Here is an 81,643-nt window from a genome sequence, read left to right as displayed (position 1 = left end):
CACGAGCGATTCGGCCGGACGACCAGCATGAAGGCGAACTCGCCGCCGTCTGCGGAGCAGCGGCCATCAAGCACTGTGTTCGAGCTGGAGCGCCCGGCGTAGCTCGCACAACGCGTAGTGCGTGCGTGACTTCACGGTCCCGGTCGGCACGCCCAGACACACGGCGGTCTCGGTGTACGTACGGCCGTTGTAGTAGAGCTCCGTCAGCACCCGGCGGTGCTCATAGGACAGGGATGCAAGCACCGCTTCCATCACCAACGCGTCGACAACGCGCTGCGCGTGATCCGGAACTGGTTCCGGTTCGTGCTCGCCGGTCTCGTGCGGCCGCACCGTTGCGGCCCGCACCCGGTCGATGACCACGTTGCGCGCCACCGTGATCAGCCAGCCGCGAGGAGAAGTTCCATCGGCAAACGATTCGGGATGACGCCACGCCCGCAGGAAGGTCTCCTGCACCACGTCTTCCGCGGCCGCTCTGTCTCCGGTCAGCCGGGTGGCGTAGTTCAGCAGACTGAGGTGATGATCCTCGTAGAGCACGCGTAGGAAGTCGTGCATGCGTGCAGTGAAATCGACACCCTGTCGAGAGACAACGACCCTGTCTAATCCGATAGGGAATCCCGTACTGCACGCGGGCCGTTACTCTGCGCGCGTGAGGCGTTACTTCAGCGCGCTCGTGCTGGCACTGCTCGCCGCGACGGCCCTGGCCGTCCCCGCACAGGCCCACGCCGAGCTCAAGAGCAGCAACCCGGCGTCCGGCGCGGCCCTCGACGCCCCGCCCAAGCAGATCGAGCTGATCTTCAGCGACGTCATCAGCCTGCCGGACGGCGAGGCGGTCGTGGTGACGGGACCGGACGGCTCCAAGTGGCCGGTCACCCAGGCCCACGCCGTGGACAAGACGATCACGGCGACGGTCGACGCCGCGGCGGCCAAGGCGGGCGCGCACACGCTTGCCTGGCGTGCGCAGGCCGACGACGGCGACGTCATCTCCGGCACGTTCTCGTTCACGATGAACGTCGCCGCACAGCCCTCGTCGACCGCCCCGCCGTCGTCCGTGACGATGAGCGCGCCTGTGTCCAACGCTCCCCCGTCGACCACGCCGTCGGAGTCCGGTGGCATCCCGGCGTGGGTGTGGATCGTGGTCGGGCTAGTGGTGATCGTCGGCGCGATCCTGCTGGTCCGCCGCCGCAAGGCCTAGTCGCTTCGCCAGGAGGTCGCGTTCGGCCGGGTGCTCCGCCCGTTCGAGCGCGGCCTCCAGTGCTGTCCGGGGGTCTTTGCCGAGCCGTGTCAGCAGATCAGCCCTGACAGCGTGGAACAGGTGGTACCGGTCGAGGTCCAGCTCGTCGACCAGCGCGAGAGCCGCTGCCGGACCTTGCACCTCCGCGACGGCGACCGCGCGGTGCAGTGCCACGACCGGGCTCGGTGCGATCGCCAGCAGCTGGTCGTAGAGCGCCACGACCTGGTGCCAGTCGGTCGGCGGGTCGCTGTGCACGGCGTTGATCGCGGCCTGGATCTGGTACGGGCCTGGCCGGTTCCAGCGCAGGCACTGCCGCACGATGTCCTGACCCTCGGCGATCAGTCCCGCGTCCCACCTGCCGCGGTCCTGATCTTCGAGCAGCACCAGTTCGCCGTTGTGCAGCCGGGCTTCTCCGCGTGAGGCGACGAGCAGCATCAACGCCAGCAGCCCCCACACCTCGGGCTCGTCCGGCATCAGCTGGGCCAGCACCCGGCCGAGCCGGATCGCCTCGTCCGAGAGGTCGGCCTTGTCGAGGTAACCCTCGTTGAAGATCAGGTAGACGACGGCGAGCACGGCCTTCACGCGGTCGGGCAGGTCGGCGTCGCGCGGCACCCGGTACGGGATGCGGGCCGCGCGGATCTTGCCCTTCGCGCGCACGATCCGTTGCGCCATCGTGGGTTCCGGCACCAGGAACGCCCTGGCGATCTCCGCCGTGGTCAGCCCGCCCAGGAGCTTGAGGGTGAGCGCGACCTGGGCCTGCAGCGCCAGCGCCGGGTGGCAGCAGGTGAAGATCAGTCGCAGCCGGTCGTCCGGCACGTCCCCCACCTCCTGTTCCGGTTCGTGCTGGAGCAACACGGCCTGCGCGTGCTTCTCGTGGCCCTTGGTCTCGCGCCGCAGCTTGTCGATCGCACGGTTGCGGGCGGTCGTGATGATCCACCCGGCGGGCGCGGGCGGGACGCCCTTGACCGGCCACTGCTCGGCGGCTGTGGTGAAGGCGTCCTGCACCGCCTCCTCGGCGAGGTCGAGGTCGCCGAGGACGCGGGTCAGGACGGACACGGCGCGGCCGTACTCCGCGCGATAGATCTCTTCGATCATCAGTACGCGATCGGCCTGACCTCGATCGACAACGGGCTCAGCACGGTCGCGAGCCTCCGGCCCCACTCCAGGGCTTCGTCGAGGTCCTCCGCCTGGATGATCGTGAAGCCGCCGATGTGCTCCTTGCCCTCCGTGAAGGGTCCGTCGGTCATGAGGACGTCGCTGGGATTGTCGCTGTCCTTGGCCCTGAGCACGGTCGCGGTCGACGGCGGGTGCAGGCCCACGGCGAACACCCACGCGCCCTTGGCCTGCATCTCCTCGTTCAACGCGGTCAGGTTGGCCATGATCGGTTCGAGCACCTCGGGCGGCGGGACCTCGCCGTCGGGCTGGTAGATGCTGAGCAGGTACTGCTGCGTCATGGTGGTCTCCTTTCGCCCTTTGTACGAACGCGAGGGGCCGCTTTCGACAACTATGGCGACATGATCCCGTTGATCCTCCCGCTCGACGACCCGCGAGCCGACCTGGCGGCGGTCGGAGGCAAGGGCGCCTCGCTGGCCAGGCTGGTCGCCGCCGGCCTGCCGGTGCCCTTCGGGTTCTGCCTCACGACCCGCGCCTACCGGGAGCGGTCGATGGAGGGCGTGCTCGAAGCGTTTCGACAGCTGGGCGGACCGGTGGCGGTGCGGTCGTCGGCCACCGCCGAGGACCTGCCGGGGCTGTCGTTCGCCGGGCAGCACGACACCGTGCTGAACGTCGACGAAGCCGGGTTGTTCGACGCGATCCTGAAGTGCTGGGACTCGCTGCAGTCCGCACGCGCCGTCGCCTACCGCGAGAACAACGGGATCGTCGATGCCGAGATGGCCGTCGTCGTGCAACGGATGGCGCCCGCGGACGTGTCCGGGGTGCTGTTCACGGCGGACCCGGTGACCGGACGCGCCGAGCCGGTGATCAACGCCGTGCGCGGGCTCGGCGAGGCGCTGGTCAGTGGCGAAGCGGACTCCGAGGATCTGCTTTCCGCTGCTCAAAGGGCTTCATTGAGCGCGCTCGGAGAGCGGATCGAAGCGCTTCACCAGACGCCGATGGACATCGAATGGGCGTTGGTCGGGTCCGAGTTCCAGATCCTGCAGGCGCGGCCGATCACGTCGCTGCGGGTCGAGTGGAACGACACCCTCGACGGCGACTACCTGTGGTCCAACGGCAACGTCGGCGAGGCGATCCCCGAGATCATGACGCCGGTGACGTGGTCGCTGGTGAAGGTGCTGTCGAGCGCGGCGATCGGGCCGCACCGGATCTCCGGCAACATCGGCGGTCGCTTCTACCTCAACCTCAGCACCTACAGCGCGATCGGCACGGTCATCGGCAAGGCCGACGCGATGCTGAAGTCGGGCGAGGAGACGTTCGGCCGCATCCCGGCCGGCGTGTCCGTGCCGCCGCTGCCGATGTCCCGGCTCGCGATCATCGCAGCGGTGTTCCGCTCGGCGGGCGGGCCGATCAAGCAGCAGTTCCTGTACCGGACGCGGCTCCCCCGGCTGGTCCGCGACAACCCGGGCCGCTGCGCCGCCGCGCACAAGGCGATCGCTACGTGCAGCACGCCCGAGGCGTTGCTCGAACTGTGGCGCAACGATCTCGACCAACTGCTGCGGTTCGTGTGCCCGATCCTCGACGCCGGTGCGCGCATGATCGCGGGCGGTCCGGCGGCGTTCCGGCGCAAGCTCGTCGCGCTGGTCGGCGAGGACGACGCGGCGACGTTGCTGACCGGGTTCCACGACGGCGCCGGTCTCGCGAGCATGGGTCCGCTGGTGGGGCTGGCGAGGTTGCGGTCGGGGGAGATCGACCGGGACACGTTCGCGCAGACCTGGGGGCATCGCAGCGCCAACGAGTTCGAGATCCACGCACCGCGCCCGGCCGAGGATCCGCAGTGGATCTCACAGCAGCTGGAGACGCTGGCCGATCTCGACGGGTTGCTCTCACGGCAGGCTTCCGCGCGGGCGGCGGCGTGGAGACGTCTGGCGGCCGCGCATCCCGGCGAGGCCGTGAAGCTCCGCAAGCGGCTCAACCGGATCGGCGAGGGTGCGCGGGCCCGCGAGCAGGCGCGCTCGGAGATGGTGCGGGCGTTCTGGGTGATGCGGGCGTTCGTGCTGCGGGCCGGCGAGCTGACGTCGTCCGGCGACGACCTGTTCTTCCTGCCGATCGACGACGTGCTGCGCGTGCTGGGCGGCGAGACCTCGTTGCTGGACCGGGTCTCCGGGCAACGCACGGCGTACGAGCGTTATCGCGCGCTGCCGCCCTATCCGGCCGTGATCCGCGGGCGGTTCGACCCGGAGTCGTGGGCGGCCTCACCGGACAGGCGAGCCGACCTCTACGACGCGACCACCGACGTGCCGATGCCGTCGGACGTCACCGGATTCCCCGGCTCGGCGGGTGTGGTCGAGGGCGTCGCGAGGGTGCTGACGCAGGTCGACGACTCGTTGCAGCCGGGCGAGATCCTGGTGACAACGGTGACGAACATCGGCTGGACGCCGTTGTTCACCCGTGCCGCCGCAGTCGTGACGGACGTCGGCGCGCCGCTGTCGCACGCGGCGATCGTGGCGCGAGAGCTGGGAATCCCGGCGGTGGTGGGCTGCGGCAACGCCACGACTCGCATCGCCACCGGAGATCGGATCCAGGTCGACGGCGCGCGGGGAACCGTCAAGAAGGTGCAGTGAACCCACCGCCCGTCCGCCGCCGGGCAGTGGGTTCAGCTCACCGAGGCTAGTGCCGTGACCGCCTGCCTTTGCCCCGTATTTCGACGGTCAGACGGGTGCATCGTGGTGCCGGCCCCGCGTCCTCGTACTGGTTGTACGGGGGCGCGGGGCCGGTGCCGCGAGGTGCCCTGCTGAGCGCCGGAAGACGCGGCAATGGTTGGCGGTCACGGCACTAGTTGTGTGCGGGCACGCAGTTGCTGCGCATCGAAACGAGCTGACGCCGCATGCGTTCCCGCAGCAGATCGATCACCTCGGTGACGGTGTCCGCCTCCGCGTACGCCTGCACCTCGACCCACTTCAGGTCGAGCCGTGCGTGGGCGTGGATGACGGTCTTGTCCGAAGTCAGGTTGACCCACGCGAAGTCGACCCGGTCCGGGGCGTACCGGTCCAGCGAGCCGATGCGCGCTGACGCGTAGTCCCTGGCCTGCTCGGGAATGGCCTCCGCGAGCGAGACCTGGATGTAGTCCATCGACACCTGCCTCCTCAAGGCAACGCGGCATGGCCACGTGGCCAGTTCGACGATACGAATTCGATCGCAACGCCGAACCAGGCGTTGGTCCCGACAGCGCAGGGTCTTTCTACTGAGAAAGTTCCTTCTGGGATGGTGCGGCTGCGGGTCCTAGTGATGTCACTGGATCAACGCGGAGACGCGCTGGTCGAGCTGTTCTTCGGTGGGCGCGCCGGTGAGAAGTTCCACCGACCCGTCACTGCGGACGAACGCGAACGTGGGCTGAGCGGTCACCCCGAACCGCTTCCAGACGGCGCCGTCGAGGTCCGCCAGATGCGGGAACACGGTCATCTTGTGGTCGGCCACGAACTTCTTCATCGCGTCGAGCTCGTCCTCCGCGGCCACACCCACGAACTGAATCTTGTTGTGGCGCTTGGCGATCTCCTCGACCTTCTCCGCCTCGGCGTTGCACGACGGGCACCACGGCGTCCAGAACCACAGCACGGCGGGCTTGCCGGCGAGCATCTCGCCGCGGAACTCCGCGCCCTCCAGCGTCTTCGCGGTGAACTGGAACTTCTCCGGCGCGGGTGCCTTCTCGGCGCACCCGGCAAGCAGCAGGATTCCCAGCAGTACTCCGAGGATGCGCATCCGGCACCTCACCTCCTGTCTGGGCGTACGGACCTGCGCCTCCTCCGGTTCAGCCACCACGCGCCGGCGACCACCAGCACGACCACGAACGGCCACGGACCCAGCGCGCCCACGATCTGCGCGAGCGTGCTCTGGAACCAGCCGGCTGCGCCCACAACCGGATCGATCGCGCTGCCGCCGGCCAAGAACAGTCGCAGCTCGTAGATGCCGTAGTACGTGACGTACGCGCCCATCACCACGAGGACCACACCGCCGATGCGCCCGACGTGCGGGAGGAGCTTCCTGACCCGTGGCGCGAGGAGCGAACCGGCCACAGCCAATGCGGTGACGACGAGACCCATGCCGAGCGCGTAGGCGAGGAACGTGACAAAGCCCTCCTTGAGCGACGCTCCGACCAACACGAGGAACGGGCCGATCGCGCACGAGAGAGAGGCGATGGCGAACGTGATGCCGTAGCCGTACATCGACCACAGGCTCTTCGGCGCGGCCTGGAGTTTCGGCAGCCTGAGGTAGAACTCCTTGCCGAGCAACAGGAGTACGCCGATGACGAGCATCGCGAGCCCGATCACGACCGTCACGAACGGCAGATAGCGCTTCAGCGTCGTAGCGATCGGCGCGATGAGAAGACCGAACAGGCCGAAGAAAGTGACGAATCCGGCCGTCATCATCAAACCGGACATAAAGGCTCTGGCCGGATTGTCGCGGGCCACCAGCCCCAAATACGCGGGCAGCATCGCGAATCCGCACGGGTTCACCGTGGCCAGCATTCCCGCGAGGACCGCGAGGGCGACGTCGTTCACGACGTCGAAGGTAGTGTTGCGACGTGCCGATCGAACAGTGGCTCGAAGCCATTCCACCCCTGCTCGTCTACGTGATCGTCGGCCTGGTGATCGGCTTCGAGTCGCTCGGCATCCCGTTGCCCGGCGAGATCGTGCTGGTCACGGCCTCACTGCTGGCGTCACAGCACGCCGAGCTGAGCCCGCTGTGGATCGGCGTGTGGGCGAGCGCGGGCGCCATCATCGGCGACAACTTCGGCTACCTCATCGGGCGGCGCGGCGGTCCCCGGTTGTTCGCGTGGATGGGTCGCAAATTCCCCAAGCACTTCGGGGAAAAGCAGCTGGACCACGCCCGCGGGGTGTTCCAGAAACGCGGTGCGTGGGCGGTGTTCTTCGGCCGGTTCGTGGCGCTGCTGCGCATTCTTGCCGGGCCGTTGGCGGGTTCTCTGCACATGAACTACGGCAAGTTCTTGGTGGCGAACGCTTTGGGCGGCGTGGTGTGGGCGGGCGGCACGGCGGCGGCCGTCTACTACCTCGGCGTGGTGGCCGAGAAGTGGTTGAAGGGCTTCTCCTACGCGGGCTTGGCGCTGGCCGTGGTGTTCGGCGTGATCGGTGTTTTCGTGGTGAAGCGCCGGTTGGCAAAGGCGGCCGAGGAAGTCACACCTGCGTAGCCCAGGCGGCGATCTGCGCGCGTGACCGCACGCCCAGCACGGTCTTGAGGTCGCGCACGTCCGCCTCGACGGTCCTGAGCGACACGTGCAGCCCGTCCGCGATCTGCTTGTTCGTCAGGCCTTCCGCGACCATCGACGCCACGCGCAGCAATCGTTCCTCGCGCCACGACAACGGCCCGAGCAGGACCTCCTCCGGCTCGTCGCCCTCCTGGGTGTCGGTGACGAACCGGGCGTCGTCCGGCATGAGCTTTGCGGCGTAACGGATGTTGCCGATCTCCTCGGTGCGGAGCGGCTCTCCCAGCGTCGCCAGCACGTCGAGCATCCGGTCGCGCACGCCGATGGGGTCGTGCTGCAGCAACTGGCCGAACGCGAACAACCGCACCGACTCCAGCATGTGCAGGCGATCACCGCCTTCGAGCAGCGACTGCGCCTTGAGGCTCTTCGCGATCTCCCACCCGTGCGGCACGAGGGTGTCGGCGAGCTCCTTGCCGATGCCGCCGGGCAGCAGCGAGAACGTCCGGAGCGCGGCGCGTTCTTTCTGCGTCAGCAGCCGGAAGCTGCGGTCGATCGCCGCGTGCAGCGACCGGTGGTGGTTCTTGGCGTCGCGGGGCCCGGCGCTGAGCACGGCGAACCGGTCGCCGAGCCTGGCCGCGATCTCCTCCAGCGTCAGCACCCGCACCAGTCGCGCGGCGAGCTCGAGGGCGAGCGGCAGCCGGTCGAGCCTCGTGCAGACCTCGTCGAGCAGGTCGGCGGTCTCGTCGAACTCGCAGTCGACGGCCAGCGCCCGATCGCAGAAGAGCCTCTTCGCCTCGTGCTGGTCGAGCGGGTTGAGCCGGTACCCCTGCTCGCCCGGGACGTTGAGCAGTTCGCGGCTCGTGGCGAGGACTCGGAGCGTTGGGTGGCGTTGCACGAGGTCCGCGCACTCGCCAACGACGTGGTCGCAGCCGTCGAGCACCAGCAGACCCGGTGCAGAACCTGGATCATTTACCGTGCTGACGTCGGCCAGCTCGATCAACGTCGTGTGCTGCCGGTGAGCGACGGCCTCCTGGACGAGCCGCGACTTGCCGACCCCGGGCGGGCCGGTGACGGTGACGATCCGGTGCCGCGCCAGCAGTTTCGTGAGGTCGGCCAGCTCGGCCTGGCGCCCGACGAACGTGTCCAGCCGGGGCGAGCCGGCCATGCCGTCGCGGGCCCGGCGGCGGTAAGCGCGCTGGCGGCAGGCACCGGAGCAGTACTTGCCGGGGGCGGCGAGCGGGGCCCCGCAGTCGTCACAGGTCACGGCTCACCGGCCCAGATCGTGGCACCGCCGGGGCAGGTCGTGCCGCCGCCAGCCCAGGCCGTCGCACCACCAGCCCAAGTCGCACCGCCGCCAACCCAAGCCGCGGCACCGCCGGCGCAGGCTCTCGCAGGGGTCCTCTCGCACTCCGGATCCCCCGCGTCCCACCGTACGCAGCAGGTCTGACAGTCCGGCTCATCGCACCGGCGCCGTCCGTGCGTCGGCTGGAGCCACAGCCATCACCACTCATCGCACCCGCGCCGTCCGCGCCGCCAACTGCGTCCGGGACGTCAGCCCCAGCCGGGTCAGCATCTGCGTCACGTGCGACCGCACGGTCCCCGTCGAGATCCCCAGCCGCACGGCGATCTCCGGATTGGTCAGCCCCTCCACCACCAGGTCCGCGATCTGCTGCTGCCGCACGGTCAACGGCTCGTCCAGCCGCTCGCCGGAGTTCACGTACTCCAGCAGCCCGGCGTGGTTCAGCCGTTCACCCAGCCGGCGGGCCCGCGACGCCAGTCGCGTCCCCGCCGACGACTCGGCGAAGCCGCACGCGTCGGCCACCATGCGGTCCCACGGCGGTTCCTGGTGCGCGCCGCGGGAGAGGCGGGTGGCGGCCGCGGCGGCCATCAGCACCACCGTGCGTTCTACCTGGTGCCGGCGGGCCGCGACCACGGCGAGGCCTTCCAGCACGCCGGCCAGCGAGACGGACGAGGGTGCGCCGTCGCGCAGGGCGACCAGGAAGTGCTGCTCGGCGAGGTCGAGTTCGTTGCGGGCCAGGGCGATCACGCCGGCCGTGTGCCGGAACGCCATCACGCGGTAGTCGTCCGAGCCCTCGAAGGACAGCGACTCCTCCACCACGGCCGTGGCGCCGTCGAGGTCGCCCAGCCGCATCAGCAGCCAGGCGTGGTTGTTGAGAAAGGACATCAGCAACGGCTCGTTGCCCAGCACGCGCGCGACGGCCACCGAGCGCTCGTTCGCGATCCGCGAGCCGACGAGGTCGTCGGTGATGTTGCGCGCGTAGCCGAGGGTGTTCCACGCGCGGGCTTCCCAGTGCCCCTGATCACGGACGGCCGGATGCTCCACCAGGGCCTCCGCGAGTCGCAACGACTCCTGGCCGTCGCCGGTCAGACCGGCCAGCCAGGCCGCGCGGAACAGCAGCATCTCCGAGTGGTCCAAGAGCGAGCCGAAAGCCAGGGTTTCGGCCGCCAGGCGCATCGCCTCGACGTAGCAGCCGCGCCGGTACCGGACGTGCACGACCGCGGCGACCAGCCAGGTGTAGCGCGGGTCGGTGCGCGGGAGGCGGCCGATCGCGTGCAGCAGCTGGTGGTCGTGGCCGGTGAGCCAGGTGTTCGCCTCGCCGGAGATCGTGGGTGCCGCCGCGACCATTCGGACCGTGCGCGTCAGCACGGTGGTGAGGCGGTCGAACGTCGCCTCGCTCTCGCCGTGTTCCTCCAGCCGCGCCAGGCCGAACAGGCGGATCGACTCCAGCAGGCGGAACCGCGCACTCAAGGACGACTGCACGCGCACGACAAGAGACTTCGCACGCAGCGAGGCCATCAGCTGCACCATGTCCGACCCGCACACCGCCGACGCCAGATCGAGGTCGAAGTCGCCGACCAGCACGGACAACCGCCGCAACGCCAGCTGCTCGGCCGGCCCCAGGAGGTCGTAGCTCCACCTGATCACCGCGCCCAGCGTGCGGTGGCGTTCCGGCACGTCCGGCCGGGCCGCCGCGAGTTCGATCGCCAGCGGCAGGTGGTCGAGCTGGGCGCACACCGAGGCGGCGAGCTCCGGGGAACCCGCGCATTCGACGAACAATTGCCGGGCGTCCGCGGGCGAAAGCGGGCCGATGTCCACGCACATCTCGCCGGCCAGGTCGAGCGGTTCGCGGCTCGTCACCAGCACGCGCAACCGCGGGCAGTCCGCGAGCAGCGCCGCGACGAGCTCGGAGGCCTCCCGGATCAGGTGCTCGCAGTTGTCCAGCACCAGGAACCGATGCTCCGCCAGTGCGGCGGCGACCGTGCCGCGCAGTGGTGTGCCGGGTTCCTCCCACACGTTCAATGAGAACGCGACCACGTGCCACAGCAGGTCAGGACGGCGCACCGACTCCAGTTCGACGACAGCGGCGCCGGGTTCGGACGGGCACAACTCCTTGGCGAGACGGGTCTTGCCCGCGCCGCCTGGGCCCGCCAGCGTCACGAGGCGGTGCTTGCGCAGCAGCCGTCGCACGGCGGTCAGCTCGCGTTCCCGTCCCACCAGACGGGTGTGCGAGCTCGCCGACGACCACATGCGCGCGATTCTAGGAGTGAATGCACGCCGAAGAAATGTCGCACAATCACGATTGACAGGGGGTCGCCATAAATGCAGTACCGCTCACGAAACCGGTTAGAACTGCGAAAATGCACTATGGACAACGCCCTGATGCCGCAAACAGGGCAACGAATTGAGACGAATCAGCCCCCTATTGGAATTCCGCGCAAGGCTTCGGCAACCGTCAACGGCCGCAGCACCAGCTTGCTCGTGTGCGTCCGATCCGGACGCACCTGGAACCTCGGCCGCACCGGGTTCGGCGTGTCACCGACACCGGTCACCGCCGCCGAGGCGTGCAACGTCGTCCACCCGGCGTTGCGCTGCCGCTGGAACCCGTACTCCGCCCGGTCCAGCTCGTCATAAGAGCTCACCGACACGTCCGGCGCGCCCGCGACGAGCAGGCCGCTCAGTCCGTCGGTCAGCACCGCCCACCGCGTGTCGGTGTGGTTGCCATTGCTCTGCGGCCGGTCGTAAGGCACGTATTCCCCGGCGACGGTGGAACGCCACACGCCCATCGGCGTTCCGTCTTTCCGGTCGCTGTAGCTCTCCCCCGGCCCGCGCCCGTACCAGGAGAACTTCCCGAACCGCTCCGGCACCGCGAACGCGAGGCCCATCCGCGGCAGGTACGGCAACGTCCGCATCCGCCCGGTCGGCACGACCTCATGACCGACGACGATCGTCCCGGCCGCGTCGACGTCATAGGTCACCGTTTGCTCGAACGCCGCGTCACTCACGTCCTCAGCCGCGACCACCGTCCGCGCGGTGACCCGAGACCCGCTCACCGAAACCGAGGAGTCCTTGACCCGCAACCGGTCCAGCCCCGCCGCCCGCCACTGCAGCGACTCGTCGGTACCCCAGGACGCGGTCTCGTTGCTCAACGGCGCCCGCCACACGTCGAGCTTCGACCCGCGCACCAGCTCGACGCCCCGCACGCGCATCGACGTCAACGCGCCGGAAGCCTTCTGCACCACGTACCGGAAGCCCCGCCCGCTGATGACCACCTCGTCGGCGGTCTCCGAAACCGAAGCCGCGCCAGCAGATTCGATGACAGGTGCCGTGCCACCCAACGAGAACTGGTCGTGCGCGTAGACCCTGCCGTCGACGATCAACTCGGCGTTGAGCCACCGTTCCGCGGCAGCGGAAGCACGCGGCACCGTCGCCCGCACCGAACCACCAGGCCCCACAGAAACCGCGGAAGATCCGGAGATCACGGTCCGCGAACCCTCGATCACCTTCCACCGCAGCTCGCCGGCGACCGGCGCGAAGACCCGTTCACTGGCCGCCGTCAGCACCCCGTCCGCGAACGAGAACCGCACAGGCTGATGCACCCAGGCGAGCTGAGCGGTCTCCGGCTGCAGGTTCCGATCGGCGTCCACCACACCGTCAACACCGGCAACGCTCTGCCCGTGCGAAAGATGGGTACCGCGCCGTTCCTCGCGATCGAAGTCCAGCGCCAGCACTGTCTTCGCACCATCCGAGATCCGCACCGAGTCGATGACCCCGTGCGCCATCCGTCCCTCGTACTTCTCCCGCATGGTCTCGGCGTTGCGCCCGATGTTCACCGGATGCGCCGACCGCGGCAGCAGTCCGACCTGCGCCACCGACGCCACTTCCACACCGTCGATCAGCAACGACAGCCTGCCGTCCGAGTACTTGCCGGTGACGCGGTGGAACCGGTCGTAGAAGTCGGCTGGCACCGCGGCCTGAACCTTGCCGCCCGCGTAGAACTCCAGTGTCTGCGCGTCCGCCATCCGCAACCCGTACTGGTTGCCCTTGGCGACGATCGTGAAGTCGGTGAACGGCCGCGCGGGCTTCACCCACGCGTCCAGCGTCAGCGGCCCGAGCAGGTCGAGCCGCGGATCCCGGTAGACCTCCACGAAGTCGTCCAGCCCGGAGAACCTCAGCGCCTTCCCGCGATGTCCATCCACAGTGGACGGAAGCCCGGTGATGTGCGCGAGGATCCCGTTGCCCGAGGTGTCCGGCGAGATCCGCAACGGCTGCCGGATGTTCTGGTCGGCCCAGTCCCAGATGAAGCCGCCCTGCGCCTGCGGGTTGGCCCGGATGACGTCCCAGAACTCCCGGAAGTTCCCGAGGCTGTTGCCCATCGCGTGCGCGTACTCACCCATGATCAACGGCTTGGTCGTCTGCGCGACCTGCGTGGCGAACTTCTCCGGCGACGGGTAGCGCGGGCCCCAGACGTGCGCGAACGGCGCGTCGCCGCTCGGCTTGTTCGGCTGGTGGTACAGCGGCCGCGACGGCTCGTTCGCCTTCGCCCACTCGGCCATCCGGTGGTGCGCGGCGCCGAGACCGGCCTCGTTCCCGGTGTCCCACATGAAGACGCTCGGGTGGTTCTTGTCCCGCTCGACCATCGCGACGAACCGGTCGAGGAACGCGTCGCTCCACTCAGGACGGTCGGCGAGGCAGTCGTCCGGGCAGTTCTCGTGCGAGTGCGTCTCGACGTCCATCTCGTCGGCGACCCACAGCCCGTGCTCGTCCGCCAGGTCGTAGAAGTGCGGATCGCTCGGGTAATGCGACGTCCGGACGGCGTTGATGTGCAGGCTCTTCATCAACTCGACGTCACGACGTTGATCGGCCCGCGGCACGTGCCGGCCGTGATCCGGATCCGTCTCGGACCGGTTCACCCCCTTGAACAACACCCGCTTGCCGTCGATCTTGAGCTGCCGGTCCTCGATCAGGATGTCCCGGAACCCGGTCGTCTCGCGCGTGACGAACCCGTTGTCGAGCTTCAGGACCAACGTGTAGAGGTTCGGCGTCTCGTCGTTCCACCGCAACGGATCCCGCACCGGCAGCACGAGCCTTCCCGCACCCGTTCCTTCCGCCACGAGCCGCCGGTCCTTGTCGTACAGCCCGCCCCAGACCGTGCCCGGCGCGGTCAAATCCAGATCAGCCGTGAGCACCGAGCCCGAGGTGGTGATCGAGACGTCCCGGATCCGCTTGTCCGGCGCCGAGTACAGCCAGACCGACCGGAAGATGCCGCTGTAGCGCCACTGGTCGTAGTCCTCCAGGTACGACCCGGCGCCCCAGCGGTGCACCTGGACCGCGAGCCGGTTGCGACCGGGACCGAGCAGGTCGGTGATGTCGAACTCGGCCGGCGTGTACCCGCCCTGGTCGAACCCGGCGTACCTCCCGTTGACCCACACGAAGTAGCCGGCCGTCACGCCCTCGAACCTGAGGAACGTTCGCCGCTCCCTCCAGTTCTCCGGGACGTGGAACGACTTCACGTAGGCCGCGGTCGGATTGACGTCCCGCGGCACGCGCGGCGGGTCGTCCGGCCAGATCTCCTCGACCGTGTTCCGGTACATCGGGTGGTCGAGACCATCGGTCTGCCAGGTGTGCGGCACCGTCACAGTCCGCCACCGCGACACGTCGTGACCAGGTTCGGCGAAACCGGCGGGCACCTGCGTCGGCAGGTCGAACATCTTGAGCTGCCACGAGCCGTCCAACGTTCGGGTGTACGGCGTGCTCTCTTTGCCGCGCAACGCTTCCTCGACGCTCGCGTAGGGCCTCAGCTCCGCGTGGTGCGGCTGCTGGCCCTCACCTGTCATCCGCGGGTCCTCCAGATACCGGTACACGTCCCGGTCTGCAGAAGGAGGAACGACGACAACAGAAGTCAGCAACAACGCCACGATCGAACGCACCGCGCACCCCAAGACCCCTCGAAGTTGCGCAGAACATCCCAGAAATCAACGGCTTCGCTCAAGGCAGACCGAAATTTCGCTCTTGTACAAAGCTGAGCGGTAATCGCTTACCTGACTGATCTATCAGACACACCTTGTGGTCCGACCGTCGCTCTCGGTATGGTCTAGACCTTAAATCGCCGCCGCGATGTACTGCACGCACGCAACATCAAGGCAAAGGAAGTCACATGAAGAATCGACCCAGGCTTGCTGCCGCTCTGGCAGGCGTTCTGGCGGCACCGTTGGTCCTCGTGGCTCTCCCCACCGGCACGGCGTTCGCCCACGGGTACATCTCGTCACCGGCCAGCCGTCAGGCGCAGTGCGCCGCCCGCACCATCTCCTGCGGGGCCATCCAGTACGAACCGCAGTCGGTCGAGGGGCCGAAGGGCCTGCAGAGCTGCCACGCCAACCTGCCGCAGTTCGCCGAGCTCAGCAACGACAACAAGGGCTGGAAGAGGCACAGCACCGGCCGTTCGGTGACGTTCAAGTGGACGTTCACCGCGCGCCACCGCACGCGTGACTACGACTACTTCGTCGACGGGCGCAAGGTCGCCACGTTCAGCGGCAACAACCAGCAGCCGCCGGCGACCGTGTCGCACACCGTCAACGTGGGGTCCGCGGGCAACCACAAGGTCCTCGCCGTGTGGAACATCGGCGACACCGCGATGGCGTTCTACTCCTGCATCGACATCAAGGCGAGCTGACCTGAGATCAGGTGCGCGAGTTCCCCTTCCGCTCACGCACCAGCTCTTCCACGTCGAACGGCATGAGGTTCAACGGCGGACCGGACAACGGTTTCCGCAACGCGTCGAGGATCTTCGCGTTCATCTCGGTGATGATCGCGCGAGCCTCGTCGTCGGTCCGGGCTGCCAGGGCACGCGCCCTGGCGGTCTCGGCCTGCTTGCGCAGGACCAGGGAAGGGGGCAGCCCTGCAGTGCCCTCTTCCTCCCGCACCTTCTTCTTGATCCACCAGTCTTCTTCGAGCGGCTGGCCCGCGCCGGGCAACGGCTTGCCGGCGCTCGGCAGGTCGTCGAACTCACCGCGTTCCTGGGCTTCGCGGATCTGCTTGTCGATCCACGACTCGAAGCCCATGCCGGGCGGTTTCCGTTGCGTCACGGGGAGAACCTCCTGACCGCGGCCTGAATCGCCGCGTTGAACGCGGGGCTGCCCTTGTGGCCAGAGTCGTCCACAAGGGTCAGTTCGGCGTCCGGCCACGCCTGCGCCAGCGCGTAGGCCGTGTCCGCCGGGCAGCTCAGGTCGCGGCGGCCGTGGATCAACGCGGCCGGGATGCCGGAGAGCTTGCCGATGTCTCCCAACAGGTCTCCGACGAACCCGTGGTTCGCGTAGTAGTGCGTGATGATCCGGACCAGCGCGATGACGTCGTCGGACGCCCGGTCGCTGAAGATCGCCGGGCTGCCGAAGTTCTCCAGCGACAGCACGGTGTCCTCCCACCGGCACCACTCGACGGCGGCCTGTTCACGGGCGGCGGGGTCCTCCATCAGGTCGGCGTAGGCGCGCACGACGTCCAGCTCGTTGCCGACGTGTGCGCTGAACCGGGCCCACGCCTCCGGGAAGAACCGGGAAACGCCCTTGTACAGCCAATCCAGCTCACGCGCGGACGACGTGGTGATCGCGATGAGGATCATCTCGCTCACGCGTTCCGGGTGGCGTTGCGCATAGGCGAGACCGAGCGTGGTGCCCCAGGATCCGCCGTACACCAGCCACTTCTCGATGCCGAGGTGCTCGCGGAGCTTCTCCATGTCGGCGATCAGGTGGTCGGTGGTGTTCACGCTCATGTCCGCGACCGGGTCGCTCGCGTGCGGCGTGCTGTTGCCGCAGCCGCGCTGGTGGAAGATCACCACCTTGAACTTCTCGCCGGCGAACGACTTCCCGGCGCGTTTCGCGGGTCCGCCCGGCCCACCGTGGAGGTGGACCGCGGGCTTGCCCTCAGGATCGCCGGCGAGCTCCCAGTAGATCTGGTTGCCGTCGCCGACGTCGAGCATCCCGCGGTCCCATGACTCCATGATCCCCAGGGTAGCGCCGTGGCCGTCGGCCTTTGCCCCGTGTTCGGTGCTCAGACGGGCGCATCGTGGTGCCGGCCCCGCGTCCTCGTCCTGGCTGGCTGTGGGCGTGGGGCCGGTGCCGCGAGGCGTCCTGCTGAGCGCCGAAGACGCGGCGAAGGCTGGCGGTCACGGCGCTCGCTAGACCTTGACGAGCTTCCAGTTCAAACCCGCGTCAACGGTCCGATACACCTCGGCGAACTCCTGACCGGGCCCGCCGCGCACCAGCGTGGCGTGCCGGAAGTCCGCGAACGCCAGGTCCTCGAACGCCGGCCCGCCGAGTGTGAGCAGCGTGTCCCACTTCTCGCCGGGACCGCGGTGCACGAACGACCAGTCACGCCCGGTCGCGGCGACCAGTGCCGCTTCCGGCGAGATCGCGAAGCCCGTCGTGATGCCCTCCCGCGGCGGCACGCTGACGGTCTTGAACGGCCCGCCCTCGGACTTGCGCAGCTCCTTCGTCATGTTCCCGAAGCCGGGATCGAAGCTGCACAAGGCGTATCGGTCCGTGCCAACAGTGCCGAGCCGCGTCGCCGCGAAGATGTCGCACGGCGCGGGCTCCTCCATCCACCCGGACGGCGACCGCGTCCAGTACCGGTTCTCCTGCCCGAACGTCGCCAGCGAGACCTGGCCGGGCGCGATGTCGCCGAACGCCCGTCCCTCGACCTCGATGCCCACAACCGGTTGCCACGAGCCGAACCACAGCTCGCGGTGGAACAGCTTCGACGACGTGCCGTCGTAGATCACGGCGAGGAACCCGGAGTCGTCGAACCCCAGCGCACCGACGTTCCCCTTGATGCCGGACGGCTCCCAGCGGGTGCCGCCGTTGCTGGTGACGAACAGCTGCTCGCCGTCGGTCACCATGCCCGCCGCGTCGTTCACGAAGACCACCCGCAGCCGGTCGGTCTCCGGAATCGCGAGCGGCGGGGTCTTCACCCGAGTCCACGACGCACCGCCGTCGAGCGTGCGGACGAGTTGAGTGCATTTCGCGGTGGGGCACAAGGTGTCGACACCCAGCACCCAACCGCGGTCAGCGGACACCCACGACGTCGAAGCAGGCACAACCCCAGTGCCGGCCTGCGCGACGGACGCGGTCGTTCCGGCCAGTAAAAGTGAAATGGCAAGGACAGCAACGCGCTTCCCCCACATCGCCTTCTCCCCTCAAGAGGCTGATTCCCACTCAACACCTCTTGTGGGTGAAGCGGCAACCACCCAGGCCGCCACCAGAACTCCCGCGCCACCGCTGAGGATGAACGTCAGCTCGGGCCCGACGGCGTCCAGCAGCAGACCACCGCCGATGTACGAAACTGCTGCGGCGACACCGATTCCGCCGTAGAAGTTGCCGAACACCCTGCCTGTTCGATCACCGGGCACCAGCCGCTGGATCAACGTGCTGTGCGCGACGTCCATCGCCGCGATGCCGAGTCCGCGCACGGCCTGCAGCGCGAACGCCATCGCCACCCCGGAAGCCAGACCCGTGAGGAGGTTGCCCGCGCTGCTCAGCACGAACCCGACGACCAGCAGCACGATCATGCTCGCCCGCGCGGAACCCTTGGCCAGCAACGCATACCCGGCGAGCAGACCAATGCCGACCGACGCGAGCAGCACGCCGACCGCGCTGTCGGACGCGCGGAACACGTCCTTGGTCAGCATCACAATCGCCACGTCGTCGATCGCGGTGCACGCGACGACCCCGCAGAACCCGAGGAAGATGACCCGCAGCGCCCTGTTCCCCCAGATCTCGCCGAGCCCGGCTTTCACGTCCGTGAAAAGCGAGTCGCCGAACTCCGCCGGCCCGCGCAGCCGTGGCAGCTTCAGCAGCAGCAAAGCCGAGAGCCCGAACGAGACGGCGTCCACGAGCAACGCGCCCCGGAGGCCGACCAGCGGGATCAGTGCGGCGGCGAGCAACGGCCCGAGCACCTCGGCGCTGTTGGAACCGAAGCCCAGCACGGTGTTCGCGGGCGCCAGGTCCTTGTCCGGCACCAACGAGGGCACAGCCGCGCGCGACGCCGGGAGGAAGATCTGGCCGATCACCGCCCGCACACCGACGAGCAACAGCAGGACCGGCAACGGCGGCAGGGTCAGCGCGATGACCGCCAGGAGCACGCCCTGGGCGACCTCGCAGACGATCATCACGGTGCGCCGGTCGAACCTGTCGCTGATGACCCCGGTGAACGGGCTGAGCAGCGACGGCGCGAAGTCGCCGACGAGCAGCAGCGCCGCGACCGCGATCGCCTTCCCCGCCACCGACTCGACGTGGAGCATCAGCACGACGAGGCTGAGCATGTCCCCGAGAACGGAAACGACCCGTGCGGTGCTCAGCACTCGCAACGGGCCGTTCTCACGCAGAACAGTCAGCACGCGGTCATCGTGTCAAGGCGGTGTCCAGCTGGTCAGCCAATTTATTCATGATCTTGGCGTACGAGGAGTAGCTCAGCGGCGCGACCGCGTTCCACTCCACGAACCGGCCGGCCTGCACCGCGGGCAGCGCCTGGAAGACCGGGTGGCCCTCCTTCATCTGCTCGGGGTTCAGCACGTGCTGGCGGGTGTCCCACATGATCACGTGCTCTTTGTACGTGCCGGAGTTCTCCCACGACAGCGACTGGAAGTAGCCGCCGCCCTCGGTGTCGGGCTTCTCCGGTGTGAGCAGCGGCAGCCCGAGCTCGGTGACGTACCAGTCGAGGTCCGGGTTGCGGGCGGGCACCGCGACGTAGAAGAGCTTCGGGTCCGCACCGACGACCTGGATCTTCTGGTTCGCGGCCTTCATCTTCGCGCCGATGGTCTTGAGCCGGTCCGCGGCCTTGGTGAACGCCTCCTCGTCGGCCTTGACCTTGGCGGACTCGGTGTCACCGCCGAGCGCCTTGGCGAGTTCTTGGAAGCGCTTGACGCCCTGCGGCAGCTGGATCTTGGACTGGCCGATGCCGACGGTCGGGGCGACCTTGAGCACCTTCTCCTCGAACTCGCCGGTGAGGTGCCAGAGGCCGGTGACCTCGGGGTAGTAGCCCGAGACGACGAGGTCGGCGTTCAGCGCGGCGAACTTCTCGAAGTCGATCTCGCCGTAACCGGGACCGGTGATGTCGGTGACCTGGCTCGGGTCGATGCTGCCCGCCTCGGGGTCGGTGCTGCCGTCCGCGCGCTTGAGCGGACCGAACGTGCCGACGACGTTGACCCCGAAGTCCTTGAGCGCACCTGCGGCGGACACCTGCGCGACGACCCGCTTCGGCCGTTCGGGCGCGGTGACCTCCTTGCCGCGGTCGTCCTTGAAGGACCACTGGCCACCTTGCTCTGTCTGGGCGTTCCCACCGCACCCGGCCACCAGGCCGAGCAGCAGAACCACGGCGACTGTCCTGCGCACCTGTCCACCTCCTGAGATTAGGCTTACCTAACCTATCAAGGGGCTTTACAAGATCCGCCACACCGGTAGGTTGGTGACCGTGCGGATTCACCTGACGACAGGGCGTCGTTTCGCCGTCGTCGTCGCACTGATGCTCATCGCCGTTTTCGCGCTCCACCCGGCCTGCCCGCCCGAGCCGTCGCACCACGGCGCGTTCGTGCCGGGCATCTCCGGCGAGTTCTGCCACCACGGCGACACCCACCACCTGACAGCCACCGCGCCCGCCCAGGCCGCCGTCCAGGCGAGCCCCGTCTCCCTGACCGCGCCTGATGAGGACGTCGCGCCCGTCGCACGTCCCGTTGGCACAGCGCAGTCCTGTCAATGGCGCTCCGAGCACGTCAGCTCGGGGCGCACATTGCTGATCGACCTCGGCATCTCCCGAACGTAGGCCGCCGCCTTTGCGTGCCCTGGCAGGACTTTCGCGGTCCTGCCGCGCTGGCGCGCGCTCTCACCCCGGCCTGATCACGACTTCTTCCGAGGGACCCCATGTCTGTTCCTGTGCTGGACCGCAACACGCCCGAGGGCATCGTCGGCAACACGCCCGTGCTGTGGATCGACGAGCTGTCACGTACCTCCACCACCGGCTTCTGGGCGAAGCTGGAGTGCGCCAATCCCGGCGGCGGCATGAAGGACCGCGCCGCGCTGCACATGATCGGCCGCGCGCTGGAGCGCGGCGATCTCCTGCCAGGCGGCCACATCGTCGAGTCGACCAGCGGCACGCTCGGCCTCGGGCTGGCGCTGGCCGGGGTCGTGCACGGCATTCCGGTGACCCTGGTGACCGATCCGGGGCTGGAGCCGATCATCCGCCGGATGCTGCGTGCGTACGGCGCTGCCGTGGACGTGGTCGACAGTCCACATCCGACCGGTGGCTGGCAGGAGGCCCGTCGCGCACGGGTCGCTGCTCTGCTGGAGTCGTTGCCCGGCGCGTACTGCCCCGACCAGTACAACAACCCGGACAACGTGGCCGGGTACGCGCCGTTGGCCGACGAGCTGGCCGCGCAGCTCAGGCACGTCGACGTGCTGGTGTGCGCGGTGGGCACCGGTGGGCACTCCGCCGGGGTGGCTTCGGTGCTGCGCCGGCACTTCCCGTCGCTGCGGCTCGTCGGGGTCGACGCGGTCGGGTCGACGATCTTCGGGCAGCCGGCGCGGACGCGGTTGATGCGCGGGCTCGGGTCGAGCATCTTCCCGCGCAACGTCGACTATCCGGCGTTCGACGAGGTGCACTGGGTGAACCCCGGTGAAGCCGTGTGGGCGTGCCGGACGCTGGCGTCGCGGCACTACGCGAGCGGCGGTTGGAGTGTTGGGGCTGTTGCACTGGTGGCGTCTTGGTTGGCGCGGACTTCTCCTCCTGGCACGCGGATCGCCGCGGTGTTCCCTGATGGACCGCAGCGGTATTTCGACACGGTGTTCAGCGATGAGTACTGCGCTGCTCATGGGTTGCTGAACGTGGTTCCGGCTGCGGATCCGCTGGAGATCTCTTCCTTGGGAGAGCGTGAAGTGCTGTCCTGGACCGTGTGTCGGTCCGTTGTGGACCCTCTGGCGGTGACGGCGTGATCACGCAGTTCCGGTCGTTCGACCGCAGCGTGCAGTTGTTGTTGCTCAACCAGTTCAGCATCAACGTGGGCTTCTACATGTTGATGCCGTACCTGGCTTCACACCTGTCGGTGACGCTGGCGTTGGCCGGGTGGGCCGTCGGGCTTGTCCTGGGCGTGCGGAACTTCGCGCAGCAGGGCATGTTCCTGATCGGCGGGACGCTCGCGGACCGCTTGGGGTACAAACCCTTGATCGTGGCGGGCTGTGCGTTGCGGACCGGTGGGTTCGCGTTGCTCGGGCTCGTGGACGGGCTGCCGGCGTTGGTGATCGCCTCGGCTGCCACCGGGTTTGCGGGGGCGTTGTTCAACCCTGCCGTGCGGGCGTACGTGGCGGCTGATGCCGGGCCGCGACGGGTGGAGGCGTTCGCGTTGTTCAACGTCTTCTACCAGACCGGCATCCTGGTGGGGCCGTTGATCGGGCTGGCGTTGACCGCTGTGGACTTCCGGCTGACGTGCCTGGTGGCGGCTGGGGTGTTCCTGGTGCTGACCGTGTTGCAGTGGCGGTCGTTGCCTTCGCGGTCCGGGTCCGCGTCGGGCGACTCGGTGCTGGCGGACTGGCGGGTGGTGTTCGGCAACCGGCGGTTCGTGTTGTTCGCGTTGGCGATGACCGGGTCCTACGTGCTGTCCTTTCAGGTCTATCTGGCGCTGCCGCTGGCCTCCGGGTCGGCGGTGCTGACGGCCGTGTTGTTCGCGGTGTCCGGTGTGCTGGCGGTCGTTGGTCAGATGAGGGTCACCGCGTGGGTGCGGGCTCGATTTGGCGCGGACCGGGCGTTGGCGGTGGGGATGCTCGTGCTCGGCCTGGCGTTCCTACCTGCTGTTCTCGGCGGTTGGACCGGTCTGATCCTGTGTGCGGCTCTCCTCGCGCTGGGGACGATGATCGTGTTCCCGTTCGAGATGGACAAGATCGTCTCGTTGTCCGGTGACCGACTCGTGGCCACGCACTACGGCCTCTACAACACTGTCGTGGGTGTCGGGATCCTGCTCGGGAATCTGCTCACCGGAATTGCGTTCGACGCCGCTGCGCGCGCGGGTGTGCCATGGGTGCCATGGCTCGCTCTCACGTCCGTGGGCCTCGGGTGTGCGTGGGCGTTGAAGAATTTGGCGGCCCGTGTCGATCCGGAGGTTGTTCGTACGACGTGTTAGCAGAGGCAGGTTTCGGATCGGAGGGACGTCATGATCGCCACGCTCATCGCGACGCTGGTCGAAGAGGACTACGCCGAGGACACCGGCGCGCTGGCGCCCGACGACCGTTTGACCTGCCACGTGCACGGTCGCTGGATTCACCAGTGCGTTTCGTCGCCCGTGCACGTCAACCCGGTCACGCGACACCGCTGGTGCCGCGAGTGCGACACCGAACTGGGTGTCGTGGTCGACGAGCTCGCCGGTGATGTCGCGATGCGCTGCCCCCGCTGTGGGCGCGGGGGCAGCGCCGCCACCGCCCGTCTGATCGCCGCCTGCCGTGCCTCGATCGAGGCACGCCGGGCCGCCTGATCGGGTTGCTTTGATCTTGTGGGCGGTTGGTCCGGTTAGGTTGTTTTGCGTGATTTCTCGCATCGCTGCCGCCGTCGCCGCGGCTCTCGTGACCGCCACGCCCGCTTCCGCTTCCGAGCTCGTCGACGTGGAGGTGGAGGCGTTCAACGACACGACCCTGGTCGAGGGGCCGCTCGTCGCAGCACGCTGAACCCTCTGCGCTGTTCGGCCGTACGCCTCCTCAGAAGTTGTTTCCGACTCTCTGAGGAGGCCGCGTGCCCGGCCGTGCTGCAAGGACCACCGCTTTAGCCGCCGTAGTCGCCGCAACAGTGGTGTCGATGCCATCGGCGCACGCGCAACCAGCCGACGACGCGCTCAAGGCGTACACCGACCTGACGCATCACGCCGAGAAACTCACCCAGGACGCCCTGAAGGCGCAGGGCGACCTGTCCAAGGCGAACGCGATCGTGGGCCTGGCGACGGAGGCGGAGAAGAAGGCGCTGGCCGAGTCCGAGCAGTTCCGCGGCCAGGTCGACCTGCTGACCTCGGCGTCCTTCGAGGGCGCGACGTTCAACAACCTGTCGGCGTTGCTGACGAGTTCGTCCCAGCAGGACTTCCTGAACCGCATGCAGGCGTTGAACATGCTCGCCGCCGACAACAACGAGGCGCTGTCCCGTTTGGACGCGGCGTTGAGTGCGGCTACAAAGGCGCGCACGGACGCCACGAACGCCGCGGCCGCGGCGGACAAGCTGGTCAAGGACGTGACCGTGCGCAAGGCCGCGATGGACCAGCAGGTCGCGACCGCGCGGGCGAAGTACCAGTCGTTGTCCGCGCCGCAGCAGGCCAAGCTGAAGGCGCCGGGCGACACGTCGCCGGTGGCGGTCCCCGCGGGTGCGGCCGGCGTGGCGTTGAACTTCGCTTTGGGCGAGCGCGGCAAGCCGTACGTGTTCGGCTCCAACGGCCCGAACTCGTGGGACTGCTCGTCGCTGATGCAGGCGGCGTACCGGGCGGCGGGCGTGTCCATCCCGCGCGTCACCTACGACCAGGCGAAGGTCGGCCGCGCGGTCACCCGTGCCCAGGTCGCGCCTGGTGACCTCATCATTTACTACTCGGGTCAGTCGCACGTGGCCATGGCAGTGGACAGCGTTCGCGCGGTGCACGCGTCCACCGAGGGCGTGCCGGTGAAAATCGCCGACATCGACTCGATCGGACCCATTTCGGTGATTCGTCGGGTCGTCGGGTGACGCTTCTCTCCTACCCCGCGATAAACCGACGTAGACGACTGTGAGAGCGTGCTGGTCGGTGAACTGTTGAGGACCCGGTGGTAGACGAGGACAAGGTCATTCCGTAACCTGTCCGAGACCTTCGGCCCAGCAGTTAACCCACTCGGGGCACACGCCAAGGTTGCCGCCTTACGCGCAGTAGTTCTCGCGGGGCGGCTGCCAGGAAAAAGGAGGAACCGCGACGTGGTGTCGCAACCCTCGCGCCGCACCGTGCGTGGAGCGCTCGTGGCGACCGCAGCGGTCGTAGCAGCAGCTCTCCCCACGGCCCCGGCCACCGCTCAGCCTTCGGCCGCCGACGCGCTCAAGCAGTACAACGAGCTCTCGGAGAAGGCCTCTCAGCTCAACCAGGACCACCTCAAGGCCCAGGACGACTTCAAGGCCAAGCAGGGCCAGCTCGACAAGGCCAAGGGCGACCTCGCCGCGGCCCAGCAGGCCGAGGAGTCCCTCCGCGGTCAGGTCGACCTCCTCACCGAGGCGGTGAACGGCGGCGCGAACTTCACCCAGATCTCCGCGCTGCTGGTGAGCGACTCGCAGCAGGACTTCCTCAACCGCATGTCGGCCATCAACATCCTGGCGTCCGACAACGCGGAAGCCCTGAAGAAGCTGCAGGACGCGGTCGACCTGGCGGACACCGCCACGAAGTCGGCCAACGAGGCCACCGAGGCCTCGAAGAAGCTGCTGGCCGAGATCGAGCAGAAGAAGGCCGACCTCGCGAAGCAGCTAGAGACGGTCCGCGCCCAGTACAACCAGCTGAACGCGGCAACTCAGAACGCGCTGAAGAACAACGGCGACATGTCCACGATCCTGGTTCCGCCGGGCACCGCGGGCAAGGCCGTGCAGTTCGCCCTCGACCAGCGCGGCGACATGTACGTCTACGGCTCGAACGGCCCGAACACCTGGGACTGCTCCTCGCTGATCCAGAAGGCCTACGCAGCCGCGGGCGTGTCGATCGGCCGCACCAGCTACGCCCAGGCCGCGGCAGGTCGCCCGGTCGGGCGCGGCGAGGTCAAGGCCGGCGACATCATCGTGTACTACTCCAGCCAGTCGCACGTGGCCCTGGCCATCGACAACGTGCGCGCGGTCCACGCCTCCACCGAGGGGCAGCCGGTGAAGATCGCCGACATCAACTCGATCGGTCCGGTCACCGGTATGCGGCGCATCGAGGGCTGACGCTCTCTCGCTGTTCGTTCGGAACGCCCTCTCTCCAGCCCTTTCGGGTTCGGGGAGGGGGCGTTCCGCTTTGTCCGGGCCACCGACGGATCCGCCTTGCGGCGGGGTTGGCGGGCTTGCTGCTGACAGGACGGCGGTCCGCTGACAGGACGGCGCGGGGGTCGCTGACCGGACGGCGCGGGGGTCACCGATGGGGTGGCGCGGGTCGGCGAGCAAGACGGGCTCAGCGAGCGAAGCAGACCCGGCGTCGTCAGGCAAAGTCCGCACCGGACCACGCTGCAGGCGACGCGTCGCGGACAGGGCGTGTCGCTTCGTCCGGGCCGCAGACAGGGGCCGTTGTGCCCAGAACCGAGCTGCGTACGGGCGTGAACAGCCGGACCACCGCTGCAGGCGACGCATCACGCCCGCAGCGGGTCCGGCCGCCGGGTGGCTTACGTCGGCTGGTCCTGGCGCGCGATCGCGAAGGCCGGGTTGCCCTCGGAGTCCTGGCGCACGTCCAGCACCTTGTCCTCCAGGTACTGGGCCGCCGCGGGCTCCATGATGACCTTGGCGCCGGCGTCCGCGGTCACCACTTCGTCGCCGTCGACCGGCTCGCTCAGCGAGAGCTCCAGGGCCGCCTGGCTGTTCTGCTCGGCGGCCAGTGCGAAGCGCAGGCCGACGTCGTCGGTGGTGGCGGATGACTGCGACGTCAGCTCGTTGATGACCTCGGCAGCCATCGGCGTCACTTCGAGCATGTCGGCCCCTTCATCAGGAAACAAGAAACTCGTCCGGTGTTCCCGACATCAGCCGACTTCAACCACCGCTGCCCGAAGACCCAGGTAAAAGCACCTATGCAACGCGGTAGGCCGGGCGTGTCACCTCGTCGGCGGACATGGGGCCGCGGCGTCCCCGGGCCGCGCCGAACGGACACGCCGAACCCCGCCTGGGCAAAGACGAGCCGGACGTGCCACCCGCCAAACCCGACCCTGGGCCACACGGCGAGCCGGACACGCCAATCCCACCCCGAACAAGCGTCGCGACGTCCCCGGACCTCACCGAACGCCCTGCAAACCGACCTGGGCAACACAACGAGCCGGACGTGCCACCTGCCAAACCCGACCCTGGGCCACACGGCGAGCCGGACGTGTCACCTCACTCCGAACAATGGCCGCGCCTCGCCGGGCCTCCCCCGAGCAGACTCGCGAAACCCGACCCAGGCCACACCGTGAGCCGGACACGCCACCCCACCCGACAAGACCGCGCCACGCCCGAACGGCCTCGCCAGCCCGCCCAGGCCGCACCGTGACCGCGAAACGCCACCTCACTCCCACAAGGCCGCGGCCTTGTGGGAGGCCTCGCCAGCCCGCCCAGGCCACACCGTGACCGCGACACACCACCCCAGCCCGACGTGGCCGCGCCATGCCCGAACGGCCTTACCAGCCCCCGCCTAGGCAACGCGGTGAGCCGGCCGCGTCACCTCATTCCGCACATGCCCGCAAGCCGAACAAACCCGAGGCACCGGAATCAGCTCAGCCACCAACCGCCAAGAGTCCGCGAACGAAGGCACCTTCTGCCCAGGCACCAGCAGGCTGTCCAGCACCTCCTGCCGCCGCCGCCCCTTCTCCCGGCTGCGCTCCACCGGATCGCGCCGGTGGGCCAGAGCACGCGACTCCGCCCGCGCCCGCTCCCCCTCCGACCCGAGCGGGCCACCGCGGCGCGGAGCGTGCAGCAGGGCGTTGCGGCGGTTCACCCGGAACCACTCGCCCAGAGACATCCCCGCCAGGGGTGGGCGGGCGAGGCGGGCGCCGTCCGCTGTCCACGTCTGCAGGCGGGCTCGCAGGAACTCGTGGGCCACCTGGGCGCGGGAGCGCGGGCGGCCCTGGCGGGTGCCGTCCGGCTTCGTGTCGATGGCGACCAGCAGTGCGTCTACGCTCCACCCCGCCTTGAACCACGGCTCGAGCAGGCGCCGGACCCAGAGGCGGTCGGCGTCCGGCCACGAGGCGCGCACGCACAGGGACTCCACGGCGACGTCCACGTCGGTATCGGTGGACGGCACCACGCGGCCCGGCCAGCGACGGGGTTCGATCTGCATCTGACTGACCTCCCTGTAGCACACACGAACATCTGTTCGACATGCTGCCACGGGGGTCTGACAAAAACTGAATACCTAGCCCCTGACCAGGCGAAACTCACCCGATCAGCACAGCGGCACCGGTCACCCGACCGGACCGCAGGTCCGACAACGCCAGGTTCGCCGAGGCCAGCGGGTAGGGCTGAACGGCCACCGACAGCCGGTGCGAAGAACAAAACGACAGGAACTCGGCAGCGTCAGCACGGGTGTTCGCGGTGACCGACCGGACCTGCCGCTCCTGAAAGAGATGCCGGGAGTAGGACAAAACCGGCACGTCAGACAGGTGGATCCCGGCGATGGCCAACGTCCCACCCCGGTCCAGCGCCTCCAGAGCCGGAGGCACCAACGTCCCGACCGGCGCGAACAGAACAGCCGAGTCCAGCAACACCGGCGGCGCATCAGCAGAAGCCGAAGCCGCCCCCAACGACAACGCCAAAGCACGGGCAGCAGAAGACCGCGTCACCACGTGCACCTCGTACCCACGAGCAACAGCGACCTGCAGAGCCAGATGAGCCGACCCACCGAACCCGTAGATCCCCAACCGCCCACCGTCAGGCACAGCAGCACGCTTCAAAGCCCGATACCCGATGATCCCGGCACACAACAACGGCGCCAGCGACTCGGACGAGTACCCAGAAGGCAACCGCAACGCATAAGCAGCAGGAACGACCGCATAAGACGCGTAACCACCGTCAGCGTCCCACCCGGTGTACAGCGACGACGGACACAGGTTCTCGTCACCACGCAGACAGAACCGGCAAGACCCGCACGTGTGCCGCAACCAAGCGATCCCGACCCGCTCCCCCACCACAAAATCGCCAGCCGAAACGACAACCTCACCAACGACCTGATGCCCCGGCACGACCGAAACACGATGCACGGGCAGATCCCCGTCAACGACGTGCAAATCGGTCCGGCACACCCCGCAGGCGAGCACCCGCACGAGCAACTCCCCCGGAGCGGGTGAAGGCACCGGCACATCCACCAAACGCAGCGGCGTGGTCTGCCACGAAAGCACGATCCCCAGGTTAGCCTGCGAAAATGGCACACCACGAGCCTCACGAAGAGGTCACCGGCGACCGGATGAACTGGCTGCGCGCGGGTGTTCTCGGTGCGAACGACGGCATCGTGTCGACGGCGAGCCTCGTGGTGGGTGTCGCCGGCGCGACCACGGACAGGACGCAGATCCTGATCGCCGGACTGGCCGGCCTCTTCGCGGGCGCGATGTCGATGGCGAGCGGCGAGTACGTGTCCGTCAGCAGCCAGCGCGACGCTGAACGCTCCCTGCTGGCCAAGGAACGCCAGGAACTCAGGGACATGCCCGAAGAGGAGCTCGAAGAACTCACCGAGATCTACGAGAACAAAGGTCTCGACCCCGAAACCGCCGAAGAGGTCGCCAGGCAGCTCACCAAGCACGACGCCCTCGCCGCCCACGCCGAGGCGGAGCTGCACATCGACCCGGACGAGCTCACGAACCCGTGGGGCGCCGCCATCGCGAGCTTCGTGAGCTTCACCATCGGCGCCCTCCTCCCCCTCGCCGCGATCGCACTCACGCCTACCAGCCTGCGCGTGCCCATCACGGTCGTCGCCGCCATCGTCACCCTCGCCCTCACCGGGTTCGTCAGCGCGAAGCTGAGCGGCGCGAACAAGCAGCGCGCGATCATCCGCAACGTCGCGGGTGGACTGATCGCCATGGGCGTCACCTACGCCATCGGCTCGCTCGTCGGCCAAAGCATCGGATAGCACCGGACTGGGTACAGCAATGCCATGAGCGAAGAACGCGGCGCGTACGTCTCCGGGGACACCGACGACTTCGAGGCCCTGGACGAGGACAACCTCAAGAGCGACCCGCAGGAGCCGGAAGAGGGCTGGGCCGAGTCCAACAGGTACGGGATGACCGAATACGAGCAGGCGCATCCCCGGCCCCTGGACGAACGCCTCGAAGAAGAACGCAGCGATGTCGGCGAGACGGGTGCATGATCGAAGCATGAGCCTCGGCATCCCGGAGAAGATCACGGCGTTGCTGTTCGACCTCGACGGTGTGCTCACCAGCACCGCGGTCCTGCACCGCAAGGCGTGGAAGCAGACGTTCGAGGGCATGGGCCAGCCGTTCAGCGAGCAGGACTACCTCGCCTACGTCGACGGCAAACCGCGCTACGACGGCGTCCGCAGCTTCCTCGCCTCGCGCGGCCTCACGCCGCCGGACGAGGAGATCCGCCGCGTCGGCGACCTGAAGAACGACCTGGTCAACCAGATCATCGACGAGGAGGGCATCACGCCGTACCCCGCCTCGGTCCGCTACCTCCAGGCAGCACGAGAAGCCGGCCTGCCCATCGGCGTCGTCACGTCCTCGGCCAACGCCATGCGCGTCCTCAGAGCGGGCAACCTGCTGGACTACGTCGACGCGTTGGTGGACGGCAACGTCATCACGACGTCGAACCTGCAGGGCAAACCGGCGCCGGACTCGTTCGTGGAAGGCGCCAGAAGGCTCAAGACACCACCGGAGAACGCCGCCGTCTACGAGGACGCGCTCGCGGGAGTGAAAGCCGGGCACGACGGCGGTTTCGGGTTCGTCGTCGGCGTCGACCGCGGCCACCAACGGGACGCGCTGAAGCAGAACGGCGCCGACGTGGTCGTCGACGAGCTCGACGAGCTGCTCTCATGAGCTACGCGGTCGAACCGTGGCAGCTGCGCTGGCAGGGCCTGTCCGTGGACCACCTCCACCAGACCGAGTCGACGTTCGCCCTGGCCAACGGCCACATCGGGTTCCGGGGCACGCTCGACGAGGGCGAGCCGCGTGGCCTGCCGGGCACGTACCTCAACGGCTTCCACGAGGAACACCAGCTGTCGTACGGGGAATCCGGCTACGGCTACCCCGAGGCCGGCCAGACCATCGTGAACGTCACCGACGGCAAGATCATCCGGCTGCTGGTCGAGGACGAGCCGCTGGACATGCGCTACGGCAACGCGATCGAGCACGAGCGCATGCTGGACTTCCGCTCCGGCACGCTGCGCCGCCGCACGCTGTGGGAGTCCCCGACCGGGCGGCGCGTGATCGTGCGCAGCGAGCGGCTGGTGTCGTTCACCCAACGCGCGGTCGCCGCGATCCGCTACGAGGTCGAGCCGCTCGACGACGTGCAGCTCGTCGTCCAGTCCGACCTGCTCGCCAACGAGCCGACCGTCAGTCGCAGCAACGATCCCCGTGTCGCCGCCGCACTGGATTCCCCGCTGGTCAACGACTTCACGATGGCCGAGAAGACGCGGGCCGTGCTGTGCCACCACACCAAGGTGTCCGGCCTGCGCATGGCGGCCGCGATGGACCACGAGATCGACATCGAAGGCGGGGTCGACGTCCGCACGGAGATCCGCGCCGAAGCCGACCTGGCCCGCTACACCGCCGCCGTCGACGTGGCGAAAGGCAGCTGCCTGAAGCTCACCAAGTACCTCGCCTACGGCTGGTCCGGCCAGCGTTCCACGCCAGCCCTGCGCGCCCAGGTCGAGGCCGCGCTCGCCGGCGCGTGTCAGACCGGCTGGGACGGGCTCCTCAAGGAGCAGCGGGACTTCCTGGACGACTTCTGGGAGGTCGCCGACATCGAGATCGAGGGCGACGACGAGCTGCAGCAGGCGATCCGGTTCGCGCTGTTCCACATCCTGCAGGCCGGTGCCCGCGGTGAGTCCCGCGCCATTCCCGGAAAAGGTCTCACCGGCCCCGGCTACGACGGGCACGCGTTCTGGGACACCGAGATGTTCGTGCTCCCTGTCCTCACCTACACGCTGCCCGACGCCGCCCGCGACGCGCTGCGGTGGCGTCACGCCACATTGGACAAAGCTCGCGACCGCGCGAAAGTGTTGGGGCTCAAGGGCGCCGCGTTCCCGTGGCGTTCGATCAACGGCGCCGAGTGCAGTGCGTACTGGCCCGCGGGCACGGCCGCGTTCCACGTCTCCGGTGACGTCGCCTTCGCCACTCAGCAGTACCTCAACGCCACCAACGACGAAGCCTTCGAACGCGACGAGGCCACGGAGATCCTCGTGGAGACCGCACGGTTGTGGACCTCGCTCGGCCACCACGACCAGCACGACGGCTTCCGCATCGACGGCGTCACGGGCCCGGACGAGTACTCGGCGATCGTCGACAACAACGTCTACACCAACCTGATCGCCCAGCAGAACCTGCGCTCCGCCGCCAACGCCGCCGAACGCAACCCCTCGGTCCTGAACGTCTCCGCGGACGAGATCGCGGCCTGGCGGCGGGCGGCCGACGCGATGGCGATCCCCTACGACGAGATGTTGCAGGTGCACCCGCAGGCGGACAACTTCACCAAGCACGCGGAGTGGGACTTCGAGAACACACCGGAGGAGAAGTACCCGCTGCTGCTGCACTTCCCGTACTTCGACCTGTACCGCAGGCAGGTCGTGAAGCAGGCGGACCTGGTGCTCGCGATGCACGTGCGCGGCGACGTGTTCACCGCCGACCAGAAGGCCCGCAACTTCGCCTACTACGAGGCCCGCACCGTGCGCGACTCGTCGCTGTCGGCGGGCACGCAGGCCGTGCTCGCTGCGGAGGTCGGGCACCTCGGCCTCGCGTTCGACTACCTCGTCGAGGCCGCGTACACCGACCTCCACGACCTGCACGACAACGTCAACAACGGCCTGCACATGGCCTCGCTGGCGGGCGCGTGGATGGCGCTGGTGGCGGGGTTCGGCGGCATGCGGGACCACGGCGGCGAGCTGACGTTCGCGCCGCGGCTACCGGACGCGCTGACCCGGTTCTCGTTCCGGATGGCCTTCCGGGGCACCAGAATCGCGATCGACGTGTGCGAGACCGAGGCCACCTACCGGATCGTGGACGGCACCGAGCTCACCACCAGGCACCACGGCGAGCCGATCACGATCACCGCTGGAAGCCCGGTGACCGTGCCGATCCCGAAGGCTCCCGAGCTCGAACGGCCGAAGTCGCCGTTCGGCCGGGAGCCGCGCAGGCATTAGCCGAGCTTGGAGACCTGGTAGTGCGCTATCAGGTCTCCCTTGACCAGCACGCTCAGGTTCACGTTGATCGTCGGCCTGTCGACGAACGAGAAATCGACGCTCAAATAACCGAGCACCAGATCGTCGGCGAGCTGACGTGTTTCCAGCACCTTGTACTCCGCTTTCAGTCCAATGGGCTGAGAATCGTAGTACGCGGCGACTGCTGCTCTGCCGACACCGTACGGGTGCAGGCCCTGGAAAATCGCGTCGTCGGTGAAATTGGCCGCCACACGCTCCGGTTCGTGCGCGTCCACGGCGTCCTTCCACGCGTCCATGACGTTGTGCAGGCTCATGTCAGTGCCCCGCGCTCTGGCCGCCGTCGACGTGCAGGATCTCGCCCGTAACGAAGCCGGCCTGTTCGAGGAACGTGATGGCGTCCACGACGTCCTCGATCTCACCGATCCGCCCGACCGGGTGCAGCCCGGCCAGCGTCTCGAGGGTCTCCGGGGCATGCATCGGCGTGCGGATGATGCCGAGCGCGACCGTGTTGAACCGGATGTCCCGGCTCGCGTACTCGATCGCCAACGACTTCGTCACGGCGTTCAGACCGCCCTTGGTCAGCGACGCGAGCGCGGACGGCACAGACGAAAGCGCGTGGTCCACCAACGTCGTGGACACGTTCACCACGTGCCCGCCTTTCTCCATGGCGGCGACCGCGCCGCGCGTGATGTCGAAGAACCCGGTCAGGTTGGTGCCGGTGACGGCGGCGAAGTCCTCGTCGGTGTACTCGGTGAACGGCTTCGCGACGAAGATGCCCGCGTTGTTGACGAGGGTGTCGACCCGGCCGAACCGCGCAAGCGCTTCCCGCACGACCCGCGCACCCTCCCCGAGCTGCGAGAGGTCGGCCCGGATCGCGAGCACCTCGGGGTCGTTCGAGGAATCGATGGAACGCGAGACCGCGACCACCGAATGGCCGAGCTTTCGATAGGCCGGTACGAGCGCGGCACCAATTCCCTGCGACGCACCCGTGACGATGGCGACCTTGCTCATTTTCCGACTCGCTTTCGAAGGAGAGAAGTTGTGGAACTGACAGCCACAACAGCGCGCACCCGCGAGTCCATTTCACGGAATTGCGACCTGTTCTCTCCTTCGTGAGAGGCTCAGCCTCTCAACGCGCGGTACGGGTCGTCGGCGGGCAGCCAGACCCCGTCACGGCCCAGCCCGAGATCGCCCACGTCCCGCACGATCGCCTCGGCGGCGGCGATCACGTCCGCGCGGGTCTCGTCCTCCCGGCGCACCAGCGACCACGTCCACAGCACCTCGGGGTCGATCACCGGCCGCTGCACCAGATCCGGCGGCAACGGCGTGGTCTGCCCCTTCGGCGAGTTGAGCACCGGCGTCGTGCACACCCGCACGTGGTCGAAGAAAGCCGGCCCGGTGATGGCGCCGTTGTGGATGCGCCGGACACGGGCGCCGGTGTCGCGCGCGAACTCCTCGGCGTAGTCGTTCCAGGACTGCCACGACGTGACGTCGTCGTCCACGAGCACCGCGATGTCCTTGGCCCGCACCGGACTCGCATCGGTGCCGACGGCCACCGCGTAGAGCCGATCGGCGCCCAGCAACCGCACGTTCAACCCCAGCTGGGCAGCGTCCGCCTGGCGGATCCAGCACACGGCCAGGTCGAGGCTCCCGTCCGCGACCCGCGCCGCCTGCTGGTGCGAGGGCACCACCCACGCGTCCACGTAGAGCTGCGCGATCCCAGCCGTGCGGGCACTCAGATCCGACGGAAGCCAGTTCACGTACCCGATCCGCACCGGCCGTGACCCGGACAGCTGCCGTGCGTGCCGCTGCAGCTCATCGGCGCGTTCGAGCAACGCCCGCACCTCCGGGACCAGCGCTGCTCCGGCGGACGTGAGCGCGACCGTGCGGCGGTCACGCGCGAACAACGGCACCCCGAGGTCGCGCTCAAGTGCCTTGATCTGCTGCGACAACGACGGCCCCGCGATCAGCAGCCGAGCCGCTGCCCGGCCGAAGTGCAGCTCCTCGGCGACCGCGAGGAAGTAACGGAGTTGGCGCAGTTCCACGCCTCGCATCCTAAGAGGCTCAGGCTCCCACGCAGGAGAAAGCCGGTCGTGGCGCCCGCGACACACCCGGCCGCACGATGAGTCCATGAGAGAGTTCATCGTCGAGATCACCACGACGTTCCCCGAGGCCATGGACCAGTCCGAAGTGGACTCGCTGCGGGCCGCAGAAGCAGTGCGGGCCAAGGAACTCACGGCAAGCGGCAACCTCGTCCGGCTGTGGCGTCCGATCGGCGAGATGCGCAGCATCGGCCTGTGGCTGGCCGACGACGAGGACGACCTCCACGCTCACGTCCTCGGCACCCTGCCGTTGAGCCCTTGGATGACGTTCAACGTCACCGCCGTGCAGCCGCACCCGAACGACCCAGGACGTTGAGCGCCCGCGCCGGCGCTGCTCTCGCGGCAGCGATGGGCATCGGACGGTTCGTCTACACGCCGATCCTGCCGCTGATGACCGCTCAGGCCGGGCTCTCAGCTGCTTCGGCGGCAAGCCTGGCCACCGCCAACTACCTCGGCTACTTCGTCGGCGCACTCGCCACGATCGTGCGGGCGCCGTCACGAACCACGAACCGCGCGGCGCTCGTGCTGCTGGTGATGACACTCGCCGGGATGCCGCTGACGCACAGCATGGCCGCGTGGTTCGTGCTGCGCCTGCTGGCCGGGATCGCGAGCGCCGTGGTGTTCGTGGCTGCGGTGAACGCCGGGCCGGGTTGGGGAATGAGCGGCGTCGGGGTCGGAATCGCGGTGTCCGGGCTGATCGTGCTCGCGCACGCCGAGTGGAGGTTCGCCTGGTGGGGAGCGGCGATCGTGGCCGCCCTGCTGGCGGCTTGGGCCTGGCCTCTGCAGCCGGCACGCCCAGGCGCGCGGACGCGGCAACCGAGAAGCCTTCGGCCACCGATCACCAGGACCACCCGCCGAGCCTTCGGCGCCCTCTTCACCAGCTACACCCTCGAAGGCGTGGGCTACATCATCGCCGGCACGTTCCTGGTCGCCGCGATCAGCGGCCCGCTCGGCAGCGGGGCCTGGATCCTCGTCGGGATCTCCGCCGCGGCCTCCCCCGCCCTCATGACCGCACTCGGCAACAACCGCCCCGCCCTCGCCGCCGCCCTCTTCCTCCAGGCAGCGGGAATCGCCCTGCCCGTACTCGTCGGCAGCACCTCGGCAGCCGTGGTCGCCGTCGTCCTGTTCGGCGCAACCTTCCTCGGCATCGCCACCACCTCACTGAAGATCGGCGCCGAGCTCGGCTTTCCGCGAGCCGCAGCCGTGCTCACCACCGGCTACTCGGCGGGCCAGATCCTCGGCCCGCTCCTCGCCACTCCTTTGCTGCACAACGGTTATGACCAGGCCCTGCTGCTGGCCTCGGCGATCGTCCTCACAGCTCTAGCACCACTTTCACGTCTCCGGGCCGCGACTCGAACGCCTCCGCGAAGGACTCCAGCGGCACACGTCGAGTGATCATCGCCGACAGCCACGCGTCATCGGCCCGGTCCAGCACCGCCGACGCCTCCCGGTAGTGCCGCACGTTCGAGTTGACCGTCCCGAACACGAGCCCGTTGTGCAGCACCAGATCCCGGTTCACCTGCCCGAGATCCACCGGCAGCACCTCGGTCGACGGCACCCCGGTCAGGCACACCAGCTCCCGCCCGAGCAGGCGCGCCACCAGTGAGGGCGCCCCGGTCGCCTCGATCACCACCTGATGATCCGGCAACGACCGGTGATAGGTCGCGCCCAGCGACTCCACCAGATCAGGTTTCGGGCCGGACGTGGCCAGATCGAAGACGTGCACGTCCAACCCGCGCTGGACCCCGATCATCGCCGCCAGCAGCCCTATCGGCCCCGCCCCGGTGATCAGCACCTGATCGAACGGGAACAACGCCAGCCGGTCCAGCCGCTCCCAGGCCTTGACCACCACCGAGGTCGGCTCCACGAGCACACCTGTCGACGAGCTGACACCAACGGCATAGGCAGCCGGGACCGTCCACACCGTGGAGCCGTACCCGTCGAGCCCGGTGATCCCGCGCTCGGTGTACTTCCCGTTCCGGCAGTTGTCGAACTCCTCGCGCGCACACTCCGAGCAAGGCACCGGATCCGGCCGACGCACCACCCCGGCCACCAACGACCCCGGCTCGAACCCAGGTCCGCTGATCACCCTGCCCAACGACTCGTGGCCGATCACCAAAGTCCCGCCGACCCCGAACTCACCGCGCACGATCTCCCGATCCGTCCCGCAGATCCCGATCGCCACCCCCTCCACCAGCAGTTCGTCCGCGAGAGGCTCCGGATCGGGCAGTTCGGTCAACGACAAAGATCCGGCTCGTGCAAGATCCACCGTCAGTGCGCGCATGAGATCCATTCTTGACATATCGACACGATCACGCTGGTATGAGAGCGCTCTCACTGCCCTGAAGTCAGGCGCAGTCTGTCTCAGTGAGGAGATAGTCGATGCGCAAGCTCCTGCTGCTCGCGACATCGGCCCTATTAGGGCTGACAACGTTGTCTGCACCTGTTCAAGCAGCTCCACCGAACCTGCTCCCCCTGACCGTCACGAACAACTCGGGGCGCGGCGACGCGGTCCACCTGTACGTGTTCGGCGAGATGGGCGGCCGGCTCGGGTACGTGAACGCGAACGGCCAGTTCACACCCTGGTCCGGAGGGGCGATTCCCCCGACGCCCGCACCGGACGTGTCCATCCCCGGCCCCGGCAACGGAGGCAGCCGGACCCTGCAGATCCCGCTCAACCTCGCCGGCGGCCGGCTCTACATGTCCTTCCGGGACAAGCTGAAGTTCTTCCTCGTGCCGGGCGGACTGGTGCAGCCCGCGCCGTGGGCCGCGGGCGACCCGAACCGCGACATCCTGTTCGACTGGAGCGAGTTCACCTACAACGGCGGCGGGTTGTGGTTGAACAGCTCCCAGGTCGACATGTTCAGCGTCCCGCACGCGGTCGAGGCGACCTCGCAGGCCGGTGCCACCAAGCGCACGGGGCAACTCGTGAGCAACGGCCGCAACCGCATCTTCGACCAGCACCAGCAGATGGGCGGCGACTGGGCGCGGTTGATCTACACCCGGCCGGACGGCACCCGGCTGCGCGTCCTGAACCCCAGCAAGGGCCTGGACGCGGGCGTGTTCTCCAGCTCGTACTTCCAGAGCTACGTCAGCAGCACGTGGTCGACGTACCAGAACACGCCACTGACGGTGGTCCCGTACCAGAACGAGCCGAACCGCAAGTTCACCGGCCGCACCAGCGGAGGGGTCCTCAACTTCACCAACACGGCGGGCCAGCAGGTCGCGTCGTTCCAACAGCCGTCGACGCGCGACATCTTCAACTGCGACGGCCGTTTGGCGGCACCGAACAACGACGTCGGCGCGATCTCGCGGTCGCTGTGCGCGGCGCTCAACCGCTCGACGCTCGGCTACATCCACACCCAGCCGACGTACAACGCGAGCCAGTTCTACACCCGCTCGATCACCAACCACTACTCGAAGATCGTGCACGCGAACATGGCCGACGGGAAGGCGTACGGCTTCGCGTTCGATGACGTCGGCGCGTTCGAGTCACTTGTTCACGAACCGAACCCGCGCTCGGCAAAAGTCGTCCTGACTGCATTCTGAACCGAAACGTTCTTGCTTTTGATCGACTTTCACTCCACTGTGTGAGAGCCGTCGCCGCGGCTCTCACACAGTGGAGTCGTTGTGTGCGTACGGGTCTTGCTGGTCGAGGACGACGAGCGAATCCGCCAGGCTTTGAGCCTCGCCTTGTCCGACGAGGGTTTCACCGTTGACGAGACAGCCTCGGGTGAAGCCGCGATGGGGCGATTGGAGTCCGAGTCGTTCGACGTCGTGCTGGTCGACCTGACGCTGCCCGGGATCGACGGGCTGGAGGTCGTGCGCACGCTCAGATCCCGCGGTGACCTGCCGATCATCGTCGTAACAGCCCGGACCGACGCCCGTGACGTGATCGCCGGGTTGGAGGCCGGAGCCGACGACTACGTCACGAAACCGTTGATGGCCAGCGTTCTCGCGGCAAGGATCCGCGCGTTGTTGCGCCGCCGCGGACCCGGCCGTGATGCCGTGCGGATCGGGGATCTGGAAATCCGTCCGCAGGAAGGACTTGTGCACCGTGCGGGCGAACGCGTTCATCTCACTCGAACGGAATTCCGGCTGCTGCTGGAACTCGCTGGTGCGGCCGGTCGAATCGTCACCAGGGAGCAGTTGCTGCAAAAGGTTTGGGGATATGACTACTTTGGTGACACTCGTCTACTCGACGTGCACATAAGGAGACTGCGCCGCAAGATCGAGGCGAACCCGGACGACCCGGCGCTGGTGCTCACCGTCCGCGGCGCCGGCTACCGGATCCGCTCATGAGACTCTCGCTGCGCTGGCGGGTGACGCTGGCGTTCGGCTTCGGCCTGCTGGTCGTCACGAGCGTGCTGGCGTTCGCGACGTGGAACCTCGCCTCGGGTTACATGCTGCGGCAACGGGAAGCGAGCGCGACCCGGCAGGCCGAGGTGAACGTGCGGCTGGTGGAGAGGTCGCTGTCCTCCCCCGGCCTCGACGAGCTGCTGACCGGCCTCACCACCGGTCCCGACTCGTCGATCCTGGTGCTCAGCCCAGAAGGCCTGGTCACGGCCGGCCGTCCGGTGGATCCCGCCGATCTCCCGCTGTCGCTGGTCGAACATCCGCCCGGACGCGCGCGGGTCACCATCGAGGGGCTACCGGTGCTCGCGGTGGCACGGCCCGTGGCGGGCAACGCCGTGTACGTGGAGCTCTTCCCGTTGCAGCAGCTCGATCGCACGTTCGCGTTCCTCAGCGCAGTGCTGTTCGGCGGTGCGATCGCCTCCGCACTGCTCGGCGCCGCGCTGGGCTCATGGGCCTCCAAGCGAGCGCTGAAGCCGTTGGCGGAGCTGAACTCCGCCGCAGGGCGGATCGCGGGCGGTGATCTGCACGCCCGGCTGCCCGATCAGGACGACCCGGATCTGGCCGCGCTGGCGGCGAAGTTCAACTCGACGGCGAACGCGTTGGAGCAACGGGCGTTGCGGGATGCCCGGTTCGCCTCGGACGTGTCGCACGAGCTGCGCTCGCCGTTGACGACGATGGTGAACGCGGGCGCGGTGTTGCGGCGTCGTCGCGAGCACCTGCCGGGAACCGCCGGAACCGCGCTGGAACTGCTCACCTCGGAGGTCGACCGGTTCGCGCGGATGGTGGTGGACCTGCTGGAGATCTCTCGGGCCGATCAGACCGACGACCCGCCGCCGGAGGAGATCGCGCTGGACGCATTGGTGCGCAACGTCATCGCGACCCGTGCCGAGGTGCCGTTGGATCTTGAGCCGGCTGTGGTGCTGGGCGACCGGCGGCGGCTGGACCGGGTGCTGACGAACCTGCTGGACAACGCCGAGCGGCACGCGGGCGGAGCGGTGCTGGTGACGGTGCGGGGGCTCGACGGCAAGGTGCGGCTGGAGGTCGAGGACGCCGGTCCCGGGGTGCCGGAGCAGCTGCGGGACCAGATCTTCGAACGGTTCGCGCGCGGCGTCATGGCGGGCAGCCGGGGTGACGACACGGGCAGCGGGCTGGGGCTCGCGCTGGTCCGCGAGCACGTGCACCGGCTCGGCGGCCGGGTGTGGGTGGAGGACCGCTCGCCGCGCGGCTCGCGGTTCGTGGTGGAGCTTGCGGCGTTCTGAACGGCCTCGCGGCTCGTGGTGGAGCCACCGGAGCTTACGGAGTTCTGACGTCATCGGTTCTGGGAGCGCCCGGCGCGATCGCCGGTCCTACGGTCGTGGAATGCGAGTACTGATCACCGGCGGGGCCGGGTTCATCGGGTCGCACGTCGCCGACGAGCTGACCGCGCAGGGCCACGAATGTGTGCTGCTCGACGCGTTGCTGCCCGAGGCGCACGGTGCTGTTCCGGTGCTGGAGCACGAACTTGTCATCGGCGACGTCACCACGCCCGAGGTGCTGCGGCCGTTGCTGTCCACAGTGGACGCGGTGTGCCACCAGGCGGCGATGGTCGGGCACGGCGTGGATCCGTTCGACGCGCCTTCCTACGCACGGCACAACGACCTCGGCACGGCGGTGTTGCTGGCCGAGATGCACCGGGCCGGCGTCTCGCGGCTGGTGCTGGCCTCGTCGATGGTCGTGTACGGCGAGGGCCGCTACCGGTGTCTGTCCCACGGGATCGTGCGGGCCGAGCGCACCGCCGCCGATCTGGAACGGGGCCACTATGAGCCGCGCTGCTTCTGCGGCGACTTCGTCGTGCCCGAACTGGTGCCCGAGGACGCTCCGCTGGAGCCGCGCAGCACGTACGCGGCCACCAAGCTGGCCCAGGAACACCTGGCCGGCGCGTGGGCCCGGCAGACCGGCGGAAGCGTGTGGGCGTTGCGGTACCACAACGTCTACGGCCCGCGGATGCCCCGGGACACGCCCTACGCGGGCGTGGCGTCGATCTTCCGCTCTGCTCTGCAGAACGGCGTCGCCCCACGCGTGATGGAGGACGGGCGGCAGCGACGCGACTTCGTGCACGTCACCGACGTGGCGCGGGCGAACGTGCTGGCGCTGTTGTCACCACGGCCAGGTTTCGAAGCCGTGAACGTCTGCTCCGGCACCCCGCACACGATCGGTGAGCTGGCGTTCGCTTTGGCCGATGCCTGCGACGGCCCCACGCCGGCGATCGTGGGCGGGGCGCGGCCGGGCGACGTGCGGCACGTTGTCGCCTCGCCCGCGAAAGCCTTGGACGTGCTGGGTTTCGAGGCCCAGGTCGGGTTCGCGGCGGGTGTCCGCTCGTTCGCCTCCGCGTCGCTGCGGGAGTCGGTCACCAGTTCGTGAGCACGAGGTGGTTCACCGCCAGGGCTGTCGCGGCCTGGGCGATGAGCCACCTCCTGTCCAGCTTCGCGGTACCGGCGAGCAGCCAGATCGCGAACGGCAGCCAGATCCGTTCGGTCTCTGCCTTGCTCAGGCCGGACAGGTCGGCGGCCAGGATCGCGACACCGGCCGCGATGACCCACTTGTCCCTGGCCAGGCCCTTGACCCCGGCGGGACCGATCACGAGCACGAGGGCCGCCAGGTTGGCCCACACGAAGTACCAGTACGGCCTCACGGTGCCGTATCCCTGGTAGTAGCGGACTTGCACGAGCTCGTAGCCCTCGTACCACCAGAAGCCCGCGATGGCGAACGCCCCCACGACCGCGAGCGCACCAGCGAGGGCCAGCCCGGTCCGGCGAGCGGTGACCCCGAGTTCGCCTTGACGCCACACCGCGGCGAGAGCGAGCGGGGCGAGCAGCACCAGCCCGTACGACAGGAACAGGCACCAGCCCAGCACGATGCCGCCCAGCAGCGGCCACCTGGTCAGCAGGTAGATCCCGACCGCCGCGACGCCCATGAACATGCCGTCCGCCGACGCCCCGACCCACACCGCGCCGGGGAACAGCACCAGGAACGGCAGCACCGCGTTGTTGTTGATCGCCTTGGGAATCGCGACGACGGCCAGCGATCCGACGAGAACGCAGAAGATCGACGCGACCGTCCCTCCGCCGAGCCCGATGCGGTCCAGCGCGACGAACGTGAGCACCGCACCCGGCGGATGGGCGGAGACGTGCGTGGTCCACGAGTCGGACTGGAAGTCCAGGATGCGGGCGGTGAACCCGTGGAGCGCGGCCGTGACGTCGGCGAAGTCCGGTACGTGGTGCAGGTACTCGTCCATCGTGGTCAGCCTGGTGACGAACAGGTCCCAGCCGTCGATCATCGCCAGCGAGAACGTCCACGCCGTCGCAGTCACGTACGCGATCGGCAACGCGAACCGGTGCTGCGCCAGCTCGGGCCCCTTGGCGACGACGAGGAGCGCGATGAGGACCGCCGCGGGCGTGCCAGGCCCGAGATGCGGGAACCACTCGCCGAAGAGCGGCGGCGCGGACACGAACAGAAGGCCTGGGTGGGCGGCGTTGACCATGAGCCCGACGATGACGGCGGCAGCGACGAGCAGACCTGCGATGACTAGACGCACCGCGCCCAACCTAGGGGTTGTCCCAGGTGCTCGCCGACCACGCAAGACAATCGTAAGAACTCGTTCGTGCGTCACAATTCCGTAAGCACTGCAACACTTTCCGACGGTCCAGGATGGACACCATGGATGTCGTGTTGCCCTGCCTGGACGAGGCCGCCGCACTGCCGGCAGTGCTCGCCTCCCTGCCTCCCGGCCACCGCGCGATCGTCGTGGACAACGGCTCGGTCGATGGCTCTCCCGCCGTGGCTGTGTCACTTGGCGCTTTGGTCGTGCACGAGCCACGGCGCGGTTATGGCGCTGCCGTGCACGCGGGTCTTCTCGCCGCCACTTCGGATGTCGTGGCTTTCGCCGACGCGGACGGTTCCCTGGATCTGGGTGAGCTGCCGGCGATGGCGGCGTTGCTCGCCGATGCCGACCTGGTCGTAGGCCGCCGAGTGCCGGTGCATTCCGGTGTGTGGCCGTGGCACGCGCGGGCGGGCAACGCCGTGATCTCGGGGTTGTTGCGCCGCCGCGGGCTGGACGTGCACGACGTCGCGCCGCTGCGGGTGTGTCGGCGAGAAGCCTTGCTGGCGTTGAACGTGCAGGACCGCGCCTTCGGCTATCCGCTGGAACTGCTGGTGCGCGCCGCTTCCTCCGGCTGGCGGGTGCGCGAGGTCGACGTGACCTACGGCCCGCGAGCGGCCGGCACGCGCTCCAAGGTGTCGGGCTCGGTGCGCGGCACGCTGCGGGCGGCACGGGACATGGCGGGGGTGCTGCGGTGAGGTTCCTCTTGCTGATCATGGCCAAGTCACCGGTGCCCGGCCAGGTCAAGACCCGCCTGTGCCCGCCGCTGTCGCGCACGGAGGCCGCGGAGGTGGCGGCGGCCTCCTTGCTCGACACCATCTCGGCCGCTCTGACCACGCCCGGCGCGGTACCGGTGGTGGCGCTTTCCGGCGTGGCGCAGCGCGAGGACGTGCGGGAGGCGCTCGCCGAGTGCGTGGTGATTCCGCAGCGGGGGCGGACGTTCGCCGAACGGCTGGTGCACGCGCACGCGGATGTCGCGCGGTTCGGGATGCCGGTGCTGCAGATCGGGATGGACACGCCTCAGGTGACGCCGTCGCTGCTGGAGTCGTGCGCCTCGTTCGAGGAGGCGGCGCTCGGGTTCGCTTTGGACGGCGGGTGGTGGGCGCTGGGGTTGCGGGACCCGCTGCGGGCCCGGGCGTTGCTGGATGTGCCGATGTCGCGCGCGGACACAGGAGCGCGGACGCTGGAAGCGTTGCACGGCCTGAAGGTGCGGCACCTGCCGATCCTGTCCGATGTGGACACGATGGTGGACGCTCGCGTGGTCGCCAAGCAGGCTCCGGCCAGCCGGTTCGCCGCGGCGCTGGCCGGGATCGCGGCGGTGACCCGATGATGTTCGACCAGGCCCTCCAAGGCCGCCCCAGCTGGCTCGACCGCCCCGGCGCCACCCACGAGCTCAAGGTCGCCCGCTGGCAGGCCGACGCCGGCGACGGCGACTCGGTCCTCCTCGACGCCTGCACCGGCCCCACCCTCGACGTCGGCTGCGGCCCCGGCCGCCTGGTGGCCGCCCTCCTGGCCCGCAAAGTCCAGGCGCTCGGCGTGGACGTCTCCCCGGAAGCGATCCGCCGCACCACCGAACGCGGCGGCATCGCCATCCGGCGCGACGTGTTCGACCTGCTGCCCGGCGAGGGCCGCTGGCACCACGTCCTGCTGGCCGACGGCAACATCGGCATCGGCGGCGACCCGGCCGCACTCCTGCGCCGCACCCGGCAACTGCTGCGCCCCAGCGGAACCGTCATCGTCGAGGTCGAGCAGCCGGGCTCCGGTCTCACCGTCGGACAGGCCCGCGTGCGCACCGAAGGCACGCTGGGCCAGTGGTTCCCGTGGGCCTGGAGCGACGCCGAGTCAGTGCCCGCCGACGGGTTCTTCCTCCTGTGGCAGGCCGAACGAGCCGGTCGCTGGTTCGCATGTTGGGAGCGGCTGTGAAACTTCCTGGGAAACTGCCGAACTTCAAAGCACCTGCCCATCACACCGGCGTGACCAGCCGGGTCGGCACGTGGCTCGGCATCACGTTCGGGCTGTGCTTCGTCACCGGGCTGCTCAGCCACGGCGTGCAGCACGACTGGCCGTGGCCGACCCGGCCCGTCGACCTCTACCGGGTCACGCAGGGGATTCACGTGATCTCCGGTGTGGCGTCGATCCCGTTGCTGCTGGCCAAGCTGTGGAGCGTCTACCCGAAGCTGTTCGAACGGCCGCTGGTCAAGAACCTGCCGCACGCCCTGGAGCGCGGCTCGATCTTCGTGCTCATCGGGGCGTCGTTCTTCGAACTGGTCACCGGGCTGTTCAACGCGGCACAGAACTACCCGTGGTCGTTCTACTTCCCCACCGCCCACTACGCGGTGGCGTGGATCGCGATCGGCGCCCTGCTCGTGCACATCGCGGTGAAGATCCCGGTCATCCGCCGCTCGCTCGAACCAGAGCCGTCAGACCGAACCATCCTGTCCCGCAGGGCTTTCCTGCGCACGACCGCACTCACCACAGGCGTCGCGGTCGTCGCGACAGCAGGTGCCACGGTGCCGTGGCTGCGCGAGATCTCGGTACTGGCCTGGCGATCGCCCGGCGCGTTGCCCGTGAACAGAACAGCAAGAGCCGCGAACATCGTGGTGCCACCGGACTGGCGGCTGAAGGTCGGCACGAAGAGCTACTCGTTGCAAGAGCTGAGAGCCATGCCGCAGACCACCGTCGAGCTGCCGATCGCGTGCGTCGAGGGCTGGAGCCAGAACGCGACCTGGACCGGCGTTCGCGTCGCCGACCTGGTCGGGAAAGGCGACATCAGGGTCGAGTCGCTGGAGCAGGAAGGGCTGTACCGGGCGACCACGCTGCCCGAGGCGTTCGCCCAGGACCCGCTGACCCTCCTCGCACTCGAACTCGACGGCGAGGAGCTCAGCCCGGACCACGGTCATCCCTGCCGGCTCATCGCGCCGAACCGGCCGGGTGTGCTGCAGACCAAGTGGGTCACGTCGTTGGAGGTCCTGTGAGGTTCCTGATCGGCGCCGTCGGCGTGGGGCTGGGTGCGTGGGGCGCTTGGCTGCTCCTCCCCCAGATCACCGTCAACCTGCTGCTCTGGCTCGGCGGCGGCGTGATCCTCCACGACTTCCTCGTCGCACCGCTCGTGGGCGCGTCCGGGTTCGTCGTCAAACGCCCGTCGATCGGCATCGGGCTGACCGTCTCCGGAATCCTGGCGATACTTGCGGTCCCGTTGCTGTGGCGGGAACACAGCGGAGCGACCAACCCAGGACTGCACGACCGCGACTACCCCACCGGAGTCGCGGTCGCGCTGGGCCTGGTCTGGGCGGCCGTCGTCCTATACGAGATCGCGGCGCACCTTCAGAAGCGTCGCCGCACCGAAGAAGAACACCACGTAGCCGATGAGGAACAGCGCCGCCGTGGTGCCGCTCAGGTCGGTCAGCACGCCGGGCGCGCCGGATCCACCGACGGCACCGGCCAGGTTGCCCGCGGAACCGCCGGGCAGGACCTTGGTCAGCGACTCGACCGGCCCGAGGAGCGTTCCGACGCCCCGCAGCAGGTTCTCGGTGACGATCGCCCACATCAGCCCGAGGCCGACCGCCAGCGCGGGTCCCTTGGTGACCACGCCGAGGAAGACGCCGAACCCCGCCCACATCGCGGCGATCAGCAGTGACGCGGCCAAAGGCTCGACGATCGCGGTGCCGGGCAGGCTCCAGTCCCAGCCCTCCACCGAGGCGATGGTGATCGCCGCGCCGAGGTTCACGACCAGGGTCAGCGCCACCAGGATCACCACGATGATCGCCAGCGCGCCCACCGTGCCGGCCATCGCGGAGATCCGGCGCGGGCCCGCGGTGAACGTGGTCTTCCAGGTGCCCCAGCCGTAGCCGCTGCCGATCGCCAGCGCGGCCAGCACCAGGATGATCGCGCCGCCGAACATCGGCAGGCCGCGCACGACGGCCGCACCGACGTTCTCCGGCTGCATCGCGCTGATCAACTGCTGCTGCGACAGGTCACGCGTGTTGGTGCCACCGTTGAGAGCCAGGTAGTTGAACACGTAGCCGAACGTCAGCGTCATCACCAGCCAGACGCCGATCAGCACCCACGTCGCCGGCCACTTCCACAGTCGCAGCAGCTCCGCTTTGACGCTGCCCATCACGCCACTCCCGTCATCTCGAAGAAGACCTCTTCCAAGGTCCGGCGCAGCGGCCGGACCTCCTGCACGTCCACGTCCGCGTGGACCAGCTTGCGCACCAACGCCCCCGCGTCCTCCTGACGCACGTGCAGCACGTCTCCGCGCAGCTCGCTGCCCGTGATCAGCAGGTGTGCCTTCTCGATCGGGTCGGCGCGGATCAGCAGCACGGTGTCGCCGCGCAACTGCTCGACCGTGCTCTCGGCGACGAGCTTGCCGTTCGAGATCACGCCGACCCGGTCGCAGATCTCCTCGACCTCGCCGAGCAGGTGGCTCGACAGCAGCACCGTCTGTCCCTGGGATGCGAGTGCCCGCACCAGGTCGCGCATGTCGGCCATGCCGGCGGGGTCCAGGCCGTTGGTCGGCTCGTCCAGGATCAGCAGCTCGGGCTGGCCGAGCAGGGCCGCGGCGACGCCGAGCCGTTGCTTCATGCCGAGCGAGTACCGGCGGAACTTCTCGTTGGCGGCACCCACGAGATCGACCTGCTCCAGGGCGGCTTCCACGTGCGTCTTGCCGACGCCCCTGCGCGCCGCGTGCACCCGGAGGTTGTCGCGCCCCGACAGGTACGGGTAGAAGCCCGGCCCCTCGATCAGCGAGCCGACCTTCAGCAACGCCTTGGTCGCACCCGGTGCGTGGCCGAGCACTTGAGCGGTGCCGCTGGTGGGCCGCACGAGCCCCAGCAGCATGCGGATCGTGGTCGTCTTGCCCGCGCCGTTGGGACCGAGGAACCCGTAGACCTCGCCCCGCCGCACGGACAAGCTGACCTCGTCCACCACGGCGCGGTCGCCGTAGCGCTTCGTCAGTTTCTCCGTCGTCACGATCATGGGTACCAGCGTCGGCCTCAGGACACGGGAGGTCGTCCGCTGCGGAGCGTCATGAAGATACGCACATCTGCGTACGCCCTCGGTCGTATCGTCGGCACCATGCAGTTCAGGATCAAATGGCAGGACATGGCGCTCGCGGGGGCGTTGCTGTTCTTCGGCCTCGTGGGCACGCGGTTCGCCGCGCGGCTTCAGGAGGGCGCGGCGCTCGACGTCTTCGCCTACCTGCTCATCACGGTGGCGGCCACGGGCCTGCTCTTCCGCTCGGTCCGTCCGCTGTGGACGTTCGGGATGGCGGTCGTGCCGATCGCCGTCTACCTGGCCGCGGGCTACCCGTTCGGCCCGATCCTGATCAGCGGGGTGGCGGCGGTCTACGCGGTGGCGATGTACGCGTCCATCGAGCTGGCCGCCGGGTGCGCCCTGCTGTACGCGTTGGCGATCCTGCCGTGGTGGGACGACTCGGTCACGTCCTGGATCACCTGGTCCGCGGGCTGGATCCTGCTGCCCGCCGCGGCCGGCGTCCTGATGAAGCTGCGCCGCCGGTCCGCTGTGGACGCTCGCGAGCACGCCGTGGTCTCCGAACGCCTCCGGCTCGCCCAGGAGGTGCACGACGTCGTCGGCCACGGCCTGTCGGTGATCGCGATGCAGGCCGGCGTCGCGCTGTACGTGCTGGACAAGGACCCGGCGAAGGCCCGCGCCTCACTGGAGGCGATCCGCTCCACGTCCAAAGAGGCATTGGACGGCCTGCGGTCCGAACTGGACACTCTGCGCGGCTCAGCTCCTTTGCGCCCAACGATTTCGCTCGCCGACATCCCGGCTCTCGCGGGACGGATGCGCGAGGCGGGCCTCGAGGTCGCGGTCGAGGTGGACGCCCCGGACCTGCCCGACAACGTGCAGATGGCCGTCTACCGCATCGTGCAGGAGTCGCTGACCAACGTGCTGCGCCACTCCTCCCCCGGCGTCACCGCGTCGGTCCGCGTGTACGCCGCGCGGGGTTCGTTGGTCGTCGAGGTCGCCGACACCGGCACACCCAACGCGTTCGTCGAGGGCCACGGCATCACCGGCATGCGCGCACGGGCCGAAGCGCTCGGCGGCACGCTCGAAGTCTCGGTTTCCGACGGCTTCACGGTGATCGCCCGGATACCGTTGCCCTCATGATTCGCGTGGTGGTGGCGGACGACCAGCCGCTGGTCCGGATGGGACTGCGGACGTTGATCGAGACCGAGGACGGCGTCCAGTTCGCCGGCGAGGCCGCCGACGGCCGCGAGGCGCTGTCGCTGATCCAGTCGGTGAAGCCGGACGTGGTGTTCCTCGACATCCGCATGCCGTTGATGGACGGCTTGGAAGTGCTGCGCCGCGTCTCGGCCGACGCCGCATGTGCCGACGTCCGCATCGTCATGCTCACGACGTTCGACCTCGACGAGTACGTCTTCGAGGCGCTGCGCACCGGCGCGTCCGGGTTCCTGGTGAAGGACTCAGATCCCACCGACCTGCTGCGCGCCGTGCACGTCGTCGCCGACGGCGGTTCCCTGCTGTCGCCCTCGGTCACGCGCCGGGTGATCGACCGGTTCGCCTCGGGTGCGTCCGCCCGGCCCGTGCCGCACCTGGACAGGCTGACCGAGCGGGAGCGGGAGATCATGCGGCACGTGGCTTCCGGCGCGTCCAACGACGAGATCGCCGCGACGTTGGTGATCTCGCCCGCGACCGTGCGGACGCACGTGTCGCGGGCGATGGTGAAGCTGGGCGCACGTGACCGCGCCCAGCTCGTCGTGTTCGCCGTCCAATCCGGGCTCACCTGACACTCGACCGGGTCATTGACCGTTCTGAGCCAAACCTGCCTCCGTTGCTAGCAAGTTCTAGAACCGGAGGCCGCCGCTATGCAGGTTACTTTCCTGGGCAAAGATCCCCAATCCGATGACGATGGGTCGCCCACGCTCTTCGCCACCGACCGTGCTGACCGCCGGACCTACATCGCTCAGGGCTGGATAGTGACGGATCCGGAGGCACTCGCGGCGATCGGTCCGCTACCGGATGGCGAGGCGATCATCGAGATCCCGGAGGACGTGCTGCGCTTCTACCAGCGCAACGAGCAGGAGGAAGCACACTGAGCACCCACTACGACTATCCCAGCCCACACTTCGACGAACTCTTCAAGTCCTTCGAGCACACGGCATACCGGCTCGAAACGCGCGATCGCTACAACGCGAAGGGTGAACGAGTAGCCGCGTTCCTGGCGGGCGACCTCGGCGCGGAAGACATCCGAGAAGGGTGGTGGCTGCCGAATGTCCGGGCGGCGACAACTGCCGGGCGGAGGTTCGAACGAGTCCGCGTGGTGAGCATGCCTCCGACCGACTACAGCCGCTACGGTCTGTTCACCTCGCGGCACAACATCGACGCGGGCGAAGACATCCGGTACCTCGTGCGCACGGAGGCTCAAGAGCTGGGACTGCCCAACCACGACTACTGGTTGTTCGATTCCCGAACGTTGGCACGGCTGCACTTTGACGACTCCGACGATCACCTGGTGAGCGTCGAGATCATCGAGGACGACCACGAGCAGATCGTCCAAGCCAACTACTGGCGTGACGTCGCGTGGCATCACGCTGTGAAGAGAGGTGATTTCGTCGCGGGACACGCCATCCGGGGCGTCGGCGACTAACGTCCACGAAGCGCGCGTTGCGCTGGGAAAGCGACTTCGTGAGTTGCGCCGCCAGGCAAACCTGAGCGGCAGGCAACTGGCGGAGTCGTTGGCGTGGCCACCGTCAAAGGTCTCCAAGCTGGAGAACGGCCGCCAAACTCCTACCGACGACGACGTCCGCAACTGGACGAGCAAAACGAACAGCCAGGACGAATCCGAGGCACTCCTCGCCTCTCTCCACACGCTTGAGACCCAGCATGCGGACTGGCAACGCCTTCTCCGGGCGGGCATGCAGACACATCAGCGCACGATCTTGCACCAGGACGCCAAGTACCGGTTCTACCGCGTGTTCCAGCCGTCGGCCGTTCCCGGGATCATGCAGACACCCGAGTACGCAAAGGTGCAACTCCGCCGTAGCGAGCCGCTGTTCGGGCCGCGCGACGACGTCGATGCGGCAGTCCAGATCCGCATGCAACGGCAGCAACTGCTGTACGAGCCGGATCGCCGCTTCCACATCGTCCTCACCGAGGCCGCGCTGCGCTATCGCCGGTGCGAACCGGAAGTGATGCTCGCGCAACTGGACCGCTTGATCGCACTGGCAACGCTGCCCAACGTGAAGTTCGGCCTCATCGGGTTCGAAACGCCGTACGCGGCCGCGGCACCTCAACACGGGTTCTGGTTGTTGGACTCCGATCACGTCCGGGTCGAGACGTTCTCTGCGGAGCTCAATCTCGCCCAACCGCAGGAAATCGAGCACTACGGCAAGGTCTTCGAGTCGCTGGCCGGCATCGCCAGCTACGGCCGCGCCGCCCGCCAGATCATCATGCGTGTCATCGACGACCTCTCCTCCGAAGTCGAGGAAGACCCACCTGGTGAAGGGAAGAGCCATGCCTGAGAACACGATGTCCGACTGGCGCTCCCTCTTGAGCGACGAGACCCGACACTTGCAGAACAAGACCGCGGACAAGGAAGCCGAGGTCCGGCTGTTCCGCATGTTCGAACCCGACGTAGTGCCCGGTCTGCTTCAGATACCCGAGTACGCAAGGGCTTGCCTCAACCACGACGGTCGTCTCGACGATGCCCCGGATGACCTCGACGACGCCATCCAGGCACGCATGCGACGCCAGGAGATCCTGCACGACGAGACCAAGCGGTTCCACTTCGTGATCACCGAAGCCACACTGCGGCACCGCTACTGCTCGACCAGTGGCATGCTCGCTCAACTGGATCGCTTGCTGTCCAGCTTGTCGCTGCCGAACGCGCAGCTCGGCGTGATCGGCTTCGACGCCACGTACAAGGTCGGACCGTAGCACGGCTTCTGGATCTTCGACGAGGCATCTGTGGCGGTTGAGACGTACTCAGCGGAACTCAACCTCGTCCAACGACAGGACATCGAGCTCTACGGCAAGGTCTTCGCCTCGCTGGCCGGCATCGCCAGCTACGGCGACGCAGCGCGCCAGATCATCCAGCGCGTCATCGACGACCTTTCCTCTGAAATCGAGGAAGCTCCCCCGACCGGGTAAACCGGGAGAAATTGCGAGAAACCGGCTGGCCTCAAACCAGCCGGTCCTCGTACAACAGGGCGCATGGACTGGAACAAGGCGGCCGACAACGCGCAGACCCTCATGCAGGCACACGAGGCGCTGAGCCGTCTGATGCCGCGCCCGGACGCCCCACAACAGACCTGGCTCGCCTACTACCGCCGCAGCGCCGCCGTTTACACGCGGGTCGCCGAGATCGACCGTGGCCACTTCCACGAGACGATGTTCTGGGCGACCCGCGAACGCGAGAAAGCCGAAGCGATGGAACAATCAGCTTTGGCTTGAAGCGGCGAAGAACGCCCTGAGGTTCTCCTCCACCTCAGCCGGGATCGACGAGTAGGCGTGCGGCGGCTGCGGGTCGTACTCGATCCCGACCTGCACGGTCTGCGCCACCTGCACCCCGAACTCGGCCTCGACCAGCCGCAACGCCATGTCGATCCCCGCCGACACCCCGGCACCCGTGACGACCTTGCCGTCGAACACGACCCGATCCGTCGACACCTCGACGTCCCGCGCGGTCAGCTCGTCGCGCGCCGCCCAGTGCGTGGTCGCCTTCGACACCAGCCCGGCCTCTGCGAGCAGCGTCGACCCCGTGCACACCGACGTCGTCCACTTGGTCGTCGGGTGCACGGCCTGCAGCCACGCCACGAGCTCCGCGGACTCGGCGAGCACCTGCTTCCAGTGCCCGGAACCCGGCACGACCACGACGTCGGCCGACTGGACGTCAGCGAACGTGTGCGTCGGCACCACGGTCAGCCCGTTGTCGGACTTCACCGGGTCGAGAGAAGCGGCCACGAACTTCGCGTTCACCACCGGCACGCAGCCGAGCACCTCGAACGGGCCGACCAGGTCCAGCGCGGTGAGGTTCGGGTAGAGCACGTACGCGATCTCCATCAGGCAACCCCAGTTGTCCGGAAACGGGCGCGGTAGCTGCCCGGCGACACGCCGAGCACGCGCAGGAAGGCCCGCCGCAGGGTCTCGGCCGAGCCGAAACCGGACGAACGGGCGACGGCGTCCAACCCGTCGGAGGTCGAAGCCAGCCGGTCGGCGGCCGCCTCGACGCGGGCTCGTTCGACGTACTGCGCGGGCGAGACGCCCACGTTGCGCGAGAAGACGCGCGCGAAGTGCCGGACGCTCATCATCGCCCGGCGGGCCATGATCGGCACCGTCCACTCGCGGGTCGGGTCGGCGTGGATGTCGTCGAGCAGCGCCCGCAACGAGTCGTCGGACACCGGGCGCGTGCGGGTGTGCACGCTGAACTGCGACTGGCCGCCCGAGCGCTGCAGGAAGACGACCAGGTACTGCGCGATCCGGCGGGCCAGCGCCGGGCCGTGGTCCTGCTCGACCATCGCCAGCGCCAGGTCGATGCCCGCGGTCACGCCCGCCGACGTGGACACCTTGCCGTCGCACACGAAGATCGCGTCCGGTTCCACCTCGACACCGCGGTTGACGAGCTCGCCGGTGAACGCCCAGTGCGTCGTCGCCCGCCGGCCTTCGAGCAGCCCAGCACCGGCCAGCACCACCGCGCCGGTGCAGATGCCCGCCACCCGGCGCGACTTCAACGCCAGCCGCCGCAGGTTCGTCGTGAGCATCGGATCGCACGCCGCCGCGTCGTAGCCCCAGCCGCCGACGACCATCAGCGTGTCGATCTCGCGGTCCAACGTGCGCAGGTCCGCCCCGGCCTCGATCCGCACCCCCGCGGTCGCGCTGAACGGGCCGCCCCCCAAAGTCGCCACGGTGACCCGGTACCGGGCCTCGCCGTGGTTCGCTGCCTGGAACACCTCTATCGGCCCCGCCAGGTCCAGCAACGCGGTGCGGTCGTAGCCGACCACAACTACTTCCCTCGGATTCCCCACACCTCCACTTTCCTCATTCGGGCTGATGGCGGCAACGCCATATCTCCCTCGCATTCGGCCAGCGCCGTCGAAACCGTGCTGCGCAGTTCGACGAACTGCCACGCTCGGACGGGTGAGACTCGCTGTCCAAATCGGACTCCCCTACCTGTTCGGGCTGTTCTTCACGGTCACGACGGGATGGCTGCTGGTCATCTCGTTCGCGGCGAAGTGGGCGCCCGGCGTGCTGGGGTGCGGTGTCGTCCTCGTCTCGGCGTACGTGGCGCTGGGGTTGGCGGTCGTCGACGGTGACTGGATCATCGGAACCGGCTGGGGAGTCCTGGTGGGCGGGACCGGATTCGTGGGGGGCACGTACGTCTACCTGGCGACGAAGCACACGTACTGGGGATTTCTGCTGACCAGCCTTCCGTTCGCGATCATCGCGGCGTTGCTCTCGCGCAACCTGTGGACCGTGCTGGCGGGTGCCGCGGGGGCGATCGGGCTCTGGTACGCGATCCCGTTCTCCGTGTTCGGGCGGTGGGACGCCATGTGGTCCGGCCTGCACTTCTGACGGCGCCGGTAAACTGACCCGCGATGCGCAGACTCCGGCCCCTCGCGGTGATCGCCCTGCTCACGATCCTGCTGGTCGTGAGCGACCACCCGTTCCCGCCGCCGTCAGAACCCGACCGCGAGTCTCGGACCGCGGTCGTGGCGCTCGGCGACAGCACGATGTCCGGCGAGGGTGCGGGTAGCTACGAGCCCGGCACCAACGGCGAGGACGGCGGCAACTGGTGCCACCGCTCGCGCGAAGCCGAGATCATGAAGACGGACGTCGAGGCCGACCAGAAGATCAACCTGGCCTGCTCCGGCGCGAACTCCGACAAGCTGCGCAACGAACAGCTGCCTGAGCTGGGCAAGATCGCCAGGTCGAACCGGGTCGTCGCGATCGTCGTGGCGATCGGCGCGAACGACGACCCGCGCTTCTCCGAGATCCTCAACAAGTGCTTCGAGGCGTGGGGCAAGCGCAGCGACTGCACGTCCGCGGTGGCGCCCGAGTGGTCGAAGCGGGTGCGGCGGATGGTCCCCAAGGTCGAGAACACGCTGAGCGCCATCCGCCAGACGATGCGCGACTCGGCTTATCTCGACTCCGACTACCAGCTGGTCGTCCAGTCGTACGCGGCGCCGGTGTCGCCGAAGATGCCGCGCTCGCTGCAGAACCTCTCCGGCTGCCCGCTGCGCACCACCGACCTGGAATGGGTCGTCGAGGAGGCGGTGCCGGAGCTGTCGAACGGTCTGCGCGCCGCCGCGGACAAGGTCAACGCCCGGTTCCTCGACCTCGCCCGCGCCGGCGACGGTCACGAGGCCTGCACCGGCAAGCCCGGCACGGAGTGGTTCACCAGGCTGTCCGTCGACTGGGACGGCCTGAAGAACGAGAAGCGGGCCTCGCACGCGCTGCAGGAGTCCTTCCACCCCAACGCACTCGGTCACGAGCAGATCGGCCGCTGCCTCACCGAGTTCCTGGCGACGGACAAGCGCGACGGCGCGTGCGTGCCGCGGCTGGACGGCTCGCTCGGCCTCACGACGGAGAGCTGACCCACCGCTTCAGCTCGGACCGAGGCCAACCGGGATCACCGTCGGACGCGAAACGTGCCCACGCCGCAGCGATGTCACCGCGGAACATGTCGGGCACATCCGCACCGTGATGCGCCGGGGTCCTGGCGTAGATCGACCGGAACGCCTTCCCGTGCTCGTCCGCGAGCCGCATCGTCGGCCGCTGGAACAGCTCGGCGTCCTCGTCCGCCGTGTGGCACACCAGCAGATCCACGTCGTACGGGCCTTCCAGTGGCGATCGCGGCAACGTGTCGCCGTCCACGATCGGCTGGTACAGCACGACGTCCGGATCCGCGATCCGTTGCACCTCAACGGCTTCCGCGGGCGTGAAGAACCGCCCGGCCAGGCTGTGCGCGATACCCCGGTGGAACAGACCTTCAGCGGCCGGCATCACCATCAGCGACGCCGCGGTCTGCGCGCCTGATGACTGCCCGGCGACCGTGACGTTGCCCGGATCTCCGCCGTACCGCGTGATGTTGCGCTGGATCCACCTCAACGCGGACACGACGTCGAGCAGCCCGCGGTTGTGCGGAAATCCTTCCAGGGCACCGTATCCGTCGACCGCGAGCCGGTAGTTGCAGCTGACGAACACGACCCCGTGAGAAGCGATCACGTCACCGGCGTACTCGGGTTGTGAAGACGAGCCGACGGTGTTCGCGCCGCCGTGCACCCACAGCAGCACCGGACCGCCGGAGTCCACTGTGGACCACACGTTCAGCGTGTGGGAGTCACCGAACGCGCCGGCCGGCTCGCCGTCGCAGTCCACCGGTGGGTGGAGGCGAAGCGAGCCGACCGCCGGCTCGGCGTAACGGATGCCCAGGTGAGCGCTCAGGCCTGCACCGGCACCTGGTGTGAGGGCAGCACGCGCAGGTTCGCCGCCGCCCGTTCCAGCTGCGAGAGCACGCTCGGCCGCAGCGCCGCGATCTCCTGGTCCGCCGCCGGCCCGGCCATCTCCTGCAGCAGCACCTGCTGCGGGTGATCACCCTCGGCCTCGGCGACCGCCAGCACGCGGAAAGCCGTGCCGGGCGGGAAGACCACGCGTTCCTCGGTCGCCACGGCCACGCGGTCGGCCACCTCGACCCTGCGGCCGGTGACCGACCACAGGAGGTACTCGGTGGTGCCCTCGACGCGGTGCGTGGGGTTCGCGATGGCGTCCAGCAGACCGTGCTCGACCAGGACGTCGCCGCTGCGGTAGCGGCGCGGGCCGGTCGGGCCGCTCTGGCCCCACACCGTCGCCACGCCGTTGTGCACGGGCAGGCGGTTCAGACCGGAGACGATGCACGCGACGTACGGACGCAACCGCCCGAGGCGGCCCATCCGCAGCGTGTCGATGACCATCTCTTCGTCCTGCGACACACACGCGAGCAACGCCGTCAGGTCGGTGACCATCGCCTCGAACGCCGTCGGGTCCTCCTCGGCGTCCGGACGTTGGGCCAGCAGGCGGCACACCGTCGCCGCGTGCACGCCGTAACGCTCGCCCAGCGCGCGACGGACGGCATCGCGTTCGATGTCCGAGCTGCTGTGGTCCGGGCCGATGGTCTCGCGCTCACCGTTGTTCTGAGCCGGAAGCTCCCACGAGGCCAGCGGCTGCACGGGCAACGGGCCGTCCACGCGGAACCGGACGGCGGCTGCGTCCGGGTCCGACGACGGGAAGGCGGCCTCGTCGGGGTCGTCCAGCGCGTGCTGCGTCACCATCGCGGTGGCGGGCTCGGCGGGTGCCATGCCGACGTACGCGGGCTCGGGCTCGGCCGGTGTGACCGCGGCGAAGAAACCCGTGCCGTTGTCCGCCGAGTCACGCATCGACAACACCTGCGCGGCCGCACCCAGCGCCGCCGCGACCGTGGCCGGCTGGGTGCCGAACGTCGGCTGAGCCTCGGCCGCAGCGTGCGCGGGCGCTGCGTGTTGTGGCGCGGGAGGAGCAGGTGGAGGAGGTGGCGGCGGCGCGGACACCTTCGCGTCGCAGAACACGACACGCAGAAGTTTGCGCACCTCAGGCTCAAGGCGTTCCACGAGAGCAGCGCCGTGCACCGCAACAGCACCGGGCGTGGTGCGCCCCGGCGTGCCCACGGTCAGACGTGCCCACTCCGGATCAACGGGCTGAGAACGCACCTCAGCGGCGTTGTAGGGCTCGTCGTGTTCGCGCACCCACAAGCCAGAGGGCACGACCTCAAGCACGACGCCGTCGCCGAGAGAGAACACGCCGGACGCGACCTCGGACAGGCCCTGCACCGGGGTCCGGTAGCCGGACACGACCGGCACGGCCTCGTGCGGGGTGCACAGCACCTCGGTCACGAACGGCCGCCACGTCTGCTGCCCGCGCGGGTCGACCGCGATCACCGCGGGACCGCCGGAGCGCAGGTTGCCCACCGGCAGGCCGGTGAACATCGCGATCGGCTCGCCCAGCTGGTCGGCGACCAACCGGCCAAGAGCGGTGTCGATGCCGTACGGCACGAGCCGCACGCGTGACCGAGCCGCCTGGGGCAGCGCGGTCAGCAACCGGACCACCTCGTCGGTCGGGATCGCCGACTGGCCGGGGCCACCGACGACGACCGTCAGCACGTTGTCCCGGCACGGCAGCGCCACGATCGGGCGCGCGTCCTGGGCGGCCGGGTCGAACGGCGGCTGCTGCGCGCGCAACCACAACCCGGACGGAATGGGTTCGGAGATGCCGATCTCGCCCGTCGGCCACGGCGAGTTCGGGTCCATCGCCTCCCACTGCGGCACCGGGAAGCGGCGGCCGAACGGCATCGGCGACGCGTTCGGCTGGAACCGCACCCAGCTGCCGTAGCCCTGGGTGCCCACGACGAACGCGGCACCGGGAACCGTGGTCAGCACGCCGTCGGGCGCCACGACCTCGGCCTGCAGCTGCTCGGCCAGCCACTGCGCGGGCGCGGTGGGGCGCATCGTTCCGGCGTGCGACACGGCGAGCCGGATCGGCCCGCGGCCGCCGAGCGCGGTGACGACGTGCGGCCAGAAGGTGCTCTGGTCGCCGCTCGGGAAGTCGACCACGACAACGGTCCGGCCGCGGTCGACCGGAAGCGTGCGGGCAAGACCGGAAGCGGCCTGGCCAGGCCCTTCCGGCGCGGATACGACGAGCGTGGCGCCCACGAAGTTCGCCGCGAACGGCGTCCGTTGGGGCACCGGCTCCGGCTGCGGCACTGCTGCGGCCGGGGGCTGCTCGACGGGTTGCAGCGCGAGGTTCTGAGCAGTGTTCTGCGTCTGCCCGGAACTCCTGGACTGCGTTTGCTGGTCGCCCTGGGCGGCACGTCGGCCCATCAAGCGCCTGATCACCTCCGTGCCATCCCGTTCACTCGCCCTTTCGGCTTAATCGGGCAACGGTCGTGCACGCTATCAAGGCGCGCAGCACCCGTGTCACCCAGTCGGGTTATTTGGTCTCATCCGATCGATACCCACACGGCGCGCGCTCGGCCGCACACTCCGTGAGGGCCGATGATCGCGGACGCGGAGTACGCCTTGCGTCCATCCCGGCCAAGTTCCCACGCAAGGAGCACGTGGTCCACGCCCAGTTCCACCGGCTGCTCCACTTGGGCGACGAAAGTGCCCAGCACGAACGCGGGACCCCCGTCCGGGGCAACAGGCTGTGCCGACGGGCAGTCCAGCGCGGCCCAGACGATCTCCGGCAGCACCTGTTTCCCGTCGTTCGGCAGCAGGTCCGTCGGCCGCCAGACACCGGCCCACTCGGGGCGATCGTCCAGCGGGCCGAGCAGCGCCGCGATGCCGTCCTCACGACCGGGCCCGCACCCGAAGCACGTCGGGAACGGGTGCTTGTCCCGCCACGGCACCTTCGCGGCGGCCTTGCGCGCCTCGTCGAGCGTCGGAGCAGCGGGAACGTCGAGGTCGAGGGTGGCGGCCTCGGCGGACGCGATCACGGTCTCGCCGTCGAGCAGCTGCCCGTCGCGGACCTCCATCTCGCGGTCCAGCGGCACCGGCTTGCGCAGCCGCACGCTGACGGGCGCGGCGGCGTTCGTGCTGATGTGGGCCGCGAGCAGGCCGGCGGAGTAGCCGCCGTTGCCCATCCCGGGCGGACCGTTGAACCGGCTCAGGACCTTCATGACACGGCCTCCGTGTAAACCCACTGGCCGTCTTCCCGAACGAACCTGCTCCGCTCGTGCACGACGCCCCCGACATAGTGCGCCCTGAACTCCACGACGCCCTCGCTCTGGAGCAATCCGCCATTTTCTGTTGCCAGTATTTCGAGCTTCAGCCAGCGATCGGTCGCGTCGATTCCGGCGCTCGCCGGGCGGTGCTCCGAGTGCCACGTGCGCAGCAGGTAGTCCTCATCGGACACCGCGAAAGCGCTGTAACGCGAACGCATCAGCTGCTCCGCGGTGGCCGCGGTCCGGGCACCGGAGTGCAGCGCACCGCAACAGTCCACATAGGACTGACCGGTGCCGCAGGGGCACAGTTTGTTGTTCACGCACACATCATGCCTGGTGAACCCGTTAGAACCGATGTCGCACCTCATACGTACTCCCGGTCAAGACTGACTCGCGGGAGGCAGAGGAGACAGCACGTGAGTGTCGACAGCAGGACAGAGCTCGTACCGCTGCGCACGTGGTTCGGGCTGCGGTGGCGCGGCTACGACCGCGCCGAAGTGGATGACTACGTGGCGGAGCTCGAGGCCGAGCTGCGCTTGGTGACAGCCGACCGGGATGCGTCCGAAGCCCGTGCCGACGCCCTGGCCAGCAGGTTGATCTCGGTTCAGGAGGAGAACGCGGGCTTGCAGGACGGCCTGCACCGCATCTGCCTGACCCCGATCGACCCGAAGGGCTTGCCCGAACGACTGGCGCGCATGGTCGCGCTGGCCGAGGAAGAACGCCGCGAGGTGATCAGGGACGCCCAGCTCAAGGCGTTGATGATCGTCGGCGAGGCGGAGCAGCGGGCACGCGTTCTGGACGAGGAGGCCGCGAACAAACGGGAGTCGATCCGTGAGGACTTCCGGCTCGCCATGTCGGCGCGCCGAGCCGAGGCCATGCGCGCCCTGGCAGAATTGCGAAATGTCGCGCTCGACGAGGCGGAGCGCATTATCGCAGAAGCGAAGGTGCGTAGCGCTGGAATCGACTAGGGAATTCCCCAGACTTCACCCTGGATCGTTTGGGACAGCCCCCGCCGCCCAATAGCACGAGGGAACCCATGCGATTCACTGCAGTCTTGTCGGCGCTTGCAGTTCTCCTCTTCCTGGGCCTCGGCTCGGCCTCGGCCGCGCAGAACGGGAACATGACCTGGTACGACGACAGCGGCTACGGCGCCTGCGGCACGCAGATCAACGCCAAGACGCAGATGCTCGTGGCCGTGTCCAAGGCCTGGTTCACGAACTCGAACCCGAACAAGGACCCGATCTGCAAGAAGTCGGTCCGGGTCACCTACAAGGGGAAGACGATCACGGTGCCGGTGCGCGACATGTGCCCGTCGTGCGCGCGCACGCACATCGACCTGAGCAAACCGGCGTTCGGCGCGCTGGCCCACCACGACCTGGGCAATGTCTCCGGCGTGAGCTGGGACTTCGTCGGCTGATCGGCTGACCACACCTCGGTGGCCGGGCGGAGATATCCGAATAATCTCCGCCCGGCTTCACCTATTCGAATTCCCTATTCGACAAGCCCGCACCAGGTCTTGCACTCCATAGTCCCAGAATGTTTCCTTCTCATATGGACATGGGGACAGCCACACCGATCACCGCATATGTCGTCGCCTGCCTGGGCTCAGCCCTCGGCCTGTTGTCGAGCGAACGCGCACGGAACGCGACCGGCGCGTCACGCAACTGGTGGCTCACGGTCGCCGCGGTGTCGATCGGCGGGCTGGGAATCTGGGGAATGCATTTCACCGCGATGCTCGGCACGTGGATGGGAGCAAACGTCGCTTACGACATTCCCATCACGCTGTTGAGCATGCTGGTCGCCATCGTGGTCGTCGCCATCGGGCTGATCCTGGCCCTCAGACGCACCGACGACGAGCGCTTCTGGCCGCTCGCGGCGGGCGGGGTGGTCACCGGGCTCGGCGTCGCCGCGATGCACTACACCGGCATGTCGGCGATCGAGATCAACGCCGAGATCACCTACGACACGGCGACCGTGCTGCTCTCCATCGCGATCGCCGTCGTCGCCGCGACCGCCGCCCTGTGGTTCACGAGGGAGGTCAGCGGACCGCTCGCCGTCCTCGGCGCCGCCCTGGTGATGGGCCTCGCGGTCACCGGCATGCACTACACCGGCATGCACGCCATGAACATCACGATCAACCAGCGCGCCTCGGTCATCACGGGCAACTCCGAGGACCTGATCATGTCGCTGATCGTCGGCGGCGCCGGGTTCAGCGTGATCATCGTCTTCCTGCTCGCGCTCACCTCGCCCGACGAGGAACGCCGACAGGAGGCCGAGGTGCTCGAACGCGTGCTGCGCCGGACCGAGTCACGCCGGCACGGCCAGCGCTGAGGGCCTCGTGGCGGGGGTGCACGTCGAAAACCCCGCCAGGTTCGCTATTCGTCGTGGAAGTCCGGGACCGTCGTGTCGCCGGTCTGCCAGTCGTGCCGGATGATCGCGTAACCCACCGAGTCGTGCCGATGGCCCGCCGCGTCCGGCCACGCCTTCCGGTAATGCGCTTCCTTCACGTACCCGCAGCGCCGGAACACCTGCCGCATCGCCGCGTTGTCCTGCCGCGTGGTGCCCTCGATCCGTTCGACGTGCGCGAACTCGCCGAACAGCCGGTCCGTCAGCCACCGCACGGCCGCCTGCCCGAGGCCCTTCCCGCGGTGGCTTTCGCTGATCCGCAGGTCGAACATCGGCGTGGCGTCCTCGAGGTCGAACAGCCGCACGATCCCGGCCCGTTCGCCGTCGGCCAGGATCCAGTACGTCTCGTCGTAGAAGCCCTGGGCAGCCCGTTCGAGCACGTCAGCGCGATCGACCTGGGAACCCGTGTGGAACGGCCACGGCTCGCCGGCGAGGAAGTCGGCCAAAGCCTCACCCTCGCCGGCGTCGAACCTCCGGAACAACTAATCCCTCTCGATCAGGTGCCCGATGACGTCCGGACCGGGGTGCGCGTGACCAGAACCGTCACGGCGCGGGTCGACGTCCGGCAACTCGACCGGCGAGCCCTTGTCGTCCGCTCCAGCAGGCCTGGACCCGATCCACGCCAGCACCAGGTGCGACTCGCCCTTGAGGAACCGCTGCGACCGCACACCACCCGTGGCGCGCCCCTTCGCCGGGTACTCGCTGAACGGCGTGACCTTGACGCTCTGCCCGGACGAGGTGACGACCATCGGCTCACCGTGCTCGTCGTCGTCCGTGCGAATTGCCCCGAAGAACACCACGTGCGCGTCACCGCTGAGGTTGATACCGGCCATGCCGCCACCCTTGAGCCCCTGCGGCCGCACCAGCTTCGCGTCATAACGCAGCAACGACGAGTCGCTGCTGACGAACGCGAGCGTCTCACTGCCGTCCGTGAGCCAGGTGGCGCCGACGACCTCGTCGCCGTCCTTGAGCGAGATGACCTCGAACTCGTCCGACCGCACCGGCCACTCCGGCGAGCACACCTTGACCGTGCCGAGCTTCGTGCCGAGCGCGATACCCGGAGAGTCCTTCGGGTCGAGCGGCGCGATGCCGACGACCTTCTCCCCCTTGTCGAGCGGCACCAGCTCGCTGGCCGCCATGCCTCCGCGCAGGCTCACCGTGCCGCTCTGTTCAGGCAGAACGGGTAGTGGGAGGACATCTGTCTTGAACGCGCGACCGAGGTTCGTGATCAGCACGATCTGGCCACGGGCCGTTGAGTGCACTGTCGCGGCCACCGCGTCGTGTTTCACCCGGCCCGCCCTGCGCTTGCCCTCGGACACCTCCTCCGACTCGGCCGCGGTGCGCGCGACGAGCCCGGTGGCACTGAGGATGACCTGGCACGGGTCGTCCGCGACCTCCAGCGGCCCGGCGGGCTTCGACGCCGCCAGCACCTCCTTGAGGTCACCGTCGATCAGGCTGGTCCGGCGGTCGCCACCGAGCTCCTTGGCGACGTTCGCCAGCTCGGTCGACACGAGCTTCTTCAGGACTGCCTCGTCCTCGAGGATCGCGGTCAGCTCCGCGATCTCCTTGTTGAGCTTGTCCTGCTCGTTCTCGAGCTCGAGCTTGTCGTACTTGGTGAGGCGGCGCAGCGGGGTGTCGAGGATGTAGGAGGCCTGGATCTCCGACAGCTTGAACTGCTTCATCAGGCCGTCCTTGGCGGCAGCCGCGTTCTCGCTGCCCCGGATCAACCGGATGACCTTGTCGATGTCGAGCAACGCCAGGAGCAGACCCTCGACCAGGTGCAGCCGTTCCTCACGCTTGCGCCTGCGGAACTTCGTGCGCCGCGTGACGACCTCGTACCGGTGCTTGAGGAAGACCTCCAGCAACTCCTTGAGGCCCAGCGTCTGCGGCTGCCCGTCGACCAGCACCAGGTTGTTGATGCCGAACGACTGCTCCATCGGCGTCAGCCGGTAGAGGTCCGCGAGCAGCGCCTGCGGGTTCACGCCGACCTTGCACTCGATGACGAGCCGGATGCCGTTCTCGCGGTCGGTGAGGTCCTTGACGTCCGCGATGCCGGTGAGCCGCTTGGACTTGTTCACCTCGTCGGTGATCTTCTCCACGATCCGCTCGGACCCGACGCCGTACGGCAGTTCGGTGACCGTGATCGCCTGACGGCCGCGAGAGCCCTCCAGCAGTCCGATCTCGACTTTCGCCCGCATGCGCACGACGCCGCGCCCGGTCTCATAAGCCTTCCGGACCTCGTCCAATCCGAGCAGGATGCCGCCGGTCGGCAGGTCGGGCCCCGGCACGAACTCCATGAGCTTGTCGAGACTCGCTTCCGGGTGCGTGATCAGCCACCGCGCGGCGCCCACGACCTCGCGCAGGTTGTGCGGGATCATGTTGGTGGCCATGCCGACCGCGATCCCGGACGTGCCGTTGACCAGCAGATTCGGGAACGCCGCGGGCAGCACTGTCGGCTCTTCGAGCGAGCCGTCGTAGTTCGGCCGGAAGTCGACCGTGTCCTCGTTCAGCTCGCCGACCAGCTGCATCGCCGCATGGGACATTCGGGCTTCGGTGTATCGGCTCGCGGCCGGTCCATCGTCTGGGCTACCGAAATTTCCATGCCCGTCGATCAACGGCTCGTTGAGGCTGAAGTCCTGCGCGAGGCGGACCAGCGCGTCGTAGATCGCGGTGTCACCGTGCGGGTGGTAACGACCCATCGTGTCGCCGACCACGCGGGACGACTTCACGTACGGAGACGTGGGTCGCTGACCGTTGTCGTGCATCGAGTAGAGGATGCGGCGGTGCACCGGCTTGAGGCCGTCGCGCGCGTCCGGCAGAGCCCGCGAGTGGATGACCGAGTACGCGTACTCCAGGTACGAGTCCTCGATCTCCGTCTTCAGCGAGTTGTCGAGTACCTGAGCGCCGGCCCGGTCGAACGCGGCGGGGTCGACCTTGGTCGTGGGTCCCTTACGGCGTGCCATGACTGTGTTCCAGCTCTTTCTGTGTAAAGGCTCAGAGGTCGATGGCTGACTGGTCGACTCGTGCGGCGGACTCGACGAGCCAGTTGCGGCGCGGCTCGACCTTCTCGCCCATCAGCAGCTCAAGGGCTTCCTCTGCGGCCTCGACATCGTCCATCGTGATGCGTCGGACCGAGCGGGTGGTCGGGTTCATAGTGGTCTCCCACAACTCGTCCGCGTCCATCTCACCCAGACCCTTGAACCGGGGCACAGGCGTGACGACCGTCTTGCCGGCCTTCTCCAGCTTCGCGACGGTTTGTTCCATCTGGCGCTGGGTGAAGGTGAAGTGCGTTTCGGCGTTGCGTCCGCGGGTCATGACCTTGTGCAGCGGAGGCATGGCTGCGTAAAGACGGCCGTCCTCGATCACGGGCCGCATGTACTTGGCGAACAACGTGATCAGCAGCGTTCGGATGTGGCTGCCGTCGACGTCCGCGTCGGCCATCAGGATCACTCGGCCGTATCGCATCTGTGAAAGGTCGAACGTACGACCCGTACCAGCACCGAGGACTTGGACGATGGAGGCGATCTCAGCGTTGCGCAACGTGTCGGCGAGCGACGCCTTCTGGACGTTCAGGATCTTGCCGCGCAACGGAAGCAGCGCCTGGTACTCGGAGACGCGCGCCATGCGAGCGCTGTTGTGGACGAACACACCGGCTTCGAGGGCGAAGTTGTGGTAGCGGTCCACAGTCAGGTCGTAGACGTCTTCCCGCTCCGGCAACGCCTCCACGGAAGCGACCGTGTGGTTGACCATGGACGCCGCTTCCCGCAACTGGGCGAAGTCGTCGTCGTAGTGCGCCAGCACCTTCAGGAACTTCAGGCCGGTCTTCGCGTTCTCCCGGCGGTCGAGCTCGTAGGACAACGCCAGCTCGAAGTTCGACGGCGTGTCCAGCATCGGCGCCAGCCGCTTCAACGCGGCGATTCGGCGGCCCTCAACCTGCCTGGCAACGCGCTCAGCTCGCGGGGTCGACTCCACGTAACGCCGCCGACCGGCCTGAACACGCTCCAGGTGACCGGTGGACGGGTCCGCCATCCGCTGCTTCATCCGCGCCGAGTGCTCGCGGCCGAACTCCGGGTTGCCCTCGTGCCAGGCGACGACCGCGTCACGTTGCCGCTGACGCTCCGCCGGGTCAGAGAACTGTTCGACGGTGGTGCGCGAACGCCACGCGAGCAGTTCCTCGTCCTGCCACTGCGCCAAGGAGCGCTCACGCCACTCCTCGCGCTTGCCGGGCTGCGCGAAGAACGCACGGACCCGTTCGGCGGCCGCGGCGCGGTGCTCGGGGTTCGCCCAGTACTCGGCCTGCACGGTACGCAGGCGCTCGGCGTAGGCGGCTTTCTCGTCGTCGCTCAGGGACGTGTACCAGTCCTGGAAGCCTTGTTCGAAACGCTTGCGAAACTCGGGGTCCTGGTTCAATTCACCGAGCCTCGCCAGGCAAGCAGCACGGAACTCTGGATCCTGCCATTGCTGCACCATCATTGCATTGTGCAGAGCTCGGTGATCCTCCCACGTCATCCGCTTAAGGTTACGCGGGTCATTGTTCCGCTTGTTCACGTCGACATGATGTCGAACAGTTCCATCGCTGGCACTGTCAAGCCCATGCCGAATGTTGTAACCATCCGCAAGATAGTGGGTGTAAACCCACTTCTCAGTGGCGTTGTTCCAGACCCGTTCGTAGCCGGTGAGCGTGTCACCGGCCAGCTTCGACGACAGCGTGCGATAGAGCGGCATCAGCGAATCGCCGGGATGCAAGGCATCTGCCCGACGGTACGAGCCGTCACGCAGCCGAAACAGATGGTCGGGCGTGCACCGCACAGACACACCATTGTCAACGGTCACTCGAACCAGCGACGCGTTCTTCTTCGTTAGCCGCGGCTCGACCAAGGGAGCAACAACGACAGCTCCGGCTTTATTGGTTGCGTAACCGAAGTGAGTGACCCCTCTACCCCAATCGTCAACCAGTTCCGCGAAAGTAAGAGACTTACCTGAAGCGAGCGCAACCCTCGTTTCTCCAACAAAGCAACCCAGGGCCGAGTCGCCTTCCACGAGAAATAGCTCAGAACGCGAAACACCCGTGGTGCGGCAGTCGACCAGCTTGGCCGGCATCGCCGCACCCTCAAGAGCAGTCTTGCGCCGAGCCGCGTCCTTCTGCTGCTTTTGCGTCAACCGCACCCGAGAGGCGTCGACGACCTTCTGCAGCACGGTCTTCGCTTCGACCTTGGTCTTGCGGTCCTCGGTCCACGCCCGCACCTGCTGGTCGACGATGCCCTGCAGCACCTTGGTGATGCCGGCGGTCGACAGCTCGTCCTTGGTCTGCGAGGTGAACTGCGGCTCGGGGATGCGGACGTGGATGACGGCGGTCATGCCCTCCAGCACGTCGTCCAGGGTCGGCATGTCCTCCTTGGGCTTCAGCAGCCCGCGGGTCTTGGAGATGGCGTCCTGCACGGCCTTCAGCACCGCACGGTCGAAACCACGCCGGTGCGTGCCGCCGTGCACGTTGCGGATCGTGTTGGTGAAGCACTCGACGGTGCGTTCGTAGCCGGTGCCCCAGCGCAGCGCGACCTCGACCTCGGCGGATCGCTCCACTTTGGACCGCATCACGCCGTTCTCGTCGGCGGCGTTCTCGAAGTACGTGCCGGAGCCGGTGATCACCAGCGTCCCGGACACGGCCCGATCACCGGACGGGGCCAGGAACTCGACCATGTCGGTCAGGCCGTTGGGGTAGTGGAAGACCTCTTCGGAGATCGTGTCTTCCAGCGCGGTCCGCAGCACGTACGTCACGCCCGGCACCAGGAACGCCGTGTTGCGCATCTTCTGGCGCACCACCTCGACGTCCAGGGAGGCGCCGTTCTCGAAGTAGCGGGCGTCGTACCAGTAGCGGGTCGACGTGCCGGTCGACTCGTTGCGCTTCATCTTGCCGGTGACCTGAAGGCCGCTCTGGCGCGTGAACTTCGCCTTGGGGCCGGGGCCGTCGAAGACGCCGGGAACGCCGTGGGCGAACGACATCTCGTGCACCTTGCCGCCACGTCGCACCGTGACGTCGTAGCGGTGCGAGAGGGCGTTGACGGCGGAGGCGCCCACGCCGTGCAGGCCGCCGGAGGTCTTGTAGCCGGAGCCGCCGAACTTGCCGCCGGCGTGCAGCTTCGTCAGCACCAGTTCCACACCGGACAGACCGGACTTCGCGTGCACGTCGGTCGGGATGCCCCGGCCGTCGTCGTCGACCTGGACGCTGCCGTCGGCGTGGAGCGTCACGACGATCTTCGAGGCGTGCCCTGCCACGCCCTCGTCGGTCGAGTTGTCGACGATCTCGCTGAAGAGGTGGTTGATGCCCCTGCTGTCGGTCGACCCGATGTACATGCCTGGCCGCTTGCGGACGGCCTCGAGTCCTTCGAGGTGCGTCAGGTCATCGGCCCCGTACAGGGTCTCTGCGGTCACGGGTATTGCTCCCTGGTTGTGTGCGGACTGCCAGCAGGGTATCCGCACGGACCGACAATTTTTCGCAGGACGCCCGTCACGGACGTGGAAAGCGTCCTGGGTGGTGCGTCACAAAGCCGGGCGCCACGGTCTCCTCACGGGGTGGAGTCGTGGTCCAGTCCTGGAGTACCCGCATCTCAGGGCCGTACTGACCTGCGAGACCGTTCAAACGATCAGGCTGCACGGACTGCCAGCGGCCGGCGGAGATGCGGTCTTCCAGGACACGCAGCGCCACGAGTTCCTCCGCCGCCGTGTGCATGCAGTGTCCCGCACGGTTGACGAAGAGTTGGCGAACGTCACGTTCCCGCGTGGCGTACGCGCGCTCATGTTCCGTCCCGGTCGGGTCACCCACAGCGTGCAGCGTCACCACCGGAGCGTTCCCGCGGCCGGCCGGATCGCCGAACGAGTGCAGCCACCGAACCGCGGCGGCATCGGCCGACACCCGAGGAGCCGCACCCAACGCCGAAAGATCAGCCTCGAGCGACACCCCGGCCTCCCGGTACGCCGCCAGCACGAGATCCTTCGAAACCGACCTCTCCAGCAACACCCGGTAGTCCACACCCGTGTTCCAGCTCGGATTGCCACCGGAACGCGCCTCGATGTCGGCCCGGCCGCTCCCCCACGCCAGCGAGCGCGCGAGCGTTCGGTCGTGAACGGCTGCCTGGGTCACTGCGTCGACCACCTCGGTTGGGCGCGGTTCGTGGACCCGCGACCAGGCCGGGATACCCGCTACCGCGTTCGCCAAAGCCAGCCGGGCCCGGCCGGGACCACTCCCCAAAGCGGTGTCGATCGCCCCGACCGCCCTCTTCTCGTTCACGGCAACATCGGAGACTCGGGCGACCTCCAACGAGGGCTCCAGCAGCGTCCGGAACACGAACCCCAGGTCAAGCAGCTGGTTCGACCGCATCACGGCCCCACCCAGAGCCCCGCACAGGGACAGCACGCCGTCGAAGCGGTTCGACTCTCCCAGCATCACCGAGGTCAGCCCGCCCAAAGAAGATCCCCAGGCGATGACCCGCCGCGGCCGAGCGACCTCTCGCGAGAACCACGACACCAACGCGGGCTGGTCACGCAACGCGTCCGGGATCGCGTGCCCGTGCGGCACCCGGTAGCGAGAGGCCGCGAGAGCGTAGCCACGAGCCAGCAACTCGTCCCGCGCGGCAGGCCGTGACGCCATCTCGACAGGCGGGTTGTAGCCGGCCGGATAGGTCCCGTGGCTGTAGAGCAAAAGTGTGCCGTTCCAACGAGATGGCACCTCGACGCGATATTCCGCGCCGTCGATCTGTCCGGTGTGGACAGTAGTCCCAGAAGGCTCCACCGGCATCAACAACGACACCGCGAGCAGCAACTTCCCCAGCATCGAATTCTCCCCTCGACGATCAGTCCGAGGACAGCCTCTCGATCACCGGACGAAGCAGCGTCCGACGAGACGATGCACCGGAGTACGCAGGGTTGCGTACGAGACCGTTCCGAGACCTTCCCGAAACGGACCCGTGAACCGGGATGAACACCGGCACGTATGCCCCGTTGTCAACAACGGACCGAGGGGACGGAGTGATCGCGTGCGCCATGGTGTGGACTCGGCGGGTCTTTTCCAGCAGACCGCGCACAGCCCGTCCTACTTCGAGCTGGCGCGGACCGGAGCCGGGGAACTCGTCGATTTCTGCATCCCGTGCAACCCGTACTTCCCCACGCCCGAGATGTTCGACGAGCTGTCGAAGAACCTGGAATCGGTGCTGAAGTTCTACCCGAGCGACTCGGGCAAGATCGCGGACCAGCTGTCCAAGGTGCTGGGTCTCAACCCGGCGACGCTCGCGATGTCGAACGGCAGCACCGAGCTCATCACGTGGATGGACCACCTGTGGATCCACGACAGCGTCGCGATCCCCATCCCCACCTTCGGCCGCTGGACCGACCAGCCGATGGAGAGCAACAAGCGCGTCGACATGTTCCTGCTCCAGGAGAGCAACAACTTCGAGCTCGACATCGACGAGTACATCAAGTTCATCCGCACGCGCGGCAGCAGGGTCGCGGTCATCTGCAACCCGAACAACCCCGACGGCGGCTACCTGCCGCGCCGGGAGATCGTCCGGTTCATGGACGAGCTCGCGGACCTCGACCTGATCGTGATCGACGAGTCGTTCATCGACTTCGTGGAGGTCGAGCGCAACCCGTCGGTCGCGGCCGAGGCGTCCATCCGGCCCAACGTGGTGGTGCTGAAGAGCCTCGGCAAGAACTTCGGCCTGCACGGCATCCGGTTCGGCTACCTGGTCGCGAACCCCGGTCTCGCCGGCAAGATGCGCAAGACGCTGCCGAAGTGGAACCTCAACTCCCTCGCGGAAACCGTCGTCTTCATGCTGGCCGAGCACGAGGCGGAGTACGCGGAGAGCCTGCGGCTGCTGTCGCGCGACCGCTACCGGATGGGCATGGAGCTCTCCCGGATCCCGGACCTGACCGTGTACTCGTCGCAGGCCAACTTCCTGTTCGTGAAGCTCGGCGGCGGCATGGACGGCCGCGACCTGCGCGACCACCTGTTGTCGAGGCACCAGGTCTTCATCCGCGAGTGCGGCAACAAGCTCGGCATGACCAGCAAGTTCGCCCGCCTCGTCGTGCGGCCGGAACAGGACGTGGACCGGCTCGTCGAAGGCATCCGCGACTTCACCAATGCGAGGTGGACAGACCGCTCAAGCCCAAGCCACTCCAGCGAACCGTCGCTGCTGATGCACAGCGCCTGAATCATTTCTCCGAAAGGTTGTCCAGAGATGTCATCACCGCACGTCCTCAGCGGTCGGCGCGGCCAGGTGGCTGCGGCCGCGCTGGTGGCCGCCACACTCGTGAACGCGGCATTGTTCGGCGGCACCAACGCCACGGCGTCCTCGCACCGCGAAGCCCCGCTCGTCGCGGGCGATCCGGCCATCGACAACACAGACCTGTACGCGTTCGTCAGTCCTGACCACAAGGACACCGTCACCCTGGTCGGCAACTGGTCCCCGTTCCAGGAACCCAACGGCGGCCCCAACTTCTTCCCGTGGGCCGAGGACGCGCAGTACGACTTCAACATCGACAACGACGGCGACGCCAAGGCCGACGTGATCCTGCGCTGGCAGTTCCACAACGACGACCGGCGCAAGAACAACACGTTCCTGTACGCCAACGGCGCCGTTGAGTCGCTGGACGACGAGAACCTGCTGTTCCGCCAGCGCTACGACCTCGAGGCCATCTACGAGAACGGCCAGAAGGTCAAGCTCATCAACAACGCGCAGGCGGCGCCGTCCCCGAACGGCCCGGCGTCCATGCCGGACTTCAAGAAGCTGCGCGACCAGGCGATCGTGCAGATCCCGGGCGGCGGCAAGGTCTACGTCGGACCGGCCGACGACGCGTTCTTCCTGGACCTGCGGGTGTTCGACCTGCTCTACGGCGGCAACCTGAGCGAGGTCGGCCAGGACACGCTGCGCGGCTACAACGTCAACACCATCGCGATCCAGCTGCCCAAGCAGGCGCTGGCGTTGAAGAACGACGCGACGCGCAACCCGAACATCGGCGTCTGGAGCACCACGCAGAAGCGCAGCCTGAAGCTCTCGCCAGGCAAGGCGGAGCCGCAGGGCGACTTCGTGCAGGTCTCCCGTCTGGGCAACCCGCTGGTCAACGAGATCGTGGCCCCCGCGGGCCTCAAGGACGCGTTCAACGGCCTGCGCCCCGACCAGGACGCCGGCGTGAAGGAGCTCGTCGACCGGGTCGTGAACCCGGAGCTGCCGAAGTTGATCGAGGCGATCTACAAGATCCCGGCACCGCAGGGTCCGCGTGACGACCTGGCCGAGATCTTCCTGACCGGTATCAGCACCAAGATCGGCGGGCAGATCAACGCCGACCTGAACTCGCAGATCAACAACGCCGACGTGGACAAGAACCGCTTCCGCCCGGCCGAGATGCTGCGGCTGAACATGTCGATCAACCCGAACGCGCAGCCGAACCGGCTGGGCCTGCTCGCCGGTGACACGCAGGGCTTCCCCAACGGCCGCCGGCTCACCGACGACGTGGTCGACATCGGCATCCAGGCGTTCGAGGGCGCCGCGGCGTCCGGCAAGATCGTCGACGCGCTCGCCACCGGTGACAAGGTCGACCAGAACGACCAGAACTTCGAGCCGAACTTCCCCTACGTGGCACTGCCCCGCAACGGCACCGCCGTCAACACCAACGGCAACACGGCGAACGTCGCGGTGAACCCGGTCGGCAAGATCGGCAACCTCGACCCGATGGCGATGACCACCGCGGTCGGCTCGGCGTTCGTGTTCGGCGCCGGCTTCTGGTTGTTCCGCAAGCGCCAGCAGCAGATCCGCAAGTACGGGTCGCACTCGAAGTGAAGTACCAACAACGGCAGGCCGTCGCGGTGGTTCTCCTGGTCACCGCGGCGCTTGCCTACCTCGCCGCCTCCGGTCCTGCCGACAGCAGGGCCGGGGGCGCGCCCCCTGTTCAGCCTGTTCCCGCCGCGGCACAGCAGAACCAGATGCACCGCGTGGTGCACCAGCTGCAGCAACGGTTGCACAAGCTGCCCCAGGACCGGGACTCCTGGGCGCAGCTCGGTGCGTCCTATGTGGAACTGGCGCGCGTCACGGCCGACCCCGCGTACTACGCGAAGGCCGAGGGCGCGCTGAGGAACGCGGGTGACACGGGCCTGGCCGCCATCGGCATGGGCACGCTGGCCAACGCCCGCCACGACTTCCACGCCGCCCGTGACTGGGCGGCGAAAGCGATCACCGCACTGCCGTCCTCCGCGGAGGCCTACGGCGTGCTGGCCGACGCGTTGACGCAGCTCGGCGACGACGCGGGTGCCCAGGACGCGGTGCAGAAGATGCTGGACCTCAAGCCCAACACGGCATCGTTCGCCCGCGCCTCCTTCCACTTCGAGCTCCACGGCGACGTCGACGGCGCCCGCGACGCGATGACGCGCGCGCTGACCGCTGCCGCGACGCCCGAGGAAATCGCGTTCTGCCGCTACCGGCTGGGCGAACTCGCGTTCGACCACAACCGGCTCGACGAAGCCGCGCAGCACTACGAGCAGGGACTGGCGGCGAGAGGAGACGACATGACTCTCACTCAGGGAATGGCCAAGGTCGCGGCGGCACGGGGTGAGGCCCCGGTGGCGCTGGACGCCTACCGCAGGCTGGTGGCGCGCGCTCCCCTGCCGCAGTACCTGCAGGAGTACGCGGAGCTGCTGGAGGCCAACGGCAAGACCGAAGAGGCCGCCCAGCAGTACGCCGTGCTCACGGAACAGCAGCGGCTGATGGAGTCGCAGGGCGCTTCCGACGACCTGGCCGCGGCCCTCGTCGCCGCCGACCGCGGTGACGGCATGCAGGCGCTGCGCCGGGCCGAGGCCGAGTGGAGCCGCCGGCAGAGCGTGTTCGTCGCCGACGCGATGGCGTGGGCGCTGCACATGAACGGCCGTGACGCCGAGGCTCTCGCGTACTCGGACCGCGCCAACGCGCTGGGCTGGCAGAACGCCACGTTCTCCTACCACCGCGGCATGATCCTGGCCGCGCTCGGCCGGGTCGCCGAGGCGCAGGAAGCGCTCGTCCAGGCGTTGCGGCTCAACGCGAACTTCTCCCCGCTGCAGGCGCTGAAGGCGGGTCGCAAGCTCGCCGAGCTGCGAGGCGGCCGGTGAGCCTGTCCAGCTGGGTCGTGCGGCCCGTCCTGGTCGTCGCCCTCCTGCTGGCGGGCATCTTCTTCATCAACGGCGAGGCGTCCGCGCACCCGCTGGGCAACTTCAGCGTCAACCACTACCACGGGCTGCACCTGCACCCGGACCGCATCGACCTCAGATCCGTGGTCGACGTGGCGGAGATCCCGACGCTGCAGGAGAACCTGAAGACCCGCGACGCCGCGCAGTGGTGCGACGAGGTCTCCAGAACCGACCGGTCCACTGTGGACGGCCGCGAGATCACCTGGACGCTCGCCAGGTCCACCAAGGAACACCCGGTCGGCCAGGCCGACCTCATCACCACCCGGCTGGTCTGCGAGTTCACCGCCAAGGTCGACCTCGACCGGCCGGCCCAGCTGGAGTTCCGCGACTCCTCGAACACCGACCGGGTCGGCTGGCGGGAGATCACCGCGGCCGGCACCGGCATCAAGCTCAGCGACTCCGCGGTTCCCACCGAGAGCATCAGCAACGAGCTCCGGACCTACCCGGAGGACCTGCTCAGCAACCCGATGGACGTCCGCTCGGTCACCTTCACCGCGCAGCCGGGCAGCGGATCCGAGCCGAAGCAGGCCTCCGGCTCCCCCATCCAGTCGTTGAGCGTCACCGCGTCCGCTCTGAACGACATCCTGGGCAGCGACGACCTCACGCCATGGCTCGGGTTCTTGGCTTTGCTGCTGTCGTTGATGCTCGGCGCGTCGCACGCGGCGTTGCCCGGTCACGGCAAGACACTCATCGCCGCCTACCTGGCCGGTCGTCAGGGCACGCCCAAGGACGCGTTCATCGTCGGTGCGTCGGTCACGGCCACGCACACCGGTGGCGTGCTGGTGCTCGGCTTGATCATCAGTGCCTCCAGCGCGTTGGCCGGTGAGCAGGTGCTGCGCTGGCTCGGCCTGGTCAGCGGTCTGCTGATCACGGTGATCGGCGTGATGCTGCTGCGCTCGGCCATGACCCGCGAGCCGGCGCTCGTCGGCGCCGGTGCCGGTCACGGACATGGGCACGGTCATGGCCACGGGCACGGACATGGGCACGGCCACGGACATGGGCACGGAACCGGGCACGGTCACGGCTACAGCCGGGCAAGCCTGATCGGCATGGGCGCGGCCAACGGACTGGTTCCGTCACCCTCCGCGCTCGTCGTACTCCTCGGGGCCATGGCCTTGGGCCGAACGTGGTTCGGCGTCCTGCTGGTCCTCGGTTACGGATTCGGCATGGCGGCCACTCTCACCGGCGTCGGATTGCTGCTGGTGAAAGCCAGGGACCGCGTCGAGAAATTCCTGGACGGCCGTGCCACCCGCGTCCTGTCGCATTACGCACCCGTCGGCACAGCCGCGATGGTGATCGTCGTAGGAGCATGGCTCACATTGCAGGCCGTCTGAATTACATCAATGTAAGAAGGCACGAAGGAGGGCCCGGATTCCACTGGAATCCGGGCCCTTGTCCGTTTTGATCCTTACTGCTGTGGCAGGTCTGCCGCCACGAACGTCTTGCCCTCGGCGTTCTCCACCGCGATCGACTTCACCTGGTCGGGCCGGACACTGACCATGCCCGACACGTTGGCGCCGTCGACCCGGCCCTTCTCGGACGAGGTCCACGCGAAGGCCTCGACCTTCGTGCCGTCCTTCGCGACCACGACCAGCTTGCACTTCTGCAAGGCCGGAAGGCCGTTGATCGCTGCCTTGACCAGGTAGCGGTCCTGCGACGACGGAGAGATCTCCGCCACCAGCCTGATCCCGCCGGCCGCCGTCGCCTCGCCCGTGCGGGTCGTGGCGATGTTGGTTCCCGGCGCCTGGTCCTGCATGAACACCGCGGCACCCCCGAACGCGACCACCGCGGCGACTGCCGCGGCGGCGAGGTAGCCCGGCCAGCGCCGGGGCTTGGCGTGCTGCGGTTCGGGAAGGTCCTCCACCGGCCGCGGACTGGCTCTAGGACGAGGGTCCGCGACCCGCGGCTGCGGGATGACGGACTCCTGCCTGATCTGCCGCAGCGCTCGCTGCAGCACCAGGTCCGACGGCTTGGGCAGGTCGGCTTCACGCTCGTGCAGGAATGCCTCACGAGGCACCTCGTCGAGCACCGTGCGGATCCGACGGAAGTCGGCGACCTGCGCACGGCAGGACGGACAGCCCATCAGGTGCTGCTCCACGCCATGACTCTCGTGCGCGTCCAGAACGCCGAGCGCGTAGCAGCCCAGGGTGACCGCGTCGTGCGCGCCAGCTGTCATACGACCTCCTCGTCGTCCCGAATCGACCCCCGCGGCGAAACGGTGTCAACAAGGAAAACGGGCAGATAGGAGGGCTTGGTTCAGCTTGCGAACGAGTTCATTCTGATTGCTCATAACAATGGCATTACGTAACCGGGCCACTACCGTTCATGGGCTGTCTGAGCTGCGCATTTCACTCGAACGGACGACTCAAGGTGTCTCGACTGGCTACAGGCACGTCTCTCGACGAACTTCCGGCCGATCCTCGGACTCCACGAAGACCGCAATCCCGTCCAGTACCCGGGCAAGCCCGAACTCAAACTCGTCGAGCGGGCGTTCGTAGCCGCCGGCGTTCCATATGTGCGTCATCCAAGGCAGCCGGTCGGGCGTGAAGTGCGCCCACAGCGAGTCCTGCCCCTCCCACCAGGCTTCCTCGGACACGCCGGTCTCCCGTTCGGCCTTGACCCGGTCGGCCATCGTCCGGCCGACGCCGTCGACGAAGTGGCCGACGGCGGTGACGACCGCGACCATCTCCTCCGGCTTCAGCCCCAGCTCGGAGACGACCGCGAGCGCGCAGTCGAAGCTGGCCATCGCGCGCGGACCAGGCGTCCGCCGCGCTTGCGGGAGCTGCAGGATCCACGGGTGCGCGCGGTACATCTTCCAGACCTCGCGCGCGTAGAACTCCATCCCCTCGCGCCACGGCCCCTTCGGCGCGCAGACGGTCTCACCCCACGCCGCGTCGACCATCAGGTCCAGCAGCTCGGACTTGCCGGGCACGTGCCGGTACAGCGACATGGTGGTGAAGCCCAGCGTCTCGGCGACCCGGCGCATGGTCAGCGCGTCGACACCCTCCGCGTCGGCCACCTTCATCGCCGCCTCGACGACCCGCGACTGGCTGAGCGCAGCCTTGGGCCCCCTGGTCGGCTCGGCCGGCGGCTCCCACAGCAGACGGACAGCCCGGTCCCGGTCGTTCTGCTTCACCCAGCCCCCTCTTTCACATCTCGCTTGCATGTGAATCCTAGAACCGTGTACAACGTACACCTAGTTTACTTCGTACACAGTTACGCCACGGGGGTGAAGTCGTGGGACACGCGGTGCTCGCGGAAGGCCTGCGCAAGAGATTCGACAAGAAGGCGGCGCTGGACGGGTTCGACCTGGCCGTACCTGCGGGAACGGTCTGCGGACTGCTCGGTCCGAACGGCGCCGGCAAGACGACGGCGGTCCGCATCCTGGCGACGTTGCTGCGCCTGGACGGCGGCCGCGCGGAGGTGGCGGGCTTCGACGTGGCACGCGAGGCGGGCCAGGTGCGCAAGCACGTGGCGTTGAACGGCCAGCAGTCCACCGTCGACGACGTGCTGACCGGCAGGGAGAACCTGGTGATGTGGGGGCGGCTGTACCACTTCTCCCGGCGCCAGGCCGAAGCGCGGGCGGACGAGCTGCTGGAGCAGTTCGGGCTCACCGACGCGGCGGACAAGCGGGCCAAGCACTACTCGGGCGGCATGCGGCGGCGGCTGGACCTGGCGTCGAGCTTCATCACCAGGCCGTCCGTGCTGTTCCTGGACGAGCCGACGACCGGCCTCGACCCGCGCAACCGCGGCGAGGTGTGGCGGGAGGTGAAGCGGGTCGTCGCCGAGGGCACGACGGTGCTGCTGACCACGCAGTACCTGGACGAGGCCGACCAGCTCGCCGACCAGATCGTCGTGCTGGACACCGGCCGCGTCGCCGCGCAGGGCACGCCGGACCAGCTCAAGTCCAAGCTCGGCGGTGACCGGATCGAGGTCGTGGTCCGCAACGCCGACGAGCTGCCCCTCGTCGCGGACGTGCTCGGGCCGGACGCCGAGGTGGACCAGGACTCCTACCGGGTCAGCGCGGCGGTGGCCGACCGGGTGGCGGCGCTGACCAGGGTCACGTCGGCGCTGGCGGCTCACGGTGTCGAAGCCGAGGACATCGCGTTGCGGCGGCCCACGTTGGACGAGGTCTTCCTGGCGATCACGGGTCACAAGGCGGAGGTGCGGGCATGAGCAACACGGTGGTGGCCCCGCAGGCGCGGGGCTTGAGTGCGGTGCGATTCGCCCTGGTGGACTCGTGGGTGGTCGCCAAGCGCGACCTCATCCACTGGCTGCGCGAACCGGTCAGGGTGTTCGCGAACCTGGCCTACCCGATCATCTCGGTGCTGATCTTCGGGCTGGTGTTCGGCAGTGCGATGAACGTCTTCGGCGGCGGCGACTACATCGAGTTCCTGATGCCGGGCATGTTCGGCCAGACCATCGCGTTCGGGGTCGGCACCACGCTGATGATGGTCTCGATGGACGCCGACCGCGGCGTCACGGACCGGTTCCGCGCGTCCCCGATGTCGCAGACCGGCGTCGTGGCCGGGCGCAGCATCGCCGACCTGGTGAACTCCTCGCTGGAGCTGCTGGTGCTGGCGCTGTGCGGGCTGGTGATCGGCTGGTCGTTCCACGACGGGTTCATGAACGCGATGCTGGCGTTCGCACTGTTCCTGTGGCTGCGGTTCTCACTGGTGTGGATCGGCATCTACCTGGGTCTGCTGGTGAAGCCGGAGGCCGCGCAGGCGTCGTGGATGTTCCTGTTCCCGCTGACGATGTTCGCGAACACGTTCGTCTCGCCGGAGCTGATGCCGGGGTGGCTGCGGGCGGTGTCCGAGTGGAACCCGCTGTCGTCCACCGTGGCGGCGGCGCGTGAGCTGTTCGGCAACCCCGGAGTCGGCGGCGACTCGTGGGCGGCGCAGAACTCGCTGCTACTGGCTGTGTTGTGGCCTGCGGTGTTCGTGGCGATCTTCTGGCCGTTGTCCGTGCTGAAGTACCGCAACCTCAGCCGCTAGCAAGTCGGTCCGGAGCTGGTCGGCGAGCCACTTCGCGAGAAGTCGCCGCCAGTTCCGGACCCTGTCCTTCTTCTCCTGGCTGAGCTGGTCGTCCTCGGCCCACTCCCGCCAGTCCTCACTGGCGAGCCAGCCGATGCAGCCGGCGATCCGGTGCAGCCGCAGCAGGTTCGGGTCGGGCTTCGTGCCGTACCCGGTCCAGAACGCCTGCGGCAGCGCCGTTCCGTGCAGGTAGAGGTGTTCCTCGAACGCCGCGAGCTCGTCGAGCGGGTTGCCCTGCGACGGGCCGTCCCAGTCGATCAACGTGGCGCGGTGCTCGCTCACGATGATGTTGTGCAGGTTGACGTCGTTGTGCAGCAGGCCGATCTGGTGGATGACCCGGAACGCCCGGCCGATGCGCGCCCAGACCTCGTCGGACACCGGCAGCGCGTCCGCGAGCGTCCTGCCCTCGACGTACTCGACGAGCACGTCGCCGCGCGCGTTCTGAGCGAGGACCCGCGGCGCGCCGGGCACCACGAACTTCGGCAGGTCGCGCGCGACTTTCGGTTGCCGCAGCACGGCTTTGCGCCCGTCGGCCAGCGTCACCAGGTGCAGGACGTTGGTGAGACCTTCTCCCTCCAGCGGTTCGACGCGGACGGCGGTCTCCAGCAACGGGAACAAACACCCACCTCCAGTAGAGAGTGTGTAACACAGGACACATCGGGCGACGAAGGAACCTGGGGGATGCATTCGGCGGCGGCGACGAAGCACTGCTTGGAGGCACACCGATGGTCCAACGCTCTCGGCTTTTGGCGCTCGTCTCGGTGACAGCGCTGGTGTTACCACTCGCTGTCACCGGTCCGGCACTCGCTGATCCCAACAACAACTCCCCGGCCAAGCTGGCGAAGGCCGTGACGCTCAACGGAGTGCTGCGGCACCTCGACGCGTTCCAGTCCATCGCGGACACCCACGGCGACCGCGCGGCCGGACGTCCTGGATACCAGGCGTCGGTGAACTACGTGGTGTCGCAGCTGAACGCGGCCGGCTACTCGCCCACCGTGCAGCAGTTCGACTTCCCGTACGTGGAGGACAACTCGCGGCTCGACCGCCTCGCGCCCTCCCCGCGCGTGTTCGCGCGGGACTCCGAGTTCAACCGCCACGGCTTCGACCAGCCTGTCGAGGGTGCCGCCACCGGCGTGATCCAGCCGGTCGACGTGATCGTCCCGCCCGCGCCGGTGCCGAACACCAGCACCAGCGGGTGCGACGCCGCTGACTTCGCCGGGTTCGTGGCGGGCCGCATCGCGATGTTGCAGCGCGGCACCTGCGGGTTCACCGTGAAGGCGTTGAACGCACAGGCCGCCGGCGCGTCGGCGGTCATCCTGTTCAACGAGGGCCAGCCCGGCCGCACCGGCCTGGTCACGCCGATCGGTGACGCGGCGGGCCTCACGATTCCCGTGGTGTTCGCGACCTACGCGGTTGCCGAGGAGCTCATCGTGCTCACCCCCGGCGCCACGGTCCAGGTCGTCGTCGACTTCACCGAGGAGACGCGGCCGGCGTGGAACGTGTTCGCCGAGTCCCACGACGGCAACCCGAACAACGTCGTGATGGCCGGCGCGCATCTCGACAGCGTGCAGGACGGGCCTGGCATCAACGACAACGGCAGCGGCTCGGCGGCGTTGCTGGAGACCGCGATCCAGATGAGCAAGGTCAAGACCAACGCGAAGGTCCGCTTCGCGTGGTGGGGTGCCGAGGAGGAGGGCCTGCTGGGGTCCGAGCACTACGTCGCCAACCTGCCCCAGGCCGAGCAGGACAAGATCGCGCTGTACCTGAACTTCGACATGGTCGGGTCGCCGAACCACTTCTTCGGCATCTACGACGGTGACGACTCGAGCGGTACGGCGCCGGTCCCGATCCCGCCGGGGTCGGCGGAGATCGAGGACGTGTTCGAGAAGTTCTACGCCGACCGGGGTCTGCCGTCCGAGGACACGGACTTCTCCGGGCGTTCGGACTACGGGCCGTTCATCGCGGTCAACATCCCGGCGGGTGGCCTGTTCACCGGTGCGGAGGAAGTCAAGACGCCGGCACAGGCCGCCTTGTACGGCGGAACCGCGGGCATCGCCTTCGACCCGTGCTACCACCAGCCGTGCGACGACCGGTCGAACCTGAACCTGACCGCGCTGGACGTCAACTCCGACGCCATCGCGGTCGCGGTGATCACGTTCGCGTTCGACACGTCGACGGTGAACGGCGTGCGCGCGCCCGGCAAGTCGCACGGACGCGCGCCGCAGGGTTCTGAGTCCTAACTGGACCAGAGGTCGCACCGGTCGTTGACCGGT

The 81,643-nt window shown here is 68.3% G+C and carries 81 protein-coding genes and 1 pseudogene; 45 read left to right on the top strand and 37 right to left on the bottom strand.

The window, feature by feature from the left end:
* Window positions 1-66: 66 nt before the first annotated feature.
* Window positions 67-552 (bottom strand): sigma-70 family RNA polymerase sigma factor, encoded by a 486-nt coding sequence (locus LFM09_RS21315; RefSeq protein WP_414098267.1) that lies wholly within the window; start codon window positions 550-552, stop codon window positions 67-69.
* Window positions 553-646: 94 nt separating this feature from the next.
* Here LFM09_RS21315 and LFM09_RS21310 point away from each other — a divergent pair, with 94 nt between their 5' ends.
* Window positions 647-1,192 carry a copper resistance protein CopC gene (locus LFM09_RS21310; RefSeq protein WP_414098266.1) on the top strand — a complete coding sequence of 182 codons (546 nt, stop codon included), beginning with the start codon at window positions 647-649 and terminating at the stop codon, window positions 1,190-1,192.
* Here LFM09_RS21310 and LFM09_RS21305 read toward each other — a convergent pair.
* Both LFM09_RS21305 and LFM09_RS21300 read right to left on the bottom strand, forming a co-directional pair.
* Window positions 1,142-2,326, bottom strand: a complete 1,185-nt coding sequence (locus LFM09_RS21305; RefSeq protein ID WP_414098265.1) for an RNA polymerase sigma factor — start codon at window positions 2,324-2,326, stop codon at window positions 1,142-1,144. The genes LFM09_RS21310 and LFM09_RS21305 overlap by 51 nt on opposite strands.
* On the bottom strand, window positions 2,326-2,685 hold the full coding sequence (locus tag LFM09_RS21300; RefSeq protein ID WP_414098264.1) for a YciI family protein: 360 nt from the start codon (window positions 2,683-2,685) through the stop codon (window positions 2,326-2,328). Before LFM09_RS21300 ends, LFM09_RS21305 begins: the two co-directional genes overlap by 1 nt.
* 60 nt (window positions 2,686-2,745) lie before the next feature.
* Here LFM09_RS21300 and LFM09_RS21295 point away from each other — a divergent pair, with 60 nt between their 5' ends.
* Window positions 2,746-4,968 carry a PEP/pyruvate-binding domain-containing protein gene (locus tag LFM09_RS21295; RefSeq protein WP_414098263.1) on the top strand — a complete coding sequence of 741 codons (2,223 nt, stop codon included), beginning with the start codon at window positions 2,746-2,748 and terminating at the stop codon, window positions 4,966-4,968.
* A 211-nt stretch (window positions 4,969-5,179) separates the two neighbouring features.
* Here LFM09_RS21295 and LFM09_RS21290 read toward each other — a convergent pair whose 3' ends face one another.
* The 3 genes from LFM09_RS21290 to LFM09_RS21280 form a co-directional block, all read right to left on the bottom strand.
* On the bottom strand, window positions 5,180-5,476 hold the full coding sequence (locus LFM09_RS21290) for an HPF/RaiA family ribosome-associated protein (protein ID WP_414098262.1): 297 nt from the start codon (window positions 5,474-5,476) through the stop codon (window positions 5,180-5,182).
* 159 nt (window positions 5,477-5,635) lie between these two features.
* Entirely contained in the window at window positions 5,636-6,103 is a 468-nt protein-coding gene (locus LFM09_RS21285; protein ID WP_414098261.1) for a redoxin domain-containing protein, read from the bottom strand.
* A gap of 8 nt (window positions 6,104-6,111) precedes the next feature.
* Window positions 6,112-6,903: a cytochrome c biogenesis CcdA family protein gene (locus tag LFM09_RS21280; protein ID WP_414098260.1), complete on the bottom strand. Its 792-nt coding sequence runs from the start codon at window positions 6,901-6,903 to the stop codon at window positions 6,112-6,114.
* A gap of 23 nt (window positions 6,904-6,926) precedes the next feature.
* On the opposite strand from LFM09_RS21280, the gene LFM09_RS21275 reads away from it, so the two are divergent.
* Window positions 6,927-7,550 (top strand): DedA family protein, encoded by a 624-nt coding sequence (locus tag LFM09_RS21275; RefSeq protein ID WP_414098259.1) that lies wholly within the window; start codon window positions 6,927-6,929, stop codon window positions 7,548-7,550.
* On the opposite strand, the gene LFM09_RS21270 is transcribed toward LFM09_RS21275, so the two are convergent.
* The 3 genes from LFM09_RS21270 to LFM09_RS21260 all read right to left on the bottom strand — a co-directional run bounded on the left by LFM09_RS21270 (window position 7,537) and on the right by LFM09_RS21260 (window position 14,795).
* Window positions 7,537-8,829: a helix-turn-helix transcriptional regulator gene (locus tag LFM09_RS21270; RefSeq protein WP_414098258.1), complete on the bottom strand. Its 1,293-nt coding sequence runs from the start codon at window positions 8,827-8,829 to the stop codon at window positions 7,537-7,539. The genes LFM09_RS21275 and LFM09_RS21270 overlap by 14 nt on opposite strands.
* Before the next feature lie 243 nt (window positions 8,830-9,072).
* Window positions 9,073-11,115, bottom strand: a complete 2,043-nt coding sequence (locus LFM09_RS21265; RefSeq protein WP_414098256.1) for a helix-turn-helix transcriptional regulator — start codon at window positions 11,113-11,115, stop codon at window positions 9,073-9,075.
* 164 nt (window positions 11,116-11,279) lie between these two features.
* Window positions 11,280-14,795: a glycoside hydrolase family 2 TIM barrel-domain containing protein gene (locus LFM09_RS21260; RefSeq protein ID WP_414098255.1), complete on the bottom strand. Its 3,516-nt coding sequence runs from the start codon at window positions 14,793-14,795 to the stop codon at window positions 11,280-11,282.
* A gap of 227 nt (window positions 14,796-15,022) precedes the next feature.
* Here LFM09_RS21260 and LFM09_RS21255 point away from each other — a divergent pair, with 227 nt between their 5' ends.
* Window positions 15,023-15,538, top strand: coding sequence for a lytic polysaccharide monooxygenase auxiliary activity family 9 protein (locus LFM09_RS21255; protein ID WP_414098254.1), 516 nt, complete (start codon window positions 15,023-15,025; stop codon window positions 15,536-15,538).
* A 7-nt stretch (window positions 15,539-15,545) separates the two neighbouring features.
* On the opposite strand, the gene LFM09_RS21250 is transcribed toward LFM09_RS21255, so the two are convergent.
* The 5 genes from LFM09_RS21250 to LFM09_RS21230 all read right to left on the bottom strand — a co-directional run bounded on the left by LFM09_RS21250 (window position 15,546) and on the right by LFM09_RS21230 (window position 20,246).
* Window positions 15,546-15,950 (bottom strand): DUF1992 domain-containing protein, encoded by a 405-nt coding sequence (locus tag LFM09_RS21250; protein WP_414098253.1) that lies wholly within the window; start codon window positions 15,948-15,950, stop codon window positions 15,546-15,548.
* Window positions 15,947-16,858, bottom strand: a complete 912-nt coding sequence (gene pip, locus LFM09_RS21245) for a prolyl aminopeptidase (protein WP_414098252.1) — start codon at window positions 16,856-16,858, stop codon at window positions 15,947-15,949. Before pip ends, LFM09_RS21250 begins: the two co-directional genes overlap by 4 nt.
* A gap of 177 nt (window positions 16,859-17,035) precedes the next feature.
* Window positions 17,036-18,040, bottom strand: a complete 1,005-nt coding sequence (locus tag LFM09_RS21240; RefSeq protein WP_414098251.1) for a hypothetical protein — start codon at window positions 18,038-18,040, stop codon at window positions 17,036-17,038.
* Window positions 18,041-18,052: 12 nt separating this feature from the next.
* Window positions 18,053-19,252 carry an MFS transporter gene (locus LFM09_RS21235; RefSeq protein ID WP_414098250.1) on the bottom strand — a complete coding sequence of 400 codons (1,200 nt, stop codon included), beginning with the start codon at window positions 19,250-19,252 and terminating at the stop codon, window positions 18,053-18,055.
* Between the two features lie 4 nt (window positions 19,253-19,256).
* The gene (locus LFM09_RS21230; RefSeq protein ID WP_414098249.1) at window positions 19,257-20,246 is read right to left on the bottom strand and encodes an ABC transporter substrate-binding protein; all 990 of its coding nucleotides are present in this window, start codon (window positions 20,244-20,246) and stop codon (window positions 19,257-19,259) included.
* Window positions 20,247-20,325: 79 nt separating this feature from the next.
* On the opposite strand from LFM09_RS21230, the gene LFM09_RS21225 reads away from it, so the two are divergent.
* From LFM09_RS21225 to LFM09_RS21195, 7 genes are all read left to right on the top strand, one after another.
* On the top strand, window positions 20,326-20,673 hold the full coding sequence (locus LFM09_RS21225; RefSeq protein ID WP_414098248.1) for a hypothetical protein: 348 nt from the start codon (window positions 20,326-20,328) through the stop codon (window positions 20,671-20,673).
* Window positions 20,674-20,771: 98 nt separating this feature from the next.
* Window positions 20,772-21,839 (top strand): PLP-dependent cysteine synthase family protein, encoded by a 1,068-nt coding sequence (locus tag LFM09_RS21220; protein WP_414098247.1) that lies wholly within the window; start codon window positions 20,772-20,774, stop codon window positions 21,837-21,839.
* The gene (locus tag LFM09_RS21215; RefSeq protein ID WP_414098246.1) at window positions 21,836-23,020 is read left to right on the top strand and encodes an MFS transporter; all 1,185 of its coding nucleotides are present in this window, start codon (window positions 21,836-21,838) and stop codon (window positions 23,018-23,020) included. The genes LFM09_RS21220 and LFM09_RS21215 overlap by 4 nt, the downstream gene beginning before the upstream one ends.
* 30 nt (window positions 23,021-23,050) lie before the next feature.
* Window positions 23,051-23,368 (top strand): hypothetical protein, encoded by a 318-nt coding sequence (locus tag LFM09_RS21210; RefSeq protein WP_414098245.1) that lies wholly within the window; start codon window positions 23,051-23,053, stop codon window positions 23,366-23,368.
* 49 nt (window positions 23,369-23,417) lie between these two features.
* Window positions 23,418-23,558, top strand: coding sequence for a hypothetical protein (locus tag LFM09_RS21205; RefSeq protein WP_414098244.1), 141 nt, complete (start codon window positions 23,418-23,420; stop codon window positions 23,556-23,558).
* Window positions 23,559-23,685: 127 nt separating this feature from the next.
* Window positions 23,686-24,591 carry a C40 family peptidase gene (locus LFM09_RS21200; protein WP_414098243.1) on the top strand — a complete coding sequence of 302 codons (906 nt, stop codon included), beginning with the start codon at window positions 23,686-23,688 and terminating at the stop codon, window positions 24,589-24,591.
* Between the two features lie 264 nt (window positions 24,592-24,855).
* Window positions 24,856-25,800, top strand: coding sequence for a C40 family peptidase (locus LFM09_RS21195; RefSeq protein WP_414098242.1), 945 nt, complete (start codon window positions 24,856-24,858; stop codon window positions 25,798-25,800).
* A gap of 431 nt (window positions 25,801-26,231) precedes the next feature.
* Here the strand turns inward: LFM09_RS21195 and LFM09_RS21190 are convergent, their stop codons facing one another.
* From LFM09_RS21190 to LFM09_RS21180, 3 genes are all read right to left on the bottom strand, one after another.
* On the bottom strand, window positions 26,232-26,534 hold the full coding sequence (locus tag LFM09_RS21190; protein WP_414098241.1) for an iron-sulfur cluster biosynthesis protein: 303 nt from the start codon (window positions 26,532-26,534) through the stop codon (window positions 26,232-26,234).
* A 692-nt stretch (window positions 26,535-27,226) separates the two neighbouring features.
* Complete coding sequence (locus LFM09_RS21185) at window positions 27,227-27,871, bottom strand: hypothetical protein (RefSeq protein WP_414098240.1); 645 nt, start codon at window positions 27,869-27,871, stop codon at window positions 27,227-27,229.
* 97 nt (window positions 27,872-27,968) lie between these two features.
* On the bottom strand, window positions 27,969-28,928 hold the full coding sequence (locus LFM09_RS21180; RefSeq protein ID WP_414098239.1) for a zinc-binding alcohol dehydrogenase family protein: 960 nt from the start codon (window positions 28,926-28,928) through the stop codon (window positions 27,969-27,971).
* A gap of 23 nt (window positions 28,929-28,951) precedes the next feature.
* Here LFM09_RS21180 and LFM09_RS21175 point away from each other — a divergent pair, with 23 nt between their 5' ends.
* From LFM09_RS21175 to LFM09_RS21160, 4 genes are read left to right on the top strand one after another with little or no spacing between them, the layout of a single operon-like run.
* Window positions 28,952-29,653 (top strand): VIT family protein, encoded by a 702-nt coding sequence (locus LFM09_RS21175; protein ID WP_414098238.1) that lies wholly within the window; start codon window positions 28,952-28,954, stop codon window positions 29,651-29,653.
* A gap of 24 nt (window positions 29,654-29,677) precedes the next feature.
* The gene (locus tag LFM09_RS21170) at window positions 29,678-29,890 is read left to right on the top strand and encodes a hypothetical protein (RefSeq protein WP_414098237.1); all 213 of its coding nucleotides are present in this window, start codon (window positions 29,678-29,680) and stop codon (window positions 29,888-29,890) included.
* A 7-nt stretch (window positions 29,891-29,897) separates the two neighbouring features.
* Window positions 29,898-30,575 (top strand): HAD family hydrolase, encoded by a 678-nt coding sequence (locus LFM09_RS21165; RefSeq protein WP_414098236.1) that lies wholly within the window; start codon window positions 29,898-29,900, stop codon window positions 30,573-30,575.
* A complete protein-coding gene (locus LFM09_RS21160; RefSeq protein ID WP_414098235.1) occupies window positions 30,572-32,896 on the top strand; it encodes a glycoside hydrolase family 65 protein in 2,325 nt (774 codons plus the stop codon). Before LFM09_RS21165 ends, LFM09_RS21160 begins: the two co-directional genes overlap by 4 nt.
* Here LFM09_RS21160 and LFM09_RS21155 read toward each other — a convergent pair.
* The 3 genes from LFM09_RS21155 to LFM09_RS21145 form a co-directional block, all read right to left on the bottom strand.
* Window positions 32,893-33,228 (bottom strand): hypothetical protein, encoded by a 336-nt coding sequence (locus LFM09_RS21155; RefSeq protein WP_414098234.1) that lies wholly within the window; start codon window positions 33,226-33,228, stop codon window positions 32,893-32,895. The genes LFM09_RS21160 and LFM09_RS21155 overlap by 4 nt on opposite strands.
* Window position 33,229: 1 nt before the next feature.
* Window positions 33,230-33,925, bottom strand: a complete 696-nt coding sequence (locus LFM09_RS21150) for an SDR family NAD(P)-dependent oxidoreductase (protein ID WP_414098233.1) — start codon at window positions 33,923-33,925, stop codon at window positions 33,230-33,232.
* 110 nt (window positions 33,926-34,035) lie between these two features.
* Complete coding sequence (locus LFM09_RS21145; RefSeq protein WP_414098232.1) at window positions 34,036-34,959, bottom strand: LysR family transcriptional regulator; 924 nt, start codon at window positions 34,957-34,959, stop codon at window positions 34,036-34,038.
* A gap of 85 nt (window positions 34,960-35,044) precedes the next feature.
* Here LFM09_RS21145 and LFM09_RS21140 point away from each other — a divergent pair, with 85 nt between their 5' ends.
* Together LFM09_RS21140 and LFM09_RS21135 are read left to right on the top strand one after the other, a co-directional pair.
* Window positions 35,045-35,332 (top strand): muconolactone Delta-isomerase family protein, encoded by a 288-nt coding sequence (locus LFM09_RS21140; protein ID WP_414098231.1) that lies wholly within the window; start codon window positions 35,045-35,047, stop codon window positions 35,330-35,332.
* Window positions 35,329-36,411 carry a YbfB/YjiJ family MFS transporter gene (locus LFM09_RS21135; protein WP_414098230.1) on the top strand — a complete coding sequence of 361 codons (1,083 nt, stop codon included), beginning with the start codon at window positions 35,329-35,331 and terminating at the stop codon, window positions 36,409-36,411. The genes LFM09_RS21140 and LFM09_RS21135 overlap by 4 nt, the downstream gene beginning before the upstream one ends.
* Here the strand turns inward: LFM09_RS21135 and LFM09_RS21130 are convergent.
* Entirely contained in the window at window positions 36,329-37,300 is a 972-nt protein-coding gene (locus LFM09_RS21130; protein WP_414098229.1) for an alcohol dehydrogenase catalytic domain-containing protein, read from the bottom strand. The two genes, LFM09_RS21135 and LFM09_RS21130, sit on opposite strands and share 83 nt — an antisense overlap.
* A gap of 98 nt (window positions 37,301-37,398) precedes the next feature.
* Here LFM09_RS21130 and LFM09_RS21125 point away from each other — a divergent pair, with 98 nt between their 5' ends.
* From LFM09_RS21125 to LFM09_RS21110, 4 genes are all read left to right on the top strand, one after another.
* Window positions 37,399-38,565: a beta-1,3-glucanase family protein gene (locus tag LFM09_RS21125; protein ID WP_414098228.1), complete on the top strand. Its 1,167-nt coding sequence runs from the start codon at window positions 37,399-37,401 to the stop codon at window positions 38,563-38,565.
* A gap of 81 nt (window positions 38,566-38,646) precedes the next feature.
* On the top strand, window positions 38,647-39,318 hold the full coding sequence (locus LFM09_RS21120; RefSeq protein WP_414098227.1) for a response regulator transcription factor: 672 nt from the start codon (window positions 38,647-38,649) through the stop codon (window positions 39,316-39,318).
* Window positions 39,315-40,631, top strand: coding sequence for an ATP-binding protein (locus LFM09_RS21115; protein WP_414098226.1), 1,317 nt, complete (start codon window positions 39,315-39,317; stop codon window positions 40,629-40,631). Before LFM09_RS21120 ends, LFM09_RS21115 begins: the two co-directional genes overlap by 4 nt.
* A gap of 100 nt (window positions 40,632-40,731) precedes the next feature.
* The gene (locus LFM09_RS21110; RefSeq protein WP_414098225.1) at window positions 40,732-41,772 is read left to right on the top strand and encodes an NAD-dependent epimerase/dehydratase family protein; all 1,041 of its coding nucleotides are present in this window, start codon (window positions 40,732-40,734) and stop codon (window positions 41,770-41,772) included.
* Here the strand turns inward: LFM09_RS21110 and LFM09_RS21105 are convergent.
* Complete coding sequence (locus LFM09_RS21105) at window positions 41,759-42,946, bottom strand: hypothetical protein (protein ID WP_414098224.1); 1,188 nt, start codon at window positions 42,944-42,946, stop codon at window positions 41,759-41,761. The two genes, LFM09_RS21110 and LFM09_RS21105, sit on opposite strands and share 14 nt — an antisense overlap.
* A 122-nt stretch (window positions 42,947-43,068) precedes the next feature.
* On the opposite strand from LFM09_RS21105, the gene LFM09_RS21100 reads away from it, so the two are divergent.
* The 4 genes from LFM09_RS21100 to LFM09_RS21085 are packed head-to-tail and all read left to right on the top strand — an operon-like array spanning window position 43,069 to window position 45,984.
* The gene (locus LFM09_RS21100; protein ID WP_414098223.1) at window positions 43,069-43,707 is read left to right on the top strand and encodes a glycosyltransferase family 2 protein; all 639 of its coding nucleotides are present in this window, start codon (window positions 43,069-43,071) and stop codon (window positions 43,705-43,707) included.
* The gene (locus LFM09_RS21095) at window positions 43,704-44,339 is read left to right on the top strand and encodes a TIGR04282 family arsenosugar biosynthesis glycosyltransferase (RefSeq protein ID WP_414098222.1); all 636 of its coding nucleotides are present in this window, start codon (window positions 43,704-43,706) and stop codon (window positions 44,337-44,339) included. The genes LFM09_RS21100 and LFM09_RS21095 overlap by 4 nt, the downstream gene beginning before the upstream one ends.
* Complete coding sequence (locus LFM09_RS21090) at window positions 44,336-44,932, top strand: class I SAM-dependent methyltransferase (RefSeq protein WP_414098221.1); 597 nt, start codon at window positions 44,336-44,338, stop codon at window positions 44,930-44,932. Before LFM09_RS21095 ends, LFM09_RS21090 begins: the two co-directional genes overlap by 4 nt.
* The gene (locus LFM09_RS21085; protein WP_414098220.1) at window positions 44,929-45,984 is read left to right on the top strand and encodes a molybdopterin-dependent oxidoreductase; all 1,056 of its coding nucleotides are present in this window, start codon (window positions 44,929-44,931) and stop codon (window positions 45,982-45,984) included. The genes LFM09_RS21090 and LFM09_RS21085 overlap by 4 nt, the downstream gene beginning before the upstream one ends.
* 326 nt (window positions 45,985-46,310) lie before the next feature.
* On the opposite strand, the gene LFM09_RS21080 is transcribed toward LFM09_RS21085, so the two are convergent.
* A complete protein-coding gene (locus tag LFM09_RS21080; RefSeq protein ID WP_414098219.1) occupies window positions 46,311-47,126 on the bottom strand; it encodes a hypothetical protein in 816 nt (271 codons plus the stop codon).
* Window positions 47,126-47,986 carry an ABC transporter ATP-binding protein gene (locus LFM09_RS21075; protein WP_414098218.1) on the bottom strand — a complete coding sequence of 287 codons (861 nt, stop codon included), beginning with the start codon at window positions 47,984-47,986 and terminating at the stop codon, window positions 47,126-47,128. The genes LFM09_RS21080 and LFM09_RS21075 overlap by 1 nt, the downstream gene beginning before the upstream one ends.
* Before the next feature lie 99 nt (window positions 47,987-48,085).
* On the opposite strand from LFM09_RS21075, the gene LFM09_RS21070 reads away from it, so the two are divergent.
* The 8 genes and pseudogenes from LFM09_RS21070 (at window position 48,086) to LFM09_RS21035 (ending at window position 52,447) form a co-directional block, all read left to right on the top strand.
* On the top strand, window positions 48,086-49,141 hold the full coding sequence (locus LFM09_RS21070) for a sensor histidine kinase (RefSeq protein ID WP_414098217.1): 1,056 nt from the start codon (window positions 48,086-48,088) through the stop codon (window positions 49,139-49,141).
* Complete coding sequence (locus LFM09_RS21065) at window positions 49,138-49,782, top strand: response regulator (protein WP_414098216.1); 645 nt, start codon at window positions 49,138-49,140, stop codon at window positions 49,780-49,782. The genes LFM09_RS21070 and LFM09_RS21065 overlap by 4 nt, the downstream gene beginning before the upstream one ends.
* Window positions 49,783-50,087: 305 nt before the next feature.
* On the top strand, window positions 50,088-50,642 hold the full coding sequence (locus LFM09_RS21060) for a DUF6879 family protein (protein ID WP_414098376.1): 555 nt from the start codon (window positions 50,088-50,090) through the stop codon (window positions 50,640-50,642).
* Window positions 50,599-50,790 (top strand): annotated as a pseudogene (locus LFM09_RS21055) (helix-turn-helix domain-containing protein); the annotation flags it as partial. The gene LFM09_RS21060 and the pseudogene LFM09_RS21055, both read left to right, overlap by 44 nt.
* Window positions 50,791-50,910: 120 nt before the next feature.
* On the top strand, window positions 50,911-51,516 hold the full coding sequence (locus tag LFM09_RS21050) for a DUF5753 domain-containing protein (protein ID WP_414098375.1): 606 nt from the start codon (window positions 50,911-50,913) through the stop codon (window positions 51,514-51,516).
* Window positions 51,509-51,931: a Scr1 family TA system antitoxin-like transcriptional regulator gene (locus LFM09_RS21045; RefSeq protein WP_414098215.1), complete on the top strand. Its 423-nt coding sequence runs from the start codon at window positions 51,509-51,511 to the stop codon at window positions 51,929-51,931. Before LFM09_RS21050 ends, LFM09_RS21045 begins: the two co-directional genes overlap by 8 nt.
* Window positions 51,932-51,961: 30 nt before the next feature.
* Window positions 51,962-52,144, top strand: a complete 183-nt coding sequence (locus LFM09_RS21040) for a hypothetical protein (protein WP_414098214.1) — start codon at window positions 51,962-51,964, stop codon at window positions 52,142-52,144.
* 63 nt (window positions 52,145-52,207) lie between these two features.
* A complete protein-coding gene (locus tag LFM09_RS21035) occupies window positions 52,208-52,447 on the top strand; it encodes an AMED_5909 family protein (RefSeq protein ID WP_414098213.1) in 240 nt (79 codons plus the stop codon).
* On the opposite strand, the gene LFM09_RS21030 is transcribed toward LFM09_RS21035, so the two are convergent.
* Together LFM09_RS21030 and LFM09_RS21025 are read right to left on the bottom strand one after the other, a co-directional pair.
* A complete protein-coding gene (locus LFM09_RS21030) occupies window positions 52,433-53,056 on the bottom strand; it encodes a DJ-1/PfpI family protein (protein WP_414098212.1) in 624 nt (207 codons plus the stop codon). The genes LFM09_RS21035 and LFM09_RS21030 overlap by 15 nt on opposite strands.
* The gene (locus LFM09_RS21025) at window positions 53,056-54,018 is read right to left on the bottom strand and encodes a GlxA family transcriptional regulator (protein WP_414098211.1); all 963 of its coding nucleotides are present in this window, start codon (window positions 54,016-54,018) and stop codon (window positions 53,056-53,058) included. The genes LFM09_RS21030 and LFM09_RS21025 overlap by 1 nt, the downstream gene beginning before the upstream one ends.
* 112 nt (window positions 54,019-54,130) lie before the next feature.
* Between LFM09_RS21025 and LFM09_RS21020 the strand changes: the two genes are divergently transcribed.
* Together LFM09_RS21020 and LFM09_RS21015 are read left to right on the top strand one after the other, a co-directional pair.
* Window positions 54,131-54,565, top strand: a complete 435-nt coding sequence (locus LFM09_RS21020; protein ID WP_414098210.1) for a hypothetical protein — start codon at window positions 54,131-54,133, stop codon at window positions 54,563-54,565.
* 23 nt (window positions 54,566-54,588) lie between these two features.
* Window positions 54,589-55,587 carry a GDSL-type esterase/lipase family protein gene (locus LFM09_RS21015; protein WP_414098209.1) on the top strand — a complete coding sequence of 333 codons (999 nt, stop codon included), beginning with the start codon at window positions 54,589-54,591 and terminating at the stop codon, window positions 55,585-55,587.
* Here the strand turns inward: LFM09_RS21015 and LFM09_RS21010 are convergent.
* From LFM09_RS21010 to LFM09_RS20995, 4 genes are all read right to left on the bottom strand, one after another.
* On the bottom strand, window positions 55,571-56,371 hold the full coding sequence (locus LFM09_RS21010; protein WP_414098208.1) for a carboxylesterase family protein: 801 nt from the start codon (window positions 56,369-56,371) through the stop codon (window positions 55,571-55,573). The two genes, LFM09_RS21015 and LFM09_RS21010, sit on opposite strands and share 17 nt — an antisense overlap.
* Window positions 56,372-56,433: 62 nt before the next feature.
* Complete coding sequence (locus tag LFM09_RS21005) at window positions 56,434-58,881, bottom strand: hypothetical protein (protein ID WP_414098207.1); 2,448 nt, start codon at window positions 58,879-58,881, stop codon at window positions 56,434-56,436.
* Window positions 58,882-59,000: 119 nt separating this feature from the next.
* Window positions 59,001-59,678, bottom strand: a complete 678-nt coding sequence (locus LFM09_RS21000) for a hypothetical protein (protein ID WP_414098206.1) — start codon at window positions 59,676-59,678, stop codon at window positions 59,001-59,003.
* Window positions 59,675-60,049, bottom strand: coding sequence for a YchJ family protein (locus tag LFM09_RS20995; RefSeq protein ID WP_414098374.1), 375 nt, complete (start codon window positions 60,047-60,049; stop codon window positions 59,675-59,677). The genes LFM09_RS21000 and LFM09_RS20995 overlap by 4 nt, the downstream gene beginning before the upstream one ends.
* Before the next feature lie 90 nt (window positions 60,050-60,139).
* On the opposite strand from LFM09_RS20995, the gene LFM09_RS20990 reads away from it, so the two are divergent.
* The 3 genes from LFM09_RS20990 to LFM09_RS20980 all read left to right on the top strand — a co-directional run bounded on the left by LFM09_RS20990 (window position 60,140) and on the right by LFM09_RS20980 (window position 62,054).
* Window positions 60,140-60,691 (top strand): DivIVA domain-containing protein, encoded by a 552-nt coding sequence (locus LFM09_RS20990; RefSeq protein WP_414098205.1) that lies wholly within the window; start codon window positions 60,140-60,142, stop codon window positions 60,689-60,691.
* A 68-nt stretch (window positions 60,692-60,759) separates the two neighbouring features.
* Window positions 60,760-61,140, top strand: coding sequence for a cysteine/serine endopeptidase inhibitor (locus LFM09_RS20985; RefSeq protein WP_414098204.1), 381 nt, complete (start codon window positions 60,760-60,762; stop codon window positions 61,138-61,140).
* A gap of 140 nt (window positions 61,141-61,280) precedes the next feature.
* Complete coding sequence (locus tag LFM09_RS20980) at window positions 61,281-62,054, top strand: MHYT domain-containing protein (RefSeq protein ID WP_414098203.1); 774 nt, start codon at window positions 61,281-61,283, stop codon at window positions 62,052-62,054.
* Window positions 62,055-62,098: 44 nt separating this feature from the next.
* Here the strand turns inward: LFM09_RS20980 and LFM09_RS20975 are convergent, their stop codons facing one another.
* From LFM09_RS20975 to LFM09_RS20960, 4 genes are all read right to left on the bottom strand, one after another.
* Window positions 62,099-62,611: a GNAT family N-acetyltransferase gene (locus LFM09_RS20975; protein ID WP_414098202.1), complete on the bottom strand. Its 513-nt coding sequence runs from the start codon at window positions 62,609-62,611 to the stop codon at window positions 62,099-62,101.
* Window positions 62,612-65,092: a DNA gyrase/topoisomerase IV subunit A gene (locus LFM09_RS20970; protein ID WP_414098201.1), complete on the bottom strand. Its 2,481-nt coding sequence runs from the start codon at window positions 65,090-65,092 to the stop codon at window positions 62,612-62,614.
* A 31-nt stretch (window positions 65,093-65,123) separates the two neighbouring features.
* Complete coding sequence (locus LFM09_RS20965) at window positions 65,124-68,558, bottom strand: ATP-binding protein (protein WP_414098200.1); 3,435 nt, start codon at window positions 68,556-68,558, stop codon at window positions 65,124-65,126.
* Window positions 68,559-68,634: 76 nt separating this feature from the next.
* Window positions 68,635-69,957 (bottom strand): hypothetical protein, encoded by a 1,323-nt coding sequence (locus tag LFM09_RS20960; protein ID WP_414098199.1) that lies wholly within the window; start codon window positions 69,955-69,957, stop codon window positions 68,635-68,637.
* A 202-nt stretch (window positions 69,958-70,159) separates the two neighbouring features.
* On the opposite strand from LFM09_RS20960, the gene LFM09_RS20955 reads away from it, so the two are divergent.
* The 4 genes from LFM09_RS20955 to LFM09_RS20940 are packed head-to-tail and all read left to right on the top strand — an operon-like array spanning window position 70,160 to window position 75,668.
* Complete coding sequence (locus tag LFM09_RS20955; protein WP_414098198.1) at window positions 70,160-71,332, top strand: pyridoxal phosphate-dependent aminotransferase; 1,173 nt, start codon at window positions 70,160-70,162, stop codon at window positions 71,330-71,332.
* Between the two features lie 27 nt (window positions 71,333-71,359).
* The gene (locus LFM09_RS20950) at window positions 71,360-72,958 is read left to right on the top strand and encodes a DUF4331 domain-containing protein (RefSeq protein WP_414098197.1); all 1,599 of its coding nucleotides are present in this window, start codon (window positions 71,360-71,362) and stop codon (window positions 72,956-72,958) included.
* Window positions 72,955-74,256, top strand: coding sequence for a hypothetical protein (locus LFM09_RS20945; protein WP_414098196.1), 1,302 nt, complete (start codon window positions 72,955-72,957; stop codon window positions 74,254-74,256). Before LFM09_RS20950 ends, LFM09_RS20945 begins: the two co-directional genes overlap by 4 nt.
* Window positions 74,253-75,668, top strand: coding sequence for a nickel/cobalt transporter (locus tag LFM09_RS20940; protein ID WP_414098195.1), 1,416 nt, complete (start codon window positions 74,253-74,255; stop codon window positions 75,666-75,668). Before LFM09_RS20945 ends, LFM09_RS20940 begins: the two co-directional genes overlap by 4 nt.
* Window positions 75,669-75,742: 74 nt before the next feature.
* On the opposite strand, the gene LFM09_RS20935 is transcribed toward LFM09_RS20940, so the two are convergent.
* Both LFM09_RS20935 and LFM09_RS20930 read right to left on the bottom strand, forming a co-directional pair.
* Entirely contained in the window at window positions 75,743-76,510 is a 768-nt protein-coding gene (locus LFM09_RS20935; RefSeq protein ID WP_414098194.1) for an anti-sigma factor family protein, read from the bottom strand.
* A 207-nt stretch (window positions 76,511-76,717) separates the two neighbouring features.
* Window positions 76,718-77,470 carry a TetR/AcrR family transcriptional regulator gene (locus LFM09_RS20930; protein ID WP_414098193.1) on the bottom strand — a complete coding sequence of 251 codons (753 nt, stop codon included), beginning with the start codon at window positions 77,468-77,470 and terminating at the stop codon, window positions 76,718-76,720.
* A gap of 101 nt (window positions 77,471-77,571) precedes the next feature.
* Between LFM09_RS20930 and LFM09_RS20925 the strand changes: the two genes are divergently transcribed.
* Both LFM09_RS20925 and LFM09_RS20920 read left to right on the top strand, forming a co-directional pair.
* Window positions 77,572-78,510 (top strand): ATP-binding cassette domain-containing protein, encoded by a 939-nt coding sequence (locus LFM09_RS20925; protein ID WP_414098192.1) that lies wholly within the window; start codon window positions 77,572-77,574, stop codon window positions 78,508-78,510.
* Window positions 78,507-79,331 (top strand): ABC transporter permease, encoded by an 825-nt coding sequence (locus LFM09_RS20920; protein ID WP_414098191.1) that lies wholly within the window; start codon window positions 78,507-78,509, stop codon window positions 79,329-79,331. The genes LFM09_RS20925 and LFM09_RS20920 overlap by 4 nt, the downstream gene beginning before the upstream one ends.
* Here the strand turns inward: LFM09_RS20920 and LFM09_RS20915 are convergent.
* The gene (locus LFM09_RS20915; RefSeq protein WP_414098190.1) at window positions 79,248-79,988 is read right to left on the bottom strand and encodes a lipopolysaccharide core heptose(II) kinase RfaY; all 741 of its coding nucleotides are present in this window, start codon (window positions 79,986-79,988) and stop codon (window positions 79,248-79,250) included. The genes LFM09_RS20920 and LFM09_RS20915 overlap by 84 nt on opposite strands.
* Before the next feature lie 107 nt (window positions 79,989-80,095).
* Between LFM09_RS20915 and LFM09_RS20910 the strand changes: the two genes are divergently transcribed.
* A complete protein-coding gene (locus LFM09_RS20910) occupies window positions 80,096-81,610 on the top strand; it encodes a M28 family peptidase (protein ID WP_414098189.1) in 1,515 nt (504 codons plus the stop codon).
* Window positions 81,611-81,643: the final 33 nt, after the last annotated feature.

The sequence above is a fragment of the Lentzea alba genome, assembly GCF_047445655.1.
Lineage (GTDB): Bacteria > Actinomycetota > Actinomycetes > Mycobacteriales > Pseudonocardiaceae > Lentzea > Lentzea alba_A.
Note: the sequence above shows the minus strand (reverse complement) of the source record. Positions and strands in the feature narration are given on the sequence as shown.

Coding starts and splice junctions, on each gene's coding strand:
- LFM09_RS21315 (WP_414098267.1), bottom strand. CDS start 552: ATGCACGACTTCCTACGCGTGCTCTACGAGGATCATCACCTCAGTCTG.
- LFM09_RS21305 (WP_414098265.1), bottom strand. CDS start 2,326: ATGATCGAAGAGATCTATCGCGCGGAGTACGGCCGCGCCGTGTCCGTC.
- LFM09_RS21300 (WP_414098264.1), bottom strand. CDS start 2,685: ATGACGCAGCAGTACCTGCTCAGCATCTACCAGCCCGACGGCGAGGTC.
- LFM09_RS21295 (WP_414098263.1), top strand. CDS start 2,746: ATGATCCCGTTGATCCTCCCGCTCGACGACCCGCGAGCCGACCTGGCG.
- LFM09_RS21290 (WP_414098262.1), bottom strand. CDS start 5,476: ATGGACTACATCCAGGTCTCGCTCGCGGAGGCCATTCCCGAGCAGGCC.
- LFM09_RS21285 (WP_414098261.1), bottom strand. CDS start 6,103: ATGCGCATCCTCGGAGTACTGCTGGGAATCCTGCTGCTTGCCGGGTGC.
- LFM09_RS21265 (WP_414098256.1), bottom strand. CDS start 11,115: ATGTGGTCGTCGGCGAGCTCGCACACCCGTCTGGTGGGACGGGAACGC.
- LFM09_RS21255 (WP_414098254.1), top strand. CDS start 15,023: ATGAAGAATCGACCCAGGCTTGCTGCCGCTCTGGCAGGCGTTCTGGCG.
- pip (WP_414098252.1), bottom strand. CDS start 16,858: ATGGAGTCATGGGACCGCGGGATGCTCGACGTCGGCGACGGCAACCAG.
- LFM09_RS21240 (WP_414098251.1), bottom strand. CDS start 18,040: ATGTGGGGGAAGCGCGTTGCTGTCCTTGCCATTTCACTTTTACTGGCC.
- LFM09_RS21220 (WP_414098247.1), top strand. CDS start 20,772: ATGTCTGTTCCTGTGCTGGACCGCAACACGCCCGAGGGCATCGTCGGC.
- LFM09_RS21210 (WP_414098245.1), top strand. CDS start 23,051: ATGATCGCCACGCTCATCGCGACGCTGGTCGAAGAGGACTACGCCGAG.
- LFM09_RS21200 (WP_414098243.1), top strand. CDS start 23,686: ATGCCATCGGCGCACGCGCAACCAGCCGACGACGCGCTCAAGGCGTAC.
- LFM09_RS21190 (WP_414098241.1), bottom strand. CDS start 26,534: ATGCTCGAAGTGACGCCGATGGCTGCCGAGGTCATCAACGAGCTGACG.
- LFM09_RS21185 (WP_414098240.1), bottom strand. CDS start 27,871: ATGCAGATCGAACCCCGTCGCTGGCCGGGCCGCGTGGTGCCGTCCACC.
- LFM09_RS21175 (WP_414098238.1), top strand. CDS start 28,952: ATGGCACACCACGAGCCTCACGAAGAGGTCACCGGCGACCGGATGAAC.
- LFM09_RS21170 (WP_414098237.1), top strand. CDS start 29,678: ATGAGCGAAGAACGCGGCGCGTACGTCTCCGGGGACACCGACGACTTC.
- LFM09_RS21165 (WP_414098236.1), top strand. CDS start 29,898: ATGAGCCTCGGCATCCCGGAGAAGATCACGGCGTTGCTGTTCGACCTC.
- LFM09_RS21160 (WP_414098235.1), top strand. CDS start 30,572: ATGAGCTACGCGGTCGAACCGTGGCAGCTGCGCTGGCAGGGCCTGTCC.
- LFM09_RS21155 (WP_414098234.1), bottom strand. CDS start 33,228: ATGAGCCTGCACAACGTCATGGACGCGTGGAAGGACGCCGTGGACGCG.
- LFM09_RS21150 (WP_414098233.1), bottom strand. CDS start 33,925: ATGAGCAAGGTCGCCATCGTCACGGGTGCGTCGCAGGGAATTGGTGCC.
- LFM09_RS21140 (WP_414098231.1), top strand. CDS start 35,045: ATGAGAGAGTTCATCGTCGAGATCACCACGACGTTCCCCGAGGCCATG.
- LFM09_RS21130 (WP_414098229.1), bottom strand. CDS start 37,300: ATGCGCGCACTGACGGTGGATCTTGCACGAGCCGGATCTTTGTCGTTG.
- LFM09_RS21125 (WP_414098228.1), top strand. CDS start 37,399: ATGCGCAAGCTCCTGCTGCTCGCGACATCGGCCCTATTAGGGCTGACA.
- LFM09_RS21115 (WP_414098226.1), top strand. CDS start 39,315: ATGAGACTCTCGCTGCGCTGGCGGGTGACGCTGGCGTTCGGCTTCGGC.
- LFM09_RS21110 (WP_414098225.1), top strand. CDS start 40,732: ATGCGAGTACTGATCACCGGCGGGGCCGGGTTCATCGGGTCGCACGTC.
- LFM09_RS21100 (WP_414098223.1), top strand. CDS start 43,069: ATGGATGTCGTGTTGCCCTGCCTGGACGAGGCCGCCGCACTGCCGGCA.
- LFM09_RS21090 (WP_414098221.1), top strand. CDS start 44,336: ATGATGTTCGACCAGGCCCTCCAAGGCCGCCCCAGCTGGCTCGACCGC.
- LFM09_RS21080 (WP_414098219.1), bottom strand. CDS start 47,126: ATGGGCAGCGTCAAAGCGGAGCTGCTGCGACTGTGGAAGTGGCCGGCG.
- LFM09_RS21075 (WP_414098218.1), bottom strand. CDS start 47,986: ATGATCGTGACGACGGAGAAACTGACGAAGCGCTACGGCGACCGCGCC.
- LFM09_RS21070 (WP_414098217.1), top strand. CDS start 48,086: ATGCAGTTCAGGATCAAATGGCAGGACATGGCGCTCGCGGGGGCGTTG.
- LFM09_RS21065 (WP_414098216.1), top strand. CDS start 49,138: ATGATTCGCGTGGTGGTGGCGGACGACCAGCCGCTGGTCCGGATGGGA.
- LFM09_RS21050 (WP_414098375.1), top strand. CDS start 50,911: ATGCAGACACATCAGCGCACGATCTTGCACCAGGACGCCAAGTACCGG.
- LFM09_RS21045 (WP_414098215.1), top strand. CDS start 51,509: ATGCCTGAGAACACGATGTCCGACTGGCGCTCCCTCTTGAGCGACGAG.
- LFM09_RS21035 (WP_414098213.1), top strand. CDS start 52,208: ATGGACTGGAACAAGGCGGCCGACAACGCGCAGACCCTCATGCAGGCA.
- LFM09_RS21030 (WP_414098212.1), bottom strand. CDS start 53,056: ATGGAGATCGCGTACGTGCTCTACCCGAACCTCACCGCGCTGGACCTG.
- LFM09_RS21015 (WP_414098209.1), top strand. CDS start 54,589: ATGCGCAGACTCCGGCCCCTCGCGGTGATCGCCCTGCTCACGATCCTG.
- LFM09_RS21005 (WP_414098207.1), bottom strand. CDS start 58,881: ATGGGCCGACGTGCCGCCCAGGGCGACCAGCAAACGCAGTCCAGGAGT.
- LFM09_RS21000 (WP_414098206.1), bottom strand. CDS start 59,678: ATGAAGGTCCTGAGCCGGTTCAACGGTCCGCCCGGGATGGGCAACGGC.
- LFM09_RS20985 (WP_414098204.1), top strand. CDS start 60,760: ATGCGATTCACTGCAGTCTTGTCGGCGCTTGCAGTTCTCCTCTTCCTG.
- LFM09_RS20980 (WP_414098203.1), top strand. CDS start 61,281: ATGGGGACAGCCACACCGATCACCGCATATGTCGTCGCCTGCCTGGGC.
- LFM09_RS20970 (WP_414098201.1), bottom strand. CDS start 65,092: ATGGCACGCCGTAAGGGACCCACGACCAAGGTCGACCCCGCCGCGTTC.
- LFM09_RS20960 (WP_414098199.1), bottom strand. CDS start 69,957: ATGCTGGGGAAGTTGCTGCTCGCGGTGTCGTTGTTGATGCCGGTGGAG.
- LFM09_RS20950 (WP_414098197.1), top strand. CDS start 71,360: ATGTCATCACCGCACGTCCTCAGCGGTCGGCGCGGCCAGGTGGCTGCG.
- LFM09_RS20935 (WP_414098194.1), bottom strand. CDS start 76,510: ATGACAGCTGGCGCGCACGACGCGGTCACCCTGGGCTGCTACGCGCTC.
- LFM09_RS20920 (WP_414098191.1), top strand. CDS start 78,507: ATGAGCAACACGGTGGTGGCCCCGCAGGCGCGGGGCTTGAGTGCGGTG.
- LFM09_RS20910 (WP_414098189.1), top strand. CDS start 80,096: ATGGTCCAACGCTCTCGGCTTTTGGCGCTCGTCTCGGTGACAGCGCTG.